93 protein-coding genes and 1 tRNA gene are annotated in these 104,895 nt (G+C 65.7%); 70 read left to right on the top strand and 24 right to left on the bottom strand.

Annotation, left to right across the window (positions count from 1 at the left end; genetic code table 11):
• The first annotated feature begins 382 nt into the window (after window positions 1-382).
• From TVC13_RS03745 to TVC13_RS03700, 10 genes are all read left to right on the top strand, one after another.
• Window positions 383-2,236: a hypothetical protein gene (locus TVC13_RS03745; RefSeq protein ID WP_422399897.1), complete on the top strand. Its 1,854-nt coding sequence runs from the start codon at window positions 383-385 to the stop codon at window positions 2,234-2,236.
• Entirely contained in the window at window positions 2,229-3,224 is a 996-nt protein-coding gene (locus TVC13_RS03740) for an HAD-IIA family hydrolase (protein WP_422399896.1), read from the top strand. Before TVC13_RS03745 ends, TVC13_RS03740 begins: the two co-directional genes overlap by 8 nt.
• Window positions 3,225-3,233: 9 nt before the next feature.
• Window positions 3,234-3,500 (top strand): hypothetical protein, encoded by a 267-nt coding sequence (locus TVC13_RS03735; RefSeq protein ID WP_422399895.1) that lies wholly within the window; start codon window positions 3,234-3,236, stop codon window positions 3,498-3,500.
• A gap of 1 nt (window position 3,501) precedes the next feature.
• Window positions 3,502-4,374 (top strand): TlyA family RNA methyltransferase, encoded by an 873-nt coding sequence (locus tag TVC13_RS03730; RefSeq protein WP_422399894.1) that lies wholly within the window; start codon window positions 3,502-3,504, stop codon window positions 4,372-4,374.
• A 25-nt stretch (window positions 4,375-4,399) separates the two neighbouring features.
• Window positions 4,400-5,344 (top strand): NAD kinase, encoded by a 945-nt coding sequence (locus tag TVC13_RS03725; protein ID WP_422399893.1) that lies wholly within the window; start codon window positions 4,400-4,402, stop codon window positions 5,342-5,344.
• On the top strand, window positions 5,341-7,065 hold the full coding sequence (recN, locus tag TVC13_RS03720) for a DNA repair protein RecN (protein WP_422399892.1): 1,725 nt from the start codon (window positions 5,341-5,343) through the stop codon (window positions 7,063-7,065). The genes TVC13_RS03725 and recN overlap by 4 nt, the downstream gene beginning before the upstream one ends.
• 19 nt (window positions 7,066-7,084) lie before the next feature.
• Window positions 7,085-8,779, top strand: a complete 1,695-nt coding sequence (locus tag TVC13_RS03715; RefSeq protein ID WP_422399891.1) for a CTP synthase — start codon at window positions 7,085-7,087, stop codon at window positions 8,777-8,779.
• A gap of 4 nt (window positions 8,780-8,783) precedes the next feature.
• A complete protein-coding gene (locus tag TVC13_RS03710; RefSeq protein WP_422399890.1) occupies window positions 8,784-9,452 on the top strand; it encodes an NUDIX domain-containing protein in 669 nt (222 codons plus the stop codon).
• Between the two features lie 263 nt (window positions 9,453-9,715).
• A complete protein-coding gene (xerD, locus tag TVC13_RS03705; protein WP_422399900.1) occupies window positions 9,716-10,609 on the top strand; it encodes a site-specific tyrosine recombinase XerD in 894 nt (297 codons plus the stop codon).
• Window positions 10,606-11,112 (top strand): 8-oxo-dGTP diphosphatase, encoded by a 507-nt coding sequence (locus tag TVC13_RS03700; RefSeq protein WP_422399889.1) that lies wholly within the window; start codon window positions 10,606-10,608, stop codon window positions 11,110-11,112. Before xerD ends, TVC13_RS03700 begins: the two co-directional genes overlap by 4 nt.
• A 31-nt stretch (window positions 11,113-11,143) precedes the next feature.
• On the opposite strand, the gene TVC13_RS03695 is transcribed toward TVC13_RS03700, so the two are convergent.
• Window positions 11,144-11,620 (bottom strand): DUF4188 domain-containing protein, encoded by a 477-nt coding sequence (locus TVC13_RS03695; RefSeq protein WP_422399888.1) that lies wholly within the window; start codon window positions 11,618-11,620, stop codon window positions 11,144-11,146.
• A 78-nt stretch (window positions 11,621-11,698) separates the two neighbouring features.
• Here TVC13_RS03695 and TVC13_RS03690 point away from each other — a divergent pair, with 78 nt between their 5' ends.
• Window positions 11,699-12,355 (top strand): MerR family transcriptional regulator, encoded by a 657-nt coding sequence (locus TVC13_RS03690; RefSeq protein ID WP_422399887.1) that lies wholly within the window; start codon window positions 11,699-11,701, stop codon window positions 12,353-12,355.
• Window positions 12,356-12,421: 66 nt separating this feature from the next.
• Here TVC13_RS03690 and TVC13_RS03685 read toward each other — a convergent pair whose 3' ends face one another.
• The 4 genes from TVC13_RS03685 to TVC13_RS03670 form a co-directional block, all read right to left on the bottom strand.
• Window positions 12,422-13,558 (bottom strand): bifunctional 2-methylcitrate synthase/citrate synthase, encoded by a 1,137-nt coding sequence (locus tag TVC13_RS03685; protein WP_422399886.1) that lies wholly within the window; start codon window positions 13,556-13,558, stop codon window positions 12,422-12,424.
• An 85-nt stretch (window positions 13,559-13,643) separates the two neighbouring features.
• On the bottom strand, window positions 13,644-14,558 hold the full coding sequence (gene prpB / locus TVC13_RS03680) for a methylisocitrate lyase (protein WP_422399885.1): 915 nt from the start codon (window positions 14,556-14,558) through the stop codon (window positions 13,644-13,646).
• Complete coding sequence (locus TVC13_RS03675; RefSeq protein ID WP_422399884.1) at window positions 14,559-16,076, bottom strand: MmgE/PrpD family protein; 1,518 nt, start codon at window positions 16,074-16,076, stop codon at window positions 14,559-14,561.
• A gap of 26 nt (window positions 16,077-16,102) precedes the next feature.
• A complete protein-coding gene (locus TVC13_RS03670; RefSeq protein ID WP_422399899.1) occupies window positions 16,103-16,750 on the bottom strand; it encodes a GntR family transcriptional regulator in 648 nt (215 codons plus the stop codon).
• A 212-nt stretch (window positions 16,751-16,962) separates the two neighbouring features.
• Between TVC13_RS03670 and TVC13_RS03665 the strand changes: the two genes are divergently transcribed.
• From TVC13_RS03665 to TVC13_RS03620, 10 genes are all read left to right on the top strand, one after another.
• Entirely contained in the window at window positions 16,963-18,873 is a 1,911-nt protein-coding gene (locus TVC13_RS03665; protein ID WP_422399883.1) for an AMP-binding protein, read from the top strand.
• A gap of 340 nt (window positions 18,874-19,213) precedes the next feature.
• Entirely contained in the window at window positions 19,214-20,113 is a 900-nt protein-coding gene (locus TVC13_RS03660; protein WP_422399882.1) for a ParA family protein, read from the top strand.
• On the top strand, window positions 20,091-20,972 hold the full coding sequence (locus TVC13_RS03655; protein ID WP_422399881.1) for a segregation and condensation protein A: 882 nt from the start codon (window positions 20,091-20,093) through the stop codon (window positions 20,970-20,972). Before TVC13_RS03660 ends, TVC13_RS03655 begins: the two co-directional genes overlap by 23 nt.
• A gap of 16 nt (window positions 20,973-20,988) precedes the next feature.
• Entirely contained in the window at window positions 20,989-21,585 is a 597-nt protein-coding gene (gene scpB / locus TVC13_RS03650; RefSeq protein ID WP_422399880.1) for an SMC-Scp complex subunit ScpB, read from the top strand.
• 24 nt (window positions 21,586-21,609) lie between these two features.
• Window positions 21,610-22,746, top strand: coding sequence for a pseudouridine synthase (locus TVC13_RS03645; protein WP_422399879.1), 1,137 nt, complete (start codon window positions 21,610-21,612; stop codon window positions 22,744-22,746).
• A gap of 4 nt (window positions 22,747-22,750) precedes the next feature.
• On the top strand, window positions 22,751-23,860 hold the full coding sequence (locus tag TVC13_RS03640; RefSeq protein WP_422399878.1) for a prephenate dehydrogenase: 1,110 nt from the start codon (window positions 22,751-22,753) through the stop codon (window positions 23,858-23,860).
• Entirely contained in the window at window positions 23,860-24,558 is a 699-nt protein-coding gene (gene cmk, locus TVC13_RS03635; RefSeq protein WP_422399877.1) for a (d)CMP kinase, read from the top strand. Before TVC13_RS03640 ends, cmk begins: the two co-directional genes overlap by 1 nt.
• A gap of 183 nt (window positions 24,559-24,741) precedes the next feature.
• Window positions 24,742-26,286: a ribosome biogenesis GTPase Der gene (gene der, locus TVC13_RS03630; RefSeq protein WP_422399876.1), complete on the top strand. Its 1,545-nt coding sequence runs from the start codon at window positions 24,742-24,744 to the stop codon at window positions 26,284-26,286.
• A gap of 128 nt (window positions 26,287-26,414) precedes the next feature.
• Window positions 26,415-26,488 (top strand) — tRNA-Pro (locus TVC13_RS03625).
• 284 nt (window positions 26,489-26,772) lie between these two features.
• The gene (locus TVC13_RS03620) at window positions 26,773-27,522 is read left to right on the top strand and encodes an SDR family oxidoreductase (RefSeq protein ID WP_422399875.1); all 750 of its coding nucleotides are present in this window, start codon (window positions 26,773-26,775) and stop codon (window positions 27,520-27,522) included.
• Window positions 27,523-27,530: 8 nt separating this feature from the next.
• Here TVC13_RS03620 and TVC13_RS03615 read toward each other — a convergent pair whose 3' ends face one another.
• Window positions 27,531-28,673 (bottom strand): NAD(P)-binding domain-containing protein, encoded by a 1,143-nt coding sequence (locus tag TVC13_RS03615; protein ID WP_422399874.1) that lies wholly within the window; start codon window positions 28,671-28,673, stop codon window positions 27,531-27,533.
• 90 nt (window positions 28,674-28,763) lie between these two features.
• A complete protein-coding gene (locus tag TVC13_RS03610; RefSeq protein ID WP_422399873.1) occupies window positions 28,764-29,237 on the bottom strand; it encodes a MarR family winged helix-turn-helix transcriptional regulator in 474 nt (157 codons plus the stop codon).
• Window positions 29,238-29,380: 143 nt separating this feature from the next.
• On the opposite strand from TVC13_RS03610, the gene TVC13_RS03605 reads away from it, so the two are divergent.
• From TVC13_RS03605 to TVC13_RS03595, 3 genes are read left to right on the top strand one after another with little or no spacing between them, the layout of a single operon-like run.
• Entirely contained in the window at window positions 29,381-29,770 is a 390-nt protein-coding gene (locus TVC13_RS03605; RefSeq protein ID WP_422399872.1) for a GNAT family N-acetyltransferase, read from the top strand.
• Window positions 29,771-29,810: 40 nt separating this feature from the next.
• Complete coding sequence (locus TVC13_RS03600; protein ID WP_422399871.1) at window positions 29,811-30,938, top strand: glutaminase; 1,128 nt, start codon at window positions 29,811-29,813, stop codon at window positions 30,936-30,938.
• A 30-nt stretch (window positions 30,939-30,968) separates the two neighbouring features.
• Window positions 30,969-31,733 carry a MerR family transcriptional regulator gene (locus tag TVC13_RS03595; protein WP_422399870.1) on the top strand — a complete coding sequence of 255 codons (765 nt, stop codon included), beginning with the start codon at window positions 30,969-30,971 and terminating at the stop codon, window positions 31,731-31,733.
• A 33-nt stretch (window positions 31,734-31,766) separates the two neighbouring features.
• On the opposite strand, the gene TVC13_RS03590 is transcribed toward TVC13_RS03595, so the two are convergent.
• A complete protein-coding gene (locus tag TVC13_RS03590; RefSeq protein WP_422399869.1) occupies window positions 31,767-32,396 on the bottom strand; it encodes a hypothetical protein in 630 nt (209 codons plus the stop codon).
• A gap of 130 nt (window positions 32,397-32,526) precedes the next feature.
• Window positions 32,527-33,474 (bottom strand): choloylglycine hydrolase, encoded by a 948-nt coding sequence (gene bsh, locus TVC13_RS03585; RefSeq protein ID WP_422399868.1) that lies wholly within the window; start codon window positions 33,472-33,474, stop codon window positions 32,527-32,529.
• A gap of 251 nt (window positions 33,475-33,725) precedes the next feature.
• On the opposite strand from bsh, the gene TVC13_RS03580 reads away from it, so the two are divergent.
• A complete protein-coding gene (locus tag TVC13_RS03580) occupies window positions 33,726-34,286 on the top strand; it encodes a small multidrug efflux protein (protein ID WP_422399867.1) in 561 nt (186 codons plus the stop codon).
• Here the strand turns inward: TVC13_RS03580 and TVC13_RS03575 are convergent.
• Window positions 34,283-34,804 carry an alpha/beta fold hydrolase gene (locus tag TVC13_RS03575; protein WP_422399866.1) on the bottom strand — a complete coding sequence of 174 codons (522 nt, stop codon included), beginning with the start codon at window positions 34,802-34,804 and terminating at the stop codon, window positions 34,283-34,285. The two genes, TVC13_RS03580 and TVC13_RS03575, sit on opposite strands and share 4 nt — an antisense overlap.
• A 203-nt stretch (window positions 34,805-35,007) precedes the next feature.
• Between TVC13_RS03575 and TVC13_RS03570 the strand changes: the two genes are divergently transcribed.
• The gene (locus tag TVC13_RS03570; RefSeq protein WP_422399865.1) at window positions 35,008-35,772 is read left to right on the top strand and encodes an SDR family NAD(P)-dependent oxidoreductase; all 765 of its coding nucleotides are present in this window, start codon (window positions 35,008-35,010) and stop codon (window positions 35,770-35,772) included.
• Between the two features lie 31 nt (window positions 35,773-35,803).
• Here the strand turns inward: TVC13_RS03570 and TVC13_RS03565 are convergent, their stop codons facing one another.
• Window positions 35,804-35,959 (bottom strand): hypothetical protein, encoded by a 156-nt coding sequence (locus TVC13_RS03565; protein WP_422399864.1) that lies wholly within the window; start codon window positions 35,957-35,959, stop codon window positions 35,804-35,806.
• A gap of 162 nt (window positions 35,960-36,121) precedes the next feature.
• On the opposite strand from TVC13_RS03565, the gene TVC13_RS03560 reads away from it, so the two are divergent.
• From TVC13_RS03560 to TVC13_RS03545, 4 genes are all read left to right on the top strand, one after another.
• The gene (locus TVC13_RS03560; RefSeq protein ID WP_422399863.1) at window positions 36,122-37,456 is read left to right on the top strand and encodes a hypothetical protein; all 1,335 of its coding nucleotides are present in this window, start codon (window positions 36,122-36,124) and stop codon (window positions 37,454-37,456) included.
• 72 nt (window positions 37,457-37,528) lie between these two features.
• Complete coding sequence (locus tag TVC13_RS03555; RefSeq protein WP_422399862.1) at window positions 37,529-38,632, top strand: PQQ-dependent sugar dehydrogenase; 1,104 nt, start codon at window positions 37,529-37,531, stop codon at window positions 38,630-38,632.
• A gap of 86 nt (window positions 38,633-38,718) precedes the next feature.
• Window positions 38,719-40,200 (top strand): FAD-dependent monooxygenase, encoded by a 1,482-nt coding sequence (locus TVC13_RS03550; RefSeq protein ID WP_422399861.1) that lies wholly within the window; start codon window positions 38,719-38,721, stop codon window positions 40,198-40,200.
• Window positions 40,201-40,253: 53 nt separating this feature from the next.
• The gene (locus TVC13_RS03545; RefSeq protein WP_422399860.1) at window positions 40,254-40,637 is read left to right on the top strand and encodes a VOC family protein; all 384 of its coding nucleotides are present in this window, start codon (window positions 40,254-40,256) and stop codon (window positions 40,635-40,637) included.
• Between the two features lie 64 nt (window positions 40,638-40,701).
• On the opposite strand, the gene TVC13_RS03540 is transcribed toward TVC13_RS03545, so the two are convergent.
• Complete coding sequence (locus TVC13_RS03540; protein ID WP_422399901.1) at window positions 40,702-41,658, bottom strand: hypothetical protein; 957 nt, start codon at window positions 41,656-41,658, stop codon at window positions 40,702-40,704.
• A 210-nt stretch (window positions 41,659-41,868) separates the two neighbouring features.
• On the opposite strand from TVC13_RS03540, the gene TVC13_RS03535 reads away from it, so the two are divergent.
• Window positions 41,869-42,459, top strand: coding sequence for a TetR/AcrR family transcriptional regulator (locus TVC13_RS03535; protein WP_422399859.1), 591 nt, complete (start codon window positions 41,869-41,871; stop codon window positions 42,457-42,459).
• A 32-nt stretch (window positions 42,460-42,491) separates the two neighbouring features.
• Here the strand turns inward: TVC13_RS03535 and TVC13_RS03530 are convergent, their stop codons facing one another.
• Window positions 42,492-43,325: a multicopper oxidase family protein gene (locus tag TVC13_RS03530; RefSeq protein ID WP_422399858.1), complete on the bottom strand. Its 834-nt coding sequence runs from the start codon at window positions 43,323-43,325 to the stop codon at window positions 42,492-42,494.
• Between the two features lie 94 nt (window positions 43,326-43,419).
• Window positions 43,420-44,079, bottom strand: a complete 660-nt coding sequence (locus tag TVC13_RS03525; protein ID WP_422399857.1) for a multicopper oxidase domain-containing protein — start codon at window positions 44,077-44,079, stop codon at window positions 43,420-43,422.
• A gap of 401 nt (window positions 44,080-44,480) precedes the next feature.
• Here TVC13_RS03525 and TVC13_RS03520 point away from each other — a divergent pair, with 401 nt between their 5' ends.
• The 4 genes from TVC13_RS03520 (at window position 44,481) to TVC13_RS03505 (ending at window position 47,043) form a co-directional block, all read left to right on the top strand.
• Window positions 44,481-44,951 carry an FHA domain-containing protein gene (locus tag TVC13_RS03520; protein ID WP_422399856.1) on the top strand — a complete coding sequence of 157 codons (471 nt, stop codon included), beginning with the start codon at window positions 44,481-44,483 and terminating at the stop codon, window positions 44,949-44,951.
• Window positions 44,952-44,963: 12 nt separating this feature from the next.
• Complete coding sequence (locus tag TVC13_RS03515) at window positions 44,964-45,719, top strand: MerR family transcriptional regulator (protein WP_422399855.1); 756 nt, start codon at window positions 44,964-44,966, stop codon at window positions 45,717-45,719.
• 5 nt (window positions 45,720-45,724) lie between these two features.
• Window positions 45,725-46,222, top strand: coding sequence for a bifunctional nuclease family protein (locus TVC13_RS03510; protein ID WP_422399854.1), 498 nt, complete (start codon window positions 45,725-45,727; stop codon window positions 46,220-46,222).
• Between the two features lie 230 nt (window positions 46,223-46,452).
• Window positions 46,453-47,043, top strand: a complete 591-nt coding sequence (locus TVC13_RS03505) for a MerR family transcriptional regulator (protein WP_422399853.1) — start codon at window positions 46,453-46,455, stop codon at window positions 47,041-47,043.
• A gap of 69 nt (window positions 47,044-47,112) precedes the next feature.
• Here TVC13_RS03505 and TVC13_RS03500 read toward each other — a convergent pair whose 3' ends face one another.
• On the bottom strand, window positions 47,113-47,955 hold the full coding sequence (locus TVC13_RS03500) for a ParA family protein (RefSeq protein ID WP_422399852.1): 843 nt from the start codon (window positions 47,953-47,955) through the stop codon (window positions 47,113-47,115).
• Between the two features lie 243 nt (window positions 47,956-48,198).
• On the opposite strand from TVC13_RS03500, the gene TVC13_RS03495 reads away from it, so the two are divergent.
• Together TVC13_RS03495 and TVC13_RS03490 are read left to right on the top strand one after the other, a co-directional pair.
• On the top strand, window positions 48,199-51,597 hold the full coding sequence (locus TVC13_RS03495; protein WP_422399851.1) for a pyruvate carboxylase: 3,399 nt from the start codon (window positions 48,199-48,201) through the stop codon (window positions 51,595-51,597).
• Window positions 51,598-51,648: 51 nt separating this feature from the next.
• A complete protein-coding gene (locus TVC13_RS03490) occupies window positions 51,649-53,076 on the top strand; it encodes a mycothione reductase (protein WP_422399850.1) in 1,428 nt (475 codons plus the stop codon).
• An 82-nt stretch (window positions 53,077-53,158) separates the two neighbouring features.
• Here the strand turns inward: TVC13_RS03490 and TVC13_RS03485 are convergent, their stop codons facing one another.
• A complete protein-coding gene (locus tag TVC13_RS03485; protein ID WP_422399849.1) occupies window positions 53,159-54,967 on the bottom strand; it encodes an AMP-dependent synthetase/ligase in 1,809 nt (602 codons plus the stop codon).
• A 140-nt stretch (window positions 54,968-55,107) separates the two neighbouring features.
• On the opposite strand from TVC13_RS03485, the gene TVC13_RS03480 reads away from it, so the two are divergent.
• Window positions 55,108-56,178 (top strand): ROK family glucokinase, encoded by a 1,071-nt coding sequence (locus tag TVC13_RS03480; protein ID WP_422399848.1) that lies wholly within the window; start codon window positions 55,108-55,110, stop codon window positions 56,176-56,178.
• A 13-nt stretch (window positions 56,179-56,191) separates the two neighbouring features.
• Here the strand turns inward: TVC13_RS03480 and TVC13_RS03475 are convergent, their stop codons facing one another.
• Window positions 56,192-56,734 (bottom strand): hypothetical protein, encoded by a 543-nt coding sequence (locus TVC13_RS03475; RefSeq protein ID WP_422399847.1) that lies wholly within the window; start codon window positions 56,732-56,734, stop codon window positions 56,192-56,194.
• Window positions 56,731-57,495 (bottom strand): alpha/beta hydrolase, encoded by a 765-nt coding sequence (locus TVC13_RS03470; RefSeq protein ID WP_422399846.1) that lies wholly within the window; start codon window positions 57,493-57,495, stop codon window positions 56,731-56,733. The genes TVC13_RS03475 and TVC13_RS03470 overlap by 4 nt, the downstream gene beginning before the upstream one ends.
• Window positions 57,496-57,672: 177 nt before the next feature.
• Here TVC13_RS03470 and TVC13_RS03465 point away from each other — a divergent pair, with 177 nt between their 5' ends.
• Window positions 57,673-58,611, top strand: a complete 939-nt coding sequence (locus TVC13_RS03465; RefSeq protein WP_422399845.1) for a lysophospholipid acyltransferase family protein — start codon at window positions 57,673-57,675, stop codon at window positions 58,609-58,611.
• Between the two features lie 76 nt (window positions 58,612-58,687).
• A complete protein-coding gene (locus tag TVC13_RS03460) occupies window positions 58,688-60,076 on the top strand; it encodes a class II 3-deoxy-7-phosphoheptulonate synthase (RefSeq protein WP_422399844.1) in 1,389 nt (462 codons plus the stop codon).
• Between the two features lie 73 nt (window positions 60,077-60,149).
• On the opposite strand, the gene pknB is transcribed toward TVC13_RS03460, so the two are convergent.
• Together pknB and TVC13_RS03450 are read right to left on the bottom strand one after the other, a co-directional pair.
• Window positions 60,150-62,225 carry a Stk1 family PASTA domain-containing Ser/Thr kinase gene (gene pknB, locus TVC13_RS03455; protein WP_422399843.1) on the bottom strand — a complete coding sequence of 692 codons (2,076 nt, stop codon included), beginning with the start codon at window positions 62,223-62,225 and terminating at the stop codon, window positions 60,150-60,152.
• Between the two features lie 92 nt (window positions 62,226-62,317).
• Window positions 62,318-63,631 carry a LysM peptidoglycan-binding domain-containing protein gene (locus tag TVC13_RS03450; RefSeq protein ID WP_422399842.1) on the bottom strand — a complete coding sequence of 438 codons (1,314 nt, stop codon included), beginning with the start codon at window positions 63,629-63,631 and terminating at the stop codon, window positions 62,318-62,320.
• Window positions 63,632-63,899: 268 nt separating this feature from the next.
• On the opposite strand from TVC13_RS03450, the gene TVC13_RS03445 reads away from it, so the two are divergent.
• Window positions 63,900-64,253 (top strand): Rv2175c family DNA-binding protein, encoded by a 354-nt coding sequence (locus TVC13_RS03445; RefSeq protein ID WP_422399841.1) that lies wholly within the window; start codon window positions 63,900-63,902, stop codon window positions 64,251-64,253.
• 7 nt (window positions 64,254-64,260) lie between these two features.
• Here TVC13_RS03445 and TVC13_RS03440 read toward each other — a convergent pair whose 3' ends face one another.
• Both TVC13_RS03440 and TVC13_RS03435 read right to left on the bottom strand, forming a co-directional pair.
• Window positions 64,261-65,397 (bottom strand): polyprenyl synthetase family protein, encoded by a 1,137-nt coding sequence (locus tag TVC13_RS03440; protein WP_422399840.1) that lies wholly within the window; start codon window positions 65,395-65,397, stop codon window positions 64,261-64,263.
• Between the two features lie 8 nt (window positions 65,398-65,405).
• The gene (locus TVC13_RS03435; RefSeq protein ID WP_422399839.1) at window positions 65,406-65,921 is read right to left on the bottom strand and encodes a hypothetical protein; all 516 of its coding nucleotides are present in this window, start codon (window positions 65,919-65,921) and stop codon (window positions 65,406-65,408) included.
• An 85-nt stretch (window positions 65,922-66,006) separates the two neighbouring features.
• Between TVC13_RS03435 and dinB the strand changes: the two genes are divergently transcribed.
• The 23 genes from dinB (at window position 66,007) to dnaE (ending at window position 92,639) form a co-directional block, all read left to right on the top strand.
• Window positions 66,007-67,230, top strand: a complete 1,224-nt coding sequence (dinB, locus tag TVC13_RS03430) for a DNA polymerase IV (protein WP_422399838.1) — start codon at window positions 66,007-66,009, stop codon at window positions 67,228-67,230.
• Between the two features lie 189 nt (window positions 67,231-67,419).
• On the top strand, window positions 67,420-67,800 hold the full coding sequence (locus TVC13_RS03425; RefSeq protein WP_422399837.1) for a DUF3040 domain-containing protein: 381 nt from the start codon (window positions 67,420-67,422) through the stop codon (window positions 67,798-67,800).
• Window positions 67,801-68,100: 300 nt separating this feature from the next.
• A complete protein-coding gene (gene mraZ / locus TVC13_RS03420) occupies window positions 68,101-68,532 on the top strand; it encodes a division/cell wall cluster transcriptional repressor MraZ (RefSeq protein ID WP_325789954.1) in 432 nt (143 codons plus the stop codon).
• Between the two features lie 196 nt (window positions 68,533-68,728).
• Window positions 68,729-69,724 (top strand): 16S rRNA (cytosine(1402)-N(4))-methyltransferase RsmH, encoded by a 996-nt coding sequence (rsmH, locus tag TVC13_RS03415; RefSeq protein WP_422399836.1) that lies wholly within the window; start codon window positions 68,729-68,731, stop codon window positions 69,722-69,724.
• Window positions 69,724-70,416, top strand: a complete 693-nt coding sequence (locus TVC13_RS03410; RefSeq protein WP_422399835.1) for a hypothetical protein — start codon at window positions 69,724-69,726, stop codon at window positions 70,414-70,416. The genes rsmH and TVC13_RS03410 overlap by 1 nt, the downstream gene beginning before the upstream one ends.
• A gap of 27 nt (window positions 70,417-70,443) precedes the next feature.
• Window positions 70,444-72,237, top strand: a complete 1,794-nt coding sequence (locus TVC13_RS03405; RefSeq protein WP_422399834.1) for a peptidoglycan D,D-transpeptidase FtsI family protein — start codon at window positions 70,444-70,446, stop codon at window positions 72,235-72,237.
• Window positions 72,238-72,288: 51 nt separating this feature from the next.
• A complete protein-coding gene (locus tag TVC13_RS03400; protein WP_422399898.1) occupies window positions 72,289-73,887 on the top strand; it encodes a UDP-N-acetylmuramoyl-L-alanyl-D-glutamate--2,6-diaminopimelate ligase in 1,599 nt (532 codons plus the stop codon).
• Window positions 73,888-73,893: 6 nt separating this feature from the next.
• On the top strand, window positions 73,894-75,378 hold the full coding sequence (locus tag TVC13_RS03395) for a UDP-N-acetylmuramoyl-tripeptide--D-alanyl-D-alanine ligase (RefSeq protein WP_422399833.1): 1,485 nt from the start codon (window positions 73,894-73,896) through the stop codon (window positions 75,376-75,378).
• A complete protein-coding gene (gene mraY, locus TVC13_RS03390) occupies window positions 75,375-76,481 on the top strand; it encodes a phospho-N-acetylmuramoyl-pentapeptide-transferase (RefSeq protein ID WP_422399832.1) in 1,107 nt (368 codons plus the stop codon). The genes TVC13_RS03395 and mraY overlap by 4 nt, the downstream gene beginning before the upstream one ends.
• A complete protein-coding gene (murD, locus tag TVC13_RS03385; RefSeq protein WP_422399831.1) occupies window positions 76,478-78,022 on the top strand; it encodes a UDP-N-acetylmuramoyl-L-alanine--D-glutamate ligase in 1,545 nt (514 codons plus the stop codon). Before mraY ends, murD begins: the two co-directional genes overlap by 4 nt.
• Window positions 78,023-79,387 (top strand): FtsW/RodA/SpoVE family cell cycle protein, encoded by a 1,365-nt coding sequence (locus TVC13_RS03380; protein WP_422399830.1) that lies wholly within the window; start codon window positions 78,023-78,025, stop codon window positions 79,385-79,387.
• Complete coding sequence (gene murG / locus TVC13_RS03375) at window positions 79,384-80,493, top strand: undecaprenyldiphospho-muramoylpentapeptide beta-N-acetylglucosaminyltransferase (RefSeq protein ID WP_422399829.1); 1,110 nt, start codon at window positions 79,384-79,386, stop codon at window positions 80,491-80,493. The genes TVC13_RS03380 and murG overlap by 4 nt, the downstream gene beginning before the upstream one ends.
• Entirely contained in the window at window positions 80,490-81,908 is a 1,419-nt protein-coding gene (murC, locus tag TVC13_RS03370; RefSeq protein ID WP_422399828.1) for a UDP-N-acetylmuramate--L-alanine ligase, read from the top strand. Before murG ends, murC begins: the two co-directional genes overlap by 4 nt.
• A complete protein-coding gene (locus TVC13_RS03365) occupies window positions 81,898-82,902 on the top strand; it encodes a cell division protein FtsQ/DivIB (RefSeq protein WP_422399827.1) in 1,005 nt (334 codons plus the stop codon). Before murC ends, TVC13_RS03365 begins: the two co-directional genes overlap by 11 nt.
• Before the next feature lie 216 nt (window positions 82,903-83,118).
• Window positions 83,119-84,288: a cell division protein FtsZ gene (ftsZ, locus tag TVC13_RS03360; protein ID WP_422399826.1), complete on the top strand. Its 1,170-nt coding sequence runs from the start codon at window positions 83,119-83,121 to the stop codon at window positions 84,286-84,288.
• Between the two features lie 31 nt (window positions 84,289-84,319).
• Complete coding sequence (locus TVC13_RS03355; RefSeq protein ID WP_422399825.1) at window positions 84,320-85,021, top strand: polyphenol oxidase family protein; 702 nt, start codon at window positions 84,320-84,322, stop codon at window positions 85,019-85,021.
• Window positions 85,022-85,062: 41 nt separating this feature from the next.
• Window positions 85,063-85,809 (top strand): YggS family pyridoxal phosphate-dependent enzyme, encoded by a 747-nt coding sequence (locus tag TVC13_RS03350; protein ID WP_422399824.1) that lies wholly within the window; start codon window positions 85,063-85,065, stop codon window positions 85,807-85,809.
• A 104-nt stretch (window positions 85,810-85,913) separates the two neighbouring features.
• Window positions 85,914-86,450, top strand: coding sequence for a cell division protein SepF (locus TVC13_RS03345; protein WP_422399823.1), 537 nt, complete (start codon window positions 85,914-85,916; stop codon window positions 86,448-86,450).
• Window positions 86,451-86,510: 60 nt separating this feature from the next.
• Window positions 86,511-86,804: a YggT family protein gene (locus TVC13_RS03340; RefSeq protein WP_422399822.1), complete on the top strand. Its 294-nt coding sequence runs from the start codon at window positions 86,511-86,513 to the stop codon at window positions 86,802-86,804.
• A gap of 149 nt (window positions 86,805-86,953) precedes the next feature.
• Entirely contained in the window at window positions 86,954-87,619 is a 666-nt protein-coding gene (locus TVC13_RS03335) for a DivIVA domain-containing protein (protein ID WP_422399821.1), read from the top strand.
• 166 nt (window positions 87,620-87,785) lie between these two features.
• A complete protein-coding gene (gene lspA / locus TVC13_RS03330) occupies window positions 87,786-88,355 on the top strand; it encodes a signal peptidase II (protein WP_422399820.1) in 570 nt (189 codons plus the stop codon).
• Window positions 88,348-89,283: an RluA family pseudouridine synthase gene (locus tag TVC13_RS03325; protein WP_422399819.1), complete on the top strand. Its 936-nt coding sequence runs from the start codon at window positions 88,348-88,350 to the stop codon at window positions 89,281-89,283. The genes lspA and TVC13_RS03325 overlap by 8 nt, the downstream gene beginning before the upstream one ends.
• A 29-nt stretch (window positions 89,284-89,312) precedes the next feature.
• Window positions 89,313-92,639, top strand: a complete 3,327-nt coding sequence (dnaE, locus tag TVC13_RS03320; protein ID WP_422399818.1) for a DNA polymerase III subunit alpha — start codon at window positions 89,313-89,315, stop codon at window positions 92,637-92,639.
• A 42-nt stretch (window positions 92,640-92,681) separates the two neighbouring features.
• Here the strand turns inward: dnaE and TVC13_RS03315 are convergent, their stop codons facing one another.
• Window positions 92,682-92,930: a WhiB family transcriptional regulator gene (locus TVC13_RS03315; protein WP_055239553.1), complete on the bottom strand. Its 249-nt coding sequence runs from the start codon at window positions 92,928-92,930 to the stop codon at window positions 92,682-92,684.
• Between the two features lie 310 nt (window positions 92,931-93,240).
• Between TVC13_RS03315 and TVC13_RS03310 the strand changes: the two genes are divergently transcribed.
• A complete protein-coding gene (locus TVC13_RS03310) occupies window positions 93,241-93,612 on the top strand; it encodes a hypothetical protein (protein ID WP_422399817.1) in 372 nt (123 codons plus the stop codon).
• Here TVC13_RS03310 and TVC13_RS03305 read toward each other — a convergent pair.
• Window positions 93,609-97,607, bottom strand: a complete 3,999-nt coding sequence (locus TVC13_RS03305; RefSeq protein ID WP_422399816.1) for an FtsK/SpoIIIE domain-containing protein — start codon at window positions 97,605-97,607, stop codon at window positions 93,609-93,611. The two genes, TVC13_RS03310 and TVC13_RS03305, sit on opposite strands and share 4 nt — an antisense overlap.
• A gap of 191 nt (window positions 97,608-97,798) precedes the next feature.
• Between TVC13_RS03305 and TVC13_RS03300 the strand changes: the two genes are divergently transcribed.
• The 5 genes from TVC13_RS03300 (at window position 97,799) to TVC13_RS03280 (ending at window position 104,823) form a co-directional block, all read left to right on the top strand.
• On the top strand, window positions 97,799-99,847 hold the full coding sequence (locus tag TVC13_RS03300) for an acyltransferase family protein (protein ID WP_422399815.1): 2,049 nt from the start codon (window positions 97,799-97,801) through the stop codon (window positions 99,845-99,847).
• Between the two features lie 103 nt (window positions 99,848-99,950).
• Window positions 99,951-101,138 (top strand): UDP-galactopyranose mutase, encoded by a 1,188-nt coding sequence (gene glf, locus TVC13_RS03295; protein ID WP_422399814.1) that lies wholly within the window; start codon window positions 99,951-99,953, stop codon window positions 101,136-101,138.
• Window positions 101,135-103,189 (top strand): glycosyltransferase, encoded by a 2,055-nt coding sequence (locus TVC13_RS03290; RefSeq protein WP_422399813.1) that lies wholly within the window; start codon window positions 101,135-101,137, stop codon window positions 103,187-103,189. Before glf ends, TVC13_RS03290 begins: the two co-directional genes overlap by 4 nt.
• Entirely contained in the window at window positions 103,189-104,088 is a 900-nt protein-coding gene (locus TVC13_RS03285; RefSeq protein ID WP_422399812.1) for an ABC transporter permease, read from the top strand. Before TVC13_RS03290 ends, TVC13_RS03285 begins: the two co-directional genes overlap by 1 nt.
• Before the next feature lie 3 nt (window positions 104,089-104,091).
• Window positions 104,092-104,823: an ABC transporter ATP-binding protein gene (locus TVC13_RS03280; RefSeq protein ID WP_422399811.1), complete on the top strand. Its 732-nt coding sequence runs from the start codon at window positions 104,092-104,094 to the stop codon at window positions 104,821-104,823.
• Window positions 104,824-104,895: the final 72 nt, after the last annotated feature.

Genomic DNA, 104,895 nt, shown 5'->3' with positions numbered 1-104,895 from the left:
GCCCGGCCCCGGGTGCTGCAGCCGAGGCATTCCCGCCCGGCCCGCACTGCCCGCCCTTCCCATGTTCTGTGACCCCTGGTCACTGGTGGGACCACACCAGGTGACACCCGCACCACAGCATGGGAACACCGGGCAGAGGAGCCGTCTGGCTCTGATGTGTGGGAGTTGTTGGCCTGGAAGTGGTGAGCTTCACGGCTCTTGACCGGCCAGACGGAGCTCCGCGGACCGGGAAGGCCGCGCTCTGCCGTAGAATTGAGAAGGACCCCGTGTGGTCCCCATGACTTTTGCAGGCAAGATCGATCCTGCCCATTACCTACACATACATAGTGACGAGCGACTGCAGTAAATTCCGTTGGTCGGCTCACGACGAGAGGAACTCAGCATGTCCGAGCAGAACAACCGGGAAGATCGGGATAGCCAGGGGCGCCCCCGCGCGAACGATCGTAAGCCCCCGCAGCGCAAGTCCTACAACGACAGGCAGTCGTCTGCCGGCCGTCCCGCCCGGGACGGCGAGCGTAAGCCCTTCAGTAAGGAAGGCGGCCCCCGTAAGCCGTTCAATTCTGATCGTGGTGAGCGTAAGCCCTTCGGTGACCGTCCCGCACGTGATGGTGAGCGTAAGCCGTTTGCTGGTCGGGATGACCGCAAGCCCTTTAGTAATGATCGTGGTGAGCGTAAGCCGTTTGCTGGTCGGGATGACCGCAAGCCCTTTAGTAATGATCGTGGTGAGCGTAAGCCGTTCAACAAGGACTCCCGGGACCGGAAGCCCTTCGGTGACCGTCCCGCACGTGATGGTGAGCGTAAGCCGTTTGCTGGTCGGGATGACCGCAAGCCCTTTAGTAACGATCGTGGTGAGCGTAAGCCGTTTGCTGGTCGGGATGACCGCAAGCCCTTTAGTAACGATCGTGGTGAGCGTAAGCCGTTTGGTGATCGTCCGGCGCGTGATGGTGAACGCCGTCCCTTCAATTCTGACCGGGGTGAGCGTAAGCCCTGGGGTGATCGTCCTGCCCGTGATGGTGAGCGTAAGCCGTTCAGCAAGGACTCCCGGGACCGTAAGCCCTTCGGTGATCGTCCGGCGCGTGATGGTGAACGCCGTCCCTTCAATTCCGACCGGGGTGAGCGTAAGCCGTTCAATTCCGACCGGGGTGAGCGTAAGCCGTTCCGCAAGGACTCGGACCGCCCGCAGCGCAGCAACGACCGTCCCCAGCGCCACGGCACCGAGGACGCACCGGTCACTGAGCGCAAGCACAATGCCCGTGACCTGCGCAGCGCAAACCGGGCAGACCGTGAACGCTCACCGGAGATTGACGACGACGTCACAGGCCAGGAACTGGACAAGGTCACCCGTGCTCAGCTGCGCAACCTCGAAGAGGTCAACGGCGAATGGGTCTCCAAGCACCTGGTTATGGCGGGCCGCCTGATCGACACCGATCCGGAGCTGGCTTTCCAGCACGCCCTCGCAGCCAGCCGCCGCGGCGGCCGCCTCGCAGCAGTGCGCGAAGCCGTAGCGCTGACAGCCTATGCCGCCGGCGAATTCGGCGACGCACTGCGGGAGTTCCGCACCCACCGCAGGATCAGCGGATCCAATGAGTACCTGGCCATGATGGCCGACTGTGAGCGTGGCCTGGGCCGCCCGGACCGCGCGCTGGACCTGGTGCGCTCCGAGGAAGCGGCAGAGCTGGATAACGCCGGCAAGGTCGACGTCGCCATTGTTGCCTCCGGCGCCCGCATGGACATGGAGCAGTACGATGCCGCAGTGAGCGCACTCGAGATCCCGCAGCTGGACAAGAACCGCGCGTTCTCCTACAGCCCGCGCCTCTTCCGCGCTTACGCCGACGCCCTTGAACTGGCCGGCCGGGGCAACGAAGCTGAGCCGTGGCGCCGCCAGGCACTGCTTGCCGAAAGCGTTCTGGGCATTGGCGAATTCGCCGAGCCGGAGATCATGGATCTCGGCGAGGACGATGAGCCCGCGGGCAAGCCGCGCTTCCGCCGCGATGCCGAAAACGCTGAGCACGACGGCGCTGCCCCGGCCGCAGGAGCCACCACGCAGGACGCTGCTGAGGACCGCTCCGGCAACTACGCCGAGCGGGCCGAAAGCGAAGCCAACCCTGCTGACATCGACGCTGAGGACGAAGACGCTCTTCCCAATGATGAGCGCGAAGCCCTTCTCGGCACCGAAGAAGCTGAACCGGACAGCGAGGACGACGACGCCCGCCAGAGCGCGGACAGCAATGACTGAGCCGCTGCTGGCCAGATTCGACGCGGTCTTCTCAGACCTCGACGGAGTCGTTTACGCCGGACCGCATGCCATCCCCGGGGCGCCTGAGGCGCTTCAGGGACTGGAAGCGGCCGGCGTGAAGCTGGCGTACATCACCAACAACGCTTCACGTTCGTCGGCTACCGTCGCGGAACACCTGCGTGAGCTGGGGGCGCCGGCCACGGCCGGGAACGTGTTCGGCTCCGCACAGGCCGGTGCGGAACTGCTGGCCGGACTTGTTCCGGCAGGCAGCACCGTACTGGTCACCGGCAGTGCAACGCTCAGGGAACAGGTCCGCGCACAGGGCCTGGAACCTGTGACCTCCGCCGATGACAATCCGGCAGCCGTGATCCAGGGCTTTGACCCCGGACTGGGCTGGAAGGACCTGGCAGAGGCAGCCTTCGCCGTGGCTGCCGGCGCAGTGTGGGTTGCCACCAACACGGACCTGTCCATCCCGCAGGCACGGGGCATCGCGCCCGGCAACGGCACCTTGGTTGCCGCAGTCGCCTCCGCCACCGGACAGCGTCCAGTGGTAGCCGGCAAACCTGAGGCGCCGCTGTTTACGACGGCGGCACGCCACCTTGGGGTCGACCGCCCGCTTGTCGTCGGCGACCGGCTGGACACGGACATCCTGGGCGGCACGAACGCCGGCTACGCGACCGCGCTGGTGCTCACCGGCGTCGACAGTCCGGCATCCGCGCTGGCTGCCCGGACGACTGAGCGCCCGGACTTCCTGATTCCCAACCTGGGGGCCCTGTATGAGCCGTACCCGGCCCTGGAACCCGTTGACGGCGGATTCCGATGCGGTACGGTGACGGCACGGGTCAGCGGCGGGGAAGTCCTCGTCGACGCTGCCGAGGGCGATCTGGACGGATGGCGCGCTGCGTGCGCCGCCTGGTGGCAGGAACACCCCAACGCTGCCCAGCCAACCAATCCACAGGTCCGCTGGACTGTCGGTGCCGGAAGCTAGGCTGTGCCCGTGGATGAAAGTGCAGAACCGGGCCGCGCCGCCCCAGAACCGGATCTGACCGGCGATCCCGCCGTGGACACCGTCCTGTCCAGGCTCGAGGAGATAGCCGAGGCGCCGGTCCGCGAGCATGCTGCCCTCTACGGCAGCCTGCACGACGGACTGCTGGCTGCCCTGAACGAGGAACCCGGACAGGCACCGGCCGCCTCAGCGGTATCTGGTTCCGTGGCGGGTCCGGGGCTCGCCCCCGGGCCACACACCGGACGGGGGAGTGCCTAGCATGGCCCGCCTCGACCAGGAACTGGTGTCCCGTGGCCTGGCGCGGTCACGCACCCATGCCGCCAAGCTCATCGCCGCAGGCCGCGTACTGCGGGGCCAGACTGTGCTCACTAAAGCCTCAGCATCCATACAGCCGGATGAGCCGCTTAGCGTGGCCGACGACGGCGGACCCGACTACGTCAGCCGTGCCGGGCACAAACTCGCGGGCGCACTGGCGGCGTTCCCCGGCGTTGACCCCACGGGGCTACGCTGCCTGGACGCCGGGGCCTCAACCGGAGGTTTCACCGACGTGCTGCTGCGCGCCGGAGCCCGGGAAGTTGCTGCTGTGGACGTGGGACACGGACAGCTGGTCGACTCCCTGCGTGCCGACCCCCGTGTCCGGGTATTTGAAGGCATGAACGTCCGCTACTTCACGCCGTCGGACATTGGCGGCACCGTGGACCTCACCGTAGCCGACCTGAGCTTCATCTCGCTGACCATGGTCATTGCGCCGCTGGCGGCTGCCACCCGGCCCGGAGGCAGCCTGCTGCTGATGGCAAAACCACAGTTCGAGGTGGGCAGGGAGCTGCTGAACCGTACCGGCGTCGTCACCGATCCGGCACGCCACCGCCTCGCCGTGGAGCGGGTGGCCGGAGCGGCGCTGGAGACAGGTCTGGAAATAAGCGGAATCGCCCGCAGTCCTTTGCCCGGCCAGAACGGGAATGTGGAATTCTTTATGTGGATGACGGTGCCTGAGGGGACTCCCCGGGGCGCTGCAGAACGTGCAGCAGCGGCATCCGCACTGGTCAACGAGGTCTTCGGCGGACCCTCCGCGTTTGCAGACGCGCCGCAGGGCGTAGAAGACTGGCGGGACGGCAACACACTTGCTCCGTAACGGGGCAGAACAGGACTGGAACAAGATGAGCAGACGGATACTGGTGCTCGCGCACACCGGCCGGAAGGCCGCCATGGCTGCGGCTCAGGAAGTCTGCACCCAGCTGCACGCCGCCGGCCTGGTGCCGGTGATGCGGCGCAAGGATCTCGAAGACATTCAGGCTGAATACGGGCAGCTCACCGTGCCCACCGAAATCCTCAACGAGGACGTCCTCCTCACTGACGTTGACCTCGGAATGGTGCTGGGCGGGGACGGAACGATTCTCCGTGCTGCTGAGCTGGTGCGGGACACCGAGGTCCCGCTGCTGGGAGTGAACCTGGGGCACGTGGGTTTCCTGGCCGAAAGCGAACGCGAAGACCTCGAAATGACGGTCGGCTGGGTCGTGGACCGCGCCTACACCGTGGAAGAACGCCTCACGATCGATGTGAAGGTCTGGCTGGACAGCACCCTGCTCGCCCACACCTGGGCCCTGAACGAAGCCGCCGTCGAAAAGGCCGACCGCCAGCGCATGCTCGAAGTGGTCATGGAAGTGGACGGCCGCCCGATCTCCTCCTTCGGCTGCGACGGCGTCGTTATGGCCACCCCCACCGGATCCACCGCCTACGCCTTCTCCGCCGGGGGACCGGTGGTCTGGCCTGAGGTTGAGGCGCTGCTGATCACCCCGATCAGCGCCCACGCAGTGTTCTCCCGCCCCCTCGTGGTTGCGCCGGACTCGATCCTGGCCGTGGAAATCCTGACCCGCAACGCCGCCAACGGGCTGCTGTGGTGCGACGGCCGGCGCAGCCTTGACCTCCCGCCGGGCTCCCGCGTTGAAGTCACCCGTTCCGATGTTCCCGTACGGCTCGCGCGCACCCACCAGACACCGTTCTCCGAACGTTTGGTCCGCAAGTTCCAGCTGCCTACCCAGGGCTGGCGCGGCCCCGTAAACCACGCTGCAGATACAGCCGAAAGCGGAGGAGTGCTCCCGTGATCGAAGAAATCCGCATCCGGGACCTGGGCGTCATTACGGATGCCACCCTGACGCTGGGATCCGGCTTTACTGTGGTCACGGGCGAGACCGGCGCGGGCAAGACCATGGTCATCACGGCCCTGGGACTGCTCCTGGGCGCCCGGTCGGATGCCGGTGCGGTCCGGACAGGAGCAAAGTCCGCCCTCGCCGAAGCCGTGGTGCGGCTCTCGCCGGACAGCCCCGCCCTCGTGCGCGCTGCGGACGCGGGTGCCGAGTTGGAGGAGTACGACGGCGGCACTGAACTTCTGGTGGCCCGCACAGTCAATGCTGACGGGCGCAGCCGGGCACACCTGGGCGGACGCTCAGCACCGGTGGGCGTACTGGCTGAAGTCGGAAGCCATCTGGTGGCGGTGCACGGCCAGACTGACCAGCTGCGGCTCAAGAGCACCACCGCCCAGCGTGAGGCCCTGGACAAGTACGCCGGTGAAACTCTCTCCACTGCTCTCGGCGCGTACCGGGAAGGCTACGACCGCTGGCGCGCTGCCGCGGCCGAACTGACTGAACTGCGCGAGACCGCCCGCGAACGGCTGCGGGAGGCCGAATATCTGGCCGCCTCGCTGGAGGAGATCGACGCCGTCGCGCCCGAACCGGCGGAAGACGAAAACCTGAAGACCGAGGCCATGCGCCTGGGCAACATCGAAGAACTGCGGACTGCCTCTGTCGGTGCGCACTCGGCACTGGTCGCCGGGGACTTCTCCGACGGCTCCGACGCCACCTCACTGGTGGACGCCGCCAAACGGCAGCTGGAGCTGGCCGGCGAGCACGATCCCGCGCTGGCCGCAGCCGCCGGCCGGCTGGCCGAGGTCGGCTACATCCTGGCGGACATCGCGGCTGAACTTTCCAGCTACAGCGCTTCGCTGGACTCCGACGGCCCCGGCCGGCTGGCCGAAGTTGAATCCCGCCGGGCGGAACTGGCAACCCTGGTGCGCAAGTACGCGCCGAGCATCGACGAAGTGCTGGAGTGGGCCGAAACCAGCCGCGCGCGGCTGGCGGATCTGGGCGACGACGGCAACCGCATTGAATCCCTCGAAGCTGAGCTGACCGAGCTTGAGGCCCGGCTGCGGGACGAAGCAGCCGGCCTGACAAAGCTGCGCACCGAAGCCGCGGCGGAGCTGGGAGAGCGTGTTAGCGCGGAACTGACTGCCCTGGCCATGCCGGACGCACGGCTCGTCATCAACGTCGAAGCCACGGGTGAGCTGGGACCGCACGGCGCCGACGCCGTCGAGTTCCTCCTGGCCCCGCATCCCGGAGCACCGCCCCGCCCGCTGGGCAAGGGAGCCTCCGGCGGCGAACTCTCCCGCGTTATGCTGGCCATCGAAGTGGTGCTGGCTGAAGTGGACCCGGTACCGACTTTCGTCTTCGACGAAGTGGACGCCGGCGTCGGCGGCAAGGCAGCAATCGAAATTGGCCGCCGGCTGGCGATGCTCGCCCGCCACGTCCAGGTGATTGTCGTCACCCACCTGCCGCAGGTAGCGGCCTTCGCGGGACACCATATCCGCGTGATTAAAACCTCATCCTCGGCAGGCGACGGAACCGGCGTAACCGCCAGCGACGTCGTCGTACTGGACCGCGAGGCCCGGATCAGGGAACTGGCCCGGATGCTCGCGGGCCACGAGGACTCGGAGTCGGCCCGTGCCCACGCCGAGGAACTGCTGGCGACGGCTGCCGTCCCCGGTGAGTGATAACCCCAACGACCAAAAGGTGATAGGCTCGAATTCCGTGGTGCAGCGATCAAATTCCAGGTTTCCCAAGTCGTCTTCTACGACCAAACACATCTTCGTCACCGGCGGTGTGGCTTCTTCCCTCGGTAAGGGACTGACGGCTTCCAGCCTCGGCCACCTGCTTCGGGCACGCGGCCTCTCGGTGACCATGCAGAAGCTCGATCCCTACTTGAATGTGGATCCGGGCACAATGAACCCCTTCCAGCACGGCGAAGTCTTTGTGACCGACGACGGCGCGGAGACCGACCTCGACATCGGTCACTACGAGCGCTTCCTCGATGAAAGCCTCGACGGGTCCGCCAACGTGACCACCGGCCAGGTGTACTCCACCGTCATCGCCAAGGAACGCCGCGGCGAATACCTCGGTGACACCGTCCAGGTCATTCCCCACATCACCGACGAGATCAAGCGCCGGATGCGCCTGCCCTCCGAGGCGAAGAAGGCTCCGGACGTAATCATCACCGAAATCGGCGGCACGGTCGGTGACATCGAGTCCCAGCCGTTCCTCGAGGCAGCCCGCCAGGTCCGCCAGGACGTCGGCCGCAACAACGTCTTCTTCCTGCACGTTTCCCTGGTGCCGTACATCGGCCCGTCCCAGGAACTGAAGACCAAGCCGACCCAGCACTCGGTGGCAGCGCTGCGTTCCATCGGCATCCAGCCGGACGCGATCGTCATCAGGTCAGACCGTCCCGTCCCGGACTCCATGCGGGACAAGATCGGCCGCATGTGCGACGTCGACGTTGACGCGGTTATCGGCTGCCCGGACGCCCCGAGCATCTACGACATCCCGAAGACCCTGCACTCCCAGAACCTGGACGCGTACATCGTGCAGCACCTGGGCCTGAAGTTCAAGGACGTCGACTGGACCAAGTGGGACCGCCTGCTTGAGGCAGTCCACAACCCGAAGCACCACCTCGAGGTGGCACTGGTCGGCAAGTACATCGACCTGCCGGACGCCTACCTCTCCGTGACCGAAGCCCTTCGTGCCGGCGGCTTCGCCAACAACACCAAGGTCAAGATCCGCTGGGTCCCCTCCGATGACTGCGCCACCGAAGAAGGTGCACGCAAGGCACTGGCCGGCGTGGACGCCATCTGCGTTCCCGGCGGCTTCGGCATCCGCGGTCTCGAAGGCAAGCTCGGCGCGCTGAAGTTCGCCCGTGAAAACAAGATGCCGACCCTGGGCCTGTGCCTTGGCCTGCAGAGCATGGTCATCGAATACGCCCGCAACGTGGTTGGCCTCGAAGGCGCATCCTCGAGCGAATTCGAGCCGGACACCAAGTACCCGGTCATCGCGACCATGGCCGAGCAGAAGGACATCGTGGCAGGCCAGGGCGACATGGGCGGCACCATGCGCCTGGGTCTCTGGGATGCCAAGCTGGACGAAGGTTCGGTTGTGGCCAAGACGTACGGCAAGACCGCCGTCGCCGAACGCCACCGCCACCGCTACGAAGTCAACAACGCCTACCGCGCGCAGATCGCCGAAGCCGGCCTGGTCTTCTCCGGTACGTCCCCGGACGGCCAGCTCGTTGAGTTCGTTGAACTCCCCGAGGACGTCCACCCGTACTACGTTTCCACCCAGGCGCACCCGGAACTGAGCTCGCGGCCCACCCGCCCTCACCCGCTGTTCGCCGGCCTGATCAAGGCTGCCCTGGCCCACCAGGGCGCGGAGGCGTAAGGCTATGAGCGAGGACCGGGGGTTCGCCGACGAACAGAGTCCGCGACGGCTGCTGGAATCATCCGTAGCCTACAGCGGTCCCATTTGGGACGTGGTGAGTGAAAAGTTCACCCTGACTGACGACGGCGAGCCCCTGGTCCGCGACTTCATCCGGCACCCCGGTGCCGTGGCCATCCTGGCCATGAATGAACAGGGCCAGATCCTGCTCATCAACCAGTACCGGCATCCGGTACGCATGACGCTGTGGGAAATCCCGGCCGGCCTCCTGGACGTCGAAGGCGAGGACTACCTCACCGCCGCCGTCCGTGAGCTGGCCGAGGAAGCGGACCTGGTCGCTGAGGACTGGAACGTCCTGACCGACCTGTTCCTTTCCCCTGGTTCATCGCGCGAAGAGCTCCGCATCTACCTGGCACGGGGCCTGCACGATGTTCCCGAGGCAGAGCGGCACGAACGCTTCCACGAGGAAGCCGAAATCAAGATGCTGTGGGTGGACCTCGATGACGCCGTCACGGCAGTCCTGGAGGGCCGGATCCACAGCCCGTCGGCAGCGGCGGCCGTCCTTGCAGCCGCCGCGGCGCGCAGCACCGGCTATGCCGGCCTGCGTCCCGGTGACGCCCCGTGGCCGGAGCACCACTCCGAGCATCACGCCTGGCCCAACGGTTCCGTCCGCTAGGGGAACCAATGCCGTCAGACGTTCCCCCATCCAGTGCCGGAACGGACGGCGCCCGCGCCGTTCCCCGGCACAATGACACCATTGAGCTGGATCTTTCCGCCCAGCTGAACCCCACCCTTGTCCTCAGCCGTGCCGATCTTGCGCAGGCTGCCCAGGTACACCAGCCGCCGGCTAAAACCCCGGCCGCCCGCAGCTCGCGCTCCGCCGAAGATGAGCTGCGTTCCACCGCCATCGGCCGGGCTATTGGTGCGTACCTGCAGCACATGGCTGTGGAACGCGGGCTGGCCCGCAACACCGTGGACGCTTACCGACGTGACCTGCTGCGGTACGCACGCTTCCTCGAAGCCAGCGGGCGCACCGCGATTCAGGACATTACGCGCCACGACGTCACGGCGTTCGCACGGTCCATCGCCGAAGGATCCGACGGCGCCTCCGCCCTGAGCGTTCGCTCCGCCGCCCGCACCATCGTCGCCGTGCGCGGCCTGCACAAGTTCTGGGCCCTGGAAGGACTGACGGAGCAGGATCCGGCAGCGGACGTGCATCCGCCCCTGCCGGGCAAACGGCTGCCCAAGGCAATCAGCGTGGCCGAGGTGACCCGCATCCTTGAAGCCATTCCGCTGGATACCCCCACAGGGCTGCGCGACCGGGCATTGCTCGAGTTTCTCTACTCCACCGGAGCACGCATCAGTGAGGCCGTGGGCCTGGACATTGACGACCTCTCCCTGGAACGCATCCCGGCGAACGGCCCCGACGTCGTCCGGCTGTTCGGCAAAGGGTCCAAGGAACGCCTGGTGCCGCTGGGCTCCTATGCGGCGCGGGCACTGGATGAGTACCTCGTCCGCGGCCGGCCCGAAGCGGCGGCCAAGGGCAAAGGCACACCGGCACTGTTCCTCAACGCACGCGGCGGACGGCTCAGCCGGCAGAGCGCCTGGACCATCCTCAAGAATGCCGCTGAACGGGCGAAGATCGACCGGGACGTTTCCCCGCACACCCTGCGGCACTCCTTTGCCACGCACCTGCTCGAAGGCGGCGCTGACGTGCGCGTGGTCCAGGAGCTGCTCGGTCATGCCTCCGTCACCACTACCCAGGTTTACACACTGGTCACTGCAGACACGCTGCGCGAGGTATACGCCGCGGCCCATCCGCGGGCACTGTGAATCCGGCACCACGGGCACCGCGCGCCACGCCAGTGGTGCTGTGTTTCCTAATGCGCGAAACCCGAGCCGGTGCGCAGGAAGTCCTGCTTGGCCTGAAGAAAACCGGCTTCGGAATCGGCCGCATTGTGACCCTCGGCGGACATGTGGAGCCGGGGGAGACCCCGGAACAGGCCGCAGTGCGCGAGGTCTTCGAGGAATCCGGCGTCACCGTCACCGCAGGGGACCTGGAGCCCGCCGGGTCCATCGAGTTCATGTTTCCCTCACGGCCGGAATGGGACATGTCCACTGTGGTCTACCGGTCCTGGAGCTGGTCCGGGAAGCCGGCGCCGTCAGCGGAGATCGAACCCGCCTGGTACTCGGTGGATGCCGTTCCGTACACGGACATGTGGGAGGACTCCGCGTACTGGATGCCGAAGGTTCTTTCCGGGGAGTACTTTGCCGCAGCCGTGACGCTCGCCGAAGACAACGAGTGCGTGGGCAGCGTAGTTTTCTCCTCGCCCTGACGTGCCTTCACCGGTCCCCGCACTGGTGCGGTTATTGCCCCGCGGCGGCCAGCCGGTCCGCTGCCCGGCTGCCGTCTGGTGCAGGCTGGCTGGCGGACGCCTTGGCCAGGCCGGACACCGGCATGCCGACGTACATTGATTCGGCCCGGTCCACCGGAAAGGTCTCATGCCAGATGCCGACGGCTCCCGGGACCCTCCGGGCCCGGCGGTTGAAGGCCGCCCAGGCTGGCCGGTGTTCTGCGTCCGGCTGGCTGGCGTACGCGTAGAGCTCTTCGGTGCTCCTCCAGTACTGCACCACCAGCGGGCCGCCGGCTCCAAAGGTCAAGCGGTAACCCAGCAGGCCGGAGCCGGGGTCCGACGAAAGCTCCCGGAGCATCCGCGGCATGGCGGCAAAGGCCGGCAACCAGAGATCCGGGCGCCAGGGGCGGTTGATCCGCATGCCGATGAGGAATACCACCAGCGGGCCGGTATGCCGGTGGGTTGAGCGGTGGCTGAGAATCCGAGCCATGACGGCCCCTCCTAAAGAATTGGATAGTGCTGCTATCCAAGCTAGAGAGTTACACTATCCAGCACAAGGGGGTAACGCATGCGAATTTCAGAACTGTCCGCAGCCACGGACGTTCCGGTGGCGACCATCAAGTACTACATTCGGGCCGGCCTGCTGCCCGAAGGCCGGCCCACCGCGCCCCGGCAGGCAGATTACTCAGAGACCCACGCCGCCCGGCTGCGGTTGATCCGGGCGCTGCTGGGCCCCGGCGGTCTCTCCGTGGCACGGGCCGCTGCCGTGCTCACCCAGCTTGATGATCCGCCGGAATCCGCCCATGACTTCCTCGGAGCAGCCCACCACGCGCTCGGTGCAGCGCAGCCGGCGCAGCCCACCCATCCGCGGGCCGATGCCGTGCTGGCCGAGCTCGGCTGGGAGGTGGATCCCGGAGACCATGAAGCCCGCTCCCGGCTCGAACAGGCCTTGACCGGCCTCGAGGATGCCGGGTTCACACTGGCCCCTGACCTGCTCCGGACCTACGCGGCGGCAATGCACGGCGTCGCCGCCCGCGAAGTCCAGGGCGTGCCGCTGGATTCGCCCGCAGAGGCGCTGCGGTACGTGGTGCTGGGCACCGTTCTGATCGAACCCGTCCTGCTGGCGCTCCGGAGACTGGCACAGCAGGATGTCTCCGGCAGGCTCTTTGCCCGGGTGGGTTCACCAGAACCTGCCGCAGCAGACCCGGGCCCCCAAGACTCCTAGAGATACACATGCCCGCCGCAGGAAGAACCTGCGGCGGGCATTTATATGTTTGGAAGGCAGCGCCGTTTAGGGCAGGTGCCGCTCGTCCGGTCCGTTGTACTCACTCAGCGGCCGGATCAGCGAGTTGGCTTCCAGCTGTTCCATGATGTGCGCCGTCCAGCCGGTGATCCGTGCGGCCACGAACAGCGGCGTGAAGGTGGGCGTGTCAAAGCCCATCAGGTGGTAGGCAGGTCCGGCCGGGTAATCCAGGTTCGGCAGGATGTTCTTCCGTTCCGCCATCGCGCCTTCGAGTGCCGTGTACAGCTCACCCAGGTCCGGCCGGTCGTAGTGCTTGATCATGGCATCCAGCGAGGCCTTCATAGTGGGGACGCGGGAGTCGCCGTTCTTATAGACCCGGTGGCCGAAGCCCATGATCTTCTTCTTCCCAGCCAGCGCCTCATCCAGCCATGCGGCGGCATAGGCAGCAGCTTCGTCCTCTTCCGCGGTGGCCGCAGTGATTTCCTGGAAGGTGTGCATCACGGCCTCGTTGGCACCGCCGTGCAGCGGGCCCTTCAGCGCACCGATGGCTCCGGTGACTGCCGAGTGCAGGTCCGCCAGCGTGGAGGTGATCACGCGTGCCGTGAACGTGGACGCGTTGAAGGAGTGCTCCGCGTATAGGATCATCGAGACGTTGAACGCGTCCACGACCTCCGGCGCTGCTTCCTCACCGAAGGTCATCCAGAGGAAGTTGGCCGAATAACCCAGGTCCTCCCGGGGCTCCACGAGCTCCTGGCCGCGCCGGCGCCGCTGGTCGTAGGCGACTACGGCAGGCATGCCCGCGAAGAGGCTTACGGACTTTGCCAGGTTGGCCTCCGCACTGGAATCGTCGGCAGCCTCGTGCTGGGCACCCAGCACCGAGGCGGCCGTGCGGCAGACGTCCATTGGATGGCAGGTGACCGGCAGCGCGTCGATCACGGCCTTCAGCTCCGGGGTGAGCGCCCGCTGGGACCGCTCGGTGTCCGTGAAGGCCGCGAGTTCCTCAGCGGAGGGCAGCTCACCGTTCCAGAGCAGGAAGGCAACTTCCTCAAACGAGCACTTGGCGGCCAGCTCCTGGACGGGGTAGCCGCGGTAGAGCAGTGAGTTGGTTTCCGGGTTGACCTTGGAGATGCTGGTGGTGTCCACCAGTACTCCGGCCAGGCCCTTGTGAATCGTGGTGTCGGTCATGTCGGGGACTCCTTCGTCGTGGTGCGCAGATCAGTGGTGGTGCGGTGCCTTCTTTTGTGCGTGTGCAGGAACGGAGGCCGCCAGGTCAGGCCGACGCCGGGGTGCCGGGGACCTGGAAGTTGAATACCGAGGTATCGAAGCGGTTGTACGCCTCATAATCCACCAGATCGTACAGGCGTGCACGTGTGAGCATGCTGGGAACGCTGGCTGCCTGCGTGCCCTCGGCCTTGATCGTGTCCAGTGTGCGCTCGGCAGCACCCATGGCGCTGCGCAGCAGCGTCACCGGGTAGATGACCATGTTTACGCCTGCGGAGGCGAGCTGGTCATAGGTGAACAGCTCGCTCTTTCCGAACTCGGTCATGTTGGCCAGGATCGGGACGTCGACGGCGGCGCGGATGGCGGCGAATTCCTCCACCGTCTTCATGGCCTCGGGGAAGATCGCATCGGCGCCGGCTTCGACCAGGGCGCGTGCCCGGTCCTGGGCAGCTTCCAGGCCCTCGACGGCGCGGATGTCGGTCCGTGCCATGATCAGGAAGTTCGGGTCCCGGCGGGCATCGGCGGCGGCGCGGATCCGCTTGGTGGCGGTGTCCAGGTCCACCACGTTCTTGCCGTCCAGGTGCCCGCAGCGCTTGGGGTTGAACTGGTCCTCAATGTGGCAGCCGGCCAGGCCGGCGTTCTCCAGCTCCTGGATGGTGCGGGCCACGTTCATCGGCTCGCCGAAGCCGGTGTCGGCGTCGACGATGGCAGGCAGGTCCGTCATCCGCGCGATCTGTCCGGCGCGGGCGGCAACCTCGGTGAGCGTGGTGAGGCCGATGTCCGGCAGGCCCAGGTCATTGGCCAGGACGGCGCCGGAAATGTAGACGCCGTGGAAGCCCTTTTCCTCGATCAGCCGTGCCGAGAGGGGGTTGAACGCTCCCGGGTACTGCTGCAGGGTGCCGGAGGCCAGGCCTTCGCGCATGGCAATGCGCTTCTGCTCGGGGGTAGTGGAGGAGTACAGCATTTAGAACAGTCCCTTCGGTGCGGCGGCGGGGTCGATGACGCCGGCTGCGGCGGTGATGTTGAGCTGGCCAAGTTCCCCTGCGGCGAGTTCGGGCAGGCGTTCGGCGGCCGCGATGAAGCGGTCCATTTCTTCTTCCGAGACCAGGCCGGCCGCGAGGGTGCGGAACTTGTTGATGTAGTCGGCGCGGACGAACGGCCGGGCACCCAGCGGGTGGGCGTCGGCGACGGCGATCTCATCGCTGATTACGGTGCCGTCGGCAAGGGTGATGTCCACGCGTCCGCCGAAGGCCTTCTCGGCGATGTCGATGGAGTGGTAGCGGCGGGTCCATTCCGGATCCTCCACAGTGGTGACCTTGTGCCACAGTTCCACTGTGTCCGGACGGGCTGCGCGCCCCGGGGCGTAGGAGTCCACGTGGTGCCAGGCACCGTCCTGCAGGGCGACCGTGAAGATGTACGGAATGGAGTGGTCCAGGGTTTCACGCGAGGCCGTGGGGTCGTACTTCTGCGGGTCGTTGGCGCCGGAGCCGATCACGTAGTGGGTGTGGTGCGAGGTGGAGATCAGCACGGAGACGACGTTGGCCGGGTCCACGGCTTCGGGGTGCTCGCGGTGGATCTTCCGGGCCAGGTCGATCCAGGCCTGGGCCTGGTACTCGGCGGAATGTTCCTTGGTGTAGGTGTCCAGGATGGCGCGCTTCGCCTCGCCCGGAGCCGGCAGCGGCACCGAGTACGCGGCGTCGGCCCCGTCCAGCAGCCAGGCAATCACGCCGTCTTCGCCTTCATAGATTGGAGTGGGCGAGGTCTGCCCGCGCATGGCACGGTCCACGGCTTCGACCGCCATCTTCCCGGCGAAAGCGGGTGCGTGTGCCTTCCAAGTGGAGATTTCGCCCTTGCGGGACTGCCGGGTGGCGGTGGTGGTGTGCAGCGCCTGGCCCACGGCCTGGAAGATGGTCTCGGTATCCAGCCCCAGAAGGGTGCCGATCCCTGCCGCTGCGGACGGGCCGAGGTGGGCGACGTGGTCGATCTTGTGCTTGTGCAGGCAGATGGCCTTGGCCAGGTCCACCTGGATTTCGTAGCCCGTTGCGATGCCGCGCAGCAGGTCCGCACCGGAGGCACCGGTGTGCTGTGCTGCCGCGAGGATCGGGGGAATGTTGTCACCGGGGTGGGAGTACTCAGCGGCCAGGAACGTGTCGTGGTAGTCCAGTTCACGCACTGCCACGCCGTTGGCCCAGGCAGCCCACTCGGGGGAGGTCTTCTCCTGGACGCCGAAGACGGAGGCCCCGGATCCGCCGGATGACGGTGCGAAGGAGAGCGCCTGGGCGCGGGCGGCCACGATCGGTCCCCGGTTCAGCGAAGCGACAGCCACGGAAGCGTTGTCGATGATGCGGTTGATGACCATGTCCGTGACGTCGTCGGTGACGTCCACGGGATCGGCGGCAACAGCGGCGATCTTCCAGGCCAGCTGCTCTTCGCGGGGCAGGTTTTCCTCGCTGCGGTAGACACGTACGTTATGCGTTTTCAAGGCGCGGTCCTCTCGGGTGGTTGAGTTCAGGGGTGGGTGATGGTGTTGAAGTGTTCAAGGCTTTTGTGCAGGTGGACCTTCGTGGCGGCAGCAGCCAGTGCAGGGTCGCCCGCGGCGATGGCCGCGGCGATGGTGGCGTGCTCGGCGGCGGTTTCCCGCAGCCGCGCCGGGTTGTCCTTCGCCAGCCGCCGGACCCGGGCGAGGTGCAGGCGCACGTTCACCAGGGCCTGAGCCAGGTAGGGGTTGGCTGCAGCTTCGTCGATTCCGGCATCGAGCCGGGCCACGAGCGCGTAGTAGCCGCGCCGGGCCGGATCCTCACCGGGGTCCGCATCCAGCCGCGCCGCGGCGGCCTCGAAGTCCGCGCGCAGTGCGCGGAAGGTCTCGGGGCGGCCGCGCACAGCAGCCAGGGAGGCTGCCTGGCACTCAAGTGCCTGCCGCAGCTCGAAGAGCGCTTCTACGGTTTCGGGGGAGATGGGTGTGACGACGACGCCGCGCCCGGTGTGCTGCGCGGCGAGTCCGTCGGCGGTCAGCCGGGCAAGGGCCTCGCGCAGAGGGGTCCGGGAAACGCCCAGCCGCTTGGACTGCTCGACTTCGCCCAGCACTGTTCCCGGGGGAAGCCGCCACTCGACGATGTCCTCCCGCAGCATGGCGTAGGCCCGGTCGCTGGCCCGCATGATTGCCCTCTCCACGTTCTGATACTGGCCTCAGTGTATACACAGAACCATGGATCGTGAAGCAAGTCTCATATATATCGCGGTTTTTCTAATCTTCTGTATACACCCAGGGGGTTCTCACATCCGTGTCCTTCCCCTACGATTGCCGGTAGACAACGTGCTGGAATAGCGCCCTAACAGCACGTCACTGCACCGCGAATCAAGGAGGATTCATGGGAACTGCCGGCTACGCCGACACTTATGCCGCAAGCGTCACTGACCCGGAAGCGTTCTGGCTGAAAGCGGCAGAACTCGTCGACTGGGACGTGCGTCCGCGGCAGGCGCTGGATGAGACCGGCGCACCGCTGTACCGCTGGTTTCCGGACGGGGCGCTGAACACCAGCTACAACGCCCTGGACCGCCACGTACTCGCCGGCCGGGGCGGTGACACCGCGCTGGTCTATGACTCGGCGATGCTGGGCCGCAAACGCACCTACACCTTTGCCGAGCTGCTGACCGAAGTGGAGAACTTTGCCGGTGTCCTGCACGGACAGGGCATCGGCGCCGGGGACCGGGTGGTCATCTACCTGCCCATGATCCCCGAAGCCGTCATCGCCATGCTGGCCTGCGCACGCCTGGGTGCAGTGCACTCAGTGGTCTTTGGCGGGTTCGCCGCCACGGAGCTGGCCGCACGGATCGACGACGCGCGTCCCGACGTGGTGGTGACCGCCAGCGGCGGCCTGGAACCCAAACGCCGGGTCGAATACCTGCCCACAGTTGCCCAGGCACTCGAAGCCGCCGAACACCCGGTCCGCGCCGTCGTCGTAGCAAGCCGTGAGGGGTTCGGCCACTCGGCGGCGGAGTTCGACGGCGCCGGCGGAACGGCGTGGCTGGACTGGGCGAAGCTTGCTGCCTCAGCACAGCCGCAGGGCCCGGTGAGCGTCGCCGCCACCGACCCGCTGTACATCCTCTACACCTCCGGGACGACCGGTTCGCCCAAGGGCGTGGTCCGGGACAATGGCGGACACGCGGTGGCCCTGGCCTGGTCCATGGCCAACATTTACGACGTCGCACCCGGACAGGTGATGTGGACAGCCTCCGATGTCGGCTGGGTGGTGGGGCACTCCTACATCGTGTACGGACCGCTGATCGCCGGAGCCGCCACGGTCCTGTATGAGGGCAAGCCCGTGGGCACTCCCGACGCCGGCGCCTTCTGGCGGGTAGCCGCTGAACACGGCGTGGACGTACTCTTCACTGCCCCCACAGCACTGCGGGCCATCCGACGTGCGGACCCGGAGGCAGCGCTCACCGGCGGCTACGACCTCACCCGGCTCCGCACCCTGTTCGCAGCAGGGGAGCGGCTGGACCCTGAGACCTACCGGTGGGCCTCGGAGGCACTGGGCATTCCGGTGGTGGATCACTGGTGGCAAACCGAGACCGGATGGGCCATCTGTGCCAACCCCATGGGACTCGACGCGCAGCCGCCGAAAGCCGGGTCACCGACATTTCCCGTGCCGGGTTTCCGCGTCCGGATTGTCGACGGCGCCGGAACGGAGGTACCTCCCGGGGCTGAGGGGAACATCGTCCTGGACCTGCCTCTCCCGCCCGGAACCCTGGCGACGCTGTGGGGCAGCGACGACCGCTACCGCGCCTCCTACCTTGAAGCGTTCGAAGGCAGCTATGCCACGGGGGACTCAGGGTATGTGGACGAGGAAGGCTACGTGTTTGTCATGGGGAGGACGGATGACGTCATCAATGTAGCCGGACACAGGCTGTCCACCGGAGCGATCGAGCAGGTGGTGGCAGCGCACCCCGCCGTGGCCGAATGTGCCGTCATCGGTGTGAAGGACAGCCTCAAGGGCCAGCGCCCGTGCGGGTACGTTGTGCTCAAGGCAGGTTCGGAGACTGCCGAGGAGGAGATTCAGGCTGCGCTCGCGGACCTGGTGCGCACCCGGATCGGCCCGGTGGCGGACTTCAGGGAAGTCCGGGTAGTGGAGGCGCTGCCCAAGACCCGGTCCGGAAAGATCCTCCGCAAGACCATGCGGCAGATTGCCGACGGCGATGACTTCACCGTGCCGTCCACGATCGAAGACCGTTCCGTGCTCGACGACCTGATGCCGCTGCTTCGTCCCGACACCGCCTGAGAACTCATCAGCGGCGCCAGGTGTACTCGAGCTCCGGGGAACCGGAACCCACGGCCGAATCCGAAGGGCTGGAACGCACAGTACCCACTGCCGGCGGCCGGATTTCCAGCGTCTGATTCCACACCTCTTCACCGAGATTACAGAAACTGCCCGTTTCAGCCTTGAAACGGGCAGTTTCTGCTATCTCGATGCGGGCGGGGGAGAGCAACGTTCGAGTTAAGGTTGAGCGTCAAGGCTCGCTGGCGTTGCGGCCCGGGATTCGCGGTATCCGTGTTGCACAGTTGTAACCTTGGAAAGGACAGCCAGCAGGACAGCTAGAGACGGAAGCGTGGATTTATACGTGAGCAGCGAACAGAGTTCCACAACTCTGCAGGACGCAACGCAGGGCGCAGCGGATGAAGCCATGGGTCCTACCGGCCGTCCGCTGACTGAGTTCCCCGAGCCTCCGGTCCTGACTTCCCACGGTCCGGCCCGCATCATCGCCATGGTGAACCAGAAAGGCGGCGTCGGCAAGACGACGTCCACCATCAACCTCGGTGCCGCGCTGGCTGAAGCCGGGCGCAAGGTGCTCCTGGTGGACTTCGATCCGCAGGGCGCACTCTCCGCCGGCCTGGGCACCAACCCGCACGAGCTGGACGTCACCGTCTACAACGTGCTGATGGACCGCAAGGTGGACATCCGCGACGCGATCCAGGAAACGCACGTCGAGAACATCGACCTGCTGCCCGCCAACATCGACCTCTCCGCCGCCGAAGTCCAGCTGGTCAACGAAGTGGCGCGCGAGCAGGTACTGGAGCGGGCACTGCGCCGTGTCTCCGACGACTACGACGTAATCCTCATCGACTGCCAGCCGTCACTTGGCCTGCTGACCGTCAACGCGCTCACCGCAGCGCACGGCGTCATTATCCCGCTGATCTGCGAATTCTTCGCCCTGCGCGCCGTCGCGCTGCTGGTGGAGACCATCGAAAAGGTGCAGGACCGCCTGAACCCGGGCCTGCAGGTCGACGGCGTGCTGGCCACCATGTACGACGCGCGGACCCTGCACAGCCGCGAAGTCATCGGCCGGCTTGTGGAGGCCTTCGGGGACAAGGTCTTCGAGACGGTCATCAAACGCACGATCAAGTTCGCGGACGCTACGGTAGCCGCGGAACCGATCACCTCCTACGCCGGCAACCACGCCGGTGCGGACTCCTACCGCCGGCTCGCCAAGGAACTGATTGCCCGCGGCGGCGCACCCTAGTCTCGCTGGGGAGACGGCCGGCGCCGGATTCGAGGTCCGGCTGGAGAACTTCCGCGGCCCGTTTGACGTGCTGCTGGGACTGATCACCAAGCACGAGCTGGACATCACCGAAATCGCCCTGGCCACGGTCACGGACGAATTCATTGCCTACATCCGTGCCCTGACCGCATCCGGACAGGGCTGGGCACTCGACGAGGCCAGCGAATTCCTGGTCATCGCCGCCACGCTCCTTGACCTCAAGGCTGCCCGCCTGCTTCCGGCCGGGGACGTGGAGGACGACGACGACATCGCCCTCCTCGAGGCACGTGACCTGCTCTTCGCCCGGCTGCTGCAGTACCGGGCGTTCAAGCAGGTTGCCTCGCTGATGGACAGCCGGCTCGAGGAGGAAGGCCTGCGTTTCCCGCGGGACACCGCGCTTGAACCGCATCTGGCCGCCATGCTGCCGGAACTGATCTGGCGTACCAGCGCGGAGGAGTTCGGCCGGCTGGCCCAAAAGGCACTTGAACCGAAACCGGGACCGCCCACCGAGGTTGGGCTGGCGCACCTGCACGCACCGCGGGTCAGCGTCCGGGAACAGGCGCAGATCATTGGGAAGAGGCTTCGGCAGAGCAGTCCGCTGACCTTCGACGAACTGGCGCAGGGGGCAACGCCGCTGGAAATCGTCGGCCGGTTCCTGGCACTGCTGGAAATGTTCCGCGACGGTGTGCTCGCCTTCCACCAGCCCGAGCCGCTGGGGGAGCTGCGGGTCACCTGGACCGGAAGCGGTGCCGGGGACTGGACCGCGCAGTACCTCACCGAAGAATACGACGACGCGAACGGGGAGCCCGATGCAGCCGCAGACCTCCAACCACAAAGCTGAGCAGGATGGTGACGGTATGCAGAACCGTCCGGGAGGAATACGCGCCGCCGCCGAGGCAATCCTTATGGTGGCCAGCGAGCCGGTCAGCGCCGCGAGCCTTGGCCTGGCGCTGAACATCACCCCCTCAGCTGCTGCCCAGCTCCTTGCCGACCTGCGCGATGAGTATGACGGTTATACTGGGGGTGGACCTGACGGGCTGCGCGCCGTTGAACCGCGCGGTTTCGAGCTCCGGGAAGTTGCCGGCGGCTGGCGAATCTACTCCCGCCCCGCCTTTGCCGACGTCGTCGGGCAGTTCGTACTTGAGGGGCCAAGCGCACGGCTTTCCCAGGCCGCGCTGGAGACCCTGGCGGTGATTGCCTACCGGCAGCCGGTGACCCGCGGCCGCATATCAGCCATTCGGGGAGTCAACGTGGACTCCGTGGTCCGCACGCTAATCCAGCGGGGACTGGTGAGCGAGGCAGGCACTGAACCCGAAACAGGTTCGCTGCTGTACATCACGACTCCGCTTTTCCTGGAAAAGCTGGGTCTGGGCAGTTTGGAGGAACTGCCGGAGATAGCACCGCACTTGCCCGGGCTGGAAAACCTCCCGGAATTTGAAGAAACTACTTACTAACCGCTACACCCGAAGGACTTCTCAATGACACAGGCACCCCGTTCCGGCTCAGGCCGCAGTAATCCGCGCAGCGGCGGGGGAGCAGGCGGCAGCCGCGGCTTCGGCAAGGGCTCCAAGCCTGCCTCCGGACGCACCGGCGGACCGAAGTCCTCCGGCGGCGCAGGCGCTCCCCGAGAGGGCGGCTTCAAGTCCGGCGCTCCCAAATCCGGCGGGTTTAAGCCCGGCTCCTCCCGAGAGGGCGGCTTCAAGTCCGGCGCTTCGAAGGAAGGCGGCTTCAAGCCCGGCGGCCCCCGCACCGGTGCCCCCAAGGGCAAGGGCGGCGGCGAGCGGGCCTTCCGCAACGAGCGTTTCGGCAAGAACCTCGGCCCGGTGACCAAGCGCACGCACACGCGCCGTCCGGGCAAGCCCGTCATCTCCGAGCACCATGATCCCGAGGGCATCCGCCTGCAGAAGGTCATGGCCAGTGCCGGCGTCGCATCCCGCCGTGTCTGCGAGGAAATGATCACCGAAGGGCGCGTGGAGGTCGACGGCGAGGTCGTCACCGAACTCGGCGTGCGTGTGGACCCCAAGACCGTTTCGATCCACGTGGACGGCATGCGCCTGCAGCTGGACGAGACGCAGAAGTACTACGTCTTCAACAAGCCGCGCGGCGTCGTCTCCACCATGGAAGACCCCGAGGGCCGTCCCTGCATCAGCGACTACCTCAAGAGCACCAACAAGCACGAACGCCTCTTCCACGTCGGCCGCCTGGACACCAACACCGAAGGCCTGCTGCTGCTGACCAACGACGGCGAGCTGGCCAACCGCCTGACCCACCCGTCCTACGAGGTTCCCAAGACCTACCTGGTGCAGGTGCGCGGTCCCATGGCGCACGGCATCGGCGCCCAGATGCGCGAAGGCATTGAACTGGAGGACGGCTTCGCCAAGGTTGACTCCTTCCGCCTGGTGGACTCCACCCCCGGCCACATCCTGGTTGAGGTAGTGCTGCACTCGGGCCGGAACCGGATTGTGCGCCGTATGTTCGACGCCGTCGGCCACCCCGTGGAGCGCCTGGTCCGTACCCAGATGGGTCCGATCCGCCTGGGCGACCAGCGCCAGGGCAGCATCCGCGTCCTTGGCCGCCACGAAGTCGGCCACCTGATGGCCGTCGTAGGACTCTAACGCCGTGACCGTACTGGCTGACGGGGGTACACATCTGTCCGGACCGGTCCTGGTTATCGGCACCGGCCTGCTCGGCGCAAGCATCGGCCTGGGCCTGCGGGCCCGGGGCATCGACGTCGTGCTTTCGGACATTTCGCCTTCCACCGCTGCGGTGGCCCGGGATATCGGTGCCGGCCGCCTCCTCCAGGACGTTGAGCCCGACTTCGCTCCGCAGCTGGTAGTTGTTGCCGCACCGCCGGACGTGACCGCATCCCTCGCGGCGCAGGCGCTGCAGGACTGGCCCGGCGCCGTCGTCGTGGATATTGCCAGCGTGAAGGCCGCCGTCCTGGCGGACCTGCGCGCCACCGGCGTGGATCTTTCCCGCTACGTGGGAACCCATCCGATGGCCGGCCGGGAGAAATCCGGTCCGGTGGCCGCGCTCGGTGACCTGTTTATGTCCATGCCGTGGGTTATCTGCGCCGCGGAGGAGAGTTCTCCCGCTGCCGTGAAGACCGCCGAAGCGCTGGCCATCGACCTCGGAGCCGTGGTTTCGCGCATGAACGCCGAAGACCATGATGCGTCCGTGGCCCTGATCAGCCACCTGCCGCAGGTCATGTCTTCGCTGGTGGCCAGCCGCCTGCAGGACACCCCGCCGTCGGCCCTCGCCCTGGCCGGCAACGGACTGCGCGACGTCACCCGCATCGCAGCCAGCGATCCCAAGCTGTGGGTGCAGATCCTCAGCGGCAACGCGCCGCGCCTGGTGAGCATCCTGCACGGTGTGCGCGAGGACCTGAACCGGCTGATCAACACGCTTGAACACCCCACCGCCGACGGCGCGCGGCTGGACATGGCGCAGCTGATCTCCGAGGGCAACACCGGCCAGGCAAGGATCCCGGGTAAGCACGGCACTCCGCCGCAGTCATTCGTCAGCTTCACCGTGCTGGTGGATGACGTCCCCGGCACGATCGCCCGGCTGCTTACTGAGATCGGTGAAATCGGCGTCAACCTCGAAGACCTGCGCCTGGAGCACGCCTCCGGCCGCGAGGTTGGACGGGTGGAAATCTCGGTCCTGCCGAGCAAAATGCACGGGCTGGTCAGCGAACTGACCAAGCGCGGCTGGAAGGTAGTTGAGTAATGACAGAGCAGAACCCGGCACAGTTCCGGCTGGGCAAACCCCTGGTGGTGGCAATTGACGGGCCGTCCGGCTCCGGCAAGTCCAGCATCAGCCGCGAAGTCGCCCGCCGGCTGCGCGCCAACTACCTCGATACCGGTGCCATGTACCGGGCCGTCACCATCGCCTGCATGCGTGCCGGCATCGACCTGACGGACGCCGTCGCCGTCGAGGCCGCCACCCGCAGCGCAGACATTGAACTGAGCACTTCGCCGGACGTGGACTGGGTCCGCGTTGGGGGAGAGGACGTCACCCAGGCGATCCGTGAACCCGAGGTGTCCTCCAATGTTTCCGCCGTGGCCACCACCCTTGGAGCCCGGGCCGAACTGGTCCGCCGCCAGCAGCAGCTGATCAAGGACTCGGGACTGCGCATCGTGGCCGAGGGACGGGACATCACCACTGTCGTCGCGCCCACTGCTGAAGTGAGAATTCTGCTCACTGCCTCCGAGGAAGCGCGCCTGCGCCGCCGCGGCGTGCAGCTGGGCGGCACCCAGACCGCTGCCGCACTCCGCGAGCAGGTCCTCACCCGCGACGTGAAGGACTCCACGGTGGTCAACTTCCAGCAGGCGGCCGACGGCGTCATCACTGTCGATTCCTCCGACCTGGACTTCGAAGAAACGGTCCAGGCTGTGCTGAACGTGGTTTTTTCAAGCACACACTAAGCACTTGTGACAGGCGCTGCGCCGGAGCTCCAATGGGGTCCCGGCGCCTTGCCGTGTTTCAATGGATGGGTGGCTGCATGGGATTTTCCATGCCGGACCCCCAAACACTTACCCGGGCTGAACGTCCGGAGACGGCCGTGCGCAGCTGCGCCGACGGCCTCAACGGAAAGAAAGCAATAGTTTATGAACGCCAACCCGACCTTTGACGGCGACTCCGAGGAGTACATCCCGGCAGGCGAGGACCAGATCGACGAGCGGCTTGCCGCCCTCGACGACGACGAAGCCAACCTGCGCGCCGAAACCCTCCGCGCCGGCCTCTCTGACTACGAACTCGACGAAGAAGACGCCGCGCTGCTCTCCGGCGGCTACGACGAGTACGACGAGGACGCCCCGCTGCGTCTGGACCCCGTCGTCGCAATCGTGGGCCGGCCGAACGTGGGCAAGTCCACCCTGGTGAACCGCATCCTTGGCCGCCGCGAAGCCGTGGTCGAAGATACTCCGGGCGTCACCCGCGACCGCGTGTCATATCCGGCCACCTGGAACGGTGTGAACTTCACCCTCGTCGACACCGGCGGCTGGGAGCACGATGCCCGCGGCATCCATGCCCGTGTTGCCGACCAGGCCGAAATCGCCGTCGACGTCGCTGACGCCGTCATGCTGGTGGTCGACGCGACCGTCGGCATCACCGCCACCGACGAAGCCGTGGTGCGCATGCTGCGCAGCAAGGGCAAGCCGGTCATCGTCGTCGCCAACAAGGTGGACGACATCCAGAACGAAGCCGACGCTTCAGTGCTTTGGGGCCTGGGCTTCGGCGAGCCGTACCCGGTTTCGGCCCTGCACGGCCGCGGCACCGCGGACATGCTCGACGCCGTCCTGGACGTGCTGCCGGAATACTCCGCCTACGGCGGACTCGAGTCCAGTGGCGGGCCGCGCCGCATCGCGCTGATCGGCCGCCCGAACGTGGGCAAGTCCTCGCTGCTGAACAAGCTGGCCGGAAGCGACCGCGTGGTTGTTGACGACCTTGCCGGCACCACCCGCGACCCGGTCGACGAACTGATCGAACTCGGCGGGCGCACCTGGCGTTTCGTGGACACCGCAGGCATCCGCCGCCGCCAGCACATGGCGCAGGGCGCCGACTTCTATGCCTCGCTGCGTACGCAGGCCGCGCTGGAGAAGGCGGAGGTCGCCGTCGTGCTCCTGGCCGTGGACGAAGTCCTCTCCGAGCAGGATGTGCGGATCCTGCAGCTGGCCATCGATTCCGGCCGCGCGCTGGTGCTGGCGTTCAACAAGTGGGACCTGCTCGACGACGAACGCCGCCGCTACCTGCAGACCGAGATCGAGCGCGACCTGGCACACGTTGAGTGGGCCCCGAGCGTCAACATCTCCGCCAAGACCGGCTGGCACAAGGACAAGCTCGTTCCGGCGCTGGACCTTGCCCTGGAGAACTGGGACAAGCGCATCCCCACCGGCAAGCTGAACGCCTTCCTGGGCGAGCTCGTGGCGGCGCACCCGCACCCGGTGCGCGGTGGCAAGCAGCCCCGCATCCTCTTCGGCACGCAGGCGTCCTCGCGTCCGCCGAAGTTCGTGCTGTTCACCACCGGGTTCCTGGATCCGGGCTATCGCCGTTTCATCACCCGCCGCCTCCGGGAGACCTTCGGCTTCGAAGGAACCCCGATCGAGGTCTCAATGCGCGTGCGTGAGAAGCGCGGCAAGACCAGCAGGCGCTAGCACGGCAGGCTGCCCCGGAGCCAATGTGAACTCCGGGGTGCCGCCGATGCGGGGAAATCGCCAACCATGATGTAGAGTATTTGAGTTGGTTCGGCCGGAAACAAACCGGAAGATACGGATCAGCGGAACGGGTTGTGGCGCAGCTTGGTAGCGCACTTGACTGGGGGTCAAGGGGTCGCAGGTTCAAATCCTGTCAACCCGACAGATACACAAAACGCCTCGGCGGACATTGAGTCCTCCGGGGCTTTTTTGTGCCCGTGGCCGCCCTTCCCACGGCTGGTTACGGGTGAGGCAGGTATGGTCACACAACATGACAGAGCTAACGAACCGGGGGAAGCGCGGTTCGGCCAACCCTGAATTCGCCCCGGCGGGGCATGCCGGCCGGTCGGAACGCCGTGCATAGAGCGGGTCTTTGGGAAATCAGTGGCCCCGGCGTCTGAGTTGTGGCTGTATGTAGCTATGGTTCCTCCCCGATCGGAGCACACGATGTCCGAGTCCAGCGAATCCCGTGGCCCACGCGTTGCCGTCGTTACCGGCGGATCAGGGGGAATGGGCAGGGCGATCGCCAGGCGTCTCTCCAGGGACCGCTTCGCCCTGGCGGTCCACTACGCAGGGAACGTGAACAAGGCGGCGGAAGTAGTTCAGGAGCTGACTGCCGCGGGAAGCCAGGCCATAGCCGTCGGCGGGGATGTGGCTGATGAGGTTGCCATGACCCGGCTCTTTGATGAGGTTGAGGCCGCTTTCGGCGGAATCGACGTCGTCATTAACACCGCCGGAGTCATGGTCCTCTCCACGGTGGTGGACCTGGACCTCGATGAACTGGACCGGATGCACCGCACGAACATCCGCGGCAGCTTTGTGGTCTCCCAGCTGGCAGCGCAGCGCCTGCGGCGCGGTGGTGCGCTGGTGAACGTCTCGTCCAGCCAGACCCGCCTGCAGCATCCCACCTACGCGCCGTACGCTGCCAGCAAGGCCGCCGTGGAGGCTCTGACTCCCGTCCTGGCGCGGGAACTGCGGGGAAGGGACATCACCGTCAACGCCATTGCGCCCGGTCCCACGGCCACTCCGCTGTTCCTGGACGGCAAGGACCAGGAGGCCATCGACCGCCTGGCGCAGCTTGCCCCGATGGAGCGTCTGGGTACACCTGAAGACATTGCCGAGGTGGCTGCCTTCCTGGCCGGACCTTCACGCTGGATCAACGGACAGGTCATTTATCCGAACGGCGGACTCGCCTAGCGGTTTCCTCAGCCCCGGACGGGCACCGCGTCGAACTGCTCGGCCAGGGCCCCGACAGCTTCCCGCCCGGCACGGTTTGCTCCAACTGTTGACTGTGAGGGCCCGAAACCGATGAGGTGCACGCGCGGATCCGCAGCGGCGACGGTGCCGTGCACCTCGATCCCGCCGCGTTCGTTGCGCAGGCGGAGCGGGCCCAGATGGCTCAGCGAAGGCTTGAACCCGGTGGCCCAGAGGATGGCATCAACACGGGTCAGTGAGCCGTCGGCCTCCCGCACCCCCTCCGGCTCGATCCGTGTGAACATCGGCCGCCGCTGCAGTGCCCCGCGCTCCTTAGCGGCCAGGGCATAGGGCGTCCACAGCAGGCCTGTGTAGGAAACCACACTGCCTGTGGGATTGCCGGCTTCCACATCGGCAGCGACCCGGGAAACTACGTCCTTCCCTGCCTCCGCGTCGAAAGGTCCGTCCCGGAAAACCGGTTCCCGCCGCGTGTACCAGAACACCTCGGCCACCCGGGAGATCTCTTCAAGCTGCTGGATGGCGGAGATTCCGCCGCCCACCACCGCGACCCGCTGGCCGGTGAACTCCTCCAGCGAGGCATAGTTCCGGGTATGGAGCTGGCGTCCAGCGAAGGTCTTCTGTCCCGGAAAGGCGGGCAGTGTGGGGTTATCCCAGGTTCCGGTGGCGTTGATAACTGCCCGCGCGGCCCAGGTTCCGGCGTCGGACTCTATGAGCAGTTCCCCGTCGGGATCGTCATCCGCGGCAGACACCGCGAGTACCTTGACCGGGCGGAGGATCGGAAGCGGCGTGCGTTCCTCGAACGCCGCGAAGTATTCAGGCACGGCAATCCGGGCAGGCGTCCCGGGTTCGGGAGGGCTCTGGCGGAAACCCGGGAGGTCGAAGATGCCGTTGACGGTGGCCATGGTCAGCGATTCCCAGCGGTGCTGCCAGGCGCCCCCGGGTGCCGCCCCGGCGTCGAGCATCACGAAGCTCCGCGCGGCATCGCCGTCGGTCAAGGCGCTGGCGAAGCCGCGCCGATTCAGGTGGTAGCCGGCTGAAAGTCCTGCCTGGCCTGCACCGATGACGACGACGCCGGCCCGGCGGACCGGGTGGTCCCGCGCATCGGTGGCGTGCTGCGGCGAAGCGGTATGCATCCTGGGGCCTCCTGGGCTATGAGTATGACTGCGTAAATGCCTGGATGCATGGGTTCATTCCCTTCATAGGGCTGCCGGCTTCGGCAGCTGTCAGCGTGCCGGCATTCCTAAATGGGTGCGCAGTGCCGCAGCAGCGTCCTCCAGATTGGCGAGCTGCTCAGGTGTAAACGCATCGATGAAGATTTCTTTGATTGCAGCAAGGTGGGGGAGGGTGCTGTCCCGAAAGGCGCGGGCGCCCTGATCGGTAAGAATGACGAGTGAACCGCGCGCATCCTCCGGGCTCGGTTCGCGGCGCAGCAGTCCCCGTTTCTCCATACGGCCCAGCTGGCCGGAGAGTCGGCTGCGCTCCCACTCCAGATGCGCGGCGAGCTGCGAGGAACGCATGGCCTTCCCCTCTGCCTCGCTGAGGGAGAGCAGAACCCGATAGTCTCCGTCTGAAAGCTGGGAGTCCTTGCGCAGTCGGGACTCTATACGGGAACGGGCGATTTCGAAGGTCTCGATATGGGCGCGCCAGACGGCGAATTCCCCGCTCGTGGGGAGCTGTCTGCGCTTCCCTTTATCCATCGAAGCTCCTAAGTCGTTGACATGTGAATCATATCGGCGATGATTCATATGTCAACTACATTCTGAATGCCTACCGCGTGCTGTTCTTGGCACCGGTCTTCCCGGCCGGCGAACAGCAGCAGCCCGCAGCAAAGGACAGTCCCATGACTCAGGAACCTACGAACAGCACCGGAGCGTCGGTTACCGTCACAACCGCACCAACGGGTCCCCTGGGGGCCTACGTTGTGTCCGTGGATGGAGTGGATGCGGGAAGAGTGGACTTCCTCGATCCTCCCGGCAGGACGGATGAACGCATCGTTTTCCATACCGAGGTGGATGAACAGTTCGCCGGACGCGGCCTCGCCGGGCTCCTGCTTCGCGAGGTGCTCGCCGACATCAGCTGCAGGAATCTCATCCTCGTTCCCGTGTGCCCCCTGTTTGGCCGCCATCTGAAGAAACACGGCGACGAGTACCGGGCCGGCGGTGGTCTGTTCCGGCTGCCAACACCCGCAGACTTCGCCGTGGTGGCCCGGGCATCCCGGACCGGATCATGAGCGCCCTCGCACGAACACTGTTGAAGAAGAGGGAACGGTAATGCGTTCGGTTGTTCATGACTACCTGGCGGAAGCGCTCAGTGAACTGGCAGCAGAGAACTCGGGAGAACTCGCGGGATACATCCCCGAACTCGCCGGAGCGGACCCCGAGCGTCTGGGTGCGGTCTTCACCACGGTCGACGGCGAGGTGTACGGCGCCGGAGATGACGACGTCGAATTCACCATCCAATCGATCTCCAAGCCGTTTGCCTATGCGCTTGCACTCGCAGACCGCGGCTTCTCTGCTGTGCTCGCCAAAGTCGGCGTCGAACCGTCAGGGGAGGCATTCAATGAGATCTCCCTTGAAAACGAAACCGGCCGGCCGCGGAATCCCATGATCAACGCCGGAGCGATCACCACCCACTCGCTCCTGGGCTCAGAGCACCTGCTGCCGGCTGAACGGGTTGACCGCGTAGTCCGTGGTCTATCGGCGTTTGCCGGCCGCCGGCTGGAAGTCGATGAAACGGTCTGCGTCTCAGAGATGGAGAACGCCCACAGGAACCTCGCCAGCGCACACATGCTGCGAAGCCACAACATCCTCACCGGGGATCCGAGGGACGTTGTTGAGGGGTATATCCGTCAGTGTTCCGTATTGGTCACGGCACGGGACCTGGCTGTAATGGCGGCGACGCTGGCCAATCAGGGAGTCAACCCTGTTACTGGTGAGCGGGGAGTGTCGCTGTTTGAGCGGTTCTCCTCGGACATGGGCCTGCATGTGATGGAGGTCCCGGCCGCCGCGCGTGCCGTCGTGCGCTCAAACCATGTTCTTGGACGGGGAGCCGGGGCAGTCCGGGTTCTCCAGGCACAAGGTGGGATCCGCTTCGCCGGGGCTGAGCGAATTGTCCGCGAATTCATAGGCGCGAACTTCGATGAGAGCAGGGTGGTGCTGGATTTCACCCTGGTTTCCTCGCTCGATGACGTGGCACGGCGTATGCTCTTGGAACTTGCCCGCCGGCTCGCGGGGGACGGTCTCGGGATCTACTTCGTGGACCCGGAACTGATCATTCCGGATCCTGACCGCGGCGACGGTGTTCTGGTTCCCGTCATTGCGGACGCTGAGCACCTCCTGAGGGATCCGGCCCGTAAGGCGGAGGGCAGCCGGAAGGGAGTGTCCGCTGCGGACCCGTAAGCTTTGACTGGGTTCGGAAAGGAGCTTGAGATGCCGTGGAGCACGCGTGAACTGGCCGACCTAGCGGGCACGACGGTGAACACCGTCCGCCACTATCACCGGCTGGGTATTCTCGAGGAGCCGGACCGCCGCTACAACGGCTACAAGCAGTACGAGGTGCGGCACCTGGTGAGCCTGTTGCGCATCCGCAGGCTCGCCGTCCTCGGTATTCCGCTGTCCCAGCTGCGCAGCGCCACGGACACGGCTCGGGGAACTCCCGAGGTTCTGCGGGAGGTAGACGCCGAGCTCCAGCAGCGTATTGAAGCCCTGAACCAGGCCCGGGCCCACATCGCAGCGATCATCGAACACCAGGCGCCGGCGGATGTGCCTGCGGGCTTTGAAGCGGTTGCTGCCCGCCTGTCGGAGAGTGACCGTTCAATCGTCCACATCATGACCCGGTTCTACGATGATGAAGCTCTGGAAGACATCCGGGAGATGTCTGCGGATGAGAGTGACGACACGGGGCCGGACATCGAGAACCTGGCCGCCGACGCCGATGAGCAGACCCGGCAGGCGCTGGCCGAGAGGGTTGCCGAAATCATCGTGAAGCACCTCGTCAACTACCCCTGGCTGAGGAATCCTGCCGAGCACATGCCCAGGGGAAGCCAGATCGGCGTTGAGACCTTCGGGAATGCACTGACGGAGCTGTACAACGATGCCCAGCTGGATGTGCTGTTCCGGGCCAACACGATCGCGGAGCAGATGATGGGAGCCATGGGTGCTGGAGGGCAAGGAACGGATCACCCGCAGCCCTGATTGAACGGGTGGCGCGTTAGGGCTCAGGGGCCATTAGTCGCCGCCGCTGAACAGGCCTCCGTCGAGCAGCCAGTTATAGCGCAGCCGCAGCGCCCGCTCCGTGCTGGCGGCCACACCCGCCAGCAAAAGCGAGGTGTTCGCCCACGCGGGGAGGATAAACGGGCTCACAAACGTGCCGATACTCTCCGCAACGGGAGGGATCTCCGTGAATGACTGCAGAAGCTGCGGCACACCGAGTGCAAGGCTTCCAAGGAGCACCAGTGCGGAGGTCACGCCGATGAGCCGGCTAAGCCCCGGCCTGGTCCGGTCCAGGTGCGCACGCAGTCCTTCGGCGGAGGAAGCGTCCGGCTCCAGCTGCCGCACAGCGCCGTCGTGGGTAACGTAGTCGGCCTGCCGCAGACCATAGGTGCTCACTGCAATACGGATGGCCCCGCCCGGCATGGGAAATGCGGCGGGAGGCTTCAGCCGTGCCATGTGCAGGCCGTCGCGGTAGAGATGCGCATACACCTCTCCGTCGGCGTCGCCGCCGTGCCGGATGTCGACTGACCACGTCTGGGGTACGCCGTCCGGGCCGCGAAGGCGCAGATGGAGCAGTGAGCGGGAAAACGCCTGCCACCACCGGAACGGCTGCAGCACGGGGGTACTGGCTGGTTTCAGTTCCATGTCCGGCCCTTTCAAACCGTGTCCGCCCCGGATGGGCGGCCCTGGTTCGAACCATGGAACACTGTGTTCCCGGAACAGGGTCAACCCCCTGTTCGGCCTGCGCTGTGGCAGCGTCGTTCGAGGCCTGATGCTAGACGACTACCAGGTCCTGTCCCGAGGGTTTGTGGTCTGCGAGCGCCGCACTCTGGACCGCCGGATCCTCGTAGGTGTTCCAGTAGTAGGTCATGGTCTTGGAAGAGAACAGCCCGGTGTAGATGGTCTTTTCAAAGTCTCCGTCGCCCATGGCCGCGCTGCCCTCCACCATGGCCACCTGCTGCAGCGTGTGGAAGGCACGGCTGACGTTGTCCGCTTCGGTTGTCTTCTGCGGATAGTGGGCATGCACGTAGGCTGCCCGCACAAAACGCGACGGCGAGTAGTAGTCCCCGGGAATCCCGCGCATCAGTGAGCCTGAGCCGAACGGCGTCAGATGTGCCTGGTTCAGCACTACTTCCTGAGGGAAGCCGGAAGACAGGTTGAGGTAGTTGCGCAGGTTCTCGTGGTGCCAGTTGAATCCGGGCTGGTTTGCCAGGACATCTACATCATCGTGGAAGACCTGCATGCCCGCGCTGGTGTACTCGACCACGATGGACCGGCTGGCGTCACCGATGATCCAGTGCAGCAGCGAACTTGGGTATTTGTCATTGATGGGCCGGTCCACGATGGCGACGTTGCCCAGTGCTGCCTCGACCTCGTCCACAGTGGCGAACTGGGCCGCGACCCAGAGCGGGAACTCAAACGCGGCCACATTGACCGCACCGGTCACCTGATCCGGTGCGTAATTGGCGTATCCCGGGAAGTTCAGTCCGGCAACTGCCAGTCCGGCGTCATTGCCGCAGTCGAAATAGAGCGGGATGTCTTCCTCCACAATCCCCATGCCGATAACGGCGTGCTTGATTTCCTGCACTGCGCCAAACGGTGACTTCGGCGAGTACCCCGTGGGGGTCACCACCACCCGTTCACCGTAACCGCTCGTCCAGTCCAGGTTGCGTGCGAGATAAAGGTTGCCGCTGCCGTCCGTGTACCTGATGCCTGTGCACATGCTGGTGCTCCCTGTTCCTGGGAAGTCGCTCGTCCTCCCGCGATCTTTCAGGTTAGGCCCGTGAGGCGGGGCTGCGGCAGGTCCCCCGGACAAATGGGAAGCCGGACACGCGGATTTACCGCTGAGCGTGCCGGAGAGGGCGTCGCCCACGGTCTTTCCTGAGGGGGTTGACTCTGTTCCGGGAACACAGTTTCTACTGCTTCCACTACCCGAGGGACAGGCCCTCGTTGAGGAGATTAGGAACCAGTTCGATGAACCCCACCCAGGAACTCGTCCACAACTTTCAGGAACTTCTAGGCCAGGTGCCTGAGTTCATTCAGCCCTTCATCCTGATGCTCGCCGCCGCTGTTCCTTTTCTGGAAGGCGAAGCCGGTGCACTGATCGGCGTCGTCGGCGGATTAAACCCCGTGCTTGCGGCTGTCGCGGCCGCCCTTGGCAACTTCGCCAGCGTGGCGCTGGTGGTCCTTATTACCTCCCGGGCCCGGACCGCCGTCACCAACCGGGTGGATGCCCGGGCCGAGGCCGCAGCGGCCGCAACGGGCGGCACCGCAACGCTGGTCGCGGCCCGTGCTGCCAAGCCGGAATCAAAGGGACGTCTCCGCTTCAAGCGCTGGCTGCTCCGCTTCGGTGTTCCGGGGGCAAGCATCCTCGGCCCGCTGGCCATCCCCACTCAGTTCACGGCGTCGATCCTCGTGGCTGGCGGTACCTCCCGCCGGTGGGTGCTCCTGTGGCAGGGCGTGGCGATCGTCATCTGGACCACCGTCTCCACGGTCCTTATCTGGAGTGCGCTCACGTTCGTCGTTGGGGTCTAGGAACCCAGTGCTGCCACATCAGCGCATACCGCGTCCATCCGGTCCGCGAACTGGTGCCCGCCGGTGTCATGGCGGCGGATCACCGCGCCGGGAAGCAGCCCCTCGAAGCGGTCAAGGTGTTCAAAGGGCACTGTGCCGTCGTCGCGGCAGTGGTGCAGGAACACCGGCAGGCCCGGAGGGATCGTGAAGCCAGGCGGCAGGGCATACCCGCCCTGCCAGCCCTCCGAGCCCCAGAACGGCGTCGCCAGCAGCACCATCCCCCGGGGCAGCGGTTCCGGGGGAGAGGCTGCGAGGCGGAGCAGTGCCATGGAAGCTCCGAAGGAGTGCCCCACGATGACAGTCTCCGGCCCCAGCGGCTCCAGGGCAGTATCAATGCCGCCAAGCCAGGCCCCGGCAGTCATCTCCTCGTTCGAAAAGCGGGGCATCGCGACCGGGACACGGAGCCTGGAACGCAGTTCCTCCGCGATCGGCTGATCATCGGTCCATCCGCCCGCCCCGTGCAGAAACAGAACCTCCACGGCATTCCACCTGCTTCCTGTTGGTCTCCTTCCACTGTCCCGCAGCCGCCGGACCGCGAACAGGTGCTAGCCAAAGTGCCCGTGTTTGGCTGCGTGCCGTCGAACCGGTACGGCTCCTGCTGACGGAGGGAACCGGCGCTGCTAGCGTTCAGTAACCGGCCGGAGAACTCCGGCGGTTCGCCCTGCACGGACAGGAGCCCGGAATGCCGGCAGACCAGCTGAACATCATCATCCACGGGGCCGGGGGAGCGATCGGCAGGGCCGTGGCTGAGGAATTCGCCCGCCGCGGAGCACGGCTGTTCCTTGCCGGGCATGGAGAGGCCTCCGTGAACGCCACGGCGGAGAAAGTCCGGGCGCTGGGCGGGGAAGCGCACCCCAGCCGGGTTGATGCGTACAACCGGGTTGAAGTGGACGCCCATACCAATGCGGTGGCAGACCTCGCGGGACGAATCGACGTTATGTTCAATGCGGTGGAGATTCCCCGGGTCCAGGGCATTCCGCTGCTGGAAATGGACGCGGACGACGTCGTTGCCCCCGCCGCCGCATGGCTGCGGACCCAGTTCCTCACCGCACGGGCTGCCGCCGGCTATATGGTGCCGCAGGGCAGCGGGACCATCCTGATGCTCTCTGCGTCTCCGGCCAGGCTGGCCCTAGCCGGCGTCGGCGGCTTCTCCGCAGCCTGCGCCGCAGTCGAAGCACTGACCCGCACCTTCGCTGCAGAGACCGGAGCAGCAGGCGTCCGGACGGTGTGCCTGCGTCCGCACCGGATCCGGGAGACGATCGGTAATACGCCTGACCTGCCCATGGAGCTGGAGGACTTCACCCGGTTCCTGGAATCCCTGACCACCAGCGGTACCCTGCCCACGCTCGGGGACGTCGCACGGGCCGCCGTTTTCGCAGCCACCGGCGGGGCGGCCAGCATGAACGGCACGGTGCTGAACCTCACCGGCGGCATGAGTCCTGACTAAGGGCATCCACCCTGCCCGCTGACCGGCGTCGTCACTGCAGTATCTCCAGTGCGCCGGTCCGTCCGCCGGAGCGCTCGCAGGGGACCTGGATGTCAGCGATGTGCACGAGCCCGCAGGAGATCCGTTCAGGCGCGCGGGCGGCACGGTCCGGACGGAAGCCATAACCGAACCGGCTGGAGTGGGACACCTCCGGTCCCGTCCCGGTCCTGCACAGCTACGGCCACGGCAGCGTAGGCGTGACCGTGTCCTGGGGAGCTGCGTACGACGCCGCTGCCAAGGTCGGGGAACTCGATACCTGAGGGCCGCGTCACAATGCACCGATTTGGACGGTGTCCAGCATTATGGGCAGGTGACGAATACAGACCTGATCCCTGCGGACGGCACGGACTCCCTTGAACCTGCTCCCCGGCGCCGCGCGCGCCTCCGGACCTACGTGGCGCTATTCGCCGGCGTACTCATCGCCAATGCGGCTCTCTTCGGCTGGGGCCTGGCTGCCGGATGGTGGCACCCGCACGCCTCCAGCCTGCAGGTCATCGCTGCCATCTCGCAGGTCAACATCCTGTTCTCGATCCTGCCGCGCCAGCACTGGATGGTGAACCTGCTGTCCTTCCTGGCCACCAGGGCGCCCACGTCCTGGCCGCTCCGGCTGCGCTGGCGGCTGGCCCAGTACTACCATGTGGGGGGCCTGCACGTGGGCGGAGCCATTGCGGGAACCCTCTGGTACGTGGTTTACGTGTCCGAGCTCGCGCCCGCCTGGGCTGACGGCGAGGCAGGGTACGACGACGCATCGCTGGCTATCGCCGTGACGGTCTGCCTGTTGCTGCTCACCATCTGTGCCCTCGCCGCACCCGGGTTCCGCACCCGCCACCATGACATCTTTGAGGCCTCCCACCGGTTCGGCACCTGGACGGTTCTGGTCCTGGGCTGGGCGAACACGCTGATCCTGGCCCATCTGCAGACCCCGGAACGCACTTTTGGCGAGGCACTGCTGGCGTCCCCGATTTTCTGGATGCTGGTGGTTTCCACCGGGCTTGCGCTCTGGCCCTGGCTGCTCCTGCGGAAGGTGCCCATCACCACCGAGCGCCCCTCGAACCACACCATCATTGTCCGGCTGGAGCACGGTTTTGTGCCGCCCGTCGGCACCACCCGGGCCGTCAGCCGCCACCCGCTGCTGGGCTGGCACCCCTTTGCCTGCATTCCGGCTGCCGCGGGGGAGAGCGGCTACCGGATGGTCATTTCGCGCGCAGGCGGCTGGACCAGCGAGTTCATCGAAAACCCGCCGCCGCACGTCTGGGTCCGCGGCATCCCGACCGTCGGCGTCGCCAACGCCAAGCGCCTCTTCAACCGCGTGCTCTACATCGCCACCGGCAGCGGCATTGGCCCGGCACTGGGCCATCTGCTCACGGACACCCAGGGAGCCCGGCTGGTCTGGGTCACCAAGACCCCGCGTGCCACCTACGGCGACGGCCTGGTCAACGAGGTGGAGAAGGCCCAGCCGGAAGCCGTCATCTGGAACACCAGCGAGCAGGGCAAGCCGGACGTTTTCGAGCTCTCCTATGAGGCTTACCGGGCATCCGGAGCCGACGCCGTCATCATCGTCTCCAACAAGGCCGTTACCGGGCGTGTGGTCAGCGAATTTGAACGCCGCGGCATCCCCGCCTTCGGACCTATCTGGGATTCGTGACGCCTGCAGGCATGGAGGAGCGGGGTACGAGCTGGTAGTTTCGGCTCACACGACCCCGAGGAGCGCACAGCCATGCAGAGACGGCAGCGACGGCCCGGACGCAGAGCAGCGCCGGCGATTGCCGCGTCTGCCGCCGTGCTGGCCCTCGCCGCCTGCGGCGCAGGGAACGGCCCGGCACCGCAGACGCCGGAGCCGGCGGCGTCCACGTCGGCGCTCTCCGAGCCCCAGACCATAAGCACCGGGCTCCAGTCGCCGTGGTCCATCGCCTTCCTGGAGAGCACCCCGCTGGTTAGCACCCCGCTGGTTAGTGAACGGGACTCGGGCCGGATCCTGGAGCTCGACGGCGACGGGAACCAGCGCGAAGTAGGCCTGATCGACGCGCAGGGACGCGGTGAGGGCGGTCTGCTGGGCATCGCCGTGCAGGAGGGCTACCTCTACAGCTACCTGACCGCCGGGAACGAGAACCGGATCGAACGCCGTGAACTGCGCGGAGCGCCGGGATCCCTCAGCCTTGGAGAGCCGCAGCCTGTGCTCTCCGGCATCCCGGCCGGCCCGGTGCACAACGGCGGCCGCCTCGCCTTCGGCCCGGACGGGATGCTTTACACCACGGCGGGCGACGCCGGGAACCGGGACAGCGCCCAGGACACCGGATCGCTCGCCGGCAAGATCCTGCGGCTGATGCCCGACGGCGGTATCCCCGGGGACAATCCGTTCCCCGGATCAGCCGTGTACAGCTACGGGCACCGCAACCCGCAGGGCATCGCCTGGGACAGCGGGGGAACGCTCTACGCCAGCGAATTCGGCCAGGACACCTGGGACGAACTGAACGTAATTGAACCCGGCGGCAACTACGGCTGGCCGGACGCTGAAGGAACCGCGGACGCGGCGGGATTCATTGACCCCGTGCAGCAGTGGGAACCCGCCGCGGCAAGTCCCAGCGGCATCGCCGTCCTGGGGAACTCCCTGTTCATTGCCAATCTGCGTGGAGAGCGACTGCGGGAAGTGCCGCTGGAAGAGACGGGCAGCGCCGTCGAACATCTGGCCGGCGAAGGACGGCTGCGCGACGCAGTGGCTGCCCCGGACGGCAGCCTCTGGGTCCTGACCAGCAACACGGACGGGAGGGGCAGCCCGGGCGCGGAGGATGACCGCATCCTGCGCCTGGAGCTGTTGCCCTAGGCGGCTACCCTCAACATTTTCGGGGGCCGGACGTACGCTTTCCGGGCACCGCCATGACACCTGCCTGTATGTGTGAGGGGATATCCGTGCCTGAAGTAATTGTTGCCGGAGCCGGTCCTACTGGAATTTTCCTGGCCAGCGAGCTGCGCCTGCACGGCGTGGATGTGGTGGTCCTGGACCGGGAGCCGGAGCCGAACGCCATCATCCGCGCGCTGGGCCTGCACTCCCGCAGCATCGAGATTATGGACCAGCGCGGACTGGCCGGAGAGTTCGCCGCTGCCGGCACACGCTATCCGCTGGACGGGTTTTTCGCCGGCATCCTCCGGAGTGCACCCGAACTGGACACCACGCACCCCTACGTACTGGGGATTCCGCAGACGGCGACCGAAGCCGTACTGACCCGGCGCGCTCTGGAACTCGGAGTTGATATCCGCCGCGCCAGCGAGATTACCGGCCTGGCACAGGACGCCGCCGGCGTTACGGCAACACTGGCAGACGGGACTGAGCTCCGGGCCCGGTATCTGGTGGGCTGCGACGGCGGCCGAAGCACCGTCCGGTCACTGGCCGGCATCGGTTTCCCGGGGGAGCCAAGCAGGCGGGAATTCCTGCTGGGTGAAGTCGAGCTCACAGCCGCGCCGGAACTCGTGGCCGCCGTCTCCTCCCGGGTCCGCGAAACCCACCGGGACTTCGGAGCCGGTCCCGCAGAAGGCGGTGCCTTCCGGGTAGTGGTTCCCGCAGACGGCGTAGCCGAAGACCGCGCCGTTCCGCCGGACCTGGAGGAACTGAAACAGCAGCTGCGCACCTACGCCGGCACGGACTTCGGCGCCCGTTCAGCGCGGTGGATCTCCCGCTTCGGGGACGCCACCCGGCTGGCCGAGGCCTACCGGGCCGGCAGGGTGTTCCTCGCCGGGGATGCGGCGCACGTCCATCCGCCCTTTGGCGGCCAGGGGTTGAACCTCGGCCTGCAGGACGCCCTGAACCTGGGCTGGAAACTTGCCGCCGCCGTGAACGGATGGGCTCCTGAAGACCTGCTGGACACCTACTTCACCGAACGGCACCCGGTGGCAGCCGACGTCCTGAACACCACCCGGGCCCAGTCAGAGCTGGTCTCAACCGACCCCGGGCCGCAGGCGGTACGGAAGCTGCTCACCGAACTCATGGAGTTCGACACCGTGAACCGGCACTTGATCGGCAAAATCACGGCGCTGGACATCCGGTACGACTTTGGGCCGGGCCCGGACCTGCTGGGCCGCCGGCAGCGGGACGTCCGGCTGGAGCAGGGCACACTCTACGAGCGGATGCATACCGGACGCGGCATCCTGCTGGACCGGACGGGCGAGCTGCTGCTGGAAGGCTGGGAAGACCGGGTGGACCAGATCGTGGAGCCCGCATGGGAGCCGCAGACACCGTCACTGCTGCTGCGCCCGGACGGACATGTGGCCTGGCTGGAAAGCGAGCCCGACGACGACGGCTTGCCCTCCTCGGGGAGCCAGGCGGACCTGGTGGATGCCCTGGAGACCTGGTTCGGGCCGCCGAGCCTGCCAAGCATGGTGCAGCCGGCCGGCTGAACTGACTGACCAAGCAGCTCCGGCGGCTGCCGGGAAGAAAAGGAGAGATAACAGTGGATGACGGCATACTCGGGTTCGGTATTTCCCTCAATGTTCCCGACCCGGCTGCCTCAGCTGCGTTTCTGATGCAGAACTTCGGTTTTCTTGCCGAAATGCAGGATGAGGGGTTCATTTCGCTGAAGCATCCGGACGGCGGGCCGAATATTGTGTTCCTGCGCACCGGGCTGCCTACTTTCAAGCCGGCGGATATCGCCGGGAGCGCCCGGGACGGAATCCTTTTGGTGATGGTAGTCGGGGACCTGGACGCCCGCCATGCACGGCTGGCAGCGGAGGGAGCCGACGTCGTAACCCCGCCGGAGACCGAGCCCTGGGGTGAGCGCTACGCCCAGTACCGGGACCCGAACGGGCTGATCATCCAGCTGGTCCAGTGGGTTTGATGCCCGGGGCTGCGGCGGGAACCAGGGCCGGCCAGCGTCTGCGTCGGTCCTGATACTTGACGGCTTACTTCAGCCGGAACACCTCAACGATGTGCGGCGTATCAATAAGGGTGTGAGGAGCGAAGGCGTGGTATGCCCAGACATGAACCCAGGCATTGCCTGTCCGCAGGGTCAGGAAACTCTTCAGCATTCCCGGACCCAGGTACGTGAAGATGAGGAAAATAACCGAGAGCACGGTGGACTCAGGGGATGTGAAGACTGCCCAGGCGTCCCATAAATGCAGTCCTGCGTAGGTCAGCCCACCCAGCAGTACTGTGGCAACGGCCGAACCGGTGAGGCGCAGCAGCCGGGGGAGCAGGATTGCATAGATAAAAACCATTGCGGGGAGCACGGCGCCGGCCAGATATAGGACGAATGTCAGGGCGGCACCGGGCAGGAGCTGATTCAGGGGCAAGCCGAGGCTGGCTGGCTGCAGTGCATAGATCTGGAAACAGGTCTCCAGTGCCAGAACCACGATGATCACCAGGAAATCGTTCCTCGGTGCCGTGGACTTCAATCCCAAGGCGGTGGCGGAGTAGCTGCGCCGGAAATACAGCAGTGGGATGACGGCGTAAACCATCAGGTTGTATCCCGCCCAGGTCAGCACCTCTGCGACAGCCAGCTGGTCATGTGTTCCGAAGATGGTTCCGGCGAGGTGGAGGCCGAAAGGGTGCCAGCCATAGGCCCCCGGCAGAAAGTACCCGCCCGCCAGGCCGGCGAGCCCGTAACTCAGCAGGCCAAGGGTCTCCCGCAGCGCCTGCCGGCGTTCAGGTGCCCGGGCTGTGAGCTGCGGGTCGGGGCGGCGGCGCGTCAGCAGGTACACCACTCCCATCAGCAGCAGGATTTGTGCCAGGGCGAGGTTGACCTCGGCCAGGATCTGCAGGCTTGACTGTCCGGCACGCGCTGGCCAGTCAAACGGCAGATTCGACGGGGACGTTAGGGCAACCCACAGGTTGGCTGCGAACCAGCCTGCGGCCGCCATCCACAACCACCGGGACCGCAGAAGGCGGGTGGGTCTCCTTTCCGTCGAGTCAGCCGTATCGGATGCCGCGAGCCGCGGGGACCCTGCGGTCCCGGCTTTCGTGCCGGGGGAATTCTCTTCTGTGCCCGAACTCATCGCTCCTCCATTCAGCGAGGATTTAGCACGCTTGTGATACAAACCACGTTAGCACGACTGTGTTATAAAAGATCCATGCCTAAGGTCGTCGATCGGGATCAACGTCGTCTGGAGCTGGCCCGGGCGGCTTGGCGGGTCATCCGGCGCGACGGCGTCGAGCGCGCCTCCGTCCGGGAGGTGGCACGGGAAGCCGGCCTCTCCACCGGATCGCTGCGGCATTATTTCGGCACCCAGGCGGAGCTGCTGATCTTTGCCATGCGCAACGTTATGGAACAGGTTGAACGCAGGGTTGCCGCTGTCCAGCGTCCGAGCGATCCACTGGCGGCCGCAAAACTGGTGCTCGCGGAGCTGTTGCCCCTGGATGACGAACGGCGGGGAGAGAACGAGGTCTGGGTGGCCTTTATGGCGCGCGCGATGGTGGATTCTCCGCTTGGCTCATTGCGTGACGAAGCCTACGACCGGCTCCGGGAAGCGTGCGCCCGGTGGGTGTCAGCAGTGCTTCCCGGCGGCAGCCAGGCTGAGCTGCAGCTCGAATCAGAACGTCTGTTTGCCCTGATTGATGGGCTGGCACTCCACGCGGCCATGCGTCCTGCCAGTGCCACTTCCGCACGCCTGTCCGCAGTATTGGACCATCACCTGGAACAGCTTGCGGGCCGTCAGCACTGATCCGCCTTGTGGTCCCCGGGGCTCCCCGCCATTCAGTGGCGGTGCCCGCTTTCCGGGACCCCGGTTTTTGGGCGCTCTTCGATGCCGCCCGGAGGTGCGCCCTGGCTGCCGCCCTCATCCTGCCCAGCACCACCGGGTTCCGGGCCCTTGACGGCGAACTGTCCCATCAAACCCTGATCCTCATGGAGCAGGAGATGGCAGTGGAACATGTACGGGGAGTCTGAATCGGCATAGTCCTCGAACCGCATGATGAGCCGGTAGGTGCGGTTCGGCTCCAGATACACGGTGTCCTTGCGTCCCCGCAGTTCCGGTGGAGGGGCGGCGCCGTCGATGTCCAGCACCTGGAACTGGACGTCGTGCACGTGCCAGTTGTGCGGAACACCATGGGTGTTGGTGACCTCCCAGATCTCCGTACTGCCGAGTTCCGGGGAGGCGTCGATCCGGTCCATATCCATGCTGCGTCCGTTGATCTGCCGGTCCTGGACCTCAAAGCTGCGGGTGGCGGTGGCCTCGGAGGCAACCGGCCCCGCTGCGTCATCGCCCAGGTGCCCGGGCAGTGGAGGTGATGCCTGGAGCTGGTCCGCAGCGCGCAGCAACAGGACATCGAACCGGTCGCGGGCACCGAAGGCGGAGGGCACCAGGACATCGCCGAGGTCGGGCGGGAAGGACGCCAGCATGGTCTCCTCGCCCGGGACCATGGGAACGACGATCTCGGCGCGCTCGCCGGGGGAGAGCCGCACCCGGGTGGTCTCAAGCGGTGCAGGGAGCAGGCCGCCGTCGGTGGCAATCTGGTCGAAGCGCCTGTCGTCGTCGAAACCAAAGTCATAGGTGCGGGCAGTTGAACCGTTGAGCAGCCGCAGGCGCACAAGCTCAGTGCCACCTCCTGTACCGCTCCGGCGACGCCGTTGGCCAGGACGGTGGTGCCAAGCAGCCCCAGCTCGTTTCCCTGGGAATCCTCGATTAGTCCGCCCCGCTGTCGAAGCGCTTGTCCTGGACGATGACGGGAATATCGTCCTTTCCGTAGTCCTTGGGCAGTTCCAGCTGCCGGGACCGCGCATCGTCGAGAATGAACATTCCGGCCAGCCCGCGGTAGACGTGCTTTTCCGTCTGGCCATGCGGATGCGGGTGGTACCAGAGCGTTGCTGCCTGCTGGTCGATCCGCCATTCCGGCCGCCACGACTCTCCGGGCGGCACGGGCTGGTGCGGACCCCCGTCCATGACGGCGGGCAGATGCATTCCGTGCCAGTGCACGGTGGTTGGTTCGGCCAGGGAGTTCCGGACCTCGACGGCGACCTGCTCGCCTTCCTCAGCACGGAGCGTGGGTCCCAGAACATCGCCGTTGAACCCCCATGTTGGGGTCCGCGCTCCTGGGATGAGCTCGCTGGAGCCCTCCCGGGCATCCAGCTGGAACACCCGGGTGCCGTCGACTACCTTTGACTCCGCGAGCGGCGGAATGGGCAACCGGCGGTCGAAGGGAAACCTGGTCTGTTCCATGGGCTCCGTGGCCGGTACACACCCGGAGACGGCAAAGAGGGCCAGTATCGCTGCCGTCAGGATGCGCCGTAGTGCGGTGCAGTGCGTCCGGCGGGAATGGTGCAGGGAGCTGAGCGTAGCGTCCATGCCCAAAACGTAGGCCGGTGCCTCCCGGTTTGAAGTGGTGCCTGAATCGACTTTCGGGTCGCTTCAGTGCGACTCCCGCCGTCGGCCCTGCCAGGCGGGCCCGCCACCGGGCGGGGAAGACAGCCAACCGCGGCAGGCAGCACAGCGTCCCGGCCAACGAGCCGGCGCAGTAGCGCGCCTCGCCGTTCCCCGGATCCATGATCGGCCCAAGTCAGCCGCCTTTGGCGGGTAACGGGGAGTCCGGTGGGTACAGCGCATGGCTGGGCGGAAATCCCCTGTGCCGCAGACGCCCCATAGCAGGTAGGCTAAGACAGCCGGTAAGGCACGAACGGTAAGCGAGTGTACACATGGCCAGCCGCCGCAATGGCGGCATGGCCGGTTCTTTTTGGGGAGGAAACACCATGGCGGGCGAGGAATACAACGCCGCACAAGCGGATGATCAGCGTGGCTTCAGTGCGGAGGACACGACGTCGATCAGCCTTCCGCCTATCTCTGATGCCGCGTCCATCGAGCCGAAGCTCAGCGCTGACGAGCGCGCCGCCGTCGCGGCGCTGCCGGCCGGTTCTGCCCTGCTGATCGCGCACTCCGGCCCGAACTCCGGGGCACGTTTCCTGCTGGACCAGGACGTGACCACGGCCGGGCGCCACCCCAACGCGGATGTCTTCCTGGATGACGTCACCGTCTCCCGCAAGCACGTTGAGTTCCGCCGCACCCCCGAGGGGTTCCGCGTGGTGGATTCAATGAGCCTCAACGGAACCTACGTCAACAACGACCGCGTCGACAACCTGCTGCTGCGCACCGGCAACGAAGTGCAGATTGGCAAGTTCCGGCTCACCTTCTACGCTGCCCGTCCGGCTGCCGGCACGGCTTAAAGGCGGACGCGGATGCCAGGACCAGATGCTGCGCGGCGGGCCATCGGCTCTGCCGCGGAGCGTTCGCGCCCGCGGGTACTGAACATCGGGCAGGTCCTGGCGGACCTGAGCACCGAGTTTCCAGGCATCAGCGCCTCCAAGATCAGGTTCCTGGAGGAAAAGGGCCTGGTCTCGCCGCAGCGCACCGCTGCCGGCTACCGGAAGTACACCTCGCAGGACGTTGAGCGGCTGCGGTTCGTCCTGGCACTGCAGCGCGACCAGTACCTGCCGCTGAAGGTCATCAAGGACTACCTTGACGCAGTGGACCGGGGAGAACGCCCCGAATCCCTGCCCGGCGGCATCAGCCTGGCGCCTCGCGCCGTCTCCGACCAGCTGGCGGAGGAACTGGCTGCCCGCTCCCGGGCACGCCTGCTTTCCTTCGATGAACTGGTCGCGGAGTCCGGTGCTTCTGCGGAGCTGGTCCGCAGCCTCATCAGCTTCGGTCTTATCAGTGCACCCGCCCAGCAGTATGATGAACACGCCCTGAAGGTCGCCAAGGCCTGCCGCCAGCTCGAAGCCCACGGCATTGAACCGCGGCACCTGCGGCCCTTCCGGGCGGCAGCGGACCGGGAAATTGGACTGGTGGAACGGGCCATTGCACCCGTTGCCTCACGACGGGACGTTGCCTCGCAGGCACGGGCTGCCGAAACTGCCCGGGAGATCAGCGACCTCTGCCTCAGCCTGCACAGTGCCCTGGTCCACGGACAAATAGCCCGGATGGAGAGCTGACGCAGATGCAGGAAGTCGAAGTGGTGGGAGTTCGGATCGAACTGCCCTCCAATCAGCCCCTGGTCCTGCTCAAGGAAGCCGAGGGGGAGCGGCACCTGCCGATCTGGATCGGCGCCCCGGAAGCCAGTGCCATCGCCTTCGTTCAGCAGGGGATCGTTCCGCCGCGTCCCATGACCCATGACCTGATGGTCAGCGTCATCAAGGCCCTGGGCCGCCGGGTCACCGAAGTCCGCCTGGTTTCCGTGGAAGACACCGTCTTCCACGCGGAACTGGTATTCGACGACGGCACCCGGGTGGGCTCACGGGCCTCCGACGCGATCGCGGTCGCGCTGCGTGTGCCGTGCCCGATCATGTGCGCCGAGACCGTCCTGGAAGACGCAGGTGTCCGCATCACGGAGTCGGACGCCGAGGACGATGAAGACGAGGCAGAGAACGCAGAGCAGGAACTGCGTCAGTTCCGGGAGTTCCTCGCCGACGTTGAGCCCGAGGATTTTGAGCGCTGACGGATTCGACACGCTCCAAAAAAACCGGCCGCATCTTTGACCTTGCCTGCGCACGGATCTAACGTCGAAGCATAGAGTTCCCATTGCGCCAATCGGTTACCGGAGACACACTAGTGAGACCGCCTGCATACGTGCCGGCAGGAACCATGTTCAGGCACACGCTGACGGTTCCACCCTCACCGGCAGCCGGGCGGCTACAGACTTCGCGGGGACCGTTACTAGGAGGAACAGTGAGTCCGAAAGGCGATGCCGGCGAACACCGCGCCGTAGCACCCGGAAAGGTTCTGCCGCCAAGTGCCCAGGGACTGCTGTTCACCGAAGACCTGCCCGTCCTGGATGAAGACGCAGGCTACCGGGGTCCCACTGCCTGCAAGGCTGCCGGGATCACCTACCGCCAGCTCGACTACTGGGCCCGCACCGGACTGGTGGAGCCCGCCGTCCGCGGCGCCTCGGGTTCCGGCACACAGCGCCTGTACAGTTTCCGGGACATCCTCGTCCTGAAGGTCGTCAAGCGTCTCCTGGACACCGGAGTCTCGCTGCAGCAGATCCGCACCGCCGTGGAGCACCTGCGCGAACGCGGTGTTGAGGACCTCGCCCAGATCACCCTGATGAGCGACGGCGCCAGCGTGTACGAATGCACTTCCGCTGATGAGGTCATTGACCTTGTTCAGGGCGGACAGGGTGTGTTCGGCATCGCCGTCGGCCGCGTATGGCGCGAGGTTGAAGGCAGCCTTGCCCAGCTCCCGAGCGAGCACGCAGATGACCACTCCTACCCGGAGGATGAGCTCAGCCGCCGCCGCGCAGCACGTAAGATCAGCTAGGCTCCACACAGACTTAAGCGAAAGGCCGCTTCCCCTTCCGGGGATGCGGCCTTTCGCTTTTCCGAAGTCCTAGCCGGCTGGACGGCGCATTCCACGGTTACGCACGCTGCCGGTCTGCACCAGGTTCTTCAGCAGGGCATCAAAGGAGCCGGCGGCCTGCTTCGCCGAATCGCCCGGCCAGTGGTGCACGGAGTGTGCTGCGCCCTGAATCTGCTGCCAGTTGGCGTGCTCGGCAATGTTCGGCTCCATCAAAAGGTCACCGAACATCTGCTTCATCTCGGCCAGCCGGAACGTGTGTTCGTTCGAGGTGGGGCGGACCCGGTTGGCCACGATGCCGGCCGGTGCAAGGTTGGGTGCGAACTCCTGGCGGAACAGGTCCAGTGCACGCATGGTGCGTTCGGTGCCGGCAACGGAGAAAAGACCCGGCTCGGCGACCAGCAGCACCCGGTTGCTGGCGCTCCACGCCATCCGGGTCAGCCCGTTCAGCGACGGCGGGCAGTCAATCAGCACCAGGCCGTAGCCGCTGACCTTGCCCAGCAGGGTGGACAGCCGGCGCAGGTCCCGCTTGCCCAGATCGGGGCGGTCGTAAATGCCGGAGTAGGCCGACCCCATGGCGACGTCGAGCACCGGACGGCGAAGCGGATCACTGCCGGGCTGCTTGCGGGCCGTCTCAACCCAGCCGCTGGGGACCACATTGGCGGCCAGATCGGCGCGCCGGGCGCTGCGCAGCATGTCTCCGATGCCCAGATTGTCCCCGGGGGAGACCGCCAGGCCCGTGGTGGCATCGGCATGCGGATCCAGATCCACTACGAGGGTAGGGATGCCGGCAGCCAGAGCGGCTGATGCCAGACCAAGCGTCACCGAAGTCTTGCCGACGCCGCCCTTCAGGCTGCTGATGCTCACTACTTGCACTTGTTGAACCAATACCTAACGTGTCGGGGGATCACGGGCGCCGGGTCCGTGCCAGGGAACCGTAATCATTCTATGTGACGCAACCCGACGGTCCCGGCAAGTGGGAGTTTGCGCATCAGCGCCGGACCCTGAATTATGCTCGGTGTGATCTGTCTTACGTACGCTTGCTGTTTATGCAGGCCATACCCAGACTGAAAACCGAGCCACACGGTCCGTTCCACCACGCAACGATGCAGGAGTGTAATGTTCTCGAAGATCCTGGTAGCCAACCGCGGCGAAATTGCCATCCGCGCTTTTCGCGCCGCCTACGAACTAGGCGCCAAGACAGTCGCCGTCTTTCCGCACGAGGACCGCAACTCCATCCACCGGCAGAAGGCTGACGAGGCCTACCTGATCGGAAGCGAAGGGCACCCGGTCCGCGCTTACCTGGACGTGGAGGAAATCATCCGCGTGGCAAGGGAATCCGGCGCCGACGCGATTTACCCGGGCTACGGTTTCCTTTCCGAGAACCCGCAGCTGGCACGCGCTGCCAAGGAAGCCGGCATCACGTTCATCGGCCCGGACGCCGACATCCTGGAACTCGCCGGCCACAAGGTCCATGCACTGAACGCTGCCCGGGAAGCCGGTATCCCCGTGCTGCGCTCGACGGCGCCCAGCGCCGACGCGGATGAGCTGCTGGCCGAGGCCGAGGAAATCGGCTTCCCCATCTTCGTGAAGGCCGTCGCCGGCGGCGGCGGACGCGGAATGCGGCGTGTGGACACCGCACGCGACCTGCCCGAAGCGCTGAAGGCCGCCATGCGCGAAGCAGACACCGCTTTCGGCGACCCCACGGTCTTCCTGGAGCAGGCAGTGCTGCGTCCCCGTCACATTGAGGTGCAGATCCTGGCCGACAATGAGGGCAACGTCATCCACCTGTTCGAGCGTGACTGTTCCCTGCAGCGGCGGCACCAGAAGGTCATCGAGATCGCCCCGGCGCCGAACCTGGATGAGAACATCCGCCAGGCGCTCTACCGCGACGCCGTCACGTTCGCCAAGTCCCTGAACTACGTCAACGCCGGAACCGTGGAGTTCCTCGTGGACACAGTAGGCGAGCGCGCCGGTCAGCACGTGTTCATCGAAATGAACCCGCGTATCCAGGTTGAGCACACCGTGACCGAAGAAATCACCGACGTTGACCTGGTCCAGTCACAGATGCGGATTGCCGCAGGCGAGAATCTGGCCGACCTGGGACTGGTTCAGGACGAACTGCAGATCCGCGGAGCTGCCCTGCAGTGCCGGATCACCACCGAAGACCCCGCCAACGGCTTCCGCCCCGACGTTGGAAAGATCAGTGCCTACCGTTCCGCCGGCGGCGCAGGCGTGCGCCTGGACGGCGGCACCGTCTACGCCGGCGCGGACATCAGCCCGCACTTCGACTCCATGCTGGTCAAGCTCACCTGCCGCGGCCGCAACTACCCTGCCGCCGTCAACCGCGCACGGCGCGCACTGGCGGAGTTCCGCATCCGGGGTGTCTCCAGCAACATCTCCTTCCTGCAGGCGGTCCTGGAGGATCCCGATTTTGTGGCGGGCGACGTCGCGACCTCCTTCATTGAGGAACGTCCGGAACTGCTGAACGCCCGCGGCCCGGCTGACCGCGGTACCAAGCTGCTGAGCTGGCTGGCGGACGTCACGGTCCACAAGCCCAACGGCGAGCTGCCTGCCCACATCGACCCGAGGGAGAAGCTGCCCACGGACCTTCCCGAGCCCAAGCCCGGATCCCGCCAGCGGCTCCAGGAACTCGGCCCCGAGAAGTTCGCTGCTGCGCTGCGGGCCCAGCAGGCACTGGCCGTCACGGACACCACCTTCCGCGACGCACACCAGTCCCTGCTGGCGACCCGCGTGCGTACCCGCGACCTGGTGGGCGCTGCTCCGGCGGTTGCTGCCCTGACACCGGAGCTGCTCTCCGTGGAAGCCTGGGGCGGCGCCACCTACGACGTCGCACTGCGTTTCCTGGGTGAGGACCCCTGGGAACGGCTGGACGCGCTTCGCCAGGCACTGCCGAACGTGTGCATCCAGATGCTGCTCCGCGGCCGCAACACGGTGGGTTACACGCCCTACCCCACGGAAGTCACTGACGCCTTTGTTGAAGAGGCCGCAGCCGCCGGCGTCGATATCTTCCGTATCTTCGACGCCCTGAACGACGTCAGCCAGATGGCCCCGGCCATCGAAGCGGTCCGCCGCACCGGTACGGCCGTCGCAGAGGTGGCACTTTGCTACACCGCGGACATGCTTGATCCGCAGGAGAAGCTCTACACCCTGGACTACTACCTGGACCTCGCCCAGAAGATGGTCGACGCCGGGGCGCACATCCTGGCCATCAAGGACATGGCAGGCCTGCTGCGTCCCGCCGCTGCCGCCAAGCTGGTCGCAGCGCTGCGCGAACGCTTCGACCTGCCGGTGCACCTGCACACCCATGACACCGCCGGCGGCCAGCTCGCAACGCTGCTCGCAGCCGCGGAAGCGGGCGTGGATGCAGTGGACGTGGCCAGCGCAACCCTGGCCGGTACCACCAGCCAGCCCTCGGCGTCGTCACTGGTGGCAGCACTTGCCCACACCGAGCGGGACACCGGCCTGGACCTGGCCGCCGTCAGCTCGCTCGAACCGTACTGGGAAGCCGTCCGCCGCGTCTACGCGCCCTTTGAGTCCGGCCTTGCCGGCCCCACCGGGCGTGTCTACCGGCACGAGATTCCCGGCGGCCAGCTCTCCAACCTGCGCCAGCAGGCCATCGCGCTGGGCCTGGGGGAGCGCTTCGAGGCAATCGAGGACATGTACACCGCAGCGGACCGGATACTGGGCCGCCTGGTGAAGGTCACGCCGTCCTCCAAGGTGGTCGGAGACCTGGCGCTGCAGCTTGTAGGCAGCAACGTGGCACCGGATGACTTCGAAGAGAACCCGCAGAACTATGACATCCCTGATTCCGTGATCGGGTTCCTCAGCGGCGAGCTCGGCGACCCGCCCGGCGGCTGGCCGGAACCGTTCCGCACCAAGGCGCTGCAGGGCCGCAAGCCCAAGCCCCGCCACGTGGAGCTGACAGACGTCGACGAACAGGGACTGCGCGGGGACTCCGCCACCCGCCGCGAAACGCTGAACCGGCTGCTGTTCGCCGGCCCGGCCCGCGAGTTCGCCACCACCCGGGAAACCTACGGCGACCTTTCCGTCCTGGACACCCGTGACTACCTGTTCGGACTGCGCCCGGGCGTGGAGCACGTGGTGGAACTGGAAAAGGGTGTCCGGCTGATCGCCACCCTGGAAGCAGTCTCGGAGCCTGACGAAAAGGGCATGCGCACCGTCATGACCACCCTGAACGGACAGATGCGTCCGGTCATGGTGCGCGACCGCAGCGTCACCACCGATGCCAAGGTTGCCGAGCGTGCCGATCCCGCACAGCCCGGACACGTTGCTGCCCCCTTCGCCGGTGCCGTCACCGTCACCGTCGAGGAAGGCGCACAGGTCGGTGCCGGAGAGACGGTGGCCACGATTGAAGCCATGAAGATGGAAGCCTCCATCACGGCACCGGTGGCCGGCACGGTCAAGCGCCTGGCTGTCAGCGGCGTGCAGCAGGTGGACGGCGGCGACCTGCTGGTGGTCATCGAGCCGGCGTAAGCCGGCGCAAAGACTGAATAGGCTGGGGGCCGGCGCCGATAGACTGGCAGAGTGACTCATTACGATCTCGCCATCATCGGCTCCGGCTCCGGCAATTCCCTTATTACCCCCGACTGGGATGACCGCAAGGTGGCCGTTATTGACGGCGGAACCTTCGGAGGGACCTGCCTGAACGTTGGCTGCATCCCCACCAAGATGTTTGTCTATCCGGCCCAGCTGGCAGCGTCGGCCGCCGAGGCCGGGCCGCTGGGAGTCGACCAGCGGGTGGAGAAAGTACGCTGGCGGGAGATCCGGGACCGGATTTTCGGCCGGATCGATGCCATCTCCGAAGGCGGGCGGCGCTACCGTGCCGAAGAGCTGGAGAATGTGACGCTCTACAGCGAATACGTCCGCTTCACCTCCCCGCACCGCCTTGAGACGGCCTCCGGCAAGGAGATCACCGCTGACCAGATTGTGGTCGCTGCAGGTTCCCGCCCCGTGCTGCCGGACATCCCGGGGATCGGCCTGCCCCAGGTGCATACCTCGGACACCGTCATGCGCGTGGATGACCTTCCCGGCCGTGTCCTGATCCTCGGCGGCGGCTACATCGCTGCGGAGTTTGGCTTTGTGTTCTCAGCCTTCGGGTCCAAGGTGACTATGGCCGTGCGCTCCGGGGCCCTGCTGCGGGCACAGGACGAAACCGTCTCCGAACGCTTCACCGCGGCGGCTTCGGAACAGTGGGATGTCCGCCTGAACACGCAGGTGCAGTCCCTGGCCGAGAACACTGACGGGTCCGTCCGTGCGGTCCTGAACGGTCCGGCGGGTCCCTCGGAGCTCGACATCGACCTCGTCCTGGTGGCCACCGGCAGGGTTCCGAACACGGACCGTCTGGACCCGGCCGCCGCAGGGCTGGACGTCGAACCTGACGGCCGTCTGGCCGTGGACGAATACCAGCGGGTGCTCAGCGGCGGAAAGCCCGTTCCCGGCCTCTGGGCACTGGGCGATGTAAGCGGTGCCGACCAGCTCAAGCACGTGGCAAACCTCGAAGCACGCACGGTGGCCCACAACCTGGTTCACCCCGATGAGCTGCAGACTTCTTCCCACCGGTTTGTGCCCTCAGCGGTATTCAGCCACCCGCAGATCGCCTCCGTCGGCCTGACCGAAGCCCAGGCCCGCGACTACGCCCTGGCCAACGGCGTCGAACTCGCCATGGCGGTCCAGGAATACGGCTCGACGGCGTACGGCTGGGCCATGGAGGACAGCACCGGATTCGTGAAGCTGCTTGCTGACAAGGCCACCGGCCAGCTGCTCGGCGCGCACATCATGGGCCATGAGGCGTCCATGCTGATCCAGCCCCTGATCCAGGCGATGGCCTTCGGACTCGATGCCAACACGATGGCACGGGGCCAGTACTGGATCCACCCGGCACTCACCGAAGTAGTGGAGAACGCCCTGCTGTCCCTGGGCGCCGATCCCCAGGACACGCAGCTTCGTCCCTAGAGCGCGTGAACGCAAAAGAGGCGGGAACCCCGGAAACGATCCAGGGCTCCCGCCTCTTTTGCCTGTCGGCTGGCCGGGAAGGTTAGACCTTCTGGCCTGAATAGATGTCCTCAACCACGTCGGAGAAGTCCTTGAGCACCTGGGCGCGCTTGATCTTCAGGGACGGCGTGAGATGGCCGCTGGATTCGGTGAAGTCCGTGGTGACCACGCGGAACACCTTGATGGCTTCGGCCTGGGACACGGCCTTGTTGGCGCGGTCCACCAGCGCCTGGAGCTCTTCCTGAAGCTGCTGGGACTGGGCAGCCTGGGCAACCGTCGTGGTCGCGGGCATACCGTGGCGTTCCAGCCAGCCGGGGAGTGCTTCCTCATCGATGGTGATCAGCGCCGAGATGAACGGACGCTGGTCGCCGACGACGACGCACTGGGAGACGATCGCATCCGCACGGATGGAGTCCTCCAGCATCGCCGGGATGACGTTCTTGCCGCTGGCCGTCACGATGATTTCCTTCTTGCGGCCGGTGATCTTCAGGAAGCCGTCGGAATCCAGCTGGCCGATGTCGCCGGTGCGGAACCAGCCGTCGGAGAAGTTCTCCTCGGTGAGGTCCGGGCGCTTGAAGTAGCCCTTCATCACGCTGATGCCCTTGGTGAGGATTTCGCCGTCATCCGCGATCTTGACCGCGTTGCCCGGCAGCGGTGCGCCGACGGTGCCGATCTTGATCAGCTGCGGGGTGTTCACACTGATCGGTGCGGTGGTTTCGGTGAGGCCATAGCCTTCCAGGACCATGACGCCGATTCCGTGGAAGAAGTGTCCCAGCCGGTCGCCCAGCGGGGCGCCGCCCGAAATTGCGTACTGCACCCGGCCGCCCATGGCGGTGCGGATCTTGGAGTAGAGCAGCTTGTCGAAGAGCGCGTGGCGCAGCTTCAGGCCCAGCGGCACCTTGCCGGCTTCGCTGGCCTTCGAGTACTCGATGGCAGTCTTGGCGCCGGCGTGGAAGATTTTGCCCTTGCCGCCGTCTTCGGCCTTGAGCATGGAGGAGTTGTAGACCTTCTCAAAGACACGGGGGACCACCAGCAGGAAGGTGGGCTTGTAGCTCTGCAGGTCCGGAAGGAGGTTCTTCACGTCCGGGGTGTGGGCCACAGTGGAGCCGGCAGCGACGGCCAGGACCGAGATGAACCGGGCGAAGACGTGTGCCAGCGGCAGGAACATGATGGTCTGGGCACCCTCCTTGGCAACCTCGGGCAGCGCTGCCGTGGAGTTACGGGAGAGGTTGACGAAGTTACCGTGGGTCAGCTCGCAGCCCTTGGGCTTTCCGGTGGTCCCGGAGGTGTAAATGATCGTCGCCGTGTCGGCCAGGTTCGCCGAGGACCGGCGGGCTTCAAGTTCTTCATCGGACACGGATACTCCGGCCTCACGGAGCTGGTCCAGTCCACCGCCGTCCATCTGCCACACGTTTTTCACTGCGGAGAGGTCCTCGTCCGCGCCGGCCTGGCGGACCACGTTTTCGTGGCGGGCTGCCTCAACGACGATGCCCACGGCCTCCGAGTCGCCAAGGATCCAGGCGACCTGGGCGGGGGAGGAAGTCTCGTACACCGGCACCGAGACGGCTCCGGCGAACCAGATGGCGAAGTCAACCAGCGTCCATTCGTAGCGGGTGCGGGCCATGATGCCCACTCGGTCGCCCTGTCCGATTCCGCTGGCGATCAGGCCTTTGGCAATACGGGAGACATCAGCAAGGAATTCGGTGGCGGAGATGTTCTGCCAGGTATCACCGGATGAGCGCACGGCGAAGAGGGCCGGATTGGACGGCTTGGCTGCCTGTTCCAGAAGCAGATCCGTAGTGTTCGTCTCAGGTGCGGATTCCACCAGGACTGGAACGCTGTATTCGCGCACGATAGCTCCTTTGATATCTGTTTGGACGGCGGGTTGCCCCTTAGCCTATAACCTAGATCACATTTTATACTGGCCGGTAACTTTCGAATGCATAACTCTTGCGTGTCCGGGGGTTGCCCTTTGCCTAGAATGGGTCTTTGATGCCTTCCCCTAACCCAGCTCCCGTCCCCCTTTCGCCTGCCGCGCGGTGGTCCCGCCGTCCCGCAGATCCGCTGCGCCCGCGGCGGCCGGTGAGGCTTTCCTCTCCGATGCGCCGGCGCGGCCTGGCGATCGGGATCGACATTGGAGGCACCAAGGTAGCCGCCGGACTGGTGGACGCCAGCGGCCGGGTGCTCGAAGTCCTCCGCCGGTCCACTCCGGGCCAGGACCCCCGCGAAGTTGAAAACGTGATTGTGGAACTGGTCCGCGAACTCTCCGCGCACAAGCACGTGTGGTCCGTGGGCATCGGCGCTGCCGGGTGGATGGACCTTGCCGGCAGCACGGTGTTGTTCAGCCCCCATCTGGCCTGGCGCAACGAGCCGCTGCAGGAGAACCTGGAGCGGCTGCTGCGCCGCCGCGTGTATCTGGCGAACGACGCCGACGGCGCTGCCTGGGCGGAATGGCGCTTCGGAGCAGGCAGGGGAGAGAGCAGGCTTGTCTGCATTACCCTCGGCACCGGGATCGGCGGTGCCATGATCATGGACGGCCGTCTGGAACGCGGGCGCTTTGGGGTGGCCGGCGAGTTCGGGCACCAGATCATCATGCCGCAGGGCCAGCGCTGCGAGTGCGGCAACCGCGGTTGCTGGGAACAGTATGCCTCCGGCAATGCACTGGGGCGCGAAGCCCGCGAGCTCGCGGCAGCGAACTCGCCCGTGGCCCAGGAGATCCTGCGGAGCGTCCAGGGGAACATTCCGGATATCACCGGAGCCGTGGTTACCCGGCTGGCCCTTGAAGGGGACCGCACCGCCATTGAACTGGTCGGCGAGGTGGGCGAGTGGCTGGGCCTGGGATTGTCCAACCTTGCTGCGGCACTTGATCCGGGGATGTTCGTGATTGGCGGCGGACTCAGCGACGCCGGCGAACTGCTCCTGGAGCCGGCCCGGCGTGCCTACTCCCGCAACCTCACGGGCCGCGGCTTCCGGCCGGAAGCCCGGATCGAGAAAGCCGCTCTGGGGCCGGCAGCCGGACTCATCGGCGCAGCGGATCTTTCCCGGGTGGCTGCCCGGCGCTGAAGGAGTGCTGCGGCTAGACCGCAGCGCCGTCGTCGCCCTCATCCCTGGACTGGGGGAGTCGGAACAGCAGATAGCCGGCGCAGGTGACGAAGATGGCCACGATGCCCAGTACCACCGGCATCGGCGCGCCGCGCCAGAACATCGCAAAGAGCAGCAGCAGCAGCGGACCGCCCGCTGCGCCCAGCCATGCCAGGATCACCAGCGGTTCGCCGCTGCCCAGCGGCGGCGGTTCTTCGGGTATGAACGAGCCGTCGGACTCGTCTTCCTCGGGACTGTAGTCACGGGGACCGGGCCCGGCAGGGGGCTGCGGCCCGCGGCGCAGCGGCTGGTTTTCGAAGATGGCGCGGGTGCGGTCAGCGGCGGACAGCGGCCCTGCCGCCGGCGGACCGGCGGGCCCGGGTGCCGTATATGGGCCCTGGCCGCCTTCATCCTGGGTGGACGGGGCCGGGGGATGCTGCCGGGGATCGGCCTCGGACGTTTCCTGGAGCCGCGCCACCAGGTCCAGCCAGGCAGCCTCGTCGGTGGATTCGTTGCGGTCCGGTTCGCGGTCACTCATGCTGTGGCACCTGCACTCACCCGTTGGATGAACTCGTGGGAACGGTCAAAGATCAGCTGTGCGTCATGGTCCATGGTGGCCACATGGTAGCTGTTTGTCAGCGGGACCACCTCCAGCTCGGTGCTGCCCACCAGCCGGCGGAGCAGATCCATGCTTGATTCGGGAACCACCGGGTCCACCGTGGAGCGGAAGGCGATGACCGGTGCCTTGACCAGGGGCAGGTGCGCCGCAGTGTCCTGGAAGAGCTTCAGCAGCTGCGCAACGGCTCCGACGGGCGTGCGGGAGTACGCGCCTTCGTCCTGCCCCGGCAGCCGGATATTGTTGCCGATAGCGGGAACAGAGGGCATAACGTACTTGAGCAAATGAGCGTAGCGGGCCCGCGGATCCGCGACCGTCAGGCCCGGATTCACGACGGCGACCCCGGCCACAGGCTGCCGGGCTGCCAGGCGCAGGGCGAGTGCTCCGCCCATGGACAGGCCGGCGGCCACCACGTTCTCTGTCCGGGCGGCCAGCTCGGTGTAGGCGTCTTCGTAGCCCTGGTACCAGCGCTGCCACGGCGTGCGGGCGAGTTCCTGCCAGGTTGTGCCGTGTCCCGGAAGCAGCGGCAGGCTGACCGCATACCCGGCGTCGGCAAGATACCGGGCCCAGCCCAGCATGCTCACGGTGGAACCGGTGAACCCGTGACTGAGCAGCACGCCGGTCGATGCGTTTGGGCCTTCTCCGGCGCTTGAAAACGGTGCCGGGCCCCCAGGGGAAGTCATGACTCTATGGTTGCATTAGGCGGGCGATTTTCCACCCCGCGGGAAACAAAGTCGGCTGTGTTCGCCGGGGCAGAAATTCTACGCTGCCGCCGGGGCGCTTACAGTAGTAGTAAGGGGAGCCAAACGGGTTCCTCTTATTGTCTTGAATTGTCTTGTCCGGACGGGAGAGCTGGCCGCGTGTTCTATTGGGTGATGAAGACGATTTTCATCGGACCGGTGGTGAACCTCCTGTTCAGGCCGTGGGTCAAGGGCATGGATAATGTTCCCGCCACTGGGCCGGCGATCCTCGTCAGCAACCATCTCTCGTTCTCGGATTCAATCTTCCTGCCGCTGGCCGTGCCGCGGCCGGTGAGCTTCCTTGCCAAGTCCGAGTACTTCACCGGGCGGGGGATTAAGGGCAAGCTCACCGCTGCGTTTTTCCGCCTGACCAACCAGCTGCCCATTGACCGCTCCGGCGGTGCTGCCTCCGAGGCCGCGCTCCGTGCCGGGGTGAAGGTGCTGGAAGGCGGCAACCTGCTCGGTATCTACCCGGAGGGAACCCGCAGCCCTGACGGCCGCCTCTACCGCGGCAAGACGGGCGTGGCGAAGATGGCGCTGCAGACCGGCGTCCCCGTTATTCCGGTCGCCATGATCGGGACGGACAAGGTCCAGCCCATCGGGCGCAGGATCCCGAACATCCGCCGCATCGGGATCATCGTCGGGGAACCCCTGGATTTCTCCCGCTACGCAGGCATGGAAAATGACCGCTTTGTACAGCGGTCCGTGACTGACGAGATCATGTACGAACTCATGCGCCTCTCCGGGCAGGAGTATGTGGACGTCTACGCCAGCACGGTCAAGGACAAGATGGCGGCGGCACGCAAGGCGTCCAAGACAGCTGAAGCACGCAGCGCAGCCGTCCGGGCACCCCATGCCGGGACTCCCGAACCCGGAGTCGGACCGGGAGCAGGCCGCCGGAACAGCACCAAGGAACCCGGTGAGGTCACCGTCATCGGTGCCCCGGACCATGCCGTGCAGAAAAACGGTGCAGCCCAGGAGGACCCTGCCGTGCAGGATTCCCGCCATACCGGCGGCAAGGCAGCCGGCGGAGCACAGGAGACCCAGCGCGGCGCCTGAAATATGGCCGGAGGCAAACTGCGTAACAGGACACATTGGATCGCTGCCTTTGCGCGCCGGGAAGTAGGGTTAAGACGTGACCCAAAAACCTGCTGACCTAGATCCCAGTTTCCCGCCGTCCTCCGGAGCCGCCGTGTATCCCGGACTGGATGATTGGCGGTCGCTGCCGATTTCCCAGCAGCCCACCTGGCACGAGGACCCCGGATACGCTGCCGCCGTGGCAGAGCTGTCCATGGTTCCGCCGCTGGTGTTTGCCGGTGAAGTCGACATCCTGCGCGACCGCCTCGCCCAGGCTGCCCAGGGAAAGGCCTTCCTGCTGCAGGGAGGGGACTGCGCGGAAACCTTTGAGGCTGCGACTGCAGACAAGATCAGTGCCCGTGTCCGCACCATCCTGCAGATGTCCGTTGTGCTCACCTACGGTGCGTCCCTTCCGGTGATCAAGATGGGGCGCATGGCCGGCCAGTTCGCCAAGCCCCGGTCCTCCAATGATGAGACGCGCAACGGCGTGACGCTGCCGGCCTACCGCGGCGACATGGTCAACGGCTTCGAGTTCACCGAGGAGTCCCGCCGGCACGATCCCGCCCGCATGGTCCGCGCCTACCACACCTCGGCGTCCACGCTGAACCTGATCCGTGCCTTCACCCAGGGCGGCTTTGCCGACCTTCGCCTGGTCCACCACTGGAACCGCGGCTTTACCGCAAACCCGGCGCATTCCCGCTACGAATCCCTGGCCAGGGACATCGACCGCGCCGTGCGTTTTATGGACGTCTGCGGCGCCGACTTTGAAGCGCTGAAGCGCGTGGAGTTCTTCGCCAGCCACGAAGCCCTGCTGCTGGATTACGAACGCGCCCTGACCCGCATCGATTCACGCACCGGGAAGCCGTACGACACGTCCGCGCACTTCCTGTGGATTGGCGAGCGGACGCGTGACCTCGACTCCGCGCACGTCGACTTCCTGTCCCGCGTCCGCAACCCGATCGGAGTGAAGCTGGGCCCGAACAGCACCGCGGAAGACGCCCTGGCCCTGATCGAGAAGCTGGACCCGAACCGCGAACCGGGACGCCTGACCTTCATCACGCGCATGGGTGCCAAGAACATCCGCGAGAAGCTGCCCACGCTCGTGGAGAAAGTCACGGCTTCCGGCGCCCAGGTCCTCTGGGTTACTGACCCGATGCACGGCAACACCGTCACGTCCCCGAACGGTTACAAGACGCGCAATTTCGACGACGTCATGGACGAGGTCCGCGGCTTCTTCGAAGTCCACAATGAGCTGGGCACTTTCCCCGGCGGTCTGCACGTGGAAATGACCGGCGACGACGTCTCCGAATGCCTGGGCGGAGCCGACCCGGTGGACCAGGAAGCGTTCGTGGAAGGCTACGAATCAGTCTGTGATCCGCGCCTGAACCACATGCAGTCCCTCGAGATGGCCTTCCTGGTAGCCGGAGCCCTGGCCGAGAAGAACTGATTTCAAGCTGTGCTGCGGGCCGGGAATCCGGTCCGCAGCACAGAAAAGTCCGGGCGTTTTGTCCGGCCGGTGCCTAGACCACGGTCAGGGTAATGACGGACCCTTCGGGTGCCGTTCCTCCGGCGGGATCCTGTGCGCGGACCGTGCCGAAGAACCCGCCGAGGATTTCGTTGACCTCTACCCGGAAGCCGAGCTGTTCGAGCTCCTGCCGCGCGGTGTCTGCCTGCTTGCCGACGTAGCTGGGAACCTGGACCATGCGCGGTCCGTCGGAGATGGTCAAGGTCACCGTTCCGCCGCGTTCCAGCAGCCCGGAAGCCGGGTTCTGAGCGGCTACGGAGCCCTTGGGAATGTCGGTGCTGTTGATGCGCTCGGAGGAGACGGAGGCCTCCAGTCCGGCCGCCTCGATCAGCCTCACCGCTTCCTCTTCGGTTTTTCCTGCCACAGCGGGTACTTCCACGGGGGCCGGCCCCTTGGAGACAGTCAGGTCCACGGGGGTGCCCCGGCGCAGGTCGGCGTCGGGGGACGGAACCTGTGCCAGTACCTGGCCGGCAGGAACGTCTTCGCTGAATTCCTCGGTGACGGTGCCCGTGGCGAGGCCGGCCTCGGAGAGCTTCTCCTCGGCGTCTTCGAGGGACCGCTGGATAACGTTCGGAACGCTGAACAGCTCCGGACCGCGTGAGACCAGCAGTGTCACGGGCTGAAACCGGCGGATCTGCTGGGCCGCAGCAGGCTCGGTTCCCACCACCAGACCGGCGGCTACCACTTCGTCGTACACCTCGTTGGTGGTGTATCTCAGCCCGTCTTCACTCAGGCGGTTTCCGGCTGCTTCAACAGAGGTGTTGCTGACCTCCGGAATCGACACCAGGGCACCCGGGCCGGCGCCGAAGAACCAGCCGGCGAAGGCGGCCGCTGCAATCAGCAGGGTGAGCAGGAGTCCCAGCAGTACACCCCGCCGGCGCGGGCGTCCTGAGCGCAGTGAAACTTCCGGTCGCTGTGCTGCCCGGTTCGCTTCCTTTTGGCTGGCCTTGAAGTCCCGCCGTGCCTGCCGGCGTCCGGCGCGTGCGGAGAGTTCCGGATAATCACCGTCATTCCCGGTGTCCGCGTCGTCGTAGCTGCCGGGCGCGTACTCCGGGGGGTTCTGGGCCCGTCCCAGCACGGTAGTGGCGTTCTCGGTGCGGGCCAGAACCTCGGTGGCGTTGGGCTCGGCGCGGCTGATTACCTCAGTGGCGCCGGAGGGCGGCGCAATGACCGTGGTCCGTTCTCCGCGGCCGGACGGCGGCTGCGGCGGAGTTCCCGGGGCATGGAAGTCCAGCTGTTCGTCGGAGAGGGAAGTGCGGATGTGCCGCAGTTCCCCCAGCAGGGCCCGGCCGTCCACCGGGCGGTCTTCGGGATCCTGGGAAGTGCACCACAGAACCAGTTCGTCGAGGTCCTCGGCCAGTCCGGGGCATGCGGCGGAAGGAGTGGGCACGGAAGAATGCACGTGGGCAAAAGCCACCTGGATAGGAACCTCGCCGGTGAACGGCTGGGACCCGGTGAGCATTTCGTAGAGCATGATGCCGGCCGAGTAAATGTCGCTGCGTGCATCGGCCCCGGCGCCGGTGACCAGCTCAGGGGCAAGGTAGGCCACGGTGCCTACCAGGGTGCCGGTGTTGGTACTGGTGGTGACGGCCCGCGCCAGCCCAAAATCGGCGATCTTGATGGCACCGCTGCTGGCCAGCAGTACGTTCTCCGGTTTGACGTCGCGGTGCACCAGACCGGCCTCATGGGCGGCAGCGAGGCCGTCCACCACGGCGTCCATCATGGCCAGCGCCAGGCGCGGGGTGAGCCGGTGGCGTTCGTTCAGGACATCGCGCAGCGTGCGGCCGGGAACGTATTCCATCACCAGGTAGCTCAGCGATTCGGTGACGCCCTGGTCCAGGACGCCGACGACGTGCGGGTGCGAGAGCCGGGCCGCGGACTTCGCTTCGCGCTCGAACCGGTCCAGGAAGCCGCGGTCTGCCGCCAGGTGCGGGTAGAGCACCTTCAGGGCGACGTCGCGGTCCAGACGGGTGTCGGTGGCCAGATAGACGGTGGACATTCCGCCGCGGGCAATGCGGGAACGCACCAGGTAGCGGTTGTCTACCAGGGTCTCCAGAAGTGGGTCACTCACGGGCTCATGCACCCTTTGATCCTATAAGCGGAAACAGCAGGGAGGCGGATCGACACCCGATCCGCCTCCATGCTGACTTGTCCGTCGGCGGGCTAGAAGCCTGCGCGGTGGGCCAGGACAGAGGCCACGTAGGCCTTCGTGTCCGGGTACATGCCCTGGGTGGTCACTGAATACTGGCCCTGGTAGTAGGAGGCGATTGCGGTCTCCAGGTTCGGGCTGGTGCGTACCAGTGCGCGGATGATGGCGACGCCAGCGGTGACGTTGTCCTGCGGGTCCAGCAGGTTCAGCTGGCGGCCCACCAGGTCCGAGGCCCACTCGCCGGAGGACGGAATGACCTGCATGGTGCCGATTGCGTTTGCGGGGGAGACCGCACGCTGGTCAAAACCGGACTCCTGCAGGGCGAAGGCCTGGGCAAGGGCGGGATCAACGCCCATGGAACGGGCGGTGTCTGCCACCAGCTGCTGCATCTGCGCCCGCGAGGGCACTGCCATTGAGTTCAGGGCCTGCTTGTTCAGGTTGGCGTTCGCCACCACATGCCGCGGGTAGGTGTAGTGCAGGAACGTGCTGGGCACCAGGTCCGTCGGGGCGGCTGCCGGGGCGGCCGGAGCCGAAGACGCCGTCGTGACCGTCGCGGAGCCGCTGAGGGAGAGCTTCTGGCCGGGACGGATGATGGAGTTCATGCTGAGGCTGTTTGCATCCAGGACGGACTTCAGGCTCACTCCGTGGCGTGCGGCAATGGCGCCCAGGGTGTCGCCCGGCTTGACCGTGTAGGTTCCCGCCTGCGGCGCGGCAGGCGCCGCCGGTGCTGCAGCTGCAGGGGTGCTCGACGCCGTCGTCACACCCGTTCCGCTGCCCACGGAGAGCTTGTCACCGGGGTAGATCACCGAAGTCATGCTGAGGTTATTGGCCGCCAGGACGGAAGCGAGGCTGACGCCGTGCCTGGCCGCGATGGCGCCCAGGGTGTCACCCGGCTTGACCGTGTAGGTGCCGGCGGCAGGTGCCTGGGCAACCGGGGCTGAGGGGGCCTTGGCGGTGCCGGTGAGCTTGAGTTCCTTGCCCGCATAGATGACCGAGCTGGCGGAGAGGTTGTTGATCCGCAGCACTTCGTTCATGTCCAGCCCGTAGCGGGCCGCGATGGAGCTGACGGTGTCTCCGGGGACAATGCGGTGCGTTGCGGGAACGGCGGACTCGGCTGCGACGGTCGCGGGGACCTGGGCTGCCAGCTGGGAAGCAGGCACAACGGCACTGCCGGCGTTCTTCATGGCCTGCAGCGGAAGCTGCGGGAACAGGGCCTTGGCCGGAAGCTGCGGCACCGATGCCTGGGCAGGCTCGGCAAGTGCCAGAGAGGACATCATGACAGCCGGAATCGCCGCCGTAGTGACAGCGACGCTCAGTTTGCGGGGCATGCCGGCTGTCGCAGTTCGCGGCCTGGCAGGGGGCTGCACGGTCATACGGGTTGTTTCCTCATCTGTTGACGGTGCGGTTTGAGCCGCAGTCCGTGGGACAAAAAACAAGTAGTGATACGGGTGTTACACAAGTGATTAGTGTGACTTATGCGAATTTACACGAGAAAAGTCGGATGGCGATAGCCGGGCGTGAACATATAGAGCGAATTCCGCGGCCGAAAAGAGTGCCGAGTGGCCCTGATTGCCGCACCATGGCAATCTTGGAAGCGTGAATGAACTCGAGGAACTGGTTTCCGACTGGCTGACCCTGCCCGACGTGGCTGAAAAACTAGATGTAACAATCAGCAAGGTTCACAGCCTGCTGGAAGAACGCGCACTGCTTGCGGTCCGGCTCGGAGAGCGCAAAATCCGCAGCATCCCCGCAGCCTTTATTAATGACGGCGCAATCCTGGACAGCCTGAAGGGGACCATCTCGGTCCTCACCGATGCCGGCTTCTCCGACGAGGAGATGCTGCGCTGGCTGTTTACCGCTGACGAGACCCTCCCCGGACGTCCTGTGGACGCCCTGAAGGAAGGCCGCAAGACGGAAATCCGCCGCCGCGCACAGGCTCTGGCCTGGTAACTGCGCCCTAGGCAGTACGGGTCACGGCCGCATGGGCCAGTGATTCGAGCGCCGAGCGGGTCTGCTCATCCACCGCGAGTGCGGCGAGGGTGCTGAAGGCCTGCTCGGTGTGCTCCGCAATGAGGGCCTCCGTCGTTGCCAGCGCGCCGCTTTCCTGGATCGCGGACCGCAGCGAGGCCACGGCATCTTCGTCCAGGTCCGGGCGTCCAAGCTGCTCCGTGATTTCCTTTCGGACCGCAGCGGATCCGGAACTCAGCGCATAGGCAATGAGTACCGTGCGCTTGCCCTCGCGCAGATCATCCCCGGCCGGCTTGCCGGTGATCTCGGGATCCCCGAACACGCCCAGCACGTCGTCGCGCAGCTGGAAGGCCTCGCCAAGCGGCAGCGAGAAGGCCGAATAGGCCGCGAGGAGTTCCTCGCTGGCTCCGGCCAGGGCGCCGCCGATGGCCAGCGGGTGCTCAATGCTGTATTTGGCGGACTTGAAGCGGAGGATGTTCCGGGCCCGCACGACGGCGCGGTCCGGTTCGTGGCCCGGGCCAACCACCTCTTCCAGGATGTCCAGGTACTGGCCGGCCATAACCTCTGTCCGCATGCGGTTAAAGACCGCCCTCGCCCGGGTGTTGTAAGCGGCACGTTCGCCCACGGAGGTAAATGCTTCCTCGCTCAGCGCGAGGCAGAGGTCGCCGGCCAGGATCGCTGCGGATGACCCGAAGTGGCTGCCGTCCAGGAACCATTCGGCCTCGGCATGCCGGTTGCTGAAATGCCGGTGGACACTGGGTGCACCGCGACGGGTGTCGGAACGGTCAATGATGTCATCGTGGATCAGCGCTGCGCTCTGGAACAGTTCCAGCGCCAGTCCCGACCGGACGGCTGCCTCCCCGAGCACCTCGCCTCCGGCGCCCCGCCAGCCCCAGTAGTTCAGGAGCGCCCGCAGCCGTTTGCCGCCCTTGGCCAGGGAATGCACTGCGCCCAGCAGGGGCACGGACTCAGCCGAGACTTCCTCCAGGACCTCCCGCTGGCTGCCGAGGAACTGCTCAAGGTCAGCGGACAGGGCCGACCGGTAGGCGGCCTGTTCATCGGCCGCAGACGCAGCGGCCCTGCTGGTCTCCTTGTTTGCCTCCGGGGCAGCGGGTGCCTGGCTCATCAGCGTTCCTATTCTGCGGTCTCTGCGGTGCCGGGGAGCACGTTTGCCCCGACTGTATAGATTGAGCTGCCGTTCCGGGTAGTAACGGAGACGTTTGCGGTCTCCGTCTCGGAACCGGTAGTGCGGGCGAAGTCCTTGGCCGGGGTGGATTCGACGGCGTCCCCTTCCAGGGCAGCGAAGCCCAGGCCTTCAAAATGGGCGGTGTAGAAAGCGAGGATCTCCTCGGGCGAAGCGGGGGAAGAGGCCGTCAGCGACGCGGTCAGCAGCTGGCCGTCGTCTTCGAAGCTCGACGCAGTGGGCTCGGATCCGGCGAAGACCGGAACGAGGGCTTCGGGGAATCCTTCGGCGATGGCCGACGACGGTGACGGGCTGGGGGCAGTGGTCGCCGGCGTGGCTGAGGGAGGCGCGGAACTCACTGAGCTGCTGGGGGACGCGGACGCAGACGGCGAAGACTCGGTGGAACTGCATCCGGCGACGGCGGCCAGGACGGCCGCGCTGCAGGCAAGGGCAAGGATTTTCTTCATGGGAATCCGCATCGACGAAGGGTCAGGGCCTGTTTCCAGTCTAGGGGAGCGCCCGTGTGTCTGCGGGCCTGCATAGTATGAGGACGTGGGTACAGCAACGGCGGCAGCGGGTGAAAACCGGGACTGCACCATCATGCATGTGGACATGGACGCGTTCTATGTTGCGGTGGAACTGCTGCGCCGTCCGGAGCTCGCCGGCAAACCGGTGATCGTCGGCGGACTCGGTGCCAGGTCAGTGGTCCTCTCCGCGTCCTACGAGGCACGGAGGTTTGGTGTACGGTCTGCGATGCCGATGGTGAGCGCACGCCGGCTGTGCCCGCAGGCACAGATCCTGGAACCGCACCAGGACGTCTACCGCCAGGTGTCGGCGCGCATCATGGCTATCTTCGAGTCCATTACGCCGCTGGTTGAACCGCTCAGCGTTGACGAGGCCTTCCTGGACATAGCCGGTTCCATGCGCAGGCTGGGGCCGCCCCGCCAGATCGGTGAACTCGTACGCAGCCGTGTCTCGCAGGAGCTGGGGATCACTGCCAGTGTGGGGATCGCCTCCACGAAGTTTGTTGCCAAGATTGCCTCCACCCGCTCCAAGCCGAACGGCCTGCTCCTGGTTCCCCGGGATGAGACCATTTCCTTCCTGCATGCCCTGGACGTGTCGGCGCTGTGGGGTGTTGGAGCCAAGACGCGCGAGGCCCTGGCGAGGGTGGGCATCAATACGGTTGCGGACGTCGCGCACACACCGCCGGCGGTCCTGCAAAGACTGCTGGGCGCTACCGGCCGGCATGTCTATGACCTCTCCTGGGGCCGCGACGCCCGGGCCGTGACCCCGGTCAGGGTCGAAAAGAGCATCGGGGCAGAGGAAACCTTTGCCAGGGACGTGGACGAGGACGAGGTCCTGGAGACCGAGCTGCTGCGGCTGGCCCACCGGACGGCAGCGAGAATGCGTGCGGCGGGACTGCAGAGCCGGTCGGTGTCCCTGAAGGTGCGGTACGCAGACTTCTCAACTCTCACCCGCTCACGCACGCTCACTGAACCGGTGGACAGTGCGCAGCTTCTTTACGAGGCCGTCCGCGGTCTGCTCGCAGGGCTGGGCCGGCGTCCCATGAGCGTCCGCCTCATCGGACTGCGCGCCGAAAACCTTGAAACGGCTGACGGTGCTGCGCAGCAGCTGACCCTTGACGGACGTGATGACAACTGGCGCTCGGCGGAGGACGCCCTTGACCGGATCAACCGCAGGTTCGGGGAGTCCGGCATCATGCCGGCACGGCTGCTGGGACGGGAGAAAAACAAGCCGCAGGACAGCCCAGGCTGAGCATTGCCTGAGAGGGTTCAGCGGCACCCGGCTGTGGCTTTCCCCGGACCCGTTTGCAATCTATCCTTGAGGTTAAGTGCAGATCAGCGTCGACACCTCCGTGTGAACAACCGGGACCAACCGGGAACAACCACCACGCCGGGTTCGTTGCTTGGTTTACAGGGCACATTGGACCGCAAGGAGACAGTAATGGCACTCTCAGAACACGAGCAGCGCTTGCTTGATCAGCTGGAGCAGCAATTACACGCTGAGGACCCGAAATTCGCCAATTCGATGGCGTCATCGGCGGGCCGAGGCATGTCTACCCGGCGCATTGTGCTGGGCGCTCTCGTGGCGGTTGCCGGAATAGCGGTCCTGATCCTGGGCATAACCCTGGACAGTCCGCTCAACATTCTGGTGGGCATCCTGGGCTTTATGGTGATGGGAGCGGGAATGTACTACGCCACCACCAAGGGCAAGCAGGCCGAGCCGCGGGTTCCCGCCGGCCGGAAGGAACGTGCGGCTGCACCCCGCGGGTTCATGTCCAACCTCGAAAGCAAATGGGACGAGCGCAAGAGGGACCAGCCCTAGCGCCACCTCCACTTTCCTCCCCGGCTAGCCCGCAGGAGGCCGCAAAGACCCGCTTCGGCGGGTCTTTCGCCGTTTAAGCGCCCGCCGCGTCCCGTTTCGGGAGCCCGTTTCGCCGCATTCTCCTCCACTGCACCCCCACACGCCCCATCCCGCGCAGTTATTGGGATGCGGGGGTTCGACGCGCCGGAAAACGTTATCGAATTGCGTTGACTGTGGAGGGAAGTGGAGTAAAGTGGGGGGCGTAAGAGGGTAGGGCGGTGCAGGAGGGGTGTAACTCCCGAATCTGACAGGTGGTGGGCGATGTTCCTCGGAACTCACTCACCGCGCCTGGATGAAAAGGGCAGGCTCATTCTTCCCGCCAAGTTCCGCGACGAGCTGGCCGACGGGCTGGTTCTGACCCGCGGCCAGGAACGCTGCATCTACGTCTTCAGCCAGAAGGAATTCGAGAAGGTCCACGAGCAGATGAGGCAGGCTCCGCTGTCTTCACGCCAGGCACGTGACTACATTCGAGTTTTTCTGTCCGGGGCCTCTGACGAAGTTCCGGACAAGCAGGGCCGCGTCACCATTCCGCCGGCACTGCGCTCGTATGCCGGGCTCGGACGTGAACTCGCCGTTATCGGTGCAGGCACCCGGGCCGAGATCTGGGACGCCACGGCATGGCAGGAATACCTGGAAGAACAGGAAAACGCGTTTTCGGAAACCGACGAAGACACGATGCCCGGCATCTTCTAGCCGTTGCACAGCACGCAGTACAGCACAGACAGGGAATTTCGAAGCCGGATACCGGCGGGATCTTGAACGAGATCTCCAGCCGCCCCGCGGACTTCACCTGGCTCACCTTCCCCGGAGCCAGGCGTACCGTGAGGCGCGGATGGGGATCTGGTCCAAGAACCCGCTGCACCGGATTAGCAGCGGAAGGAGAGACCAAATGAGCGAAGACCGTCCCACACAGGACCGGCACGTACCCGTCCTGAGGGACCGCTGCATCAATCTGCTCGCTCCGGCAATCGAAGCAGCAGAGGCAGCCGGCCGGACCGCAGTAGTTGTGGATGCCACGCTGGGCATGGGCGGCCACACGGAGGCCATGCTGGAGCGTTTCCCGAAGCTGCATGTCATTGGCATTGACCGTGACACCCAGGCCCTCGCGCTGGCGGGGGAGAGGCTCGCCGCTTTCGAAGACCGCACCGACCTGGTCCACGCTGTCTATGACGAAATCGCAGACGTAGTCGAGGACCTCGGGTTCGACTCCATCGACGGTGCTCTCTTTGACCTGGGCGTATCCTCCATGCAGCTCGACGAGCGTGAACGCGGCTTCGCCTACTCCTACGACGCACCGCTGGACATGCGCATGGACACGAGCCGCGGCCGCACCGCCGCGGAAGTCGTCAACACCTACGACGAGGGCGAACTGGTTTCAATCATCCGCCGCTGGGGCGAGGAGAAGTTCGCCGGACGCATTGCCTCCTCAATCGTCTCCACCCGTGCGCGCAAGCCGTTCGAGACCACCGGTGAACTCGTTGAGGCCATCCGCGCAGTAGTGCCCGCCGCTGCGGCACGCACCGGCGGACACCCTGCCAAGCGGACCTTCCAGGCCCTGCGCATTGAGGTCAATGAGGAACTCGACGTCCTGGAGCGGGCCATTCCCTCCGCACTGTCCGTCCTCGGCGTCGGCGGCCGGATCGTTGTCATGTCGTACCACAGCCTCGAGGACCGGATCGTGAAGGATATCTTCGCAGCCGGTTCCCGCTCCTCGGCGCCCAAGGGCTTCCCGGTTGAACTTGAGGAACACAAAGCACAGCTCAAGCGCCTGACCAAGGGGACGGAAGTTCCGACGGAACAGGAAATTGCAGAAAACCCGCGCGCGGCCTCGGCCAAGCTGCGGGCAGTCGAACGGATTCGCGCAACCATGGACGGGGCACGCTGATGACTGAACGATCAGGACGGCGCCGCCCGCCGGTTCCGGCCCGTGCGGCCCGCGGAGCCCAGACTGTCCAGGGCAACCTGGCACGCGCGCTGCCGCAGGAAGCTCCGGAACAGCCGGCCCCGCGCCGCCGGACTCCGCTTGCCCTTGTGCCGGCGGCTGCCCGCCGCCGCCGGGTTCCCGTGGCGGCCCTGTGCTTTGCCGTGCTGGCCGCGGGTCTGGCCGCAGTCCTGATGCTGAACATCTCTGTCTCCAGCGGCCAGTACCAGCTGGTCCAGCTGCAAAACCAGCGCACCGAGCTCATCCAGAAGAATGAGGCACTGACCCAGCAGGTGGAACACCACCAGGCACCCCAGGTGCTGGCCGGTGCTGCCGCTGAACTGGGCATGGTGGTTTCACCCACGTTCGGTACGATCGACCTGCAGACCCTCGCCGTCACCGGAGATCCGGAACCGGCCAAAGAAGGAACCGGTCCCGGAACCCTGGTGGAACTTCCCCAGGTACTGACCAGGCCGGTAACTCCGGTACAGCCCGCGGCACCGGAACCGGCTGAAAACGCCCGGGCTGCCGAACAGCAGGACACTGCCCCCGCTGCCGCAGCAGCGGAGCCGGCCCCCGCGCCGGCTCCGGCGGCGGCGGAACCCGATTTGAACGGCGGCACGATTCCGGCGCCCAGCCAGAGAAGCGGCCAGTAAACCAACCAGCACCGGCGAGGACACGTTGTGGCAAAAGCAGGACCGGCTCCGGCACAGGAGAACCACAGGGTAGCTCTCGTCACCGGCAGGCTCCGGACAGGACTGATCCTTGTCCTGGTTCTTCTCACAGTGCTCGGTGTCCGGCTCTTCCAGGTACAGGCCGTGGACCCGGAAGGGATGGCGGACGCCGCCGTCGCCAACCGCCTGGTTACAGTTGGTGTTCCGGCCCTGCGGGGCGGGATCCTGGATAATGAGGGCAACTACCTCGCGCGCAGCGTTGAGCGCTTCGACATCGTGGTGGACCAGCGGCTTTCCGCAGCCTATGACGAAGAGGAATACCAGCGCCGCAACGCCGAGGGTGATCTTGAAACGGTGACCTTCGACGCCGCGATAGAAGAACTCGCGGAAATCCTGGACCAGGATACGCAGACGCTGCGGCGGTCCGTCCTGGGGGAGAAGGGCTTCAACTTCGTAGCCAAGACAGTGACCCCGGAAATCCGGGACAAGGTCCTGGCCGTGAAATTCCCCGGCGTCTACGCCGACCGCACCACGCTGCGCACCTACCCCTCCGGCCCCGTGGCCGGCTCGATCGTCGGTTTCCTGGGCACCGAGGGCGCCCAGGAAGGGCTGGAGCTGACCCAGGACTCCATCCTGGCCGGCGAGCCCGGCAGCAAGACCTATGAGATTGGCGGGGACGGCATCCGCATCCCCTACGCCACCAATGAGGACGTCCCGGTCCAGGACGGGGACTCCATCCGGCTGACCATCGACCAGGACCTGCAGTGGTTCGCCCAGCAGACCATTGCCTCCCAGGTACGCGAGTACAACGCGGACTGGGGCAACGTCGTCGTGGTTGAAGTCGAGACCGGCAACGTGCTGGCGATGGCCGAGTCCACCACCGTGGACCCGAACAACCCCGGCGCCACCGAAGCCGAGTCGCGCAAGGCGCGCTCCGTCACCGACTCTTTTGAACCGGGCTCCACCACCAAGGTCATCACCATGGCCGCCGCGATCGAAGAGGGGATTATTACCCCCACCTCCCAGTTCCAGATCGACAACACCTACTCGATCGACGGACAGACGTTCAAGGACGCCTTCGAACACGGGACTGTGCGCATGACTGCCTCCGGTGTGCTGGCCAAGTCGATGAACACGGGCACCGTTATGGTGGGCCAGCAGCTTTCGCCCCAGCAGCGCTATGACTGGCTGCGCAAATTCGGCATTGGTACCGAGCTGGGCACCGGCCTGAACGGTGAGACCTCCGGGCTGCTGGCGCCGCCGGAAACCTGGGATACCCGCCAGCAGTACACCGTGCTGTTCGGGCAGGGCCTGACCCAGACGGCACTGCACACCGCCATGGTCTACCAGACGATCGCCAACGACGGTGTGCGGCTCCCGCCGCGCCTGGTGGACGCGCGCATTGATGCCGACGGCGCCGAACACCCGGCTGAGCGGAAACCGGGTACGCGCGTCGTCTCGGAAAAGACGGCCCTGGAAGTGCAGCACATGCTCGAGACCACCACAGTTGAAGGCTCCGGCGCCTCCGGTGCGCTGGAGAAATACCGGGTTGGTTCAAAGACGGGCACCGCAGAGGCACCAAGCCCCAACGGCGGGTATGACGGGTACACCGTCTCCTATGCTGGTATTGCACCCATGGACGATCCCAAGTACGTCGCTGTGGTGACCCTTCAGCGGCCCAAGGGAGACCTCTACTACATCGAACCCGGAAAGACCTTCCAGAAGGTCATGGAACAGGTCCTGACCACCAACAACGTAGCCCCCTCCGAAGGGGAGCCGGTTACGTACCCCATCGAGTACTAAAGCTGGAGCAGTGCAGTGCCACATAGCAATCATCAGCGCGCCCAAAGCAGCATGCGCCCGGAACGGGTCCGCCCCGTCACCCTTGCTGCTGCCGCCGCGGCGCTTCCCCCCGGATCCCCGGCCATCACGCCGGCACCCGGTACCGGCACCGGCGCATGGGACGCAGAGCTGACCGGGGTCAGCATCAACTCCAGGCAGATCCTCCCCGGTGATCTCTACCTTGCACTGCCCGGCGCGCGCCATCACGGAGCAGGGTTCGCGGCCGACGCCGCTGCCGCCGGTGCGGCCGCCATCCTGACCGACGCCGCAGGACTCGCCCAGCTGCCTCCAACCGGCCTGCCGGTCTTCGTGGCCGAGGACATCCGCCGGCTCGTGGGTCCCCTTTCAGCCGCGGTGTTCAACAGCCAGCCGCAGGACGGCAGCGCCCCCGTGCTCTATGGCGTCACAGGCACCAACGGGAAGACAACCACCACCTACTTCATCACCTCCCTGCTGCAGGCGCTGGGCCGCACCACCGGGCTGATCGGCACCATTGAAATCCTGGCCGGAGCAGAGGCAATCCCCAGTGTTCTGACCACGCCGGAATCCCCCCAGGTGCACGGGCTGCTTGCCCTGATGCGCGAGCGTGCCCTGGACGCCGCAGCCATGGAAGTCTCCTCGCACGCGATTTCCTACCGCCGCGTGGACGGAGTCGTCTTTGACGTGGCCGGCTTTACCAATCTCACCCAGGACCATCTGGACCTTCACGGGTCCATGGAAGAGTACTTCGCTGCGAAGGCGGACCTCTTCCGTTCCGGCCGCAGCCGCCGCGCAGTGATCACCGTGGACGACATCTGGGGCCGCCGAATGGCCGAAGTTGCCGGGGTCCGCGGCACCACGCTGGCCACGGCCGAAGGAGCGGGCGACGCCGACTGGCGGGTCCGTGCCGTACTCCGGGAAGGCCTTGGGCACAGCTTCGAACTCCACCCCCCGCACGGCGCTGCGCTGCGGGCCCGGACGGGTCTGCCCGGAACCTTCAACGTCTCCAATGCCGCCCTGGCCCTGGCCATGGTGCTCGAATCCGGAGCCGACCCTGCCGAGGTGCAGCAGGCCCTGGACGAACACGATCCGTTCACCGTGGAAGTCCCCGGGCGCATGCAGCTGCTCTGCGAAGCTCCTGCGGCAATCGTTGACTTCGCACATAACCCCGACGCACTCCAGCGCACGCTTGAATCCGTCCGACGGCCGCAGGGCAAGGTGATCGTGGTCTTTGGCGCCACAGGGGAGCGGGACCAGACCAAGCGGCCGCTGATGGGCGCAATCGCAGCCAGCCTGGCCGATGTTGTGATTGTCACCGATGACGATCCCCACGACGAGGACGACGCCGCCATCCGCGCCGACGTGCTCCGCGGTGCCCGCAGTGCCGCAGAAGCAGCAGGAACCGGCGCTGAAGGCCCCATTGTCCTTGAAGTGGCGCCGAGGGCAGCTGCGATTGCCCGCGCCGTCGAACTGGCCGGCCCGGAAGACACCATCCTGGTGGCAGGGCGCGGACACGAGGTCTGGCAGGAGGTCAAAGGGGTCAACCTGGCCCTGGATGACCGGGTGGAACTTCGCGCTGCGCTGGCCAAGGCCGGATTCACAGTGCCTACTTACGACGGGGTAGAGTCCTAATTCGTCATGATTGAACTTAATGCAGCCGAAATAGCGGCAATTACGGGTGGCGAGCTGGTGGGGGCGGCAGCATCAGACCCGACAATTCCAGTGACGTCAGCCACAACCGATTCCCGCGAAGCGGGTCCAGCGGCCCTGTTCATTGCCAAGCCCGGAGAGTTCTCCGACGGCCACCTCTTCGTCGGCAGGGCGTTCGAAGCCGGCGCCGCACTGGCCCTGACTGAACGGCCCGTGACCGCCGAGGACGGAACGGTCTTCCCGGGGATTGTGGTTCCGGACGCCGTGGCCGCCATGGGGCAGCTGGCCGCGGAAATCGTCCGCCGGCTCCGGGCCGAAGGTCCGCTGACCGTCATCGGCATCACCGGCTCGGCCGGAAAGACCACCACAAAGGACCTGCTTGCAGGGCTCCTCGCTGCCCACGGCAGCACCGTGGCCCCGGTCGGCTCCTACAACGGCGAGGTCGGCGTGCCGCTGACCATTTTCAGCGCCGGGCACGGCACCCGCTACCTGGTAGTGGAGATGGGTGCCACCGGCGTCGGGCACATCACCTACCTGGCGGACATGGTCCGCCCGGACATCGGCGTCGTCCTCTGCGTCGGCAGCGCCCACGCCGGCGAGTTCGGCGGAGTGGAAAACATTGCCCGTGCCAAGGGCGAGATGGTGGAAGCCCTCGCCCCCGCCGGCACTGCAGTGCTCAACGGCGACGACATCCGCGTGGCTGCCATGGATAAGCGCACCACCGCCAACGTCCTTTCCTTCACCTCATCCGCCGACGAACTGCCCGGAAACCACGCCACACTGCGTGCCCGGGACGCCCGGACGGATGAACAGGGCCGGCCCGTCTTCACCATCGAATTCCCGAACGGGGAGCAGCACCGGGTGGAATCGGGCCTGATCGGCGCGCACCATACGGCGAACCTGCTGGCTGCAGCCGGCGCAGCACTGGCTGCCGGCATTGCTCCGGCGGACATCGCCGCCGGCCTCTCCGGCCAGAAAGCAGCCAGCCGCTGGCGGATGGAACGCACGGACCGTCCCGACGGCATCACCGTGATCAACGACGCCTACAACGCCAACCCCGAGTCAATGCGTGCTGCACTGCGGACCCTTGCCGAACTCGGCCGGGGCCGGCGCACCTGGGCAGTGCTGGGGGAGATGCTCGAGCTGGGCAGCGAATCCGTCACCGAGCACGACGCCATTGGCCGCTATGTGGTCCGCCTCAACATCTCCAAACTCATCGTCGTCGGGACCGGTGCCCGCGCCCTGCACACCGGGGCCGTGATGGAAGGCTCCTGGGGAGATGAATCGACCTTCGTGCAGACTCCCGAAGAAGCTGAGGCCATCCTCGAAGCCTCGCTTCAGCCGGGGGACATTGTCCTGTTCAAATCTTCCAACGGAGCCGGACTGCGGTTCCTCGGTGATCGGATCGCTTTGAAAACCCTTTCCGCAGCGGGCAGCGCCCAGGACGATTCAAGCCGGGGTGAGGCACTGTGATCTCGCTGCTGATCGGGTGTTCCCTGGCACTGGTCCTGGCCTTCGCCTGCACTCCGCTGTTTATCCGGTTCCTGGTCAGGAAGGGCTACGGGCAGTTTGTCCGTGACGACGGCCCGACGTCGCACCACACCAAGCGCGGAACCCCCACCATGGGCGGTGCTGTCATCGTGGCGTCCGTGGTTGCCTCGTACTTCATCACCCATCTGATCTCCTACGCGATCAACCCCGCAACGTTCGGGCCCTCGGCGTCCGGGCTCCTGGTGCTGTTCCTGATGGTGGGCATGGGCCTGGTGGGCTTCATTGACGACTACACGAAGATTTCCCGGCAGCGGTCCCTGGGCCTAAACGCCAAGGCGAAGATCATCCTGCAGGCGATCGTGGGCATCGTTTTCGCTATCCTCGCCCTTCAGTTCCCGAACAACGCCGGACTGACACCGGCTTCCACCAACATCTCCTTCGTGCGGGACACCGCGATTGACCTGGCGTTCGCCGGAACCATCATCGGCGCGATCCTGTTCATCCTCTGGTCCAGCGTCATCATCACTGCCGCGACCAACGGCGTGAACCTTGCCGACGGACTGGACGGCCTGGCCGCCGGTGCCTCGATCCTGGTGTTCGGGGCGTACTTCCTGATCGGCATCTGGCAGTTCAACCAGTCCTGTGTGGGCAACCCCGGCGAATCAGGGGTCTGCTACGAAGTCCGGGACCCGATGGACCTGGCACTGCTCGCCGGAGCAATGGCCGGCGCCCTGGTCGGGTTCCTCTGGTGGAACACGTCCCCGGCAAAGATCTTCATGGGGGACACCGGTTCGCTGGCAATCGGCGGCGCGATCGCAGCGTTCGCCATCCTCTCCCGCACCGAACTTCTCCTGGTCATCCTTGCCGGGCTGTTCGTGATCATCTCTGCCTCGGTGATTATCCAGGTGGGCTACTTCAAGCTCAGCGGCGGCAAACGAGTGTTCAAGATGGCACCGCTGCAGCACCACTTCGAACTCAAGGGCTGGGCCGAAGTCACGGTGGTGGTCCGCTTCTGGATCATCGGCGGACTCTGCGTCGCCCTGGCCCTGGGACTCTTCTACGCTGATTGGGTGGCCGGACAGTGAGCACTCCTTCAAACGCATCAAACGCCCGCCTCGAAACGCTGACCACCTGGGATTCAGACTGGCGCGGACTGCGCGTCCTCGTAGCCGGAATCGGCCTGTCCGGGTTCTCCGCAGCGGACACGCTGATTGAACTCGGTGCCCGTGTTGTGGTGGTGGACGGCCTGGACTCCGAGGAGAACCGGGGCAAGGCCGACACCCTGAAGATCGTCGGCGCTGCGGACGTCCGCCTCGGTGCCGAAGCAGTGGCAGGGCTGACCGACGTGGACGGAGAGCCGGCCGAGCTTGTGGTTACCTCTCCCGGCTTCCGTCCCTCCCACCCGCTGCTCGCAGCAGCCGCCGACGCCGGCATTCCAATCTGGGGCGACGTCGAACTGGCCTGGCGGGTACGCATCCGCGAGGGCCGCCCCACGGCCCCGTGGCTGGCGGTCACCGGAACCAACGGCAAGACCACCACCGTGGGCATGACCGAGTCCATGCTGCGGGCCGCAGGGCTGCGCGCCATCGCCGCCGGGAACGTAGGCACACCGATCCTGGACGCTATCCGCGACCCGCAGGGCTGGGACGCGATTGCCGTCGAGCTCTCCAGCTTCCAGCTGCACTGGACATACTCCATGTCGCCGCTGGCCAGCGTCTGCCTGAACATTGCCGAAGACCACGTGGACTGGCACGGCAGCTTCGAGGCTTACCGCGCAGACAAGGCAAAGGTGTATGAAAACACCCAGGTTGCCTGTGTCTACAACGCCGAACAGGCTGAAACCGAGCGCATGGTCGAAGAAGCCGAGGTCGTGGAAGGCTGCCGCGCCGTCGGATTCACCACGGGCATGCCGGCTGTGAGCATGGTCGGCATCGTTGAGGGTCTGCTGGTGGACCGCGCCTTCATCGAAGAGCGCCGCAATGCCGCCGCTGAACTTGCGTCCCTGGATGATCTGGGGGACCGGGCGCCCCGCCACCTGGCTGCTGACGCCCTCGCCGCCGCCGCCCTGGTGCGTGCCTTCGGCGTGGAACCGGTTGCCGTGCGCGACGGCCTGCGGAACTACGCCCCCGGCGGGCACCGGATTGAACCGGTGGCCAAGCTCAATGACATCCTCTGGGTCAACGATTCAAAGGCCACCAATCCGCACGCCGCTGCGGCTTCCCTGGCAGCCTTCGGGCACGTCGTCTGGATCGCCGGCGGACTGTCCAAGGGCGTCACCTATGACGAGCTGGTGACCGCCCACGCCCAGCGCCTGCGCGCCGTCGTGCTCATCGGTGCCGATTCTTCGCAGCTGCGGTCCGCATTGGCCCGACACGCACCCGATGTGCCGGTAATCGAGGCGTCCCAGGCGGACACTGGAGAAGAAGGAACGCCCTCCGGCGAAGCCGTCATGGTCCAGGCCGTGACTGCCGCAGCTGCTGTGGCGAAGGGCGGGGATACGGTCCTCATGGCGCCGGCGTCGGCATCCATGGACCAGTTCCGGTCTTACGCCCACCGGGGCGAGGCGTTCATCGAAGCTGTCCGCGGATACGTGGAAGGGCAGGCGCAGACCACCAAGGAGCCATAAATGGTGACCACGCCCACGGGCAAGGGACGCAAGCCGACGGCGCGCAGGCGCCCGGCAGGCACGCAGCCGGTACAGGCGGCAGCCAAACCCGTCACCACTGCCGGCCGCACCGCCAGCTCCGGCCGCACCGCCAGCTCCGGCGGGTCCGCTTCCGGGGCGGCCGTACCGCCGAAGAAACGGGGCCTGCGGCTCAACGAACGCCTCAACGCCTTTATGGTCCTGCTCGAGGGCAGTGACGCCAAAGCGACCGGATCCAGCTATTACATGATTCTGGGAGCCACGCTGGCACTGACGGCCATCGGGCTCATGATGGTGCTCTCGGCCTCCTCCGTGGAAGCGATCGCTGCCGCCGCGGGAACCGCTGCCGGTGCCGCCACCACTTTTGACCTGTTCATCAAGCAGGTCATGTTCGCCGCGGCAGGCGTTGCCCTGATGCTTATCCTGTCCCGCTTCGGTCCGCGCTTTTACCGGTTTATCGCCTGGCCTGCCCTCGGCATTGCCGTGCTCCTGCTGGTGCTGGTGCTTATCATCGGCGTGGAGGTCAACGGCAACAAGAACTGGCTCGCGTTCGGGCCCGTGACCGGCCAGCCCTCCGAGGCCGCGAAGCTTGCCATGGCCATCTGGTTCGCCGCCGTACTCTCGCGCAAGGGAGCCCTGATCGCCGACTGGAAGCACGCGCTCATCCCGGTGCTGCCGGGAGGCGGCCTGCTGATCGGTCTTGTGCTGCTGGGCCATGACCTGGGCACTGTGATCATCATGGGCCTGATCATGCTCGCAGCACTGTTCTTCGCCGGAGCGCGGCTCAAGCTGCTGGGCCTGCTCAGCCTGGCCGCCGCCGCGGCGGCCGCTGTCTTTTCCATCGGCAGCGGAAACCGCACCAGCCGGATCAGCGCCTGGCTGCAGCTGGACTGCTCCGCAGGACTGTGCGACCAGGCAAACGCAGGCATGTATGCACTGGCTTCCGGCGGCTGGTTCGGTGTGGGGATCGGCCAGAGCCGGCAAAAATGGAACTGGATCCCGGAAGCCCACAACGACTTCATCTTCGCCATCATCGGTGAGGAATTCGGGCTGCTTGGCACGCTGGTGGTGCTGGTGCTGTTCGGTATCCTTGCAGTGGCCACGGTCCGGGTGACCATGCGCCATGCCCAGCCGTTCATCCGGATTGTCTGCGGCTGCATCCTGGTCTGGATTACCGGCCAGGCTGCGGTAAACATTGCCATGGTCACCGGGCTGCTGCCCGTGATCGGCGTCCCGCTGCCGTTCATCTCCTACGGCGGATCGTCGCTGACGTTCACGCTGGCTGCCGTGGGAGTCCTCTTGTCCTTTGCACGCACTATCCCTGAAAGAGAACCCGCAGCTCCATGACGCAGTCCCCACTTTCCGTAGTACTCGCCGGCGGCGGCACAGCAGGGCATATCAGCCCGCTGCTGGCCATAGCCGGTGCCGTTAGGCAGCTGCGGCCCGATGCCCGCATTAAAGTGGTGGGTACCTCAGCCGGCATGGAAACCAGGCTGGTGCCCGCCGCCGGCTACGAACTGGCCGTGATCGACCGTGTTCCCATGCCCCGCAGGCCCAGCGGCGACCTGGCGCGGCTTCCTGCCCGCCTGGCCCGCGCCGTACGGCAGGCAGGGGAGATCCTGGACGATGCCGCGGCCGACGTCGTTGTGGGGGTGGGCGGCTACGTCTCCACTCCCGTTTACCTGGCAGCCCGCAAGCGCCGGATCCCCGTGGTGGTGCACGAAGCCAACGCCCGTCCGGGGCTCGCCAACCGGGTCGGGGCCAAGAGTGCCGCCGTCGTGGGCGTTGCCTTTGAAGAGACCAGGCTGCCCGGCGCCCGCTGGGTTGGTATGCCCATGCGCCCGGAAATCTCCGGGCTGGACCGCGGCGCCGCCCGGCACGATGCCCGCGCAGCCCTGGGGCTGGAACAGGACCTGCCCACCCTTGTGGTTACCGGCGGCTCCTCCGGTGCCGCAAGCATCAACGCTGCCGTCACCGCAGCCCTTCCCGAGCTGGCAGCGGCGGGTATCCAGACCCTGCATGTCACCGGACGCGGCAAGGCTGCCGCGGACGCCGAAGGCAGGACCCTTACCGCCCCGCTCTACCGGCAGGTTGAATACGTCGACGGCATGGAACTGGCCTACGCTGCGGCTGACCTGCTGCTGGCCCGCTCCGGTGCCGGCACGGTCAGCGAAATCTCTGCAGTGGGCCTTCCTGCCGTGCTCGTTCCGCTGCCCCACGGCAACGGCGAGCAGGCCCTCAACGCTGCCGGACTGGTGCAGGCAGGCGGCGCCCTCCTGGTGCGGGATTCGCAGTTCACCCCGGAATGGATCCGTGCCAACCTGATTCCGCTGCTGCAGGATTCCCAGGCACTCAAGACCATGGCGGAGGCCTCCGCCGCCCGCGGCATCCGGAACGCCGATGCCCAAATGGCTGGACTCATCCTTGAGGCAGCGGAACGGAAAGACGCATGAGCCAGCTGTTCCTCACAGACCTGGGCCGGGTCCACTTCATCGGCCTGGGCGGTGCCGGCATGTCTGCCGTAGCCCGCGTGATGCTGGGGCGCGGGATCGAGGTGTCCGGCTCCGATGCCCGCGACTCGGCTGGCCTGCGGGCACTGGAAGCCCTCGGTGCCACGGTCCACGTGGGGCACGACGCCGCCAACCTGGGCAGCGCCTCCACCGTAGTTGTCTCCACCGCGATCCGGCCAACCAACCCCGAGCTGGCGGCCGCGGAAGCCGCCGGGCTGCGCGTCATCCACCGTTCGCAGGCGCTGGCCGCCGCCATGGCCGGTTCCGATGTAGTAGCCGTTGCCGGCACGCACGGCAAAACCACCACGACGGCCATGATCACCGTCCTGCTCCGGGAGGCCGGCCTGGACCCTTCCTTCGCGATCGGCGGGGACGTGGCAGCCCTGGGCGTAAACGCCGAGGCCGGTTCGGGAAAGGTGTTTGTTGCCGAAGCCGATGAGTCCGACGGTTCATTCCTGAACTACGCTCCGAAGATCTCGGTCATCACCAACGTTGAGGCCGACCACCTGGACCACTACGGAACCGCTGAAGCTGTCTTTGCCTCCTTTGACCGGTTTGTGGAGCTGCTGCCCGAGGACGGTCTGCTGGTTGCCTGTGCGGATGATCCCGGGGTCCGGGACCTGCTGGCGCGGAACGTCGGCACGCCGGTACGCACCTACGGCTACGGTCCGGATGCCGACGTGCGGATCTCCGGCACCGAAGCCGACGGCCGCACCAGCACCAGCACGCTCCACTTCAACGACGGGCACTCGGACCGGCAGCAGGTGCTGCAGCTCCAGGTACCGGGACGGCACAACGTGCTCAACGCCGCCGCCGCCTTCACTGCGGCCCTGGCGCTGGGAGTGGAACCGGAGACAGCAGCCCGCGGGCTTGGGTCCTTCTCCGGTGCCGCCCGCCGGTTTGAACCCAAGGGCGAAGTCCGCGGCGTGCGCGTCTTTGACGACTATGCCCACCATCCCACCGAAGTTGCGGCTGCCCTGCAGGCTGCCCGTGCGGTCGCGGGGAGCAGCGCCGTGCATGTGCTGTTCCAGCCGCACCTGTTCAGCCGGACCCGCAACTTCGCGGCTGAATTCGCCCAGGCACTGGATCTGGCAGACTCCGTGACCGTGCTGCCGATCTACCCTGCGCGTGAGGACCCCATTCCCGGCGTCACCAGCGAGCTGATTACCTCCCGGCTCAAAACCCCTGGAACCGTGGCAGACCGGCCCCGGGACGCGGTGCAGGACATCGCCGCGCGGGCAGCGGAAGGGGACATCATCCTCACGGTCGGAGCCGGGGACGTCACCCAGTACGGCGCGGCACTGGTGGAAGCACTCAGAGGTCCCGCGCCGGGCGGGAGCCAGCCGGATGCCGGGTAGGAAACCCCGCCAGCCCCCGGCCGCTGCAGGCCCGGGGTCCAAGGCCTCCGGTCCGGCGCAGCGCGGGGGAGCGGCGCAGCCTGCCCGGACCGCTGCCAACTCGGCGAAGGTGGAGCTGCTGCAGGCATCCGGTGCCCAGATCCATGAGCTGAGGCCGGGAACTGGTGCCCAGCCGGACTCTGTCATCTCCGCCACCCGGGATGCATTCGAGCCGTCCGGTTTGCCGGAGACCGGCAGCGGCCGGGCCGCCAAACCGGACGAGGAGCGCGCCGACGCCAGCATCCTGGCCTTCCCGGAGCCGCCCGCCAAACGCCGGCGCCGCTACGTTTTGGCCGGATCCGGAGTGGCCGTGCTGCTGCTTGCTGCCCTGTTTTTTGTGGTGTTCTTTTCTCCTGCGCTGGCGCTGAAGAATATCCGGCTTGAGGGCAATTCCCTTCTGCCCGCCCAGGACGCCGAAGCAGCCCTCGCACCGCTTCTGGGTACGCCCCTGGCCCTGATCTCCGATTCCGACGCCGCGGAACTGCTGGCGGACCGCCCGGAACTCGAGGGCGTGGAGGTCACCGCCGTCCCGCCGTCGGACCTGATCGTCACGGTCACTGAGCGGGTTCCGGTGGCCGTGCTGCAGAACGGGCGCGAATTCGTGCTCATCGATGAAGAAGGCCGCCAGCTCAAGGCGGTGGCAGAACGCGCCGAAGCCGCCCTGCCGCTGATTGACGGTGGAACCGAAGCCGTCAACAGCACCGTCTTCTCCACGGTGACGCAGGTGCTCTCGGCCCTGCCGCCGAATGTCCTGGGCCAGCTTGACCATGCCTCCGCGGAAACGGTGGATTCAGTTGAGCTCAAGCTCACCAGCGGCCAGACGGTATTCTGGGGAAGCGCAGAGGCAAACGCGGCCAAGGCGCGGGCACTGGAAGCCCTGCTGCTGATGCCTGCCGCAGATCCGCCGGTTTCGGTGTTCGACGTGAGCACGCCGAACCGGCCGGTGACGCGGTGAGCGCGATGGCGGCAAAGACCAGCGAAGTTTCTCACCGACACGCGCGGAGCGGTAATTGCGCAAGCTTCCGGCGCCCCATAGCGTCGGGAGTAGAGCATTACTTGACATAACTATAACCCTCAAGTGGAGGGTTAAGGTTGTTCGGTTGAAGGTTTCGGCTGGGGATGACCCGGCCACATTGATCAGTTGCACAGATTCGAACAAGGGACACAGGACGTGGCAGCACCGCAGAATTACTTGGCCGTCATCAAGGTCGTCGGCATCGGCGGCGGCGGCGTGAATGCCGTAAACCGAATGATCGACGTCGGACTCCGTGGAGTCGAGTTCATCGCCATCAACACAGACGCCCAGGCGCTGCTGATGTCCGACGCCGACGTGAAGCTTGACGTCGGACGTGAACTGACCCGCGGCCTCGGCGCCGGCGCTGATCCGGAGGTCGGCCGCAAGGCGGCAGAGGATCACGCCGAGGAAATCGAAGAGGTGCTGCGCGGAGCGGACATGGTCTTCGTGACCGCGGGCGAGGGCGGCGGAACCGGTACCGGCGGCGCGCCCGTTGTGGCCCGGATCGCCCGTTCGCTCGGCGCCCTGACCATCGGCGTCGTAACCCGTCCGTTCACCTTCGAAGGCCGCCGCCGTTCCAATCAGGCGGAATCCGGCATCGACACCCTGCGGGACGAGGTTGACACGCTGATCGTCATCCCGAACGACCGTCTGCTCTCCATCAGCGACCGGAACGTTTCCATGCTGGATGCCTTCCGCTCCGCTGACCAGGTGCTGCTGTCCGGCGTCCAGGGCATCACCGACCTGATCACCACCCCGGGCCTGATCAACCTCGACTTTGCCGACGTGAAGTCCGTGATGCAGGGAGCCGGCTCGGCACTGATGGGCATCGGTTCCGCCCGCGGCGAGGACCGTGCCGTCAAGGCCGCGGAGCTGGCCATCGCCTCTCCGCTGCTGGAAGCCTCCATCGACGGCGCGCACGGTGTGCTGCTGTCCATCCAGGGCGGCTCGGACCTCGGCCTGTTCGAGATCAACGAAGCAGCCCGCCTGGTACAGGAAGTCGCCCACCCCGAAGCCAACATCATCTTCGGCGCCGTCATTGACGACGCCCTGGGTGACGAAGCACGCGTCACCGTGATCGCTGCGGGATTCGATCAGGTTGACGTCACGTCCCAGCCGGCCTCGGCCAAGCCTGCTGAACCGCTGTCCCCGCCGGCTGCGGCCGCCGGTGCCGGCGCTGCCGGTGCCGCAACCTCGGCTTGGGCCCAGCGCCCTCAGACCGTGCCGGCCGACGCCGGGTTCGACGTCGATCTGCCGGCCGTCGTTGAGCCTGACCTCAGCGCGGGACGCCAGGACGACCTGGACGTTCCTGATTTCCTCAAGTAAGACCAGTACCGGCGCGGGGTTGTTCGATCGTATGTTTTGGTGGGAAGGGCAGGGCCCCGAGGGGTTCCGGGTAGCTTTCACCGATACATCGGCGGGCAACCTCGCGCTGCACGTTGGGGACGATTCCGCTGCCGTCCGCAGCCGCCGGTCGGCGCTGGAAGTGCATATGGGGATAGCACCGGCCTCCCTGCGGTTCATGGAACAGGTGCACTCCGCGGAAGTCGCCGTGGCCGGCCCCGCACCCGCTGCGGAAGAGGTTCCGGTGGCCGATGCGCTGCTGAGCCCGGACGGATCCGCGCCCCTGGCCGTAATGGTGGCCGACTGCCTGCCCGTGCTCTTCGCCGGACCCGGGCCGCACGGCGTGGTTACCGCCGCGGCCCACGCCGGACGGCGCGGCCTGATCGATGGAATCCTGTCCAACACCGTGGCGGCCATGCGCTCTGCGGGAGCAGCCCGAATCCAGGCCTGGATCGGCCCCGGCGTCTGCGGCCGGTGCTACGAAGTCCCCGCCGAAATGCGCGCCGAGGCGTCCCACCTTCCCGGAGCGGCCTCGCAGACCAGCTGGGGGACCCCGGCACTCGACCTGCCTGCAGCTGCACTTTCCCAGCTTCAGGGACTCAACGTAAGCGTTGAGGCAATTCCGGGCTGCACCATGGAAGAACCGGAACTGTTTTCCCACCGCCGGGACGCGCCCACCGGACGGTTTGCCGGGCTTATCTGGCAGCCGCGGTAGCTTCCGGCGCAATCGATCTACAGCAGCAACACGAAGGACCCATGAGCACCACAACCACGAACCGGGCAGAAGACCTGCGGCACCGTCTGGGACGCGTCCGGCGGCGGATCTCCGCGGCGGCAGCAGCCAGCGGGCGGACCGAGCCGGACCTCATTGTGGTTACGAAGTATTTCCCGGCGTCCGACGCCGCGGCCCTGGCAAAGCTGGGCGTGCGCGATGTGGGCGAGAACAAGGCGCAGGAAGCCGAAGCCAAGGCGGCAGAACTGGCCGGTTCCGGCCTGCGCTGGCACTTCATCGGACAGCTGCAGACAAACAAGGCGAAGTCCGTGGTCAAGTATGCCTCCGCCGTGCACTCCGTTGACCGCGCCGGGCTGGTGGCAGCTCTTGCCAAGGCCATGGCAGCGGAGAACCGGCGCCGGATCGACCTGGGGGAACCGGCACGGGATCCGCTGCAGTGCTATCTCCAGCTGGACCTGCGCAGCGGAGAGAACCTGGAACCGGGACGCGGAGGAGCCCGTCCGGAGGACATGCTGGAACTGGCTGCCGCCGTGGCAGCCGAGCCCCTCCTGCAGCTGGCCGGCCTAATGGCGGTGGCACCCCTTGGCGAAGACCCCGCCGCAGCGTTTGCCAGGCTGCAGGAATTTTCCGGCAGGCTCACCGACCGGTACCCGGACGCCTCCGGCATTTCAGCCGGCATGAGCCAGGACCTGGAAACAGCGGTGGCCCACGGCGCGACACACCTGCGGATTGGCTCGGATGTTCTCGGTCCCCGCCCTGCTGTGGGGTAGCGTCAAACATGGCAGGGGCAACACTGCAGGAACACCGGATACCACAGGGTATTCCTTGGGTAACACTGGATAACGCGGGACGCTGAAGGACTGAAGGAGCAACCATGGCTGGCGCAATGCGCAGGACGATGATCTACCTTGGGCTCGCCGATGGCGACGAGCTGTACGAGGACGAGCAGAAGCCTGTCCGCGAGGCACCTGCCCGGGACGAAGAGCGCGCACCGGAAAATGAGCGGAACGACCGTGAATCGGCCGCACCCGCCCCGGCGGAGCGCAAGACCACGGCGGTAGAGGAATACCGTGCTCCCGTGACCCCCATCAAACGCGCCCCCTCATCGGCAAAGGAAGACGTGGCAGGCTTGCGGCAGATCACCACCGTCCATCCCCGTTCGTACAACGACGCCAAGATCATCGGCGAGAGTTTCCGCGACGGAATCCCGGTCATCATGAACGTCACGGACATGGGAGAAGCTGACGCCAAGCGCCTGGTGGACTTCTCCGCGGGACTTGTGTTCGGGTTGCGCGGTACCATCGAACGAGTGACCAACAAGGTCTTCCTGCTCTCGCCGTCCTACGTCGAGGTGCTGGGGGATGACAAGAAGGTTAGCGAGTCCCAGTCCACATTCTTCAACCAGAGCTAGCCGCCGCCCCTTGGGGGCGGAGCAGGCAGCCGTTCTCCTACGGCGGAAACGAAAACACGCGTGAGTATTATTTTTGCCCTGCTGTACCTGGTGCTGATGCTCTTTCAGCTCGCCCTGATCCTACGCATCGTTTATGACGCTGTGCAGATGTTTGCACGGCAGTGGCGGCCCAAGGGACCGGCACTGGTCCTGGCAACAGCCGTTTACGGTGCCACGGACCCGCCCGTCCGGGCCCTGCGGAGGATTATTCCGCCGCTTCGGCTGGGCGGAGTCTCCCTGGACCTGGCGTTCCTGGTCCTGTTCATTGTGGTCAGCATTCTTATGCAGATCGTCTGGGCAGCGGCCATTCGCTAACGCGCGGCGGAGCCGGTTCGATATCGGTTCGCAAAAGATATAATGTGAAAAAATATCGTTGAATGATCCCTGATTTTATGTTCGAGATTCTGTAACTAGGCTCACTGCCGCACGGCAGGCCGGCCTGATAACCAGTATGAGGTGACCAGATGGCCCTGACGCCAGAAGATGTAGTCAATAAGCGGTTCCAGCCGACTAAGTTCCGTGAAGGCTACGACCAGGACGAGGTGGATGACTTCCTCGACGAAATCGTCGTCGAACTCCGCCGGCTGAACGCCGAGAACGAGGACCTGCGCCGGCAGCTCGCTGAGGCAGTCGCCGATGCCCCTGCTGCTGGCACCCAGGTTCCCGCACCGGTCTCTGCCGCTGCCAAGACCGAGCAGGTTTCCCAGCCGGTCAAGGAAGAGAAGAAGCCCGAACCGGCACCGGCACCCAAGGCTGAAGAGCCCAAGGCCGAGGCTCCGCGCGCCGCAGAGCCCGCTCCGGCAGCAGCCAACACGGCTGAATCCGCCGCAGGCATCCTCGCCATGGCCCAGAAGATGCACGACGACTACGTGAGCGCCGGCGTCGAGCAGCGCGACAAGATCATTGCCGAGGCACAGATCGAAGCCAGCGGACTGGTCACCGAAGCACAGGAGAAGAGCCGCAAGATCCTCAGCTCCCTCGAACAGCAGAAGGCACTGCTGGAACGCAAGGTGGAGCAGCTGCGCGGCTTCGAGCGGGATTACCGTTCACGCCTCAAGGCCTACATCGAAGGTCAGCTGCGCGACCTCGATTCCCGCGGCTCGGTAGCCTCGGAGACCGCAGACGCCTAAGCGTTTGCAGCTAGTCGTTTCCGCCTGGACGGATTGAAATCAGGATTAGACTGGTAACAGAGCCATGGGCCGGCGGCCGGGATCTCCCGGCCGCCGGCCCATGCCGTTCCAGTGCCTGATGGTGCCTGAGTGCACCGCCCCACCGCCGCCCGAACCCGAAAGCACCATGACTGATTCAACTCCGGCTCCCGCGCCGCAGCCCCAGCCGCCGGCGCGCCCCAAGGCCGCCCTGACCCGCTATGCACTGATCATGGCCGTCATTGCCCTGGCCGCCTGGGTGTTCGACCAGCTCACCAAGATCTGGGTTGTTTCGACCATGACCGAGGGTCAGATCACTGACGTCTTCCCCCCAGTGCTGCGCTGGCACTTCATCCGCAACCCGGGGGCTGCCTTCTCAATCGGCACGGACTACACCTGGATCTTCACCATCGTTATGGTCGTCGTGTCCGGGTTCCTTCTCTACCTCATGTTCCGGCTGCGCTCCGCTGCCTGGTCCGTCGCCCTGGGGCTCGTCCTGGGCGGAGCCGTCGGCAACCTCACCGACCGGCTGTTCAGGGAACCCTCCTTCGGCCAGGGTCATGTGGTGGACTTCATCGCTTTCCCGAACTTCGCGATCTTCAACATCGCGGATTCCTGCGTCGTTTCCGGCGTGATCCTGGTGTGCCTGCTGACACTGCGCGGAATCAACATGGACGGTACCCGGGCCGCTGCAGGCAAGGACAGCTCCGATGCCTGAGATCCACTCCCGGTTCACCATCGGCGAGGAGCACAACGGCGTCCGCGCTGATGCCGCCCTGGCCGAACTGCTGGACGTTTCCCGCTCCACCGCCGCGGGCTGGTGCTCCGAAGGCTGGCTCACCCGCGCCGGCCGCCCGCTGGCCAAATCGGACCGGCTGCACACCGGAGACAGCGTGGCCGCGGACGTTCCCGAACAGCGGGACCCGCTGGCCGTCGTCGTCGAGCCCGTCGAGGACCTGAAAATCCTCGCCGACGACGAGCATTTTGTGGTGATCGACAAGCCCGTGGGCGTTGCTGCCCATCCCTCGCCGGGATGGGTCGGGCCCACAGTGGTCGGCGCCCTGGCCGCCGCCGGCTACCGCATCTCAACCTCGGGTGCAGGGGAGCGGCAGGGAATTGTCCACCGGCTCGACGTCGGAACCTCCGGCGTGATGGTGGTCGCCAAGACCGAGCACGCATACACCCTCCTGAAGCAGGCCTTCCGCGACCGCACCGTGGAGAAGGAATACCATGCCCTGGTCCAGGGCCTTCCCGATCCGCTCGAGGGCACCATCGACGCCCCGATCGGCCGGCACCCGGGACACGACTGGCGCTTCGCCGTCGTCGACGAAGGCCGGGACTCAGTGACCCACTACAAGGTCCTGGAAGCCTTCGGCCGGGCCTCCCTAGTGGAAGTCCACCTCGAAACCGGACGCACGCACCAGATCCGCGTTCACTTCTCCGCCCTGCGCCACCCGTGTGCCGGAGACCTCACCTACGGAGCCGACCCGCGGCTGGCCGCTGAACTGGGACTGACCCGGCAGTGGCTGCATGCCCGGAAACTGGGCTTTACCCATCCGGGCACCGGGGAATGGGTGGAGTTCACCTCCGCGTACCCGCAGGATCTGCAGTACGCCCTCGACGCGCTGGGCCGCGGCGACATCTGAGCCCTCCCGGCGGCGCCTAGAATGGTTAGGTGGCTTCAGCAACTGGTACGTCGAAATCGTTTGTCCACCTTCACAATCACACCGAATATTCGATGCTGGACGGGGCAGCACGCCTGACCGACCTGTTCAGCCATGCCGATGAGCTGGGCATGAACGCCCTGGCGACCACGGACCACGGGTTCGTCTTCGGTGCCTTCGATTTTTGGAACAAGGCACGGAACTCCGGCATCAAGCCGATCATCGGCGTGGAGGCCTACCTGACCCCGGGCACCGCCCGGCAGGACAAAACCCGCGTGAAGTGGGGCGGAGGCGGACGCGATGACGTGTCCGGTGCCGGTGCCTACACCCACATGACCATGTGGGCCGAGAGCACCGAAGGCATGCATAACCTGTTCCGCATGTCCTCGCTGGCGTCGCTGGAAGGCTACCTCTACAAGCCGCGCATGGACCGGGACCTGCTGCAGACCTACGGCAAGGGCCTGATCGCCACCACCGGCTGCCCGTCCGGCGAAGTGCAGACCAAGCTGCGCCTGGGCCTGTACAACGAAGCCAAGCAGGCGGCGTCGGACTTCCGGGACATCTTCGGCAAGGACAACTTCTTCTGCGAACTGATGGACCACGGCCTGGACATCGAACGCAGCGTGCAGGCTGACCTGATCAAGCTGGCCCGGGAACTGGACCTGCCGCTGGTGGCCACGAACGACCTCCATTACACCCATGCGGAGGACGCCAAGGCGCACGCGGCGCTGCTGTGCGTGCAGTCAGGTTCCACCCTCGCGGACCCAAAGCGCTTCAAGTTCGACGCCGATGAGTTCTACCTCAAGTCCCCGGCCGAGATGCGGGCCATGTTCCGCGACTACCCGGACGCCTGCGACAACACCCTGCTCATTGCCGAGCGCTGCGACGTCGAGTTCAACACCAAGGCAAGCTACATGCCGCGCTTCCCCTGCCCGCCGGGGGAGAACGAGGAATCCTGGTTCGTCAAGGAAGTCGAAACCGGCCTGCAGTACCGGTTCCCGAACGGTATTCCGGACGACGTGCGAAAACAGGCCGAGTACGAGATCGGCATCATCACCCAGATGGGCTTCCCGGGCTACTTCCTGGTGGTTGCCGACTTCATCAACTGGGCCAAGAACAACGGCATCCGCGTTGGCCCGGGCCGTGGATCCGGTGCCGGCTCCATGGTCGCCTATGCCATGCGCATCACCGACCTGAACCCGCTGGCACACGGACTGATCTTCGAACGGTTCCTCAACCCGGACCGTGTGTCCATGCCTGACTTCGACGTCGACTTCGATGATCGGCGCCGCTCCGAGGTGATCCACTACGTCACCGAGAAGTACGGCGCGGACCGTGTGTCAATGATCGTCACCTACGGCACCATCAAGGCCAAGCAGGCGCTGAAGGACTCCTCCCGCGTCATGGGCTACCCCTTCTCCGTCGGTGAGCGCCTCACCAAGGCGATGCCGCCGGACGTCATGGGCAAGGGCATCTCCCTGACCGACGTCCACAACAAGGAAGCCAAACGCTACGGCGAAGCCGAAGAGCTGCGCGAACTGCTGGCCACGGATCCGGATTCCCAGCGCGTCTTTGAAACCGCGATCGGCCTGGAAGGGCTGAAGCGCCAGTGGGGCGTCCACGCAGCCGGCGTCATCATGTCCTCGCACCCTCTGATCGACATCATTCCGATCATGAAGCGTGAGCAGGACGGCCAGATCATCACGCAGTTCGATTATCCGACCTGCGAAGGCCTCGGCCTGATCAAGATGGACTTCCTCGGCCTGCGGAACCTGACGATCATTTCCGACGCCATAGAGAACATCAAGCTCAACCAGGACGTCGACCTTGACCTCGAGCACCTGGAACTCGATGACAAGGCGTCCTACGACCTGCTGGCCAGCGGCGACACCCTGGGTGTGTTCCAGCTCGACGGCGGGCCCATGCGTTCGCTGCTGAAGCTGATGCGCCCGGACAACTTTGAAGACATCTCCGCTGTGATCGCCCTGTACCGTCCGGGCCCCATGGGTGCGAACTCGCACACCAACTACGCGCTGCGCAAGACCGGCGTCCAGGAAATCACGCCGATCCATCCTGAGCTGGAGGAACCGCTCAAGGAAATCCTGGATACCACCTACGGCCTGATCGTCTACCAGGAACAGGTTATGGCGATCGCCCAGAAGGTGGCCGGCTTCTCGCTTGGCCAGGCAGATATCCTCCGCCGTGCCATGGGCAAGAAGAAGAAGTCCGAACTGGACAAGCAGTACGCAGGCTTCCATCAAGGCATGGTGGACCGCGGCTACTCAGAAGCAGCCATCAAGGCGCTGTGGGACATCCTGCTGCCGTTCTCCGACTACGCCTTCAACAAGGCCCACTCCGCAGCATACGGACTGGTGTCCTACTGGACCGCGTACCTCAAGGCGCACTATCCCACCGAATACATGGCCGCCCTGCTCACCTCCGTTGGTGATGACAAGGACAAGCTGGCGATGTACCTGAACGAATGCCGCAAGATGGGCATCACCGTGCTGCCCCCGGACGTCAACGAGTCCTCCGTGAACTTCACCCCGGTGGGCAAGGACATCCGCTTTGGCATGGGTGCCATCCGCAACGTGGGCACCAACGTTGTCCAGGCGATGGTCAGTGCGCGCGAGGAGAAGGGCGCGTACACCAACTTCAAGGACTTCCTGATGAAGGTCCCTGCAGTGGTGTGCAACAAACGCACCATCGAGTCGCTGATCAAGGCCGGTGCCTTCGATTCAATGGGACACGCCCGCCGGCCGCTGGCGATGATCCACGAAGAAGCGATCGACTCGGTGGTGGTACTCAAGCGCAACGAAGCCGTTGGCCAGTTCGACCTCTTCGCCGGAATCGGAGACTCGGAACCCGAAGCTTCAATCAGCATCGACATTCCGGACCTGCCCGAGTGGGAGAAGAAGGACAAACTCTCCTTCGAGCGGGACATGCTGGGCCTGTACGTCTCGGACCACCCGCTGCAGGGCCTGGAAGGCATCCTCAGCCAGCACGCGGATTCCTCCATTACCTCGATTGTCAGCGAGGAAGGCCCGCCTGACGGCGCAATCGTGACGATCGCCGGCATGATCACCTCGCTGCAGCGGCGCATCGCGAAGAACAGCGGTAACGCCTACGCCCGCTGCGAGATCGAGGATCTTGCCGGTTCCATGGAGGTCATGTTCTTCGGCCAGGTCTACGGACCCATTGCCGCGGTGCTGGCAGAGGACCTGATCGTCGGCCGCCCCCGGCCCCCCCCCCCCCCCCCCCCCCGCCGCGGCGCGCCGCGCCCCCCCCCCCCCCCTTCTTCGCTGCCAGGCGGGGGTGCCTGGCAGTGTCTTGCTTAAGTCTTGATGTTCTTCAGGGCCTTGCCGGCCCTTGCTGCTTCCCTAGGAAGCCCGGCGCGCCCTTGCGGCACGGCGCTTAAGCGCACGGCGCTCGTCTTCGCTCATGCCGCCCCAGACACCGGCGTCCTGACCGGTTTCGATTGCCCACTGAAGGCAGGTATCGATGACCGGGCACCGGCGGCAAACGCTCTTGGCCTCTTCAATCTGAAGAAGAGCCGGGCCGGTGTTCCCAACGGGGAAGAACAGCTCCGGATCCTTGTCCAGACATGCTGCGCGGCTCCGCCAATCCATGCTAATCACTATCTCCTCTGAAAAGTTGACTCCGCTTGTTTGTGAAAACATTCACGAGCAACCACAAACTAAAGGGGCCGGTTTCGGCCCCTGATCCCCTCTACTAGGGTGTCACGCGTTGGAAACGCAAACAAGGGTTAACAAGCTGTTAATCTGCCGGAAATGATGAGTGATGCGTCACAAAGGCCCGTGGCCTCGGTCCTCTAGGATCCCTAACCGGTCGCTGCTCCTCGACTATGTCCGGTATTGTGCCAGTGTGTCAAGACCCCAAAATTCCCCTGCTCCGTCAGCGCGCCCGGGAACAGTTGCAGTGATTTCAGCCGTTTTGGTCTTCGAGGCACTGGCCCTCCTGGGGGTCGCAGGCTGGTACGTGTACAACCTGATCAACTCGACACCCACCTCCATGGGAGGCGCGGTTTTCAGTCTTTTCCTGATCGTCCTCGTGGCCGTATGGCTGCTGGTGGTGGGGCACTTCTTCTTCCGGGGCATGCGCTGGACGCGCGCCGCGGCCCTGGTGTGGCAGCTGTTTATGATCGTCATCGCTGTGCCGACCCTGCAGGGTGGCGTGCTGCTGGTGGGCCTTGTCCTGCTGCTTCCCGCCGCCGCCGTGATTCTGCTGGTTTTCACAAAGCCCGTCATCGCCTGGACCTCGCACACCAGCGGAGAGCCGAAGACCTTCTAGGGTCCCTGCACTTCCGGGGCGGCCTGGGCGAACTGGACTTCCACCGCCCGTCCTCCGTCAAAGATGTAGCCCCTTCCTGCCCGGGGCGCGCCGTCGAGTTCCAGCCTCACGCCGAAAAACTCCCCGTCCGCAGGCTGGGCCGGTGCCAGCAGCACGCCGTGGCGGGCTGGTCCGGAGCGCCCGGCCAGCGGCAGCCGCGACGCCAGGCTGAAGGACGGTGCCGCTGAGAGCACCAGCCGTGCGCCGCGGTCAGCAAGCCGGGACAGAAGCTGCTGCTGCTCTGCCGGCAGCCGGTCGGCATCATCGGCAAGGACGAGCCAGTCCCGGAGGCTGCCCGCCGCGGGCAGAACCGTGGTGTCCGCGAGCCCGGTCCCATCGCCGGCATCCGCCCGGAAGACTTTTCCGGCCGTTGCTGCTGCCGCAAACGTCGCCAGGAGAGATGTCCGTCCGGACTGCGGTGGCCCCAGGACCAGGAACACCGACCCTGGCGGCACCTGCGCCTGAATGGTCTCCAGCTCATCCCCGCCCAGCCCGAGCGGGAAACTGTCCGGCCCTGCCGGGGGCAGCAGGTCCCGGTACCCGACGTATGGGGGAAGAGTTTCAATCCGCCGGGGACGGGCTGCGCCCCGGGGGAGGGGTTCCGGTTCATCCGCTTCGAACTGCCGGAGGCACTGGGCAGTAGTCCCGGACCCCTGGCCAGCTCCCGGGGCAAGAGTGCCCTGCACGAACGCGCGGCCAGGCAGCGGCTGCAGTTCCGGCATGCGGGGCCAGGCCAGCAGGGCGTCTTCGGGCAGGCCGGCAGGAAACCACAGCCGGTTGGGAAACAACGGGAAGAACCGGGCGGAAGCGAGTTCACGGACACCGGTCATCAGCAGGCAGATGTCCGCTGCAGCTCCGTCCCGGGCCAGCCCCAGCAGCAGGTCTTCGGCCCCCGCGAAGCGGCCTGAACGGAATGCCTCCTGCCATCTTCCCCAGCCGGAGACCAGTACGGTGATGCCGGGATTTTCCTGCCTGCTGCCGGTTCCGCCGGTGAGCCGGGCCAGCAGCAGGCCGGACAGTACGGTGAGGACCCGGGCAGCGCGGCCGGTCTCGTGGGGCAGTACACAGGCCCCCGTTTGCGCCCGTTCCGCTGTCCAGCCGAACGTGCCGTCGCCGTCGAGCACGTAGAGGTGCCTCGCCGGAAGGAACGCCGCTTGCTGCCGGGCCAGCACGGATGCCACGGCCTGGGGTCCGGCTTGGGGCAGCCCAAGCAAGGCCAGATGGGAATGCTGCCGGGGATCCCAGTCCAGCCAGTCCTGGGCCTGGTCTTCCGGTCGGTCTGCGAGTCCAACCCGCAGCGATCCGCGCGGCGGGTCAGGGCGGGAACTCAGGTCTTCCGGCAGCGGCGGCTGGACGGGGGCCGGTGGACGGCTGGGAAATCCGGCCTCAGCAGCGGCCGTTCGGACCGCTTCAGTGACCCGGTCCAGACCCGGCCCCGGTGCGGACCCCGAGCCGGTCAGCCGAGCAGGCGCTGCCAAAAACTCCGCAAGCGTCTGCACAGCAGGGGCAGGGATTTGTCCTCCGTCGGCGGTTGAAGCGGACTGGAACGTCACCGGCGGCTCTCCGGGCAGACGCAGGACCGCCATTCCGGGAGCGGATGCGGGGAAGGACGCGGCGTCGTCACAGCCGACCACTTCGCGGGAGTCAACCGCGGACTGCACCCGCAGGCACAGGCACGCGGACACATTTGCGCGGATGTCGGCCGTGACGGCGCCTTGGGGACGCTGGGTGGCCATCACCAGGTGAAGGCCCAGCGATCGGCCAAGGGCTGCGATCCGCATGAGCTCCTCCACAGCATTGGGAACTGAGTCCGCCAGCATCCGGAATTCGTCCACAACAACGGCGAGCCGGGGGAGCCGTACCGTCGATGTCCGGGCATTGAAGGTCTCCAGGTCACCTGCCTGCTCCTGTGCGAGCAAAGTTTCCCTGCGCCGGAGTTCTGCCCGGAGCGAGGTCAGTGCCCGGGCCACGTTCTCCCGGGACAGGTCGGTGAGGAAACCTGCAGTGTGGGGCAGTTCCGCCAGCGGCGCCAGCCCGGAACCGCCCTTGAAATCGATCAGCAGAAAGTTCAGGGCTGTGGGCGGCAACTGGCAGGCAAGAGCTGCAACAAGGGTCCGAAGCAGTTCTGACTTGCCGGATCCGGTGGTTCCCGCAACCAGCACATGCGGTCCGTCCGCCACAAGATCCAGGAAGACCGGTTTACCGGCTGTGGAACCGATGACGGCACGAAACAGCAGGTCACGCTGCCATGCTGCCAGGATGGCGGCCGAGTCCGGGGAAGGTGCGTAAGACGGGGCGGCAGGTTCCGGCGCCGCCAAGGAGGCCAGCCGAACGGCTGTCCGGTGGAACGCGGAGGCACCAACCAGGTCCGGGGCGAAGGACTGGATTCCACGCGGCCCTGACAGCTTTGGGCTTCCCGGACCCAGTGAAATCCGAACTGCTTCCCGGCCGCCGCAAGGGGAGCCTGTGCCCTGCCGGTCCCCACTGTCCTCACCGATGATCAAGCAGGCAAGCGCGCGAACCTGCTCCGGAAGGGACCTCAGTATCCGCACCGCGGGAGCGGCTATGCCCGGCGGCGCAAACACCAGCAGCGCCGGTACACGGCCAGCGGGGGCAAGTTCCACCAGCGCGGAGGACGCTGCCGCCTCGTCGGCGGTTGGCAGGAGCAGGACTCCTGGGAGGAAACGGGCGTCGGCAGCGAGGCCGCTCCCGTCCCCGCCCAGCAGAACGACTGCCGGCTGGTCCGCGGGGGCACGGCTGCCCAGCTGCAGAAGCATTGAGCGGAACAGTCCCAAGACATCAGCGTCCGGGCCGGAGACGGCCACGGTTGCTCCCGGGCAGGCCTCGAGGGTCAGCGGAACATGATCGAGCAGGGGCGGCTGCCAGTTCTCAGCCGGTTTGCGCACGGTCAGGTTTGCGGACAGCGTTCCTGAGCCGAGCCGCAGGTGAACTGCGCCGGCGCCCGCTTTTCCGCCCGCATCCGGGTTAGCCGGGACAGAGGTCCTGGCCCGGTCCGGTGCCCGGAGGGAGCCGCAGACATCCAGGGCTGCCAGAGCATAGTCACCCGGGGCTGGGTACAGCGCGAGCCGGCGGCGGCGGTCCGCCTCTGCTGCCGAAGCTACGGCCCGCCGGAACACACGCCTGCGCCTGCGGAAAGCCAGCAGTCCCGCGGCTGCGGTGATGGCACCCAGCCCCGAAAACGCCAGGAAGAACCACATGCCTGTGCCGGCAGCCAGGAGAATGCACAGTCCGAGCGGGAGGAACGCGCCTGCGAGGGCGGCTGCGCCCATGGGGCGGGGAGGGGAAGCCGCAACCGTCAGCGGCTCCTGCATCTCCCCGTTCGCGCTGTTCCGGGGAAACGGACCGGAACCCGCCACCCTGACCTGGAACGAACTGTCTCCAATGCGCACCAGAGAGGAGGTAGTCAGCGTGGCCCGGCGGACCTGGGTTCCATCCACCCATGTGCCGTTCCCGGAGCCGCAGTCCTTAATAACCACACCCTTGGACGTGACGTCGAGTTCGGCGTGGACCCGGGACATGGCCGGGTCAGCCACCAGGATTAGTCTGCATCCCGTGGATGGCCCGGTGGGATCCGGGCCCGGCCGGCCGAGTCTGTACCGGCCCGGGACAAGTTCCTCGACGCGCCCGGCGTCGGGACCGGTTTGAATCACCAGCAGCAGACCCGGAATACGCGCCCGGGGCGGATCCGGCGGCCGGACGGAGGCGGGAGTAAACAGGGCACCCGAGGGGAGTTCCCGCAGGCCCGGATCGAGGCGGGAGACCGGCAGCGGCCCGGCGAATGCGTCCGGGCACAAGAAGCGGTCCGCAAGGATGGCAGCCAGGTCCGGTCCAGTCAGCGAAGCTGTGGGGTTGATCACCAGCGGCACAGGGCCGCAGGAGGGTCCGGCTGACAGCGGGGACGTCCGGGGAACCGGGAACACTGCAGCGTGGATCACCAAAAGGGGTACCTCCCGGGTTGGATCTACCTGAAAAAAGTTCACGGTAACGGTGCGGAGAACTCTCCGGTTGTGCCGGCCTGAAGCTGGGGATAACTCGACGCGGCACGGCGGCACGCCTCACGGCTGATAAAAAACGAGCAGGTAGACTGCCTCCGGGGGAGAACATCCCAGCTATTTGAAAGGTCCGTGTGTCCCAGGAAATCCTTGTCGCGCGGCACCCTGCCGAGGCGGGCCGGCCTGCAAAGCCGGGGTTCCGGCCCGAAGTTCAGGGACTCCGTGCGCTCGCCGTCCTTATGGTGGTGACCTACCACATTTGGTTCGGTCGCGTATCAGGCGGCGTCGACATCTTCCTGCTGGTTTCTGCCTTCCTGCTGACACTTTCATTCGTCCGCAAGCTTGAAGCAGGCAGGACGCTGGATCTGGGCAGGTACTGGCTGCACATGTTCAAACGGCTGCTGCCCGCCGTCGTCGTGGTTCTGCTGGGCATCCTTGCCGCTACTGCTTTGTTCGTCCCACGCTCGCGCTGGCCCGAAATCCTGTCCCAGGTCTGGTCTTCCCTCTTCTACTTCCAAAACTGGGCCCTCGCCGCCAACTCGGTGGATTACTACGCCACCGACCAAAGCATCGCAAGCCCGCTGCAGCACTTCTGGTCCTTGTCCGTGCAGGGCCAGGTCTTCATTCTCTGGCCGCTGCTTTTCGCGCTGGCGGCGGTTATCGCCAAAGCTGCGAAGGTCCGGGTGCGCAGAGCAGTGCTGCTTGTGTTCGGCACAGTCTTCGCGCTGTCTCTGACGTTCTCGATTTACGAAACGTACACAAACCAGGTCCATGCCTACTTCGATACGAGGACCCGTCTCTGGGAATTCGCCTTCGGAACCCTTCTTGTCCTGGTGCTGCCCTATTTGAAGCTGTCCCGTCCCGTCCGCATTGCGGCAGGCTGGATAGGCCTGGCCGCCATGCTTTCCGGTGGATTCATCCTTGATGTGCAGGGACAGTTCCCCGGTTTCGTTGCCCTTTGGCCGCTGATGGCCGCAGCCTTGGTGATCGTGGCCGGGCAGACGGACAGCCCCTACGGTGCCGACCGTTTCCTTACCTGGAAGCCGTTGATCCGGCTGGGAGATATGTCCTACGCCCTGTATCTGTGGCACTGGCCCGTCCTCGTCATTTTCCTGATCTGGCGCGGCCGTGAAGAGGTGGGGCCGGTTGGGGGCACTGCCATCATCGCGCTGTCCCTTGTTCTGGCGTACCTCACCACCAAATTCGTGGAGCGGCCGCTGCGTTCGATGCAGTGGGCGGAGAAGAAGAAGCGGCGGGCAGCCGTGGTGATTGCGCTCTGCGTGACCCTGGTGGCGGTACCGGTAGCGGGGTGGCAGCAGCTGCTCCGTTACGAGGCCCGGCAGGCCGAGGCAGAAGCCGTGCGCAACAACCCCGGCGCCCGCATCCTGCAGTCAGGTTACGCGGACCAGAGAGATCCGGACGCACCTGTCCTGCCACTGCTGAGCGCTCTGGATAAGGAATGGGGAGTCCTCGACGGCGACTGCAACGGGTTCGCAGACGCACCGAGGCTAACCCTCCTTAGCGACGGCTGCATGGGCACCGCGGGCGAGGATTACTCCAAGACACTGCTGGTGATCGGCGACTCCCATGCCCAGCAATGGCTTGGGTCCATCCGGCCGATGGCCGAGGAACGGAATTACCGGGTGATCGCACTACTCAAGGGAGGCTGCCGCTTCGGCGCACCCACCGACGAGCAGCGGCCCGAGTGCCGGGATTTTAACAAAGCGGCCCTGGACTACGCGCTGGAACTGAAGCCGGATGCAGTCTTGGCGGTGGGGACGTCAGCGCAGCCGGCCGATGCGGCCGACACTGTTGTTCCCGGGCTGCCTGAAGCGGCGATGCAGCTGGCTGACGAAGGCATTCCGGTTATCGGCATCAGGGACAATCCGCGGTTCGAATTCAATGTCCTTCAATGCACAGAGGCCTACGGAATCGAGTCTGTCGAATGCATGGCTCCGGTGGAGAGCAAACTCGCAAACGGGGATCGAATGGCTGCGGCCTTTGACGCCATGCAGGGACTAGCCTTGCTCGATATGACTGATCTCGTCTGTCCGGACGGTCTCTGTGTACCGGTTGTTGGAAGTGTCCGCGTGTACCTGGATGACAATCATCTGACCGCGTCGTACGCGGAATCCATGAGCACGGAATTCGACCGGCGCTTTCATGAGCTGGTGCACTGGTAGCAACGCTGACGACCCCTTCGAATGTGTGCGGGTACAAATGTCAGATAACCTAGACCGTCGGGTGTGTGCCGCAGGGCTGCCCGGGAACTAACAGGAGAGACAAGTGAACGTTGACCTCGTCGTCGTAGGGTCAGGCTTCTTCGGCCTCACCGTTGCCGAACGCGCTGCTAAGGAACTGGGACTGAAGGTTGCCGTTCTGGACCGGCGCCACCATATAGGCGGCAACGCCTACAGTGAGAACGAAGCCCAGACCGGAATCGAGGTTCACCGGTACGGTGCCCACCTCTTCCACACCTCCAACGAGCGGGTCTGGAACTACGTGAACGAGTTCACTCAGTTCACCAACTACGTGCACAAGGTCTACACCAGCCACAAGGGCGAGGTGTACCCCATGCCGATCAACCTGGGCACAATCAACCAGTTCTTCCGTTCGTCCATGGGCCCTGCCGAGGCAAAGGCCCTCATTCAGGAGCAGGCCGGCGAACTGGCCGGAACCGACCCGCAGAACCTCAATGACAAGGGCATCCAGCTGATTGGCCGTCCCCTCTACGAAGCGTTCATCAAGTACTACACAGGCAAGCAGTGGCAGACGGATCCGAAGAACCTGCCCGCCGAGATCATCTCCCGCCTCCCGGTCCGCTACACCTATGACAACCGGTACTTCAATGACAAGTACGAGGGTCTGCCCGTTGACGGCTACACCGCGTGGATCGAGCGGATGGCGGATCACCCGAACATCCAGGTCCACCTCAAGACGGACTTCTTTGACGAAGGGCACGAGTTCTCCCGTGCCACCACGCTGGGCCAGGTGCCGGTTGTCTACACTGGCCCCGTTGACCGGTACTTCGACTACGCCGAAGGCGACCTCTCCTGGCGCACGATCGACCTCGAGGAAGAGGTCCTTCCGATCGAGGACTTCCAGGGAACCCCGGTCATGAACTATCCGGACGAGGATGTTCCGTACACCCGCATCCATGAGTTCCGTCACTTCCACCCGGAGCGGGACTACACCAAGGACGCCACAGTCATCATGCGTGAGTTCTCACGCTTCGCTGAAAAGGGCGACGAGCCGTACTACCCGGTTAACACCGCGGAGGACCGCGCCAAGCTGCTGGCCTACCGCGACCTCGCAAAGGGCGAAAAGGATGTCCTCTTCGGCGGGCGTCTTGGCACGTACAAGTACCTGGACATGCACATGGCGATCGGTTCGGCCCTGTCCATGTACGACAATAAGATCAAGCCCCACTTCACTGGGGGAGCAAAGCTGGAAAGCGGAGGAGTCGACGCGTGAGCACGGTAGCGCAGAACGAAATCGACCGGGATGTAACTTCGGTGGATACAGACTGGCAAACAGTGCACCGCGTGGTTCTCCCGACCGACGGGGATATGGACACGCTGCCGCTGTACGTCGACTTCAACTCGGCACAGCGGGTCATCGACGACCGCTCCCGCACCTCCCGCACCGGCGCGTCAGCCGGCGCGGTGATTGGGCAGACGGCCAACCAGCGTTCCGACTTCATCGTGGGGCGCCGCCAAGTCCGCCTTCCGGAATACAACCGGGTTTCCTTCGGAACCTACTTCAATGCGTTCCCCGCGAGTTACTGGCGGGCACACACGGACGTTGAACAGGTTCGACTGTCCGTGGAGGTCGACGCCGAGGCCACGGTCATCGTTTACCGGTCTTCGCCCCGTGGCACCTCCAACCGTGTGGAAAGCCTGCACACTGACGCAGGCGGAGTGCTGACTATCGACCTCCCGCTCAAGCAGTTTGGCGATGGCGGCTGGTATTGGTTCGACCTCGTTTCGCACGGTAAGGGTGTCACGCTGGTGAAGGCCGAGTGGGCCGTCCCGACACCGGAAAACTTTGTCCCCGGCACCGTTTCCATTGCCGTCACGACCTTTAACAGGCCAGACTTCTGCGTTAGGCATCTGACGACCTTCGCCGAATCTCCGGACCTGCTCGAGGTCCTGGACCGCCTCATCATCACCGACCAGGGCAACAAGCGGGTGCGGGACGAGGAAGGCTTTGAAAAGGCCGCTGCCGTCCTGGGCACGAAGTTCAAGCTTGTTGAGCAGGGCAACCTGGGCGGTTCGGGCGGATTCGCGCGTGGGATGTTCGAGACGGTCAATGAAGGCGAAAGTGACTACTGCCTTCTGCTCGACGACGACGTGATGGTTGAGACGGAGGGCGTCCTGCGGGCAGTCCAGTTCGCCGACTTCACCCGGACTCCGACCATCGTCGGTGGGCATATGTTCAATCTCTACGAGCGTTCCGTCCTCCACACCTTCGGCGAGAGCATCAACGAGTGGCGTTTCTATTGGGGACCGAACCAGGAAACCAAGGAAGCTCACGACTTCTCGGCAAGCAACCTGAGGACGACGCCGTGGATGCACCGGCGCGTGGACGTGGACTTCAACGGCTGGTGGATGTGCCTCATCCCGACCAAGATCATCCGCGAGATCGGTCTTGCGCTGCCGGTGTTCATCAAGTGGGACGATGCCGAATTCGGTATCCGCGCGAAGCGGCAGGGCTACAAGACTGTTTCGCTTCCCGGTGCCGCCGTGTGGCATATGCCCTGGACTGAAAAAGACGACACCATCGACTGGCAGGCCTACTTCCACCAGCGCAACCGCTGGATCGCGGCGATGATTTACTCGCCGTACAAAAAGGGTGGAAACCTGATGAAGGAGAGCTTCGCCGTCGACGTACGCCACCTGCTTTCCATGCAGTACTCGGCGGTGGAGCTCAGGCTCGAGGGTCTTGAAGATGTCCTCAAGGGGCCGGGCCATTTGCACGAAACCATCAAGACCAAACTTCCCGAAATCCGTAAGCGCCGGGCTGAGTTTACCGACGCCAAGGTCAGCACGGATGTAGGGGCCTTCCCTCCGGTCCGTCGTGTGCGCCCTCCGAAGCGGGGAATTCAGCCCGTCGCGCCTCAGAACATGCGGACTGCCTTCGCAAAGGCCGTCACAGGTGCCATTCGGCAGGTTGTTCCGGTACGAGGCAACGCACTGGAGAACCCGGAAGCCATTGTGCCCGCGATGGATGCACGGTGGTGGAGGCTTTCCCAGCTGGATTCCGCGCTGGTGTCATCAGCAGACGGAACCGGCGCGTCCTGGTACCAGCGGGACAACGCGAAGTTCCGTGAAATGATTGCGCGGAGTCTGAAGCTGCATAAGGAGCTGCTGCTCAACTGGGACAGCCTGTCTGAGCAATACCGCGCCGAACTTCCCAACTTCACGTCCCCTGAGGCCTGGAAAGAGACGTTCGCAGCCATGTCTTCCGACGGTTCGCTTGTCTCCGAACCTTCGAAGGACGCGAATGACCCTGCGGGGAAGTAGTGGGCTTTAGCGCCACCGACGGCGGCGACCCGTCGCAGAAGCTGACTACGCCCGGGGCCGGGGCAGGTCTCAGGGATGTGCTGAAGTCGCGGTTCCTCCTTAAACTCCTCGTCGCCAAGGAGCTAAAGGTCCGGTACCGCGGATCAATCCTTGGGCTGCTGTGGTCCTATGTGAAGCCCGGTGTACAGTTCATCGTCTTCTACATAGCCCTCGGTATTTTCCTTGGTCTTGAACGGAGCCCCGGCCGTCCTGATGGGTTGCCGAACTATGCCATCTACCTGTTCTCAGGCATCGTGCTGATCAACTTCTTCACGGAGGCACTGGGGAACGCTTCCCGCTCGATTGTGGGAAATGGCGGCCTGATCAAGAAAATCTATCTTCCGCGCCAGCTCTTTCCGGTGGCATCGGTCTGGGTCTCGGGTGTGCACTTCGTCCCGCAGATTGTGATCCTGTTGGCGGCCTGCCTGTTCAATGGCTGGCGGCCGGGTGTCCTTCAGCTGGCAGCGGCGGTAGCCGGGTTCCTGATCGTGGGACTGCTGGCCACCGGCCTCGGGCTGCTGTTCGGGGCCGTGAACGTGTACTTCCGGGACGCTGAGAACCTCGTGGATATGCTGCTGATGATCGCCACCTGGGCTTCACCGGTCCTTTATTCGTGGATGATGGTGCGCGACAAGCTCGGCCAGACGTTCTTTTACTTCTACCAGCTGAATCCCATCACGGTGGGGGTCGAAACATTCCACTACGCATTCTGGCTGCCCACGACGGATGGAGCAGAGGCTATTCCTCCACACTTGCTTTCGTTGTGGATTCCCGTTGGTTTGGCTATTTCGGGGCTGATCCTGCTCATCGGACAGCTCGTCTTCCGCCGCCTTGAAGGCCGTTTCGCTCAGGAGCTCTGACCCGTGGCCACTGCCATTGAAGTACGCAATATCAGCAAGAGGTTCGTCCTGCGCCATACACGCTCGATGAAGGAAGCCTTCGTGTGGCTGGTCAAAGGCCGCAAAGGCGACCTCAGCGAAAAGTTTGATGCCCTCAAGGACGTGTCCCTGACTGTTGAACAGGGTGAGACCGTGGCGCTGCTGGGCCTGAACGGTTCTGGGAAGTCAACGCTGCTCAAGCACATTTCCGGTGTCATGCGCCCCGACGACGGCAGCGTGGGTACGCGGGGGCGTGTCGCCGGGCTGATCGAGGTCGGCGCTGGATTCCACCATGACCTCAGCGGCCGGGACAACGTCTACCTGAACGGTGCCATCCTGGGGATGACCGAGGAAGAGATCAACGAGAAGTTTGATTCGATTGTCGAATTCTCGGAGATCGGCCAGTTCATAGACACCGAGGTGAAGTTCTACTCCTCGGGGATGTACCTGCGTCTCGCCTTTTCCGTGGCTGTCCACACGGATCCTGAGGTGTTTCTGGTGGACGAAATCCTTGCCGTGGGCGATGAGCCGTTCCAGAAGAAGTGCATCGACAAGATCAAGGAACTGGCTGGTGAAGGTAAGACGCTCGTAGTCGTAAGCCACGACCTGGATCTGGTTGCGCGTATCTGTGAGCGTGGCGTCCTGCTGGAACACGGCAGGATCATCATGGACGCCCCGGTGCAGGACGTCGTCGACCGCCTGCGCGGCGTCGCCTGAGCGGCTCGCTGAAAGCACAGGCACAACCGGACCAAGACAAAGAGCGGGGGGCCCCCCCCCCCCCGGGGGGGG

Source organism: Arthrobacter sp. 3Tela_A (assembly GCF_049311025.1).
In the GTDB taxonomy this organism is placed as follows: Bacteria; Actinomycetota; Actinomycetes; order Actinomycetales; family Micrococcaceae; genus Arthrobacter_B.
Note: the sequence above shows the minus strand (reverse complement) of the source record. Positions and strands in the feature narration are given on the sequence as shown.

Excerpts from the sequence above, each read along its gene's own strand:
- TVC13_RS03410 (WP_422399835.1), top strand. The coding sequence starts at position 69,724 with ATGACTGAACGATCAGGACGGCGCCGCCCGCCGGTTCCGGCCCGTGCG.
- TVC13_RS03475 (WP_422399847.1), bottom strand. The coding sequence starts at position 56,734 with ATGAGTGACCGCGAACCGGACCGCAACGAATCCACCGACGAGGCTGCC.
- TVC13_RS03620 (WP_422399875.1), top strand. The coding sequence starts at position 26,773 with ATGTCCGAGTCCAGCGAATCCCGTGGCCCACGCGTTGCCGTCGTTACC.
- TVC13_RS03495 (WP_422399851.1), top strand. The coding sequence starts at position 48,199 with ATGTTCTCGAAGATCCTGGTAGCCAACCGCGGCGAAATTGCCATCCGC.
- murC (WP_422399828.1), top strand. The coding sequence starts at position 80,490 with ATGAGCCAGCTGTTCCTCACAGACCTGGGCCGGGTCCACTTCATCGGC.
- TVC13_RS03695 (WP_422399888.1), bottom strand. The coding sequence starts at position 11,620 with ATGGCTCGGATTCTCAGCCACCGCTCAACCCACCGGCATACCGGCCCG.
- TVC13_RS03665 (WP_422399883.1), top strand. The coding sequence starts at position 16,963 with ATGGGAACTGCCGGCTACGCCGACACTTATGCCGCAAGCGTCACTGAC.
- prpB (WP_422399885.1), bottom strand. The coding sequence starts at position 14,558 with ATGCTGTACTCCTCCACTACCCCCGAGCAGAAGCGCATTGCCATGCGC.
- TVC13_RS03690 (WP_422399887.1), top strand. The coding sequence starts at position 11,699 with ATGCGAATTTCAGAACTGTCCGCAGCCACGGACGTTCCGGTGGCGACC.
- TVC13_RS03425 (WP_422399837.1), top strand. The coding sequence starts at position 67,420 with ATGGCACTCTCAGAACACGAGCAGCGCTTGCTTGATCAGCTGGAGCAG.
- TVC13_RS03570 (WP_422399865.1), top strand. The coding sequence starts at position 35,008 with ATGCCGGCAGACCAGCTGAACATCATCATCCACGGGGCCGGGGGAGCG.
- TVC13_RS03555 (WP_422399862.1), top strand. The coding sequence starts at position 37,529 with ATGCAGAGACGGCAGCGACGGCCCGGACGCAGAGCAGCGCCGGCGATT.
- TVC13_RS03520 (WP_422399856.1), top strand. The coding sequence starts at position 44,481 with ATGGCGGGCGAGGAATACAACGCCGCACAAGCGGATGATCAGCGTGGC.
- TVC13_RS03580 (WP_422399867.1), top strand. The coding sequence starts at position 33,726 with ATGAACCCCACCCAGGAACTCGTCCACAACTTTCAGGAACTTCTAGGC.
- TVC13_RS03315 (WP_055239553.1), bottom strand. The coding sequence starts at position 92,930 with ATGGATTGGCGGAGCCGCGCAGCATGTCTGGACAAGGATCCGGAGCTG.
- TVC13_RS03380 (WP_422399830.1), top strand. The coding sequence starts at position 78,023 with ATGGTGACCACGCCCACGGGCAAGGGACGCAAGCCGACGGCGCGCAGG.
- rsmH (WP_422399836.1), top strand. The coding sequence starts at position 68,729 with ATGAGCGAAGACCGTCCCACACAGGACCGGCACGTACCCGTCCTGAGG.
- TVC13_RS03610 (WP_422399873.1), bottom strand. The coding sequence starts at position 29,237 with ATGGATAAAGGGAAGCGCAGACAGCTCCCCACGAGCGGGGAATTCGCC.
- TVC13_RS03440 (WP_422399840.1), bottom strand. The coding sequence starts at position 65,397 with ATGAGCCAGGCACCCGCTGCCCCGGAGGCAAACAAGGAGACCAGCAGG.
- TVC13_RS03740 (WP_422399896.1), top strand. The coding sequence starts at position 2,229 with ATGACTGAGCCGCTGCTGGCCAGATTCGACGCGGTCTTCTCAGACCTC.
- TVC13_RS03470 (WP_422399846.1), bottom strand. The coding sequence starts at position 57,495 with ATGACTTCCCCTGGGGGCCCGGCACCGTTTTCAAGCGCCGGAGAAGGC.
- TVC13_RS03515 (WP_422399855.1), top strand. The coding sequence starts at position 44,964 with ATGCCAGGACCAGATGCTGCGCGGCGGGCCATCGGCTCTGCCGCGGAG.
- TVC13_RS03730 (WP_422399894.1), top strand. The coding sequence starts at position 3,502 with ATGGCCCGCCTCGACCAGGAACTGGTGTCCCGTGGCCTGGCGCGGTCA.
- TVC13_RS03725 (WP_422399893.1), top strand. The coding sequence starts at position 4,400 with ATGAGCAGACGGATACTGGTGCTCGCGCACACCGGCCGGAAGGCCGCC.
- mraZ (WP_325789954.1), top strand. The coding sequence starts at position 68,101 with ATGTTCCTCGGAACTCACTCACCGCGCCTGGATGAAAAGGGCAGGCTC.
- TVC13_RS03365 (WP_422399827.1), top strand. The coding sequence starts at position 81,898 with ATGCCGGGTAGGAAACCCCGCCAGCCCCCGGCCGCTGCAGGCCCGGGG.
- der (WP_422399876.1), top strand. The coding sequence starts at position 24,742 with ATGAACGCCAACCCGACCTTTGACGGCGACTCCGAGGAGTACATCCCG.
- murG (WP_422399829.1), top strand. The coding sequence starts at position 79,384 with ATGACGCAGTCCCCACTTTCCGTAGTACTCGCCGGCGGCGGCACAGCA.
- TVC13_RS03745 (WP_422399897.1), top strand. The coding sequence starts at position 383 with ATGTCCGAGCAGAACAACCGGGAAGATCGGGATAGCCAGGGGCGCCCC.
- TVC13_RS03535 (WP_422399859.1), top strand. The coding sequence starts at position 41,869 with ATGCCTAAGGTCGTCGATCGGGATCAACGTCGTCTGGAGCTGGCCCGG.
- TVC13_RS03595 (WP_422399870.1), top strand. The coding sequence starts at position 30,969 with ATGCCGTGGAGCACGCGTGAACTGGCCGACCTAGCGGGCACGACGGTG.
- lspA (WP_422399820.1), top strand. The coding sequence starts at position 87,786 with ATGACTGATTCAACTCCGGCTCCCGCGCCGCAGCCCCAGCCGCCGGCG.
- xerD (WP_422399900.1), top strand. The coding sequence starts at position 9,716 with ATGGCTGTGGAACGCGGGCTGGCCCGCAACACCGTGGACGCTTACCGA.
- TVC13_RS03605 (WP_422399872.1), top strand. The coding sequence starts at position 29,381 with ATGACTCAGGAACCTACGAACAGCACCGGAGCGTCGGTTACCGTCACA.
- TVC13_RS03345 (WP_422399823.1), top strand. The coding sequence starts at position 85,914 with ATGGCTGGCGCAATGCGCAGGACGATGATCTACCTTGGGCTCGCCGAT.
- TVC13_RS03335 (WP_422399821.1), top strand. The coding sequence starts at position 86,954 with ATGGCCCTGACGCCAGAAGATGTAGTCAATAAGCGGTTCCAGCCGACT.
- TVC13_RS03525 (WP_422399857.1), bottom strand. The coding sequence starts at position 44,079 with ATGGACGCTACGCTCAGCTCCCTGCACCATTCCCGCCGGACGCACTGC.
- TVC13_RS03670 (WP_422399899.1), bottom strand. The coding sequence starts at position 16,750 with ATGCGGGCCAGCGACCGGGCCTACGCCATGCTGCGGGAGGACATCGTC.
- TVC13_RS03400 (WP_422399898.1), top strand. The coding sequence starts at position 72,289 with ATGCGCCCGGAACGGGTCCGCCCCGTCACCCTTGCTGCTGCCGCCGCG.
- TVC13_RS03615 (WP_422399874.1), bottom strand. The coding sequence starts at position 28,673 with ATGCATACCGCTTCGCCGCAGCACGCCACCGATGCGCGGGACCACCCG.
- TVC13_RS03325 (WP_422399819.1), top strand. The coding sequence starts at position 88,348 with ATGCCTGAGATCCACTCCCGGTTCACCATCGGCGAGGAGCACAACGGC.
- TVC13_RS03355 (WP_422399825.1), top strand. The coding sequence starts at position 84,320 with ATGTTTTGGTGGGAAGGGCAGGGCCCCGAGGGGTTCCGGGTAGCTTTC.
- TVC13_RS03350 (WP_422399824.1), top strand. The coding sequence starts at position 85,063 with ATGAGCACCACAACCACGAACCGGGCAGAAGACCTGCGGCACCGTCTG.
- cmk (WP_422399877.1), top strand. The coding sequence starts at position 23,860 with ATGACAGAGCAGAACCCGGCACAGTTCCGGCTGGGCAAACCCCTGGTG.
- bsh (WP_422399868.1), bottom strand. The coding sequence starts at position 33,474 with ATGTGCACAGGCATCAGGTACACGGACGGCAGCGGCAACCTTTATCTC.
- TVC13_RS03435 (WP_422399839.1), bottom strand. The coding sequence starts at position 65,921 with ATGAAGAAAATCCTTGCCCTTGCCTGCAGCGCGGCCGTCCTGGCCGCC.
- TVC13_RS03395 (WP_422399833.1), top strand. The coding sequence starts at position 73,894 with ATGATTGAACTTAATGCAGCCGAAATAGCGGCAATTACGGGTGGCGAG.
- TVC13_RS03480 (WP_422399848.1), top strand. The coding sequence starts at position 55,108 with ATGCCTTCCCCTAACCCAGCTCCCGTCCCCCTTTCGCCTGCCGCGCGG.
- TVC13_RS03450 (WP_422399842.1), bottom strand. The coding sequence starts at position 63,631 with ATGCCCCGCAAACTGAGCGTCGCTGTCACTACGGCGGCGATTCCGGCT.
- TVC13_RS03710 (WP_422399890.1), top strand. The coding sequence starts at position 8,784 with ATGAGCGAGGACCGGGGGTTCGCCGACGAACAGAGTCCGCGACGGCTG.
- TVC13_RS03645 (WP_422399879.1), top strand. The coding sequence starts at position 21,610 with ATGACACAGGCACCCCGTTCCGGCTCAGGCCGCAGTAATCCGCGCAGC.
- TVC13_RS03510 (WP_422399854.1), top strand. The coding sequence starts at position 45,725 with ATGCAGGAAGTCGAAGTGGTGGGAGTTCGGATCGAACTGCCCTCCAAT.
- TVC13_RS03600 (WP_422399871.1), top strand. The coding sequence starts at position 29,811 with ATGCGTTCGGTTGTTCATGACTACCTGGCGGAAGCGCTCAGTGAACTG.
- scpB (WP_422399880.1), top strand. The coding sequence starts at position 20,989 with ATGCAGAACCGTCCGGGAGGAATACGCGCCGCCGCCGAGGCAATCCTT.
- TVC13_RS03540 (WP_422399901.1), bottom strand. The coding sequence starts at position 41,658 with ATGGCGGCCGCAGGCTGGTTCGCAGCCAACCTGTGGGTTGCCCTAACG.
- TVC13_RS03590 (WP_422399869.1), bottom strand. The coding sequence starts at position 32,396 with ATGGAACTGAAACCAGCCAGTACCCCCGTGCTGCAGCCGTTCCGGTGG.
- TVC13_RS03685 (WP_422399886.1), bottom strand. The coding sequence starts at position 13,558 with ATGACCGACACCACGATTCACAAGGGCCTGGCCGGAGTACTGGTGGAC.